The 111116-nt window shown below is 70.5% G+C and carries 111 protein-coding genes and 2 tRNA genes (1 of these 113 running past the window's edge); 62 read left to right on the top strand and 51 right to left on the bottom strand.

Translation table 11 applies throughout. From position 1 onward, the window contains the following. The 3 genes from ACIBQ1_RS27785 to ACIBQ1_RS27795 all read left to right on the top strand — a co-directional run. The coding region (locus tag ACIBQ1_RS27785) for a hypothetical protein (RefSeq protein ID WP_397282013.1) at positions 1-1052 on the top strand (1052 nt) is incomplete at its 5' end. Then, positions 1049-1525 carry a hypothetical protein gene (locus ACIBQ1_RS27790; protein ID WP_397282015.1) on the top strand — a complete coding sequence of 159 codons (477 nt, stop codon included), beginning with the start codon at positions 1049-1051 and terminating at the stop codon, positions 1523-1525. The genes ACIBQ1_RS27785 and ACIBQ1_RS27790, both read left to right, overlap by 4 nt. 799 nt (positions 1526-2324) lie before the next feature. Beyond that, a complete protein-coding gene (locus tag ACIBQ1_RS27795) occupies positions 2325-2972 on the top strand; it encodes a site-specific integrase (RefSeq protein WP_397282017.1) in 648 nt (215 codons plus the stop codon). A gap of 74 nt (positions 2973-3046) precedes the next feature. On the opposite strand, the gene ACIBQ1_RS27800 is transcribed toward ACIBQ1_RS27795, so the two are convergent. Both ACIBQ1_RS27800 and ACIBQ1_RS27805 read right to left on the bottom strand, forming a co-directional pair. Beyond that, positions 3047-3120: transfer RNA gene (locus tag ACIBQ1_RS27800), tRNA-Arg, on the bottom strand. A 7-nt stretch (positions 3121-3127) separates the two neighbouring features. Further along, entirely contained in the window at positions 3128-3907 is a 780-nt protein-coding gene (locus ACIBQ1_RS27805; protein ID WP_397282019.1) for a ZIP family metal transporter, read from the bottom strand. Between the two features lie 90 nt (positions 3908-3997). Here ACIBQ1_RS27805 and ACIBQ1_RS27810 point away from each other — a divergent pair, with 90 nt between their 5' ends. Together ACIBQ1_RS27810 and ACIBQ1_RS27815 are read left to right on the top strand one after the other, a co-directional pair. Then, a complete protein-coding gene (locus ACIBQ1_RS27810) occupies positions 3998-4780 on the top strand; it encodes a phosphotransferase (protein WP_397282020.1) in 783 nt (260 codons plus the stop codon). Continuing rightward, a complete protein-coding gene (locus ACIBQ1_RS27815; protein ID WP_397282022.1) occupies positions 4764-5690 on the top strand; it encodes a cobalamin biosynthesis protein in 927 nt (308 codons plus the stop codon). Before ACIBQ1_RS27810 ends, ACIBQ1_RS27815 begins: the two co-directional genes overlap by 17 nt. A 68-nt stretch (positions 5691-5758) precedes the next feature. Here the strand turns inward: ACIBQ1_RS27815 and ACIBQ1_RS27820 are convergent, their stop codons facing one another. Next, positions 5759-5992, bottom strand: coding sequence for a hypothetical protein (locus ACIBQ1_RS27820; protein ID WP_397282023.1), 234 nt, complete (start codon positions 5990-5992; stop codon positions 5759-5761). A 714-nt stretch (positions 5993-6706) separates the two neighbouring features. Here ACIBQ1_RS27820 and ACIBQ1_RS27825 point away from each other — a divergent pair. From ACIBQ1_RS27825 to ACIBQ1_RS27840, 4 genes are all read left to right on the top strand, one after another. After that, on the top strand, positions 6707-7810 hold the full coding sequence (locus ACIBQ1_RS27825) for a zinc metalloprotease (protein ID WP_397282025.1): 1104 nt from the start codon (positions 6707-6709) through the stop codon (positions 7808-7810). An 11-nt stretch (positions 7811-7821) separates the two neighbouring features. After that, positions 7822-8139: a hypothetical protein gene (locus tag ACIBQ1_RS27830; protein WP_397282027.1), complete on the top strand. Its 318-nt coding sequence runs from the start codon at positions 7822-7824 to the stop codon at positions 8137-8139. 102 nt (positions 8140-8241) lie between these two features. After that, a complete protein-coding gene (locus ACIBQ1_RS27835; RefSeq protein ID WP_397282029.1) occupies positions 8242-9423 on the top strand; it encodes a M28 family metallopeptidase in 1182 nt (393 codons plus the stop codon). A 6-nt stretch (positions 9424-9429) separates the two neighbouring features. After that, a complete protein-coding gene (locus ACIBQ1_RS27840; RefSeq protein ID WP_397282032.1) occupies positions 9430-9762 on the top strand; it encodes a DUF4326 domain-containing protein in 333 nt (110 codons plus the stop codon). 67 nt (positions 9763-9829) lie between these two features. Here the strand turns inward: ACIBQ1_RS27840 and ACIBQ1_RS27845 are convergent, their stop codons facing one another. Then, positions 9830-10450, bottom strand: a complete 621-nt coding sequence (locus tag ACIBQ1_RS27845; RefSeq protein WP_397282034.1) for a hypothetical protein — start codon at positions 10448-10450, stop codon at positions 9830-9832. Between the two features lie 17 nt (positions 10451-10467). Here ACIBQ1_RS27845 and ACIBQ1_RS27850 point away from each other — a divergent pair, with 17 nt between their 5' ends. After that, a complete protein-coding gene (locus ACIBQ1_RS27850; protein ID WP_397282036.1) occupies positions 10468-10644 on the top strand; it encodes a hypothetical protein in 177 nt (58 codons plus the stop codon). A 76-nt stretch (positions 10645-10720) separates the two neighbouring features. Here the strand turns inward: ACIBQ1_RS27850 and ACIBQ1_RS27855 are convergent, their stop codons facing one another. Then, positions 10721-12280: an ABC transporter substrate-binding protein gene (locus ACIBQ1_RS27855; protein WP_397282037.1), complete on the bottom strand. Its 1560-nt coding sequence runs from the start codon at positions 12278-12280 to the stop codon at positions 10721-10723. 235 nt (positions 12281-12515) lie between these two features. On the opposite strand from ACIBQ1_RS27855, the gene ACIBQ1_RS27860 reads away from it, so the two are divergent. Further along, a complete protein-coding gene (locus ACIBQ1_RS27860) occupies positions 12516-14339 on the top strand; it encodes a nitrate- and nitrite sensing domain-containing protein (protein ID WP_397282039.1) in 1824 nt (607 codons plus the stop codon). After that, entirely contained in the window at positions 14332-14688 is a 357-nt protein-coding gene (locus ACIBQ1_RS27865; RefSeq protein WP_185067699.1) for a DUF742 domain-containing protein, read from the top strand. The genes ACIBQ1_RS27860 and ACIBQ1_RS27865 overlap by 8 nt, the downstream gene beginning before the upstream one ends. Here the strand turns inward: ACIBQ1_RS27865 and ACIBQ1_RS27870 are convergent. Then, the gene (locus ACIBQ1_RS27870) at positions 14666-16072 is read right to left on the bottom strand and encodes an MFS transporter (RefSeq protein WP_397282041.1); all 1407 of its coding nucleotides are present in this window, start codon (positions 16070-16072) and stop codon (positions 14666-14668) included. The two genes, ACIBQ1_RS27865 and ACIBQ1_RS27870, sit on opposite strands and share 23 nt — an antisense overlap. A gap of 74 nt (positions 16073-16146) precedes the next feature. Between ACIBQ1_RS27870 and ACIBQ1_RS27875 the strand changes: the two genes are divergently transcribed. Further along, on the top strand, positions 16147-16608 hold the full coding sequence (locus ACIBQ1_RS27875) for a MarR family winged helix-turn-helix transcriptional regulator (RefSeq protein ID WP_397282043.1): 462 nt from the start codon (positions 16147-16149) through the stop codon (positions 16606-16608). Here ACIBQ1_RS27875 and ACIBQ1_RS27880 read toward each other — a convergent pair. The 7 genes from ACIBQ1_RS27880 to ACIBQ1_RS27910 are packed head-to-tail and all read right to left on the bottom strand — an operon-like array spanning position 16598 to position 24523. Next, a complete protein-coding gene (locus ACIBQ1_RS27880) occupies positions 16598-17467 on the bottom strand; it encodes an ABC transporter ATP-binding protein (protein WP_397282455.1) in 870 nt (289 codons plus the stop codon). The two genes, ACIBQ1_RS27875 and ACIBQ1_RS27880, sit on opposite strands and share 11 nt — an antisense overlap. A 2-nt stretch (positions 17468-17469) precedes the next feature. Continuing rightward, a complete protein-coding gene (locus ACIBQ1_RS27885) occupies positions 17470-18345 on the bottom strand; it encodes an ATP-binding cassette domain-containing protein (protein WP_397282045.1) in 876 nt (291 codons plus the stop codon). Next, on the bottom strand, positions 18329-19201 hold the full coding sequence (locus ACIBQ1_RS27890; RefSeq protein ID WP_397282047.1) for an ABC transporter permease: 873 nt from the start codon (positions 19199-19201) through the stop codon (positions 18329-18331). Before ACIBQ1_RS27890 ends, ACIBQ1_RS27885 begins: the two co-directional genes overlap by 17 nt. Beyond that, positions 19198-20214 carry an ABC transporter permease gene (locus ACIBQ1_RS27895; protein WP_397282049.1) on the bottom strand — a complete coding sequence of 339 codons (1017 nt, stop codon included), beginning with the start codon at positions 20212-20214 and terminating at the stop codon, positions 19198-19200. Before ACIBQ1_RS27895 ends, ACIBQ1_RS27890 begins: the two co-directional genes overlap by 4 nt. A gap of 2 nt (positions 20215-20216) precedes the next feature. Continuing rightward, the gene (locus ACIBQ1_RS27900; protein WP_397282051.1) at positions 20217-21839 is read right to left on the bottom strand and encodes an ABC transporter substrate-binding protein; all 1623 of its coding nucleotides are present in this window, start codon (positions 21837-21839) and stop codon (positions 20217-20219) included. A 22-nt stretch (positions 21840-21861) separates the two neighbouring features. Then, entirely contained in the window at positions 21862-23460 is a 1599-nt protein-coding gene (locus ACIBQ1_RS27905; RefSeq protein WP_397282052.1) for a hydantoinase/oxoprolinase N-terminal domain-containing protein, read from the bottom strand. Further along, complete coding sequence (locus ACIBQ1_RS27910) at positions 23453-24523, bottom strand: DUF917 domain-containing protein (RefSeq protein WP_397282054.1); 1071 nt, start codon at positions 24521-24523, stop codon at positions 23453-23455. Before ACIBQ1_RS27910 ends, ACIBQ1_RS27905 begins: the two co-directional genes overlap by 8 nt. Positions 24524-24629: 106 nt before the next feature. On the opposite strand from ACIBQ1_RS27910, the gene ACIBQ1_RS27915 reads away from it, so the two are divergent. The 6 genes from ACIBQ1_RS27915 (at position 24630) to ACIBQ1_RS27940 (ending at position 30499) form a co-directional block, all read left to right on the top strand. Then, positions 24630-25064 (top strand): RpiB/LacA/LacB family sugar-phosphate isomerase, encoded by a 435-nt coding sequence (locus ACIBQ1_RS27915; protein ID WP_397282056.1) that lies wholly within the window; start codon positions 24630-24632, stop codon positions 25062-25064. 14 nt (positions 25065-25078) lie between these two features. Further along, the gene (locus ACIBQ1_RS27920) at positions 25079-25300 is read left to right on the top strand and encodes a hypothetical protein (protein WP_397282058.1); all 222 of its coding nucleotides are present in this window, start codon (positions 25079-25081) and stop codon (positions 25298-25300) included. Positions 25301-25452: 152 nt separating this feature from the next. Continuing rightward, the gene (locus ACIBQ1_RS27925) at positions 25453-26616 is read left to right on the top strand and encodes an amidohydrolase (protein WP_397282060.1); all 1164 of its coding nucleotides are present in this window, start codon (positions 25453-25455) and stop codon (positions 26614-26616) included. A gap of 27 nt (positions 26617-26643) precedes the next feature. After that, a complete protein-coding gene (locus ACIBQ1_RS27930) occupies positions 26644-29115 on the top strand; it encodes a Tex family protein (protein ID WP_397282062.1) in 2472 nt (823 codons plus the stop codon). 103 nt (positions 29116-29218) lie between these two features. Further along, positions 29219-29401 (top strand): hypothetical protein, encoded by a 183-nt coding sequence (locus tag ACIBQ1_RS27935; RefSeq protein ID WP_397282063.1) that lies wholly within the window; start codon positions 29219-29221, stop codon positions 29399-29401. A 54-nt stretch (positions 29402-29455) separates the two neighbouring features. Next, positions 29456-30499 (top strand): hypothetical protein, encoded by a 1044-nt coding sequence (locus ACIBQ1_RS27940; RefSeq protein ID WP_397282064.1) that lies wholly within the window; start codon positions 29456-29458, stop codon positions 30497-30499. A 33-nt stretch (positions 30500-30532) separates the two neighbouring features. Here ACIBQ1_RS27940 and ACIBQ1_RS27945 read toward each other — a convergent pair whose 3' ends face one another. Next, on the bottom strand, positions 30533-31297 hold the full coding sequence (locus tag ACIBQ1_RS27945; RefSeq protein WP_397282066.1) for a TetR/AcrR family transcriptional regulator: 765 nt from the start codon (positions 31295-31297) through the stop codon (positions 30533-30535). A gap of 103 nt (positions 31298-31400) precedes the next feature. Here ACIBQ1_RS27945 and ACIBQ1_RS27950 point away from each other — a divergent pair, with 103 nt between their 5' ends. Both ACIBQ1_RS27950 and ilvD read left to right on the top strand, forming a co-directional pair. Continuing rightward, on the top strand, positions 31401-32621 hold the full coding sequence (locus tag ACIBQ1_RS27950) for a saccharopine dehydrogenase family protein (protein WP_397282068.1): 1221 nt from the start codon (positions 31401-31403) through the stop codon (positions 32619-32621). A 48-nt stretch (positions 32622-32669) separates the two neighbouring features. Next, on the top strand, positions 32670-34319 hold the full coding sequence (gene ilvD / locus ACIBQ1_RS27955) for a dihydroxy-acid dehydratase (RefSeq protein WP_397282069.1): 1650 nt from the start codon (positions 32670-32672) through the stop codon (positions 34317-34319). 206 nt (positions 34320-34525) lie between these two features. On the opposite strand, the gene ACIBQ1_RS27960 is transcribed toward ilvD, so the two are convergent. The 5 genes from ACIBQ1_RS27960 to ACIBQ1_RS27980 all read right to left on the bottom strand — a co-directional run bounded on the left by ACIBQ1_RS27960 (position 34526) and on the right by ACIBQ1_RS27980 (position 38967). Beyond that, the gene (locus ACIBQ1_RS27960) at positions 34526-34948 is read right to left on the bottom strand and encodes a hypothetical protein (protein WP_397282070.1); all 423 of its coding nucleotides are present in this window, start codon (positions 34946-34948) and stop codon (positions 34526-34528) included. Positions 34949-35110: 162 nt separating this feature from the next. After that, complete coding sequence (locus tag ACIBQ1_RS27965; RefSeq protein WP_355389191.1) at positions 35111-35497, bottom strand: STAS domain-containing protein; 387 nt, start codon at positions 35495-35497, stop codon at positions 35111-35113. Positions 35498-35538: 41 nt separating this feature from the next. Next, on the bottom strand, positions 35539-36516 hold the full coding sequence (locus ACIBQ1_RS27970) for a phosphotriesterase (RefSeq protein ID WP_397282072.1): 978 nt from the start codon (positions 36514-36516) through the stop codon (positions 35539-35541). 58 nt (positions 36517-36574) lie between these two features. After that, positions 36575-37987, bottom strand: coding sequence for a methionine--tRNA ligase (locus tag ACIBQ1_RS27975; RefSeq protein WP_397282074.1), 1413 nt, complete (start codon positions 37985-37987; stop codon positions 36575-36577). Positions 37988-38337: 350 nt separating this feature from the next. Further along, complete coding sequence (locus ACIBQ1_RS27980; protein ID WP_397282075.1) at positions 38338-38967, bottom strand: DUF998 domain-containing protein; 630 nt, start codon at positions 38965-38967, stop codon at positions 38338-38340. Positions 38968-39181: 214 nt separating this feature from the next. Between ACIBQ1_RS27980 and ACIBQ1_RS27985 the strand changes: the two genes are divergently transcribed. Continuing rightward, positions 39182-40156, top strand: a complete 975-nt coding sequence (locus ACIBQ1_RS27985) for an aldo/keto reductase (protein ID WP_397282077.1) — start codon at positions 39182-39184, stop codon at positions 40154-40156. A gap of 8 nt (positions 40157-40164) precedes the next feature. Here ACIBQ1_RS27985 and ACIBQ1_RS27990 read toward each other — a convergent pair whose 3' ends face one another. Beyond that, a complete protein-coding gene (locus ACIBQ1_RS27990; RefSeq protein ID WP_397282079.1) occupies positions 40165-41106 on the bottom strand; it encodes an anti-sigma factor RsbA family regulatory protein in 942 nt (313 codons plus the stop codon). A gap of 180 nt (positions 41107-41286) precedes the next feature. On the opposite strand from ACIBQ1_RS27990, the gene ACIBQ1_RS27995 reads away from it, so the two are divergent. The 3 genes from ACIBQ1_RS27995 (at position 41287) to ACIBQ1_RS28005 (ending at position 43916) form a co-directional block, all read left to right on the top strand. Continuing rightward, positions 41287-41841, top strand: coding sequence for a DUF1707 domain-containing protein (locus ACIBQ1_RS27995; protein WP_397282080.1), 555 nt, complete (start codon positions 41287-41289; stop codon positions 41839-41841). A gap of 131 nt (positions 41842-41972) precedes the next feature. Continuing rightward, positions 41973-42350: a hypothetical protein gene (locus tag ACIBQ1_RS28000; RefSeq protein ID WP_397282082.1), complete on the top strand. Its 378-nt coding sequence runs from the start codon at positions 41973-41975 to the stop codon at positions 42348-42350. Positions 42351-42443: 93 nt separating this feature from the next. Further along, entirely contained in the window at positions 42444-43916 is a 1473-nt protein-coding gene (locus ACIBQ1_RS28005; protein ID WP_397282083.1) for a DUF2079 domain-containing protein, read from the top strand. Here the strand turns inward: ACIBQ1_RS28005 and ACIBQ1_RS28010 are convergent. After that, complete coding sequence (locus ACIBQ1_RS28010; protein WP_397282085.1) at positions 43892-44989, bottom strand: glycosyltransferase; 1098 nt, start codon at positions 44987-44989, stop codon at positions 43892-43894. The two genes, ACIBQ1_RS28005 and ACIBQ1_RS28010, sit on opposite strands and share 25 nt — an antisense overlap. A gap of 38 nt (positions 44990-45027) precedes the next feature. Between ACIBQ1_RS28010 and ACIBQ1_RS28015 the strand changes: the two genes are divergently transcribed. The 3 genes from ACIBQ1_RS28015 to ACIBQ1_RS28025 are packed head-to-tail and all read left to right on the top strand — an operon-like array spanning position 45028 to position 50430. Then, the gene (locus ACIBQ1_RS28015) at positions 45028-45849 is read left to right on the top strand and encodes a PIG-L deacetylase family protein (protein WP_397282086.1); all 822 of its coding nucleotides are present in this window, start codon (positions 45028-45030) and stop codon (positions 45847-45849) included. 60 nt (positions 45850-45909) lie between these two features. Continuing rightward, a complete protein-coding gene (locus ACIBQ1_RS28020) occupies positions 45910-46968 on the top strand; it encodes a lysylphosphatidylglycerol synthase domain-containing protein (RefSeq protein WP_397282088.1) in 1059 nt (352 codons plus the stop codon). Between the two features lie 54 nt (positions 46969-47022). Then, a complete protein-coding gene (locus ACIBQ1_RS28025; RefSeq protein WP_397282090.1) occupies positions 47023-50430 on the top strand; it encodes a BTAD domain-containing putative transcriptional regulator in 3408 nt (1135 codons plus the stop codon). On the opposite strand, the gene ACIBQ1_RS28030 is transcribed toward ACIBQ1_RS28025, so the two are convergent. Continuing rightward, complete coding sequence (locus ACIBQ1_RS28030) at positions 50399-50926, bottom strand: hypothetical protein (protein WP_397282091.1); 528 nt, start codon at positions 50924-50926, stop codon at positions 50399-50401. The two genes, ACIBQ1_RS28025 and ACIBQ1_RS28030, sit on opposite strands and share 32 nt — an antisense overlap. Positions 50927-51052: 126 nt before the next feature. Between ACIBQ1_RS28030 and ACIBQ1_RS28035 the strand changes: the two genes are divergently transcribed. Then, positions 51053-51571 (top strand): DedA family protein, encoded by a 519-nt coding sequence (locus ACIBQ1_RS28035; RefSeq protein WP_397282092.1) that lies wholly within the window; start codon positions 51053-51055, stop codon positions 51569-51571. Here the strand turns inward: ACIBQ1_RS28035 and ACIBQ1_RS28040 are convergent. After that, positions 51548-51757, bottom strand: a complete 210-nt coding sequence (locus tag ACIBQ1_RS28040; protein WP_397282094.1) for a YegP family protein — start codon at positions 51755-51757, stop codon at positions 51548-51550. The two genes, ACIBQ1_RS28035 and ACIBQ1_RS28040, sit on opposite strands and share 24 nt — an antisense overlap. Positions 51758-51858: 101 nt before the next feature. Here ACIBQ1_RS28040 and ACIBQ1_RS28045 point away from each other — a divergent pair, with 101 nt between their 5' ends. Then, a complete protein-coding gene (locus ACIBQ1_RS28045; RefSeq protein ID WP_397282096.1) occupies positions 51859-52695 on the top strand; it encodes a D-alanyl-D-alanine carboxypeptidase family protein in 837 nt (278 codons plus the stop codon). Between the two features lie 147 nt (positions 52696-52842). Here the strand turns inward: ACIBQ1_RS28045 and ACIBQ1_RS28050 are convergent, their stop codons facing one another. Both ACIBQ1_RS28050 and ACIBQ1_RS28055 read right to left on the bottom strand, forming a co-directional pair. Next, positions 52843-53358: a hypothetical protein gene (locus tag ACIBQ1_RS28050; protein WP_397282097.1), complete on the bottom strand. Its 516-nt coding sequence runs from the start codon at positions 53356-53358 to the stop codon at positions 52843-52845. Between the two features lie 52 nt (positions 53359-53410). Then, positions 53411-53536: a hypothetical protein gene (locus tag ACIBQ1_RS28055; protein ID WP_397282099.1), complete on the bottom strand. Its 126-nt coding sequence runs from the start codon at positions 53534-53536 to the stop codon at positions 53411-53413. 132 nt (positions 53537-53668) lie between these two features. Between ACIBQ1_RS28055 and ACIBQ1_RS28060 the strand changes: the two genes are divergently transcribed. Next, a complete protein-coding gene (locus ACIBQ1_RS28060; RefSeq protein WP_397282101.1) occupies positions 53669-53944 on the top strand; it encodes a hypothetical protein in 276 nt (91 codons plus the stop codon). Here ACIBQ1_RS28060 and ACIBQ1_RS28065 read toward each other — a convergent pair. The 4 genes from ACIBQ1_RS28065 to ACIBQ1_RS28080 form a co-directional block, all read right to left on the bottom strand. Further along, positions 53926-55347, bottom strand: a complete 1422-nt coding sequence (locus ACIBQ1_RS28065; RefSeq protein WP_397282103.1) for an MmgE/PrpD family protein — start codon at positions 55345-55347, stop codon at positions 53926-53928. The two genes, ACIBQ1_RS28060 and ACIBQ1_RS28065, sit on opposite strands and share 19 nt — an antisense overlap. A 35-nt stretch (positions 55348-55382) precedes the next feature. Continuing rightward, positions 55383-56177 carry a cyclase family protein gene (locus ACIBQ1_RS28070; RefSeq protein ID WP_397282105.1) on the bottom strand — a complete coding sequence of 265 codons (795 nt, stop codon included), beginning with the start codon at positions 56175-56177 and terminating at the stop codon, positions 55383-55385. A 75-nt stretch (positions 56178-56252) separates the two neighbouring features. After that, on the bottom strand, positions 56253-57074 hold the full coding sequence (locus ACIBQ1_RS28075; protein ID WP_397282107.1) for a TrmH family RNA methyltransferase: 822 nt from the start codon (positions 57072-57074) through the stop codon (positions 56253-56255). Continuing rightward, positions 57067-57837, bottom strand: a complete 771-nt coding sequence (locus ACIBQ1_RS28080) for a DUF4184 family protein (RefSeq protein ID WP_397282109.1) — start codon at positions 57835-57837, stop codon at positions 57067-57069. Before ACIBQ1_RS28080 ends, ACIBQ1_RS28075 begins: the two co-directional genes overlap by 8 nt. 165 nt (positions 57838-58002) lie before the next feature. Here ACIBQ1_RS28080 and ACIBQ1_RS28085 point away from each other — a divergent pair, with 165 nt between their 5' ends. The 12 genes from ACIBQ1_RS28085 (at position 58003) to ACIBQ1_RS28140 (ending at position 72894) form a co-directional block, all read left to right on the top strand. Further along, positions 58003-58641, top strand: a complete 639-nt coding sequence (locus tag ACIBQ1_RS28085; RefSeq protein WP_397282111.1) for a hypothetical protein — start codon at positions 58003-58005, stop codon at positions 58639-58641. A gap of 304 nt (positions 58642-58945) precedes the next feature. Further along, positions 58946-60604, top strand: coding sequence for a substrate-binding domain-containing protein (locus ACIBQ1_RS28090; protein WP_397282113.1), 1659 nt, complete (start codon positions 58946-58948; stop codon positions 60602-60604). 118 nt (positions 60605-60722) lie between these two features. Further along, positions 60723-62261 carry an RNA polymerase sigma factor gene (locus tag ACIBQ1_RS28095; protein ID WP_397282115.1) on the top strand — a complete coding sequence of 513 codons (1539 nt, stop codon included), beginning with the start codon at positions 60723-60725 and terminating at the stop codon, positions 62259-62261. Between the two features lie 493 nt (positions 62262-62754). Next, positions 62755-62910, top strand: coding sequence for a hypothetical protein (locus ACIBQ1_RS28100; protein WP_397282117.1), 156 nt, complete (start codon positions 62755-62757; stop codon positions 62908-62910). Then, the gene (locus ACIBQ1_RS28105; protein ID WP_397282119.1) at positions 62907-64037 is read left to right on the top strand and encodes a GNAT family N-acetyltransferase; all 1131 of its coding nucleotides are present in this window, start codon (positions 62907-62909) and stop codon (positions 64035-64037) included. Before ACIBQ1_RS28100 ends, ACIBQ1_RS28105 begins: the two co-directional genes overlap by 4 nt. A 141-nt stretch (positions 64038-64178) precedes the next feature. Continuing rightward, a complete protein-coding gene (locus ACIBQ1_RS28110) occupies positions 64179-65012 on the top strand; it encodes a glycosyltransferase family 2 protein (protein ID WP_355389112.1) in 834 nt (277 codons plus the stop codon). 11 nt (positions 65013-65023) lie between these two features. Beyond that, positions 65024-65965 carry a glycosyltransferase family 2 protein gene (locus ACIBQ1_RS28115; protein ID WP_397282121.1) on the top strand — a complete coding sequence of 314 codons (942 nt, stop codon included), beginning with the start codon at positions 65024-65026 and terminating at the stop codon, positions 65963-65965. Further along, positions 65962-66765, top strand: coding sequence for a polysaccharide deacetylase family protein (locus ACIBQ1_RS28120; protein ID WP_397282123.1), 804 nt, complete (start codon positions 65962-65964; stop codon positions 66763-66765). Before ACIBQ1_RS28115 ends, ACIBQ1_RS28120 begins: the two co-directional genes overlap by 4 nt. Then, entirely contained in the window at positions 66758-68074 is a 1317-nt protein-coding gene (locus ACIBQ1_RS28125; RefSeq protein ID WP_397282125.1) for a lipopolysaccharide biosynthesis protein, read from the top strand. The genes ACIBQ1_RS28120 and ACIBQ1_RS28125 overlap by 8 nt, the downstream gene beginning before the upstream one ends. A gap of 8 nt (positions 68075-68082) precedes the next feature. Then, complete coding sequence (locus ACIBQ1_RS28130; protein WP_397282127.1) at positions 68083-71337, top strand: hypothetical protein; 3255 nt, start codon at positions 68083-68085, stop codon at positions 71335-71337. Between the two features lie 106 nt (positions 71338-71443). Next, a complete protein-coding gene (locus ACIBQ1_RS28135) occupies positions 71444-72763 on the top strand; it encodes a DUF418 domain-containing protein (RefSeq protein WP_397282129.1) in 1320 nt (439 codons plus the stop codon). Next, positions 72763-72894: a hypothetical protein gene (locus ACIBQ1_RS28140; RefSeq protein ID WP_397282131.1), complete on the top strand. Its 132-nt coding sequence runs from the start codon at positions 72763-72765 to the stop codon at positions 72892-72894. Before ACIBQ1_RS28135 ends, ACIBQ1_RS28140 begins: the two co-directional genes overlap by 1 nt. An 8-nt stretch (positions 72895-72902) precedes the next feature. Here the strand turns inward: ACIBQ1_RS28140 and ACIBQ1_RS28145 are convergent, their stop codons facing one another. After that, on the bottom strand, positions 72903-73607 hold the full coding sequence (locus ACIBQ1_RS28145) for a uridine kinase (RefSeq protein WP_397282132.1): 705 nt from the start codon (positions 73605-73607) through the stop codon (positions 72903-72905). 85 nt (positions 73608-73692) lie between these two features. Then, positions 73693-74688, bottom strand: a complete 996-nt coding sequence (locus ACIBQ1_RS28150; protein ID WP_397282134.1) for an aldo/keto reductase — start codon at positions 74686-74688, stop codon at positions 73693-73695. Between the two features lie 69 nt (positions 74689-74757). Here ACIBQ1_RS28150 and ACIBQ1_RS28155 point away from each other — a divergent pair, with 69 nt between their 5' ends. Both ACIBQ1_RS28155 and ACIBQ1_RS28160 read left to right on the top strand, forming a co-directional pair. Further along, the gene (locus ACIBQ1_RS28155; RefSeq protein WP_397282136.1) at positions 74758-75636 is read left to right on the top strand and encodes a helix-turn-helix transcriptional regulator; all 879 of its coding nucleotides are present in this window, start codon (positions 74758-74760) and stop codon (positions 75634-75636) included. A gap of 238 nt (positions 75637-75874) precedes the next feature. Continuing rightward, the gene (locus ACIBQ1_RS28160) at positions 75875-76279 is read left to right on the top strand and encodes a hypothetical protein (protein WP_397277350.1); all 405 of its coding nucleotides are present in this window, start codon (positions 75875-75877) and stop codon (positions 76277-76279) included. A gap of 60 nt (positions 76280-76339) precedes the next feature. Here the strand turns inward: ACIBQ1_RS28160 and ACIBQ1_RS28165 are convergent, their stop codons facing one another. Further along, positions 76340-76579 carry a hypothetical protein gene (locus tag ACIBQ1_RS28165; RefSeq protein ID WP_397282137.1) on the bottom strand — a complete coding sequence of 80 codons (240 nt, stop codon included), beginning with the start codon at positions 76577-76579 and terminating at the stop codon, positions 76340-76342. A 51-nt stretch (positions 76580-76630) separates the two neighbouring features. Next, positions 76631-78058 carry a rifampin monooxygenase gene (rox, locus tag ACIBQ1_RS28170; RefSeq protein ID WP_397282139.1) on the bottom strand — a complete coding sequence of 476 codons (1428 nt, stop codon included), beginning with the start codon at positions 78056-78058 and terminating at the stop codon, positions 76631-76633. Positions 78059-78403: 345 nt separating this feature from the next. Here rox and ACIBQ1_RS28175 point away from each other — a divergent pair, with 345 nt between their 5' ends. Next, positions 78404-79111: a hypothetical protein gene (locus ACIBQ1_RS28175; RefSeq protein ID WP_397282142.1), complete on the top strand. Its 708-nt coding sequence runs from the start codon at positions 78404-78406 to the stop codon at positions 79109-79111. 52 nt (positions 79112-79163) lie between these two features. Here ACIBQ1_RS28175 and ACIBQ1_RS28180 read toward each other — a convergent pair whose 3' ends face one another. The 3 genes from ACIBQ1_RS28180 to ACIBQ1_RS28190 all read right to left on the bottom strand — a co-directional run bounded on the left by ACIBQ1_RS28180 (position 79164) and on the right by ACIBQ1_RS28190 (position 82522). Continuing rightward, entirely contained in the window at positions 79164-80552 is a 1389-nt protein-coding gene (locus ACIBQ1_RS28180) for a xylan 1,4-beta-xylosidase (protein WP_397282143.1), read from the bottom strand. Between the two features lie 158 nt (positions 80553-80710). Beyond that, on the bottom strand, positions 80711-81460 hold the full coding sequence (locus ACIBQ1_RS28185) for an SDR family oxidoreductase (RefSeq protein WP_397282145.1): 750 nt from the start codon (positions 81458-81460) through the stop codon (positions 80711-80713). A gap of 33 nt (positions 81461-81493) precedes the next feature. Then, positions 81494-82522, bottom strand: coding sequence for a phosphotransferase family protein (locus ACIBQ1_RS28190; protein WP_397282147.1), 1029 nt, complete (start codon positions 82520-82522; stop codon positions 81494-81496). Positions 82523-82680: 158 nt separating this feature from the next. On the opposite strand from ACIBQ1_RS28190, the gene ACIBQ1_RS28195 reads away from it, so the two are divergent. Together ACIBQ1_RS28195 and ACIBQ1_RS28200 are read left to right on the top strand one after the other, a co-directional pair. Further along, positions 82681-83763, top strand: a complete 1083-nt coding sequence (locus ACIBQ1_RS28195; RefSeq protein WP_397282149.1) for a GNAT family N-acetyltransferase — start codon at positions 82681-82683, stop codon at positions 83761-83763. Next, positions 83760-84893, top strand: a complete 1134-nt coding sequence (locus ACIBQ1_RS28200) for a DegT/DnrJ/EryC1/StrS family aminotransferase (protein WP_397282151.1) — start codon at positions 83760-83762, stop codon at positions 84891-84893. Before ACIBQ1_RS28195 ends, ACIBQ1_RS28200 begins: the two co-directional genes overlap by 4 nt. On the opposite strand, the gene ACIBQ1_RS28205 is transcribed toward ACIBQ1_RS28200, so the two are convergent. Together ACIBQ1_RS28205 and ACIBQ1_RS28210 are read right to left on the bottom strand one after the other, a co-directional pair. After that, positions 84874-85581 (bottom strand): hypothetical protein, encoded by a 708-nt coding sequence (locus tag ACIBQ1_RS28205; RefSeq protein ID WP_397282153.1) that lies wholly within the window; start codon positions 85579-85581, stop codon positions 84874-84876. The two genes, ACIBQ1_RS28200 and ACIBQ1_RS28205, sit on opposite strands and share 20 nt — an antisense overlap. 103 nt (positions 85582-85684) lie before the next feature. Beyond that, the gene (locus tag ACIBQ1_RS28210; protein WP_397282155.1) at positions 85685-87067 is read right to left on the bottom strand and encodes a PLP-dependent aminotransferase family protein; all 1383 of its coding nucleotides are present in this window, start codon (positions 87065-87067) and stop codon (positions 85685-85687) included. A 71-nt stretch (positions 87068-87138) separates the two neighbouring features. Between ACIBQ1_RS28210 and ACIBQ1_RS28215 the strand changes: the two genes are divergently transcribed. From ACIBQ1_RS28215 to ACIBQ1_RS28255, 9 genes are all read left to right on the top strand, one after another. Next, positions 87139-87777, top strand: a complete 639-nt coding sequence (locus ACIBQ1_RS28215) for a pyridoxamine 5'-phosphate oxidase family protein (RefSeq protein ID WP_397282157.1) — start codon at positions 87139-87141, stop codon at positions 87775-87777. A gap of 42 nt (positions 87778-87819) precedes the next feature. Then, positions 87820-90159, top strand: a complete 2340-nt coding sequence (locus tag ACIBQ1_RS28220) for a protein kinase (protein ID WP_397282160.1) — start codon at positions 87820-87822, stop codon at positions 90157-90159. Between the two features lie 106 nt (positions 90160-90265). Beyond that, a complete protein-coding gene (locus tag ACIBQ1_RS28225; protein WP_397282162.1) occupies positions 90266-91909 on the top strand; it encodes a serine/threonine-protein kinase in 1644 nt (547 codons plus the stop codon). Positions 91910-91930: 21 nt separating this feature from the next. After that, a complete protein-coding gene (locus ACIBQ1_RS28230; protein WP_397282164.1) occupies positions 91931-93268 on the top strand; it encodes a hypothetical protein in 1338 nt (445 codons plus the stop codon). Positions 93269-93317: 49 nt separating this feature from the next. Beyond that, positions 93318-94418, top strand: a complete 1101-nt coding sequence (locus ACIBQ1_RS28235) for a DUF2510 domain-containing protein (RefSeq protein WP_397282166.1) — start codon at positions 93318-93320, stop codon at positions 94416-94418. Positions 94419-94486: 68 nt separating this feature from the next. Further along, positions 94487-95080, top strand: coding sequence for an oligoribonuclease (orn, locus tag ACIBQ1_RS28240; RefSeq protein ID WP_397282168.1), 594 nt, complete (start codon positions 94487-94489; stop codon positions 95078-95080). A gap of 68 nt (positions 95081-95148) precedes the next feature. Next, positions 95149-95224: transfer RNA gene (locus ACIBQ1_RS28245), tRNA-His, on the top strand. A gap of 186 nt (positions 95225-95410) precedes the next feature. Beyond that, positions 95411-95605: a LuxR C-terminal-related transcriptional regulator gene (locus ACIBQ1_RS28250; RefSeq protein WP_345388833.1), complete on the top strand. Its 195-nt coding sequence runs from the start codon at positions 95411-95413 to the stop codon at positions 95603-95605. A 102-nt stretch (positions 95606-95707) separates the two neighbouring features. Next, positions 95708-96928: an NAD(P)/FAD-dependent oxidoreductase gene (locus ACIBQ1_RS28255; RefSeq protein WP_397282170.1), complete on the top strand. Its 1221-nt coding sequence runs from the start codon at positions 95708-95710 to the stop codon at positions 96926-96928. On the opposite strand, the gene lat is transcribed toward ACIBQ1_RS28255, so the two are convergent. The 5 genes from lat to ACIBQ1_RS28280 all read right to left on the bottom strand — a co-directional run bounded on the left by lat (position 96918) and on the right by ACIBQ1_RS28280 (position 101406). Then, positions 96918-98204 (bottom strand): L-lysine 6-transaminase, encoded by a 1287-nt coding sequence (lat, locus tag ACIBQ1_RS28260; protein WP_397282172.1) that lies wholly within the window; start codon positions 98202-98204, stop codon positions 96918-96920. The genes ACIBQ1_RS28255 and lat overlap by 11 nt on opposite strands. 66 nt (positions 98205-98270) lie before the next feature. Next, entirely contained in the window at positions 98271-98813 is a 543-nt protein-coding gene (locus ACIBQ1_RS28265) for an HdeD family acid-resistance protein (protein ID WP_397282174.1), read from the bottom strand. 46 nt (positions 98814-98859) lie between these two features. Beyond that, a complete protein-coding gene (locus tag ACIBQ1_RS28270; protein ID WP_397282176.1) occupies positions 98860-99225 on the bottom strand; it encodes a PPOX class F420-dependent oxidoreductase in 366 nt (121 codons plus the stop codon). Further along, positions 99225-99872 carry a hemolysin III family protein gene (locus ACIBQ1_RS28275; RefSeq protein WP_397282178.1) on the bottom strand — a complete coding sequence of 216 codons (648 nt, stop codon included), beginning with the start codon at positions 99870-99872 and terminating at the stop codon, positions 99225-99227. Before ACIBQ1_RS28275 ends, ACIBQ1_RS28270 begins: the two co-directional genes overlap by 1 nt. A gap of 70 nt (positions 99873-99942) precedes the next feature. Then, positions 99943-101406, bottom strand: a complete 1464-nt coding sequence (locus ACIBQ1_RS28280; protein ID WP_397282180.1) for a penicillin-binding transpeptidase domain-containing protein — start codon at positions 101404-101406, stop codon at positions 99943-99945. A 122-nt stretch (positions 101407-101528) separates the two neighbouring features. On the opposite strand from ACIBQ1_RS28280, the gene ACIBQ1_RS28285 reads away from it, so the two are divergent. From ACIBQ1_RS28285 to ACIBQ1_RS28300, 4 genes are all read left to right on the top strand, one after another. Further along, on the top strand, positions 101529-102350 hold the full coding sequence (locus ACIBQ1_RS28285; RefSeq protein WP_397282457.1) for a spermidine synthase: 822 nt from the start codon (positions 101529-101531) through the stop codon (positions 102348-102350). Positions 102351-102443: 93 nt separating this feature from the next. Then, the gene (locus ACIBQ1_RS28290; RefSeq protein WP_397282182.1) at positions 102444-103382 is read left to right on the top strand and encodes an SPFH domain-containing protein; all 939 of its coding nucleotides are present in this window, start codon (positions 102444-102446) and stop codon (positions 103380-103382) included. Positions 103383-103387: 5 nt separating this feature from the next. Beyond that, complete coding sequence (locus tag ACIBQ1_RS28295) at positions 103388-103648, top strand: hypothetical protein (RefSeq protein WP_397282184.1); 261 nt, start codon at positions 103388-103390, stop codon at positions 103646-103648. Further along, the gene (locus ACIBQ1_RS28300; protein ID WP_397282186.1) at positions 103617-104267 is read left to right on the top strand and encodes a GPP34 family phosphoprotein; all 651 of its coding nucleotides are present in this window, start codon (positions 103617-103619) and stop codon (positions 104265-104267) included. The genes ACIBQ1_RS28295 and ACIBQ1_RS28300 overlap by 32 nt, the downstream gene beginning before the upstream one ends. Positions 104268-104372: 105 nt before the next feature. Here ACIBQ1_RS28300 and ACIBQ1_RS28305 read toward each other — a convergent pair whose 3' ends face one another. From ACIBQ1_RS28305 to ngcE, 7 genes are all read right to left on the bottom strand, one after another. Continuing rightward, a complete protein-coding gene (locus tag ACIBQ1_RS28305) occupies positions 104373-104702 on the bottom strand; it encodes a nuclear transport factor 2 family protein (protein ID WP_397282187.1) in 330 nt (109 codons plus the stop codon). Then, positions 104699-105784 carry a low temperature requirement protein A gene (locus ACIBQ1_RS28310; protein ID WP_397282189.1) on the bottom strand — a complete coding sequence of 362 codons (1086 nt, stop codon included), beginning with the start codon at positions 105782-105784 and terminating at the stop codon, positions 104699-104701. Before ACIBQ1_RS28310 ends, ACIBQ1_RS28305 begins: the two co-directional genes overlap by 4 nt. A 50-nt stretch (positions 105785-105834) precedes the next feature. Further along, positions 105835-106395: a superoxide dismutase family protein gene (locus tag ACIBQ1_RS28315; protein WP_397282191.1), complete on the bottom strand. Its 561-nt coding sequence runs from the start codon at positions 106393-106395 to the stop codon at positions 105835-105837. 95 nt (positions 106396-106490) lie between these two features. Continuing rightward, positions 106491-106751, bottom strand: coding sequence for a 4a-hydroxytetrahydrobiopterin dehydratase (locus tag ACIBQ1_RS28320; protein ID WP_397282193.1), 261 nt, complete (start codon positions 106749-106751; stop codon positions 106491-106493). Positions 106752-106760: 9 nt separating this feature from the next. Next, positions 106761-107612, bottom strand: coding sequence for a carbohydrate ABC transporter permease (locus tag ACIBQ1_RS28325; protein WP_397282195.1), 852 nt, complete (start codon positions 107610-107612; stop codon positions 106761-106763). 2 nt (positions 107613-107614) lie between these two features. Further along, positions 107615-108529: a carbohydrate ABC transporter permease gene (locus tag ACIBQ1_RS28330; protein WP_397282197.1), complete on the bottom strand. Its 915-nt coding sequence runs from the start codon at positions 108527-108529 to the stop codon at positions 107615-107617. A 4-nt stretch (positions 108530-108533) separates the two neighbouring features. After that, positions 108534-109973 carry an N-acetylglucosamine/diacetylchitobiose ABC transporter substrate-binding protein gene (ngcE, locus tag ACIBQ1_RS28335; RefSeq protein WP_397282199.1) on the bottom strand — a complete coding sequence of 480 codons (1440 nt, stop codon included), beginning with the start codon at positions 109971-109973 and terminating at the stop codon, positions 108534-108536. A gap of 234 nt (positions 109974-110207) precedes the next feature. Between ngcE and ACIBQ1_RS28340 the strand changes: the two genes are divergently transcribed. Continuing rightward, a complete protein-coding gene (locus ACIBQ1_RS28340; protein ID WP_397282201.1) occupies positions 110208-110810 on the top strand; it encodes an NAD(P)-dependent oxidoreductase in 603 nt (200 codons plus the stop codon). Here ACIBQ1_RS28340 and ACIBQ1_RS28345 read toward each other — a convergent pair. Then, positions 110804-111116, bottom strand: the final stretch of a protein-coding gene (locus ACIBQ1_RS28345; RefSeq protein WP_397282202.1) for a DUF4032 domain-containing protein. It continues 896 nt past the right edge of the window; 313 of the gene's 1209 nt are visible here — the last part of the coding sequence; its start codon lies beyond the right edge, outside the window — the gene reads right to left on this strand; it ends in the stop codon at positions 110804-110806. The genes ACIBQ1_RS28340 and ACIBQ1_RS28345 overlap by 7 nt on opposite strands.

Consider the following 111116-nt stretch of genomic DNA (forward strand, 5'->3'; position numbering starts at 1 on the left):
CGTCACAAACGATCATGATGCTGGTGGCCGTTCCCATGCCCACAGGCGCCCCCATGGAGCACATCCCTCGAAGATCCCGAACTACAGCTGCCGTAACTGACCAGGTACTCGATCTGGACGCGACGATCCCGGCGGGAACCGCGCTGTTCGCCACGCAGATCTGGCCCGAGCGCAACCTGGTCGTGGTGCAGTCCACCGATGCCTCCCCAGGGCTGCGTAAGGCTCTGGCGGACCGGTACGGCACGTACAACGTCGCCATCTGGCTGCGTTCAGAAAGTGACCGTCCGCACCCGAACGTCCGGACGAAGTCCTCCGCCGCCGCGGACAGCCGGCAAAATGACACGGGAAAGCTCAACGGCGGCTCCAAGTTCGTTCCCTTCAAGGCTGACAACACCCCATCCGGGGAGTGCACGACCGCATTCGCCATGGGGAGCGCAACCGACAATCTCATGGTGAGCGCCGGGCACTGCGCTGACGGAGACGGGCTACTCGCGAGCGCCGGCATCATCAAATGGACGAACTGGCGGGACGGTCAAGGAACGATCAAACTGCCGAACCAGCCGACCTACTACGGCGACGTATCCCTGATCCAGACGGGATTCGGCCGGGGCACGAGCCCCACCATCTTCATCGGCGGCAGGGACTCATCCGTCAAGGAATGGGTGGGCGGGCGGTTCTCGGTCCGCTCTCGGGAAGGCGACCAGTACTGCATCGGCGGCGCCAGCACGAATCCCGCATCCAACGGCCAGATCTGCCGCTTCAAGGTCACCGACATCGGCTGGAAGATCGAGTACGTAGACCCGAAAACCAGGGAATACATCGGCACGGTACGGTGGGTACAGGTCGGCAAGAAAACCGGCAAGTGCCCGGTCGGCGGTGATTCAGGCGCGCCGGTCTACACTTTCCGCCAGAGCGATGGATACGTGGTGGCCAAGGGCATCTTCAGCGGCGGAGTCGGCGATGACGCGCCTGTCCAGTCCACCTGCGTGACTTACTTCACCGACATCCATGACGTGATGAAGGCCGTCGGCAAGGACATCTACAAGAAATGAATCCCCTGGGCCCGTCCTTCTTGTGGCGCATGTGCGGCCTCCTGGTGTTGGCCGTCGCGATTTCCATGGCGACCTCCATACGGGAGTCTCAGCCGCCTGAACCACCCTTCAACGGGTCGATCGACACGGTCGAGGTGGAAGGACGGGCCCTCATCCTGCACGCGTTCAGTATGAACCCCACGGAATGCCTCAAGGCCGACGAAGCCGAAGCGTCCGAGCTCGAGGCAAGCGTGCGGGTCCGGGTAGTGCTTCGCGACATCTGCCCGCGACATGAGCGCACGCTGCTTGAGAAGTGGCGGGACGAATTGTGGCCGCCTTCTTACATCGGTGGTCGCGGCGGAGTCGTTTTTGTGCCCATCACGCTCGACCGGCCCTTGGGGCGCCGGAAGGTCCTCGACGAGGCGGGCCACGAAATCCGGGTCTGCCCGATCACGGGCTCGCGATTGAAGACCATGCGACAGTGCCTGACGTAGGGCGTGGGCGCCGAATACCCTGTCATGTCATGTGACCTGCTGGTATTCGATTTGAGCTTCCCCCGTACTCCGGACACTTGACCTGAGGTCACCCCCGATCGAATGCGAGCCCTTGCTGGCGCGTCTGTCGTCGCACACCGTGGGGACGGAGGTGGGACAGATGACAAAGACACGTGTGCATATCAGCAGACGATGCGGCTGTATGGATGCGGAAACGGGACGTCAGCGAGGCGGGACGTGTCCGCGTCTGCCGGTAGATGACGATCATGGCAGCTGGTATTTCGCGGTCCAGGTACGCGACCTGGACGGGGAACGGCAGCGCGTCCGCCAGGGCGGTTACACCGACTCCGAGGAAGCGCAAGCGGCAGGCCGAGCCCTGGCCGCTGCCGACCACGACGGCGCAGGGGCCGGATGCACCCTCGGACAGTGGCCAGCACGCTGGCCGGCCACCAAGGACGCCCTCCGCCCGTCAACCCGGCAAGGCTACGCCACACATCCGCCTCTACCTCATCCCGCAGTTGGGACGGATCCTGCTCCACCAGCTCACCTCCCGCGACGTCAACGGACTGCTCGCAACGCTCGCGTCCCGTCCCTCGCCGACCGGCCGCCCACTGTCGCCCGCTACCGTGGTGCGGATCCACGCCACCTTGCGGACCGCGCTAACGCCGCGGTCCGCGCCTGGCTGATCCCCGTCAATCCGGCTAACGGAGCCGAACTGCCGCATCCCCGGCGACCGCATCCAGTGATCTGGACCGTCAGGCGGACGGCCCGGTGGCAGCACTCGGGAGAACGTCCGGCGGTGGCGGTCTGGACCGACCAACAGCTCGCGGCCTTCCTGACCGGCGTCGCGCAGGACCGCCTGTACGCCGCCTGGTGGCTGGCCGCGCTGCGCGGACTGCGCCGCGGCGAGCTGGCCGGGCTACGCTGGACGGACGTCAACCTGCAGGCCGCGGAGCTGACGGTGACGCAGCAGCGAGTGCACGCCGACGGCCACGTCGTGGTCGGCCCGCCGAAAAGCGCCGCCAGCTGCCGAGTGGTGGCCCTGGACGCGCAGACCGTGCGGATGCTGACCCAGCACCGCGAACGGCAACAGGAGCTGAGCGCGGCAGCGGGCACACGCTGGCAGGACTCGGGGCACGTGTTCACCACCGCGACGGGTGCGGCTCTGCGGCAGGACTACCTCACCGGCCGATTCCGCCGGCTGGTGGCCGCCTCCGGACAACCGCCGATCCGGCTGCACGACCTGCGGCACGGCGCCGCCACCCTCGCGCTGGCCGCGCACACCGATCTGAAGGTGGTGCAGGCCATGCTGGGGCACGCCAGCATCGCGCTGACCACCGACACCTATGTCTCGGTGCTGCCGGAGGTGGCCCACAAAGCTGCCCAAGAGACGGCGGGGCTGGTGCTGAGAGCGGCGTCCAAGCTCAGGCGGGAGCTCAGCACGTGACCCAGCTTTGCCTCACATTTGCCCCACGCCACCATCGAGCGTGACCGCGGTGCGAGTTCCCGCAGGTGGAGAAGCGCGCCCTGCAGGATTCGAACCTGCGACCGTCGGATTAGAAGTCCGGTGCTCTATCCAGCTGAGCTAAGGGCGCTCCCGCCTTATTGTGCATGATCCGGCGACATGTCACGCACACGTTTTCGTCGTGTCAGTCTGTCAGCCCGATCACACCCCACATGAACAGCGTCCCCAAGACCGTAGCCGCCATGGTCCAGCCGGTGGATCGGCGGGGTGTGTGGGCCTCTGGGAGGATATCGGAGGTGGCCAGGTAGAGGAGAAAGCTGGCGAAAAGGCCCAGGTAGGCGCTCAGGATGTCGGCCGGGATGGTGATGAGGGTGGTCAGGGTGGCGCCGGTCAGGGGGCCAGGGCGTCCAGGAGGAGGAGGGTGAGGGCGCGGCGGCGGGTGTTGCGTAGAGGGAGGTGACCGTGTACGTGTTGAAGCCGTCCGTGAAGTCGTGAGCGATCACTCCTGTCGCCACGGCCGCCGCCAGGGAGGCGTCCGTCTGGTACGCGGCGCCCATGGCGGCTCCGTCCAGGAGGCTGTGGACGACCAGAGCGGCGCCGGCGGTGAGGCCGACCCCGGCGTGGGCGTGGCGGTGGGTGGCGTAGTCGGTCTCGTGGGCGTCGTGCATGGCCATCGAGCGTTCGGCGATGTGGATGGACAGGAACGCCAGGGCGAACATCGGCATCGGCAGCGGTACGCCGAACACCCGCAGCTCGTCGTGGGCCAGGGCCTCGGGGAGGAGGTCGAAGGGCACCACGCCGAGCATCACGCCCGCGGCGGCGCCGAGGACCAGGTGGCGGCGGGGGCCGACGCGGGCGGCGACCAGGCCGCCCAGGAGGGTCATGAGGAACGCCGCCAGAGCGAGCAGGATCGGCACGGGAGTCCACGTTAGAGGGCGGGGCCGTGACACACGAGCTGGGAAAAAGGCCGGGCGGGGGTGGGGCAAAAGGGTCTAAGCTCTCGTGGCATGGTCGCGACGCTCCTGCATGAGATTCCACTGCAGGGCGGGGACGTGACTGACGGGGTGGTGCGGGTCGGTGACACCGTGCGTAGACCGGCCAGTACGTCGACACCCGCCGTGCACGCCCTGCTCCGGCACCTTGAGGCCCGTGGGTTCGAGGGAGCGCCGCGGGTGGTGGGGATGGACGGGCTCGGGCGCGAGATCCTCACGTACGTGCCGGGTACGACCGGGCTACGGCTCGAGAGCGCGAGCGACGAGGCGCTGGCCGGGCTTGCGGTGTTGCTCCGGGAATATCATGACGCGACTGCCGGGTTCCCGTTGTCCCTGAAGGGCTGGGAAGGCGGGTCAAATGATGACAAAGCGCCAGAAATCATCGGGCATTGTGATTTAACGCCAGAAAACGTGATATTTCGCGATGGCAGGCCCCGCGCGCTGATCGACTTCGACCTGGCCCGCCCCACCACGCGCCTCTTCGACATCGTCACCACGCTCCGCCACTGGGCCCCCATCGCCGACCCCGTCGACCGGCCGCCGCTCCTCCGCAACCTCGACGTGGGCGAACGGCTGAGGCTGTTCTGCGAGGCGTACGGGGTGCCGCCCCGCGACCGCCGCCGCCTCCTCGACCTGTCCAGGCTCCGATTCCACCGCTCCTACGACGTCATGCGCACCCGCGCCTCGGCGGGCGGCAACTGGGCGAAGATGTGGGCGGGCGGCGCCGGCGAACGCATCCGCCGCGCTGCGGCCTGGCTCGACACGCACGAAGACGAGCTCCATGCCCACCTGGTGTGACCCGCTGGGGCTCGCCCTCGGGGTGGCCCTCGACCGGCTGATCGCCGACCCGCAGAGCGCCGCCCACCCGGTCGCCGTGTTCGGGCGTGTCGCCGCGAGCGTGGAGAAGTCCCTGTACGCGGACAAGAAGGCGCATGGAGTGGCACATGTCGCCATCTGCGTCGGGGGCGCGGCCGCGCTCGGTGTTCTCGCGCAGCGGATCCCCCACGGGCGTACCGTCGTCACGGCCGTCGCCACCTGGGCGGTGCTCGGCGGCACCACGCTCGCCCGCGAGGGCGAGTACATGGCGGACGCCCTCGAACGCGGCGAGCTGGAACGCGCCAGAGCCCGGCTCCCCCACCTCTGCGGCCGCGACCCCTCCCACCTCGAGGCCAAGGAACTCGCCAGGGCCACGGTCGAGTCGCTGGCCGAGAACACCTCCGACGCCGTCGTGGCGCCGCTCCTCTGGGGCGCGGTGGCGGGCGTGCCGGGGCTGCTGGCGTACCGGGCGATCAACACGCTGGACGCCATGGTCGGCCACCGTTCTCCGCGCTACGAGCGGTTCGGCTGGGCGGCGGCCAGGCTCGACGACGTGGCGAACTACGTACCGGCCCGGCTGACGGGGCTGCTCACGGTCCTGACCGGGCCGGACCCCGGCCGCGCCCTGGCGGTGCTCAGACGGGACGGTCACCGCCACCCCAGCCCGAACGCCGGCAGGTGCGAGGCCGCGTTCGCCGGGGCGCTCGGCGTCACCCTGGGCGGCACGAACGTCTACCAGGGCAGGACCGAGCACCGCCCGACCATGGGCGACGGGCCCGAGCCCGACGTCAAGGACATCCGCCGTGCGGTACGTCTCACGCGGGCCGTCAGCCTGGCCGCCGCCGGAGCGGCCGTACTGACGGCTTGGGCCCTACGGAATCGCCGCAAATAGGTCGTCTGAGTCGTCGAGAGGATTGCGGACGGTCGCGCAATTGCGCGGTAATCAGCTATTGACTGCTTTCACATTACGCGGTTGAGGTTGAGCACCAGCCAGACCACGAATATCGCGAGGGCGGTGATCCCGATCATCGCCTTCGCGGCGTTGTTCGCGACTTCTTTCCTGGCCATGACCTGCTTGGCGCTCTGCTTCCAGACCTGACGCATGATGATCATCGTCTGGAAGCGGCGGCCGAGGGCGAACACGGCGAGAGCGATGATGATGAAGAGAACGACGCGACCGTCTGCAGGTTCCACGGAGACTCCCCCTGTGGGCCGTGAAGCTACTTAATCCCCGAGACATTTGAGAAAACAGGATACTCGGACGGGCGCGGTTTGTAATTGGAATTATGGGCCGTCCGGGATCAGCCCCGGCCCCCTGGGGGCGGGGGGTGCGGCCAGGCGCGCGTCGCCTGCGTGCCGCCCGTACTTCGGGCTTCCCCCCTTTTACGCTTACGGCGGCCGGCCCCACCCGCCGCACGTGGCCGGGCTCTGTCCAGGGAGACGCTCACGAGGTGTGCGGGGCCGGGCGCCGTCACGCCGCCCTCTGGGCCGACGGCCGGGAAACCTCGTGACCGGTCGACCCGGAGGAAGCCGGGCCCCACTACGCCGCCCCCGGATGGCCGGCCGGAAAGCCTCGCGACCGGTCGAACCGGAAGAAGCCGGGCGGTCATGCGTCGAGCCGCCCGGCGGGACCAGGAGCTCGACGTCGCCGTCGCCGTCGTACACCTCGGCCGGGCCCAGCACGCGGATGTCCGTCGGGCCCGAGCAGAACGGCGGTCCGGCCGCTCCCGGTCCGGGGCGAGGGACGGCGCGTGCGCGGATCCGAGCCGGAAGCTATGCACTCCTTTGGGCTTCCGACCGGGCGGTTCGCGGTACGAGTGCATCAGCGTCCGACCGGCCGGATGGCGGCACGCCCTGCACCGCGATCCGGCACGAGCGGCCTGCCTCGCTTCACTCCTGGGGGAAATCATGATGGACGAGTCAGAGTTTTCCGAACCGCTCACGCGAGACCTGTGCGGCACGATGCCCGTGCACCGCCGGTTGCTCAACGAGAGCATGTCCTACCGCACGCGGCGAGCGTCCATCGAGAACCAGGCGACGCAGTACAGGCTCGGCACCCGCATGGTCAGCCGCACCGGCGTGATCAGCATCCCCGTCGTCGTGCACGTCGTCCACAACCCGGCCCGCCCCGAGCAGAACCTCGGCGTCGACCAGATCCACAGCCAGATCGAGATCCTCAACCAGGACTACCGGGCCACCAATCCCGACGTGACGCAGGTGCCGCCCGTCTGGAAGTCTCTGGTGGCGGACACGATGATCGAGTTCCACCTCGCGACCCGCGGCCCGAACGGGGAGCCGACGGACGGGATCGTCCGCGTGGAGACCCAGCGGATGGGCTTCACCCACGACGACCTGGTGAAGGCGAGTGCCACCGGCGGATCCGACCCGTGGCCCACCGACCAGTACCTGAACATGTGGGTGTGCCAGCTGAAGGGCGGGCTGCTCGGCTACGCGCAGTTCCCCGGCGGGCCGCCGGACACGGACGGCGTCGTCATCCGCCACTCCGCCTTCGGGAACACGGGCACCGCGACGCCGCCCTTCCACCTGGGCCGGACCACGACGCACGAGATCGGCCACTGGCTGAACCTCTTCCACATCTGGGGGGACGACGGCGAGGGGTGCAGCGGTGACGACAAGGTGACCGACACCCCGAACCAGGCCGGCAACAACACCGGAATGCCGACTTTTCCCCATGTTTCATGCAACAACGGCCCCAACGGCGACATGTTCGTGAACTACATGGACTACACCGACGACCCCGGCATGATGATGTTCACGAGCGGCCAGTCGCTGCGGATGAACGCCTGCATGGAGGGCCCGCGAGCGTCCTTCCTGGTCCCGCAGCTGGCCGGCCGGGCCGAGGAGCGCGTCCCCGCGGGCGTCGCCGCCCCCGGTGAGACGCGGCTCACCGGGAACGGGTCGCAGCGCGACCTGGAGCAGCTGCTCCAGGAGGTGCTGAAGGACACCCGCGCCGCGCTGAACGTGGTGGCCGGCGACCGGCACGTCCGGTGAGCGTCGTCACGATGAACGAGGAAGCGCCGGACGTCGTCGGAGCCTGGACGCACTCCTTCGAGGAGGACACCGACGCGGTGGCGGTATACCGTCCGGACGAGTACCCGTTCCAGCCGTCGCGGCAGCCGCGGCGCGGGATGGAGTTCCGCCCCGACGGGACCTTCGTCGAGTGGCTCCCCGGGCCGGACGACCGGCCCAGGAAGATCATCGGCCACTGGGAGCGCCAGGGCGCCGACCGGATCCGGATCACCTTTCCCGGGGGTTCGGGCCGGCCGTTCGTCCTGACCGTCGTGTCCCGCGAGGACGACCAACTCGCCTTCGCGAAATGAACCTCGGCAAAAGAGCCTCAGCAAATAAGCCTCGGGAAATAAGCCTCGGCAAATGAGCCGTTGCGAAAAGAGCCCTCAGGAAACGGTCCGTGGAGGACACCGGTGAAGTACGGCAAGGCCGCGGTCGGGGAAGTGCCCGGCCTCGAATGGGCCCGGCTGGGCGACACCCTGCTGTGCTGGACGGAGGACGACGACCGCTGGCCGGCCGGGCTCGCCCTTGAGGAGCCGGCCGCGCAGGCCCCCGGCCTGTATCTGGTGACCCAGGTGGGCCGGCTGTTCCAGCGTGCGCATCCCGACATTCCCGTCCTGGTCGACAAGGGCCGCTACCTCGTGGTCGGGCCGGACCCGGAACAGGCCGGGGCCGTGCCGTCGCGCGAGGACGTCTGCTACCGGATGCGCCCGCTGACCGGCGGGACCACGGTGTTCCGGACCGTGACCCCGGCCCGCCGCACGCCGGACCCCGCCGTCCGGGACCTGGTGAAGCTGGTGGACGAGGACGCCTACCGGGCCGGCCTCCAGGCGCTGGTGGCCCACGGCACCCGCCACTCGCTGAGCCCCGCGTTCAGGACCGCCGCGGAGCAGGCCCGCGACCTGCTGCACGGGCTCGGGTACGCCACCTCGCTCGTCCCCATCACCGTCGGCTCGGGGTCCAGCCTCAACGTCGTCGCGGAGCGGCCGGGAGAGGGCGCCGAGCCGCGGGGCCGCGTCCTGGTCACGGCCCACATCGACTCGGTCAACGCCGTGGACGGCCCGGCCGCGTCGGCGCCCGGCGCCGACGACAACGGCAGCGGGGCCGCGGGCCTGCTGGAGATGGCCCGCGTCTTCTCCGGCAGGCGGACCAGGCACGACCTGTGCCTCATCCTCTTCGGCGGCGAGGAGCAGGGCCTCTTCGGCAGCCGCCAGTACGTCAAGGCGCTGGCGCGGGCCGAGCGCGACCGCATCCGCGCGGTCGTCAACATGGACATGATCGGAACGCTCAACACGCCCGCGCCCACCGTGCTCCTGGAAGGCGCGCAGACCTCACGGGCCCTCGTCGACGACCTGGCCGCCGCCGCGGCCACCTACACCTCGCTCGCCGTCCAGACCTCGCTCCATCCGTTCGCCAGCGACCACGTCCCGTTCATCGACGCGTCGATCCCGGCCGTGCTGACCATTGAGGGGGCCGACCGGGGCAACGAGAACGTGCACACGGCGAACGACACGCTCGCGCACATCGACTACGGCCTGGCGCTGGAGATCGTACGCATGAACGTGGCGGCCGCGGCCACCCTCGCGGAGGTCTGAGCGGGCATGCCACGCCGCGTCAAGGTCGAGGGGGACCGGTTCCACGGCCGGGTCCCCGAGGGGGCCGAGTACGTGGGGCGCGAGTTCCCCGGCCACCGGCGCAGCCCGTTCGCCAACCCGCACAGCCTGTCGGAGAAGGGCTGCCGGGTCTGCGGTGGCCGGGTCCACCAGCGGTCCCAGGTGATCGAGCTCTACCTCGCCCATCTCCGCGAGCATCCCGAACTCGTCGAGCGGGCCCGCCGCGAGCTGCGCGGGAAGGACCTGGCCTGCTGGTGCGACCCCGACCAGGAGTGTCACGCGGACGCGCTGCTGGCCGTCACCGCCGGCACAGAGCCGTAGCTCACGGCCATAGGTCACGGTCGTAGCTCAGGGCCGTAAGGTCACGGCCGTAGCTCAGAGCCGTAGGTCACGGCCGTTCGACGCCCACGGTGATCTCGTTGCCGAGCCGGCACCCCATCAGCAGCTCCAGGTCGTCGCCGCTCCAGAACTTGCCCGGGTCGTACCAGTTGGGCCGACGACCGCTGGGCAGCAGGCCCATCTCCTCGTAGGTGACCGCCACCACCTCGGCGCAGTACGCGCTCTCCAGCGTCTCTTCACGGCGGCGCCGCCGCGGCACCCGCCCCCTGGCCCAGCGGGCGGCCAGCCGGGCGGTGGAGGGGAACGGGGTGCCGTCGAGCCGGGCCACCGTGCGCAGGGCCGCGTCCTCCATCTCGGGCGTGGCCTCCGGCTCCAGCTGGCGCAGCCAGGGCCGCTGGCCGTAGCGGCCGACCCACGTGGTCACCGCCTCGCGCAGGTCGTGCAGTTGCACCCCGCGATGGTGCGTGCCCGACCACAGGTCGAGCAGCGACTTGCCCAGCTCGGCGTGCCACATCATCGGCGGCAGGTCCTCGGTCACGATCGCCATGCCCACGTGGTTGACCGGGCTGTTGGTCATCGTCTGGATGGCACGGTCGGGCACCGAGCGGCCACGGAAGATCCAAAGATCGCCGGTCCTCGTCACAGCTACGGCCTCGTCGAAGGTCAGCACACCGCTAGCCTAGGCACATGCGCTGGTGGAAGATGCTCGGTCTGGCGGGAATCATGGGCGTGGCGGCCACGGGAGTGGTGATCGCGCGCGCCGAGCGCCGCCGCCGGGCCTACACGCCCGAGGAGATCAAGGTCCGGCTACGCGAACGGGTCGTCGAGGGAGCCCCGCCGCCTGGAGGAGCGGCGGGAGCGTAGCGACCAGAGCGGGGGAAGGCGGCGGCATCCAGGGCGACCGAGACCGCCTCACGAAGTGAGGCCATGAACACAGCGGTCAGCCCGAGGGACGCAGGTCGTAGACGAAGACCACGTCCGGGTAGGCCGGGTTGTCGGTGTAGCCCTGCACCCCACCCTGGTAGGCCCGCTGGTAGTTGACCACCCACGGCACCGCCACGGCCGCCCGCTGGTCGAGCACCCGCTTCGTGGCCTGCTCGTACGCCCGCTGCGCCGCCGGCCTGTCGGTCACGGTCAGCTCCGGCACGGGGTCGAGCATCGCGTCCAGGCCCTGGTCGCGCAGGTAGGCCAGGTTGAACAAGGGCGGGTTCCCGCTGTGGAAGACGTTGCCGAAGTAGGAGTAGCCGTCGGCGTAGTCGGGCCACCAGTACATGACGAAGATGTCCTGGCCGCGCTTCTTGCCCTGCTCCCACTGGGCGGTCCAGGGCATCGGCCGGGCGTCGATCGTCACGTTGAGCGGCTTGAGCGCGGCGGTGAGCTTCACGGCCAGCAGGTGCCAGTCGGTGTCGCCCTCCCCGTACGTCATCCGCAGCCGCAGCGGCCGGCCGCCGGGCCCGTACCCCGCCCTGTTCAGCAGCTGCGCCGCGCCCGCCAGGTCCTGCCGGGGAACGCGCTTGGGCACGTATCCCATGAGCCCTTCGGGGATGATGCCGCTGGCCGGTGAGACGGCTCCCTTCAGGTCCTTGATCAGGCCCTGGTAGTCGACGGCCTTCTGCACCGCGCGGCGCACGCGCACGTCCTTCATGGGGCCGTTCGCGGTGTTGAACAGCAGCATCGCCGTCTGGAACGACGGCCGCTCGGAGGTGCGCACGCCGGGCGCGGTCGAGGCGCTGGCGAACAGGCGGGGGTTCAGCCGTGCCACGAAGCTCACCTCACCGCGCTGCAGCAGCCGCCACGCCCGGTCGGGATCGGGCACGACGCGGAACTTCACCGTGTTGTAGTGCGGCCGGCCCCACCCACCCCAGTACTTGTCGTACGCGGTGAGCGTGAGCTCCTCCTCCTTGCCCTTCTGCCACTTCGTCGCCGTGTACGGCCCCGACCCGGCGTCCCGGCCCGAGGCGAAGAACTTGCCGAGGTCGGGCGCCGCCTGCGTGTCGTAGATGTAGGCCGCGTACGTGGAGGAGGCCACCAGGTCCAGCGGGACGGGGTACTTCAGCGCGAACGTCACCGCGGTGGGCCCGTCGACCCTGATGGACGAGACGGCGTCCCAGATGTAGGAGGCGCCCGCCTTGGCGCTCATGGTGCGCTCGATCGACGACTTGACGGCCGCGGCGTCGAGGGGCCTGCCAGTGTGGAAGGTCACCCCGGAACGGAGGTTGAACGTCCACGTCCGGCCGTCGGGCGACGAGCGCCACGACGTGGCCAGTCTGGGGCTGGACTTCTTGGTGACCGGGTTCCAGAAGGTGAGCGTCTCGTACATGTTCTGGAAAGCGACGATCTCGTTGGAATAGGACCTGGAGGGGTCCCACTCGGTCACGATGTCCAGGTTCTTGACATAGACGAACGGGGACTGCCCCGACGGCGCCTGCGGGGACTCCGGAGGCGGTGAGCAGGCCGCGAGGAGCATCAGCGCGGCGGCCGCTGCGAGACGACGGCGCAACGCATCTCCCTCTGTCGGCGATGTACTCGGGAAACCTACTCCAAGATCGATGGGACCAAAGCCCACGTGTCCAAAAGTCCCGAAAAATTGGGCATTTTGATGATCCAATTGCTATCCTCTGGGCTTGTCCCGTCCGGGGTTGCCAGCAGGGGACCGACCGGAGTGAGGTGCGATGGGTCGTAGCCGAACGATCCGCTTGAAGATCATCGGACTACTACTGGTGCCACTGACCTCCATGGTGGTCTTGTGGGGGGTCATCACCGCCGTGACCGCCACCGAGAGCTTGGAGCTGCGTCAATACAAGACACTCTGGACGAACCTCCGTCTTCCCGCGTACAAACTGATCAGCGAGATCCAGCGTGAACGTCTAGTCTCAGCCAGGCTCCTGCGTAACTCGGGGGAAAAGTCCGCCGTCGCCACGCAGCGCACCCGCACCGACGCCGCCAGTGACGCGTTCAGGCAGCTCTCCAGCAAATCCAGGAACCGATCGGAAGAGATCCGCACACAGGTGGACGCGGTGTACACGCAGCTCGACAGGCTCGATGCGATCAGAGGAGAGATCGACACGGGCCTGTCCGACCGTCTGCACACCGTGGAGGCGTACAGCGCGATCAACGACACGCTCTTCGGCCTGCACAAGCGGGTCGCGCTGATCGACGACATCCCGATCTACGAGCAGTCGCGCATCGTCATCGACCTCGGGTACGCCAGGGAGCTGCTGACCAGAGAGCAGGCCGTCGCGTTCGGGCCGGCCCAGCCCGCCGAGCGCAGGCTGTTCACCGAGCTCGTCGGCAACCGGCGCTTCCTGGTCGACCAGTCGCTCAACGAGCTCGACCCGAACCTGCGCGACACGCAGGTGGCGCTGATCTCCTCCCCCGCCTATCAGCGGATGCGGATCATGGAGGACCAGATCATCGCCGGGCAGGCGCCGCGCAGCTGGCTCACCCTCACCGAGGGGCTGTCCAAGTCGTTCCAGGAAGCCCTGATGCAGGCCAGCGCGGTGCTGAACACGCGGACCGAGCCGATCGCCGACCAGGTGCTGAACAGGGCGCTGCTGCTGGCGGGGACGGCGCTGGGGCTGGTGGTCGTGTCGATCGCGTTCTCGCTGCGCATGGGCAACCGGCTGTCGAAGGAGCTGGGCGCGCTCCGGCTGGCCGCGCTGGAGGTGGCCCAGGAACGGCTCCCCCACGTGGTCGCCAAGCTCCGCAAGGGCGAGAAGGTCGAGATGCCGGAGCTGTCCGTGGCGAGCACCACGGTCGAGATCGACGACGTGGGCCAGGCGTTCTCCACGGTCCAGCAGACGGCCGTCGAGGCCGCCGTCGGCCAGGCGCAGCTCAGCGAGGGCGTCGGGCACGTGTTCCGCAACCTGGCCAGGCGCAGCCAGACGCTGCTGCACCGCCAGCGCATCCAGCTGCAGGACATGCAGCACCGGGCCACCGACCCCGACGCGCTGGACGACCTGTTCAAGCTCGACCACCTGACCACCCGGATGCGACGCCACGCCGAGGGCCTGATCATCCTGTCGGGCGCCACCCCCGGCCGCGGCTGGAGCCGGCCGGTGCCGCTGCTCGACGTGGCCCGCGGCGCGTCGGCCGAGGTCGAGGACTACCAGCGGGTCACCGTCGAGCCGATGTCCGGCCAGCGTCTGGCCGGACCCGTGGTCGGCGACGTGATCCACCTGATCGCCGAGCTCATCGAGAACGCCACCGTCTACTCGCCGAAGCACACCCCGGTCATCGTGCGCGGCGAGGTGGCGGCCCGCGGCTTCGTCTTCGAGGTCGAGGACCGCGGGCTCGGGATGCGCGCAGAGGAGCTGGCCGAACTCAACGAGCGGCTGGCCAGCCCACCGGAGTTCGACCTGGCCGACAGCGACCGGCTCGGCCTTTTCGTCGTCTCCCGCCTGGCCGCCAGGCACGACATCCGCGTGACGTTGCGCGGTTCACCATATGGAGGGACCACCGCGATCGTGTTGATCCCGGAAGAACACGTGGCCGAGGCAGAACCGGAGGCTCACGTGAAGGAACCCGCTCGACCTATGCGGGTGGTGCGAAGTGAGTGACGAACGCTGGCTGGACGAGGACGCCGGTCCTATCGTCCCGGCCTACCTGCTGACCAGGGGCCGTACGGTCCCCGCGAGCGAGGCCATCGACCTCATCGCGGTGATCATCACGGCCGGCGGCCTGGCGCCGCCCATGGGCCTGGGCCCCGAGCATCTGATCATCATGCAGAAGTGCACCAAGCCGACCCGGCTGGTGGACGTCGCCGCCGAGCTGAACCTGCCCATCGGCGTGGTCCGAGTGCTGGTCGGCGACCTGCACGCGCAGCAGCTCGTGCAGGTCGAGCACCCGCCACCCGCCCCCGATGCGAAGGTGCTGCTCGAGGTGATCAGCGGGCTGAAGGCGCTGTGACCATCCTGCGGTTGAGCCGCCCGTACACGGCCGCGAAGATCGCGGCCGTGATCCCGGCCAGGGCGGCGGCCCCGAAGACCCACTGGTAGCCGCCCACGCCCGGACGGGCGGCCAGGATGGCGGCGATGGCCGCGCCGGCCGTGCTGCCGCCCACGATGCGTACGAGCGCGTTGACGCCTGCCGCGAGGGCCGTCTTGCCCGGGTCCACGTGCTCCACGGCCATGGTGCCCAGCGCCGCGTAGCCGACGCCGAGGCCGATGCCCATCAGTGAGGTCGCGACGTACAGGTGGGCCGGGCTGCTGTGCGCGACCACCAGCCACAGCCCCGCCAGCCCCGTGACCGCCGAACCCGCCGCTACCATGGACGAGGCCTGGAAGCGGCGCATGATCCGGCCCGCGAACAGCGAGATGACCAGCATGAAGAGCGTGCTCGGCAGCAGGAAGAAGCCCACCTGGAGGGTGGAGGCGCCGAAGCCGTAACCTGACCCGGCCGGCACCTGGGCGAAGCTGGACGTACCGGTCATGAGGGTGAAGAACGAGAACCCGAGCAGCATCGAGGCCACCGTCGCGCCGATCGTGCCCCGGTGGACCAGCATCGCCATCTCCACCAGCGGCTCGGCCACGCGGCGCTCGACCGCGACCCAGAGCGCCGCGAGGGCCGCCGCGGCGGCGAACAGGCCGAGCACGCCCGGCGAGGTCCAGCCCCACGAGCCGCCCTCGCTGATGCCCAACAGGAGCGCGACCAGCCAGGCGGCCAACAGCGCGGCGCCGACCAGGTCGGGACGGCCCTTGCCCGCGGGAGCGGTGTCCCGTACGAGGAAGGCCACGATCACGACGGCCACCAGCGAGATGCCGGCCGTGATCCAGAAGACCAGGTGGAAGTCACCGGACGCGAGCCCGGCCAGGATCATCCCGCCGCCGCTCCCGAACCCCATCGTCGCGCTGATCACCCCGATGCCGGTCGCGAGCTGCTCTCTGGGCAGCACGTCGCGTGCCACCCCGATCGACAGCGGCACCAGAGCGGCCACGGCTCCCTGCAGCACCCTCGCCACCATCAGCCAGGTCAGCGAGGTCGCCAGCGCGGCCATAACCGAGCCGACCACCAGGAGGGCCAGGGCACCGAGGATCATGGGGCGCCTGCCGTACATGTCACCGAAGCGCGACAACAACGGCGTGGCCACGGCCGCGACCAGGAGGCTCAACGTGAGCGTCCAGGACACGGCGGAGAGCGAGGCGTGCAGCTCCCGCTGCAGCACGGGAAGCAACGGGACCACGGCGGTGTTCTGAAGGGCGGCGATGGAGGCCGCGAAAGCCAGCGCGACCACCCCGGGCCATGGGCTCTTGGTGGACGTCGTACGTGCCGCGGACGCGACTACTGTCGCCATGTCGGCTCCTTTGGCTAACTTAGGTAACTAACAGGCACAGATAATACATACGTAAGTTAGGTAAGCAAATCGGTATGGACGAAGATCTCAACAGGACGGTGTCGGCGTTCCGCTCATTGGTGACCGCGCTGAACCGCGCCAAGACGCACGAGCGCCTGACCGAGGCCGCCGGCGTCCGGCTCGACCGCCCCGACGTGAAGATCCTCGTCCACCTGCTGGACGCGGGCGAGCCGCGCAGGATCGGCGCGATCGCCGAAGGGCTGCAGGTGGAGAGCCCTCACGTGACGAGGCACGTCTCCTCGCTGGAGCAGCGCAAGCTGGTCGAGCGGGTACGCGACCCCGACGACGGCAGGGCCTGGCGCATCGCGCTCACCGAGGAGGGGACCGAGGTGGCCGGCAAGTGCCGCCGGGTGACCACCGAATGGTTCGAGGGCGCGCTCGCGGACTGGTCGGCGCAGGACCGGGCGGAGCTGTCCAGGCTGATGGACAAGCTCTCGGGCGACCTCTGCGCCCACCTCAAGGGCCTCATGGACTGAGCAGCACGTCCTCGGCCCGGTGGCAGGCGACCCGGCGGCCTGCCAGGTCCCTGAGCGCCGGCGGCCGCTCGCACTGCGGCGCGGCCAGCGGGCAGCGCAGCCGGAACGGGCATCCGGTCGGGGCGGGCACGGCCTCCGTCCGGCCCCTGGCCTCGGGCGGGGCGCCGCCCAGCTTCGGCACGGCGTCGCGCAGGGCCCGCGTGTAGGGGTGGGCCGGCTTCGCGAGCAGTTCGGCGGTCGGCCCCGACTCCACGACGCGGCCCGCGAAGAGCACGTGCGCGGTGCGGCACAGCCGGTCCACGACGGCGAGGTTGTGGGTGATGAGCAGGCGCTCGGTGTCCAGGGAGGCCAGGAGGTCGAGGATCCTGGCCTGGACGGTGACGTCGAGCGCGCTGGTGGGCTCGTCCAGGATGAGCAGGCGCGGTCCCACCGCCAGGGCTCTGGCGATCACCACGCGCTGGCGCTGGCCGCCGGAGAGCTGGTGGGGCCGTCGGGTGGCCACGCCCGGGTCCAGACCGACCTGTTCGAGCAGGTCCTTGACCCGGTCTCGCGCGCCGCGCGGCAGGGCCTCGGCGACGGAGGTGCCGACGCGCATCCTGGGGTCGAGGGCCTCGGCCTGGAACACGGGCTGGACGTCCTTGCGGAACTTCCGCATGTCCGCTTTTTTCAGCGTTTGGTCGCCGTACCAGATATTTCCGGACATGGGGGTGAGGAGGCCCAGGAACGCGCGCGCCAGGGTCGTCTTGCCCGAGCCGCTCTCCCCTATCAGGCCGACGCCGCCCTCGGTGATGTCCAGGGTCACGTCGTGCACGACCGGGGTGCGACCGTAGCCGAGCGTCACCCGCTCGGCCCTGAGCATGGTCACGGCAGCGCCTCCAGCAGCTCGCGCGTGTACGGATGGGACGGCTCGGCCAGCACCCGCGCGGCCGGCCCCGACTCCACCACCGCGCCGTCCTTCATGACCAGCACCCGGTCGGCGATCGTCGAAACCAGGGCCAGGTCGTGGGAGACGAGCAGGAGCGCCAGCCCCCGCTCCTCACGCAGCCTGCGCAGCACGCCGACCACCTCGGCCTGCACGGTCACGTCGAGCGCGCTCGTGGGCTCGTCGGCGAGGATCACCTCGGCGCCCAGGGCGATGGCCAGCGCGATGGCGAAGCGCTGGGCCTGGCCGCCGGAGATCTCGTGAGGGTAGCGGCGCAGGATCTCGCGGTCGAGCATGACCGCCTCCACGGCCTCCCCCATGATCTCCTCCAGCCGTCTCTTCTCCGCTGCGGGTCGTGGAGGGGTGCCGTCCTTCGGGGAGGGGGACGGGCCGGACTGCGGGCTGTCCTTCGGGGAGGGAGATGGGCCGGGCCGCGGGCTGTCTTTCGGGCCGGGGCGTGGGCCTGCGGGCTTGCCGATGCCGTGGAGCTTGAGGGCGCGGCGCATCAGGACGCCCAGGCGGGTGGCCGGGCTGAGGGCCGCCTGTGGCGTCTGCATCACGAGTGCCACCCTGGCGCCCCGGATCTCGCGGAGCCTGCGCGGTGACGCCGTGAGCACGTCGACGCCGCACACCCGTACATGGCCTGAAATTTCGGCATCTGGGGTGAGGCCCAGCAGCGACATCAGCGTGGTCGACTTGCCCGAGCCGCTCTCCCCCACGATCGCCACGCACTCGCCCTCGCGGACGTCCAGCTCCGGCACGTCGGCCACGACACGCCCGCCGTAGCGCACCCGGAGGTCACGCACCTCGATCATCTGACCGCCCTCCGCTCCGGGGATCAAGCGCGTTGCGCAGCCCCTCCCCCAGGACGTTGAACGCGAACGCCGTCACCAGGATCGCCAGGCCGGGGAACGTGACCACCCACCAGTTCGTGGTGAAGAGCGTCTGCCCCTGCTGCACCATCAGCCCCCACTCCGCCGTCGGCTCCTGCGCGCCCAGCCCCAGGTACGACAGCGCGGCCGAGGTCAGGATCACGCCGCCGGCGTCGAGCGAGAGCTGGACCAGGACGGGCGTGAGCGAGTTCGGGAGCACGTGCCTGAGCACGATCAGCGGCGCGGGCACGCCGAGGCATCGCGCGGCGTCCACGTAGCCGCGGGTGGCGATCGAGGCCGCCACGGACGCCGCCAGCCGGGTGTACCAGGGCCACCAGGTCACGGCGATGGCCAGGATGACCGTGTTCACGCTGGGCTGGAGCACCACGGCGAGGGTCAGGGAGAGCAGCAGCGCGGGGAAGGCCAGGAAGACGTCCGTGATCCGCATGATCACGTCTCTGATCCAGCCGCCCGCGTACCCGGCGACCACGCCGAGCGTGACCCCGACCACCGCCGACACGGCCAGCACGGCCACGGCGATGAACAGGGACGTGCGGCCGCCGTACAGGACTTGGGTGAGCACGTCCCGGCCGACCTGGTCGGTCCCGAACCAGTGCGCGGCGCTCGGCGGCCGCAGGTTCTCCAGCGGCTTCACCTGGTCCACCGGGTACGGCGCGAGCCACGGCGCCAGGATCGCGGCCAGGACGACCAGCACGATGAGCACCGCGCCGAACGCGGCGAACCGGTCGGGGATCCTGGGCAGGAAGCTGCGGCGCAGCGGCGCCTCGACGCTCGTCATCGGGTCCTCGCTCGCGGGTCGACGAAGCCCTGGAGGATGTCCACGACCAGGTTGGCCAGCACGTACACCAGGGCCACCAGGAGCGTGACGCCCGCGATGGCCGGGGTGTCCAGCGACTTGATCGACTCGGCGGCGTAGCGGCCCAGGCCCGGCCAGTTGAAGACCGCCTCGACGAGGAAGCCGTTGACGATCGCGTACGCGAAGACGAGGGCGATCAGCGACAGGACCGGGTTGAGGGCGGGCCTGAGGGCGAACCTGGTCAGGATGGACGTCTCGCCGAAGCCGAGCGCGCGCTCCAGCGTGGAGTGCTCCTGGCCGGACTCCTCGATGAGCGCCGCCCTGGTCATCTGGGCGATGACGCCCGTGGGGTAGGCGGCCACGACCAGCGCGGGCAGCACCAGGTGCTGGAGCGTGCTGGTGAAGATGGGCCAGTTGCCGGTGATGAGGGCGTCGACGATCGTGATGTTCGTCCAGAGGGTGAGCGGGCTGGTGGTGTCCAGCGAGGAGTCGTACTCGCCCGCGATCGGGAACCAGCCGAGGTTGCTGGCGAAGACCGTCTGGAGGGCCAGGGCCAGCCAGAAGACCGGTACGGAGACGGCCAGCATGCTGCCGAACCGCACCCCCAGATCCGGAAATTTCGTCTTGTAGCGGGCGGCGAGCACTCCGACCGGAATGCCCACGACGACCGCGATGAGCAGGGCCGTGCCGACCAGCTCCAGCGAGGCGGGGAACGCCACGTAGAGGTCGTCGCGCACCGGTTGCCGGGTGCGCAGGCTGACCCCCCAGTCGCCGGTGAGCAGGTCGCGCACGTAGTTCAGGAGTTGCACGGGGATCGAGTCGTCGAGCCCGAACCGCCTGCGCGCCGCGGCGAGCTCCTCGGGCGTGGCCTTCGGCCCGGCGAACGCGACCGCCGGATCCCCCGGCACCAGCCGCATCACGACGAACGTGAGCACGACCACGCCGGACACGACCAGGAGGGCCTGGCCGAGCCGGCGGGTCAGATGACGCACCATCGTCAGCCGGCGCGCTTCTTGAGGTCGTAGAAGAAGACCACGTTGGGATAGGCGGGATTGTCCACGTATCCCTCCACGTCGGACGTCAGCGCGCGCTGGTAGGTCTGCACGTACGGGACGGCCACCGCCGCCTGGTCCTGGATGATCTTCTTCTGCAGGTTCTGGTACGCCTGGTCGGCCTTGAGCTGGTCAGTGGCCGTGAGCTGCGGCAGCGAGTCGATCTCCGCGTCGATGGCGGAGTCCTTCAGGTACGACAGGTTGAACTGCGGCTTGTCCGCGCTCTTGAACACGTTGACGAACCAGGAGTAGGCGTCCGGATAGTCCGGGTACCAGTACATGACGAAGACGTCCTGGCCCTGCTTCTTGCCCAGGTCCCACTGCGCGCTCCAGGTCATCGGCTTGGCCTGCAGCGTCACGTTCATGCCCTTCAGCGCCGAGCTGAGCAGCGTGACCAGCAGCTTCTGGTCGTCGTCGCCCTGCGCGTAGGTCAGGGTGACCTTGAGCTCGGGGTTGTCCGGGCCGTAGCCGGCCTCGGCGAGCAGCGCCTGCGCCTTGGCGAGGTCCTGCTTGGGCTCCATGCCGCTGACGTGGCCGAGCAGCCCCTGCGGCACCAGCCCGCTGGCCTTCTGGCCGGCGCCCTTCAGCGCCGCCGCCAGGCCGTCGTAGTCGATCGCGTACTGGAGCGCCTGCCGGATCTTGACGTCCTTCGTCGGCCCGGCGGCGGTGTTGAACAGCACCAGCAGGTTCTGGAACGACGGCGAGGAGGAGGTCTGCACGTTCGGGGTCATCCCGGCCTGCTGGAAGAGCTGCGGGTTCAGCCGCTGGACGAAGTTGACCTCGCCCTTCTGCAGGAGCTGCCAGGCCGTGGTGATCTCGGGGGTGACCCGGTAGGCGACCTTCTTGTACTGCTCCGGCTTCCAGCCGCCCCAGTAGCCGTCGAACCCCTTCAGCGTGAGCTCGGTCTCCTTGCCCTTCTGCCAGGAGTCGATCGTGTACGGGCCGGTGCCGGCGTCCGACTTGCCGTCCTTGTCCACGGCGTTCACGTCGTAGATGTAGGCGGCGTAGCCGGAGGAGGCCACGAGGTCGAGCGGGGTGGCGTACTTGAGCGTGAACTTCAGCGTGGACGCGTCCACCGCCTCGATCTTCTGCACCGCGTCCCAGATGTAGGCGGCGCCGCCCTTCTTCTCGATCGTCCGCTCGATGGCCTTCTTGGCGGCCTCGGCGTCGAGCGTGCCGCCGGAGTGGAACTTGACGCCCTGCCGCAGCTTGAACGTCCACTCCTTGCCGCCGTCCGCCGAGGTCCACTCGGTGGCCAGGCGCGGCACGGCCTTCTTCGCCTGGGAGTCGTACCTGGTCAGGCCCTCGTAGATGTTCTGCATGGCAACGATCTCGTTGGAGTACGAGGTCGCGGGGTCCCAGTCGGTGACCACGTCGAGGTTGGGCACGTACACGAACGTGCTGTCGTTGGCCTGCGCGGCCTGGGAGGCCGCCGGCTGACTGCCGCTGCTCGCCGCCAGCTTGGGGGTCCCGCCGGCCCCGCGCACCTGGCCGCCCGCGCACGCGGATGCGGTCAAGGCCAGGACACCGGTGACCCCGGCGACGAGCAGACGCTGATGCCAGCGCATGGAGGGGGATCCTTTCGATCTGTCACCGGGCGAGTGGTCCGGCGGCTTTGACGTGTACCCGCACGGCGGGCTCGGAGAGGTAGCTCAGCGGCACCTCGAGGAGGTCCACGATCTCTACGCCGGAGGGATCCGCCCCCGCCGCGACGGCTCGCGCCGCCGCCTCCTCTTTAGCCCTTTCGATCGCTTTTGACCGGCTATCTCCCGCAGGCAAGATCGTATCTACTCTGCCACTCGCGAGCGCGATGGCGGCGCCCACGGCGTTGGCCACTTCGGCGTGCTCGGGGCGGACGACCCGGCTCGCGCCGGGGATGGCGTCGGGCAGCAGGAAGGCCCCGCCACCCACCGCGACCAGGGGTCTGTCGGTCCTGCCGAGCGCCATCCTGTCCACGGCGTCGATGATCATCCCGTCCGCGACGGCCACTGCTCTTTCCAGGGTGTCTGCCATTCTTTCCGACATGTCACCCGAGTCGTGCGCCTGTACGGCGGCCTCGATGCGCTCGCGCCACCTGGCCGCCTCGCGCGGGCTCCGCCCCGCCGCCACCGCCGCGTCGGTCATGGTCACCGTGGAGCCGCCGAACACGAGCGCCTCCTTGACGATCCGGTAGCCGACCGAGTCGGGGCCGACGCCCGGGTTGCGGACGACCGTGCCGCCGCCGAGCGCGATGGCCAGGATGTCGGGCATGCGGAAGTTGGTCAGCACCCCGCCGATCTCGACCGCCGCCGCCGACTCCCTCGGGAAGCCGCCGACCAGCACGCCGAGATCGGTGGACGTGCCGCCGACGTCCACCACGATCGCGTCCGCCACCCCCGACAGGTACGCGGCGCCGCGCAGGGAGTTCGCCGGGCCCGAGCCGATCGTCGAGACCGGCAGCCGGGCGGCGTGCTCCAGCGTCATGAGCGTGCCGTCGTTCTGCGCCAGGTACGGCTTCGCGCCCAGGCCCCGTTCGGCCAGCGCGGTGACCAGGGCCTCGGTCACGTGGGCCGCGACGCCGTACAGGGCGGCGTTGAGCACGGTGGCGTTCTCGCGCTCCAGCAGCCCGAGCGAGCCGATCTCGTGGCTCACCGAGACCGGCAGGCCGTACTCGGCCTTGATCAGCTCCTCGACGGCGCGCTCGTGCTCGCCGCTGGCCGGGCTGAACACGCTGGTGACCGCCACGACGTCGGCCTCCACGCCGTCCAGGAAGCGGCGGACGGCGTCGAGCCCCGGCGGGCCGATCTCGCGGCCGTCCACGTAGTGGCCGCCGGGGACGATGGCCTCCCCCGCCGAGACGGCGGCGCGCAGGTCGCCGGGCCAGCCGGAGAGGGGTGGGACGGAGGTGGTGGCGGGCGCGCCGAGCCGCAGCACGGCGACGCGGCCGAGGTTGCGCCGTTCGAGGATGGCGTTGGTCGCGTGCGTGGTGCCGAGCATGACCCGGCCGATCCGGTCCCGCCCTTCCCCGAGCGACCCCTCGCCGGGTTCGGCGAGTTCGCCGAGCACCGCGTCCAGGGCGGCCCGCAGCCCTTCCGTCACGTCCGGCGTGGTCGGCCGCTTGGCCTTGGCCATCACGCGGCCGTCGGCGTCGAGCACCACCGCGTCCGTGTTCGTGCCGCCGACGTCGATCCCCACCCGCAGGTCAGCCATGCGCCGTCAGCTCCTCGACGGGAACGTAGTCCAGGTCGTAACCGAACGCCCGCGGCCCGGCCGTCTCCAGGCCCTTGGGGGTGCGCCAGAGCGGGTCGCACGGCCAGGCGAGCACCGTGACGCGCTGGCCGTACCTGAGCCCCTCGGTCTGGACGGCGGCGGCGGTCTCGGTGTCCACGACGGTGATGAGGTCGGGCACCATGGCCCGCACCCGGCCGTCCTCCAGGGCGACCAGGTTCTCGTTCTGCAGCTCCAGGGTGAGGCGGCGGCCCCGGTCGTCGCCGGTGCCCTCGATCGTGGCCGTCCCCCTGACGAACCCGCCCGTGGTGCGCCGCTCCACGTCCGTCAGCTTGCCGGTGATCAGCCGGGCGGCGCCCAGGCTCCCCTGGAGCGCGCCGAGCGGGTCCGCCGCGCCCTCCGTGGCCCTGCCGACCTCGATGGCGCGGGTTACGGTGCCCTCGATGACCGCTCCCTTGGCCCGTACGGTGGTGAGCACGTAGTCGGCCATCAGCGCGCTCGATCCCGCGGCCACGCAGACGGCCCTGGCGAGCCGTTCCGACCAGAGGCCGTCAACGGGGCGGATGGTCACCACGTTCCCGACGATGTCAGACATGATCACCAGGTCGGCCGGGAGCCCCGCCACGTACATCGACACCATCTGGACCTCGGGGAAGGCCCGCCCCATGCCGTCGGCGTCGAGCAGCGGCAGGCCGAGCTGGGCGGCCCAGGCGACGGGCGCGACCCCGTTGGAGCCGCCGATCTCGGAGGACATGATCGCGCTCGGGGGGCGGCCGAAGAGGCGTTCGATCTCCTCGGCGATGCGCTTGGGCTCGTCCGCGCTGTGGATCATCTCGTGACTCACGGTCGGGGCCCCGATCCCGGACAGCGGCACGATCAACGCGTCGTCGTCCAGCTCGTCCAGCCCGATCAGCGGAACCTCGCCGTGCTCGCGGACGGCCCCGATCGCGGCCAGCGATCCGGTGCGCACATCACCCCCGCCGCCGGTGCCCAGGACGGCACACCCGCGGGCGAGGGCCGGAATATCGCTCTCGTCAATATTCATATGGCGACACAACCAAGCACACTTCATCTCATTTAGCCAGTCCAGAACATGTGCTGGCGCCTCTGCCCGCGCCCTTGATAAACCTGGGATCGGAACGGGAGGGCTCATGCGGATTTCGGTGGCCGCCGACAGCAAGGACGGGGTGGCCGAGCGGGTCGTGTCGGAGCTGCGCAGGCGGGGGCACGAGGTGCTCACCCACGGCGCGCTCAGCGACGAGGAGCGCGACGACTGGGCGTGGGCCTCCGAGATGGCCGCCCGCGACGTGCGTGAGGGGCGGGCCGACCAGGCGGTGGTCTGCTGCTGGACCGGCACGGGCGCGTCGATCGCGGCGAACAAGGTGCCCGGCATCCGCGCGGCGCTCTGCGTGGACGCCTACACCGCCGGCGGGGCCAGGAAGTGGAACGACGCCAACGTGCTGGCGCTCAGCCTGCGGCTCACGTCCGACGTGGTGCTCGACGAGATCCTGGACGCCTGGCTGGCGGGGCGGCCGAGCACCGACTCCGCCGACGTGGCGAACGTCTCCCATCTCGACGAGATCTGACTAACCTGTGTGGCATGGACTTACACTGTACGCACTGCGGTGAGGAGGGGCTCGAGGCCGGGTTCATCAGAGACTCGGGCGAGAACTCTTCGGGCTTCGCCAAATGGGTCGAGGGCGCGCTGGAGCGCGGGATCTTCGGCGGCGCCAAGCTGATGGGCCGGCCCAAGTGGGAGATCGACGCCTATCGCTGCCGATACTGCTATCACCTGGAGCTTTTCGCGAACCGCCGCGCGTGAGCATGGCCGGTCGTCCGTCGCGATCCGCCGCCCATGCGCATGACCGGCCGCGGCCGGAAAGCGAAGCGGTTTCGGCGAGTCGCCGCACATGAGCGTGACCAGTCCCGGCCGAGAGGCGGAAATCGTCGGCACCGCCGTTTAGGGTGCTTGCCATGACCGACGTGCTGCTCCGCGGCGGGCTCCCCTGGGGGCTCGGCGCCCTCGCCGACATCCTCGTCCGCGACGGCCGGATCCACCTCGTCGCTCAAGGCGTCGAGGCGCCGGGCGCCCGGATCGTCGACATCGCCGGGCAGCTCGTGCTGCCCGGTCTCGTCGAGGCGCACTGTCACCTCGACAAGACCCTCTACGGCGGCCCGTGGGTGCCCCACTCCGCCGACGACACGCTGGCCGGCCGCATCGGAAACGACCTCGGCCGCCGTGCCGAGCTGGGCGTGCCGAGCGTCGAGCGGATCGGCGCGCTGCTGGCGCGCATGAGCGCGGCGGGCACGGCGCACGTCCGCACCCACACCGACATCGACCCCCTGGTGGGGCTGCGGGGCGTGGAGGCCGTGCTCGAAGCGGCCGCCTCCTCCCCCGTCGAGGTTCGGCAGGTGGCCTTCCCCCAGCACGGCGTGCTGATCAACCCCGGCACGGCCGAGTTGCTCGAAGAGGCGCTGAAGAGCGGCGTGGAGGCGGTCGGCGGCCTCGACCCGGCGGGCATCGACCGCGATCCCGTACGCCACCTCGACCTGGTCTTCGGCCTGGCCGAGCGCTACGGCGCCCACCTCGACCTCCACCTGCACGACGGCGGGTCGCTGGGCGGGTGGGAGCTCGAGCTCATCACCGAGCGCACCAGGACGCTGGGGCTGGGCGGCCGGGTGACGGTCAGCCACGCGTACGCGCTGGGCCAGCTCGACGAGGCCCACCAGGACCGCCTGGCCCAGGGTTTCGCCGAGGCGGGCGTGGCCATCGCGACCGCGGCCGTCTACAGCTTCCCCGTGCCGCCGATCAAGAAGCTGCGGGCCGCGGGCGTCACCGTCGCCTGCGGCCACGACGGCATCCGCGACCTGTGGGGCCCCTACGGCAGCGGCGACATGCTGGAGCGGGCGATGCACGTCGCCTACCGCAGCACGTTCCGGAGGGACGAGGACATCGAGCTGGCGCTGGAGGCCGCCACCTACGGCGGCGCCCGCGCGCTCGGGCTGGAGTCGTACGGCCTGTCCCCGGGCGACCGGGCCGACCTGGTCGTGGTGCCGTGCGGGGGCGCGGCGGAGGCCGTGGTCGTTCACCCTGCGCGCACTCTGGTCATGAAAGACGGCGTCGTCCTGCACAATTGACCGGCGGGACCATCGAAAGGCAGGCAAGTGCTCTCTATTCACCAGCGGATCGCGGCAGAGCTGGGCGTACGCGACGGCCAGGTGCAGGCGGCCGTCGAGCTGCTCGACGGCGGCGCCACCGTGCCGTTCATCGCGCGATACCGTAAAGAGGTCACCGGCACCCTCGACGACGCGCAGCTGCGCACGCTCGAAGAGCGCCTGCGCTACCTGCGCGAGCTGGAGGAGCGCAGGGCGGCGATCCTTGAGTCGATCGAGTCGCAGGGCAAGCTCGACGACGAGCTGCGCGAGCAGATCATGGCGGCCGAGACCAAGGCCAGGCTCGAGGACATCTATCTGCCCTACAAGCCCAAGCGGCGCACCAAGGCGCAGATCGCCCGCGAGCTGGGCCTGGAGCCGCTGGCCGACCAGCTGCTCACCGACCCCACGCTCGACCCCGCCGCGACGGCCGAGGGCTTCGTCACCGAGGGCGTGGCCGACTCGGGCGCGGCGCTGGAGGGGGCCAGGGCGATCCTGATCGAGCGGTTCGCCGAGGACGCCGACCTGATCGGCGGCCTGCGCGAGCAGCTCTGGAGCCGCGGGCGGCTGGTGTCGAAGGTTCGCGAGGGCAAGGAGGAGGCGGGGGCCAAGTTCTCCGACTACTTCGAGTTCGGCGAGCCGTTCACGAAGCTGCCCTCGCACCGGATCCTGGCGATGTTCAGGGGCGAGAAGGAGGAGGTGCTGTCGGTCACGCTGGAGCCGGACGACAGCCCCGACTACGAGCTGCGCATCGCGTCCCGGTTCGGCGTCTCCGACCAGGGGCGGCCGGCCGACAAGTGGCTGGGCGAGACCGTCCGCTGGGCCTGGCGCACCCGCATCCTCGTGCACCTCGGCATCGACCTGCGGATGCGGCTGTGGCAGGCGGCCGAGGACGAGGCGGTGCGGGTCTTCGCGACCAACCTGCGCGACCTGCTGCTCGCCGCCCCCGCCGGGAGCCGGGCGACGATGGGCCTCGACCCCGGCCTGCGTACGGGCGTCAAGGTCGCCGTGGTCGACGCCACGGGCAAGGTCGTCGAGACCGCGACCATCTATCCCCACGAGCCCAAGCGGCAGTGGGACCAGTCGCTGGCCGTCCTGGGCGCGCTCGCGCAGCGCCACGGGGTCGAGCTGATCGCCATCGGCAACGGCACCGCCTCCCGCGAGACCGACAAGCTGGCCGGTGAGCTGGTCAAGCACATGCCGTCGATCACCAAGATCGTCGTCTCGGAGGCCGGGGCCTCGGTCTACTCCGCCTCGCCCTACGCCTCGCAGGAGCTGCCCGAGCTCGACGTGTCCCTGCGCGGCGCGGTGTCGATCGCCCGCCGGCTCCAGGACCCGCTGGCCGAGCTGGTCAAGATCGACCCCAAGTCGATCGGCGTCGGCCAGTACCAGCACGACCTGGCCGAGTCCAAGCTCTCCCGCTCGCTCGACGCGGTGGTCGAAGACTGCGTCAACGCCGTCGGGGTCGACGTCAACACCGCCTCGGCGCCCCTGCTCACGCGCGTGTCCGGCATCGGCTCCACGCTGGCCGAGAGCATCGTCCGCCACCGCGACTCCAACGGCCCCTTCAGGACGCGCACCGCCCTCAAGAACGTGCCCCGGCTCGGCCCCAAGGCGTTCGAGCAGTGCGCGGGCTTCCTGCGCATCCGCGAGGGCGACGACCCGCTCGACGTGTCGAGCGTGCACCCGGAGGCCTATCCGGTGGTCCGCCGCATCCTCACCTCGGCCAAGACGGACCTCAAGTCGCTGATCGGCAACACCGCGGCCCTGCGCTCGATGAAGCCCGAGACCTTCATCGACGAGACGTTCGGCCTGCCGACGGTCACCGACATCCTGCGCGAGCTGGAGAAGCCCGGCCGCGACCCGCGTCCCGCCTTCAAGACCGCCGTCTTCAAGGAGGGCGTCGAGAAGCTCTCCGACCTGGCCTCGGGCATGATCCTGGAGGGCGTGGTGACCAACGTCGCCGCGTTCGGCGCCTTCGTCGACATCGGCGTCCACCAGGACGGCCTGGTCCACGTCTCGGCCATGTCGCGCACCTTCGTGAAGGACCCGCGTGACGTGGTCAAGTCCGGCGACATCGTCCGCGTCAAGGTCCTCGACGTCGACATCCCGCGCAAGCGCATCTCCCTGACCCTGCGCCTGGAGGACGAGACCCCCGCCCAGACGCCCGGCGACGGCTCCCGCCGAGGCGGAGGCCGCGGAGACAGCGGGCGCGGAGACAGCGGACGGGGCGAAGGCGGGCGCGGCGACGGTGCCCGCGGCGAGGGGAAGGGCAACGGCGGCCAGCGCGACCGCTCCCAAGGCCGTGGCGACGACCAGCGCGGCCGCGGGGACGGCGGGCGACGCGGCGGGGGCGACCAGCGCGGTCGCGGCGACGGCCAGCGCGACGGCCAGCGCGGTGGCCAGCGCCGCCAGGACCGCCCGGCCCCCACCGGCGCCATGGCCGAAGCCCTCCGCAAGGCGGGCCTCACCGGCAACAACTGACCCACCACGGCAACGGCTCGCCGCAGCGCAAACCACCGCATGCGAGCGGCGAGCCTCCCGCCGCCGCATGCGGGAGCGGCGATCACGCGTGGGCGGCAGACGCATGGCACTCGGGTCCTTCGCGCATTTGCTGCGGCCGGGGCTGACCGTCGATCAGGCCACCGACATCTTCTGGGTGACGTTCAAGGAGCAGACCGCGGACGCGTTCCTGCTGGACCGGGGATGGACACTCGCCGACTACGCCGACTGGTTCGTCGACGCCGTGGACCGCCTCCTGCTCCGCTGATCCCGCGGAATGGCGGACGTCCTCCCGCACCGGCCGGGGCGATACGGTCGAAGGGTGAGCACGTTTACCACGGCCCTCGCCCAGGCCCACGACCTTCTCCGATGGCAGTCGCCGCTACGGACCGAGTTGTGGGCGGCGCGGCTCACGGCCGATCTGGAACCGGACGAGATGGCGCCCTTCCTGCGGCGAGCGGCCAAGGACGGCAGCGCGGAAGCCCGTCTCACCCTCGCGGCCATCTCAGCGGTCAACGTGACCGCCGACATGTACCGCCCCGCGGATGAGGGCACGAGCCTGCCCCCCGGCCACGAGGCGGTCCAGCCGGTCGCCGAAGACGCGGGGGCGGGGGCGTATGCGCTCACCGGGAAGAACGTGGCGGAGACGCTACCTGGGTGGGTGCGGCGGATGGGGCACGTCACGTGTGAAGGCGGCTGGTACGGCAAGGCGGACCCGTACGGCGAGCAGGTGCTCGCGGCCCTGTCCTTTCGCTACGAGAACGGCAAGGAGCCGCACCTCCTCGTCGTCGGCATCGACCAGGCGAGCGGCGGTCTGGCCGTTGACGCGGTGGTCGAGGAGGTCAAGTTCCTCGACGATCTGGGTCTTCGGGCCGAGGAGCCGGGGGCGGTGGCGGGGCGGGTGCTGGACGCGTTCGAGCTGGGTGACCGGATCATGGGGGCGGTGGTCGCCGACACGCTGGCCGCCGTGCGGCCGGTCGCGATCTCCAGGGCCCGAGCGGTGCCCGATCTCGTACGTCCGGCGCCCGATGACACCATGAGCCGGTTCGACGAGTTGCCGGATCAGCCGGGGGCGCGGGAGGCGTTCGAGAAGCTTGCGGAGTTCGTGGGAGATCGTCCTCTGTGGTGGAGCCCGGGGCGGGTCACCCAGTTCCTGACGTCGTGGTTGCCGAGGGAGGCCATCCTGTCGGAGGCGGGGATCGCGGCGATGCCGGACGTGGTGCGGGCCTGGAGCCGGTTCTCCGGAGCGCATCCTGCGGTGCTCGCCCAGGTCGAGGCGGACGCGCCCCGGCTGCCCGCGCTCATGGCCGATGACTCCCTGGCCGGCCTGGGCAAACGCATCGCCCAGGCCCAGCGCGACCGCTGAGCCCACACCGTTCCCGGCCGTGCGGCCCGGCGATCACGCCCGTGGTGCAGTGCGCGGGCTGGTGGCCGTGGCCGCTCTCCTGGCGGCGACGGGGCGGTTGTTCCGGGTCAGCTGCGCGGACGCGCTGGACAGCAGCATGTCGAGGGCCGTGGAGTAGGCGCTGTCGTTCATCTCGGCCACCAGCAGCGGCGCCGTCGCGGCGATGTTCGGGTGCGTACGGGCGGGCAGCCGCGCGTACGTGGCCTGCCACACCTCCTCATCCGCCTCCCGGGCCGCCTTGGGCAGGGCCAGCGTGGCGGCGTCGAGGACGGCGAAGGCCAGGCTCTGGTCGATGAACGCGTGATAGATCCGCACCGCGTCCCCGTCCGCGAACCCGGCGCCGCGCAGGATGCCGAGGATGGTCTCGTCGCCGGCCACCTCGTTCGGCCGCCCGGTGACCCGGATGGCGGTCAGCACCGCGGCCTGCGGGTGCGCCAGGTACGCGTGGTGGATGCGCAGCCCCAGGTCGCGCAGGTCGGCGCGCCAGTCGCCCACCGGCCGCCAGTCGGCCATCGCGGTGCCGAACAGCTCGTCCGCGATAGCCAGCACCAGATCGTCCATGCCGCGGAAATAGCGGTAGACCGCGCTGGCGTCCGCGCCCAGGGCCAGGCCCAGGCGGCGGGCGGACAGCCCCTCCGCCCCGTGCTCGCGGAGCATGCGGAGCGCGGTCTCCACGATGAACTGATGGGTGAGTACCTGCCCCTGCTTGGTGGGGCGGCGCCGCCTGCGGGCCGTCTCCGGCACCACTCGCTTGGCCACGAGTACGCCCCCTTATGCCAACGCCATTGACGTTGATGAGCCTACTGAAGTTGGATTCTCGACACACCCCCCAAAAAACAGCACTAAAAGGGGCTTTATCGTCATGCGCATTCTTCTCATCGGAGCCGGCGGCGTGGGAACCGCCATCACTCGCATCGCCGCCCGCCGCCCGTTCCTCGACCACATGGTGGTCGCCGACTACGACCTCCCCCGCGCCAAGGCGGCCGTCGCCGCGCTTGGCGGGCAGGCGGACCGGTTCACCCCGGTCAAGATCGATGCGGCCGACAGGGCCGCGGTCACCGCGCTGCTGAAAGAGCACCGCTGCGACGTCCTCCTGAACGCGACCGACCCCCGATTCGTGCTGCCGCTGTTCGACGCGGCCCTCGCGGCCGACGTCGACTACCTCGACATGGCGATGTCGATGTCCAGGCCGCACCCCGACCGCCCGTACGAGGAGGTGGGGGTCAAGCTGGGCGACGACCAGTTCGCCCGCGCCGCCGAGTGGACCGCGAAGGGCAGGCTGGCGCTGGTCGGCATGGGCGTGGAGCCGGGCCTGGCCGACGTCTTCGCCCGGTACGCCGCCGACGAGCTGTTCGACGAGATCGAGGAGATCGGCATCAGGGACGGCGCCAACCTGACCGTCGAGGGCTACGAGTTCGCCCCGTCGTTCAACATCTGGACCACCATCGAGGAGTGCCTCAACCCGCCGGTCATCTACGAGAAGGACCGCGGCTGGTACACCACCGAGCCGTTCAGCGAGCCCGAGATCTTCGACTTCCCCGACGGGATCGGCCCCGTGGAGTGCGTCAACGTCGAGCACGAGGAGGTCATGCTGGTCCCCCGGTGGATCCCGGCGCAGCGGGTCACCTTCAAGTACGGGCTCGGCGAGGACTTCATCGGCAAGCTCAAGACCCTGCACGCGCTCGGCGTGGACCGCACCGAGCCGGTCGCGGTCAGGACCGACCACGGCACCGCCAGGGTGTCGCCGCGCGACGTGGTGGCCGCCGTGCTGCCCGACCCGGCGGGCCTCGGCGACCGCATGCAGGGCAAGACCTGCGCCGGGACCTGGGTGAAGGGCGTCAAGGACGGGCGGCCCCGCGAGGTGTACCTGTACCACGTGGTGGACAACCAGTGGTCGATGCGCGAGTACGACTCCCAGGCCGTGGTCTGGCAGACCGCCGTGAACCCGGTCGTCGCCCTGGAGCTGATGGCGAACGGGACCTGGAAGGGCACGGGCGTGCTGGGGCCCGAGGCGTTCGAGCCGGGCCCGTTTTTGGACCTCTTGGTGGAGTACGGGTCCCCCTGGCGCATGCGCGAACAGTGAGCGAGGGATCATGAAGGGGTAACGACCCGTACGACGAAGGACAGCGCCTTGAGCATCGCCGACGATCCCGACCGCGCACCGGCCCGCTCCCATCTGTACGCCATGGGCTGGTCGGAGGAGGACATGCGCCGCCCGGTGGTCGGCATCGCCTCCACCTGGACCGGCACGATGCCGTGCAACCTCACCCACCGCGAGCTGGCCGCCCACGTGGCGGAGGGGGTGCGCGCGGCGGGCGGCACGCCGATGGAGTTCAACACCATCGCGGTCTCCGACAACCTCACCATGCACACCCCCGGCATGCGCGCGTCGCTGGTCAGCCGCGAGGTCATCGCCGACTCGATCGAGCTCATGGGCCGCGCGCACGGCTTCGACGCGCTGGTGGTCATCGTGGGCTGCGACAAGACCGTGCCGGCCGGGATCATGGCGCTCGCCCGCCTGGACGTGCCCTCGGTCGTCCTCTACAGCGGCACGATGATGCCGGGCAGGTGGCGCGGGCGCGACGTCACGATCCAGGACATGTGGGAGGCGCTCGGCGAGCGCGCCGTCGGCCGCCTCGACCAGGCGGAGCTGGACGACCTGGCCAAGCACGCCTGTCCGGGAGCCGGCACCTGCGCCGCCCAGTACACCGCCAACACCATGGGCGGCGTCGCCGACTTCCTCGGGCTGGCGCCGTTCGGCGTGGGCGACATCCCGGCGGTGGCGCAGGAGAAGAACGCCGCGGCCCGGCGCGTCGGCGAGATCGCCATGGAGGCGCTGGCCCGCGACGCCCGCCCCTCGCGCGTGCTGACCGAGGACGCCCTGCACAACGCGATCGTCTCGGTCGCCGCCATGGGCGGCTCGACCAACGCCGTCCTGCACCTGCTGGCCATCGCCCGCGAGGCGGGGCTGCCGCTGCGCATCGACGAGATCGGCGAGGTCTGCCGCCAGGTCCCGATCATCACCGGGCTCAAGCCGAGCGGCGGCGACCACACGGCCCTGGACCTGTGGCGGGCCGGCGGCACCTCGCTGGTGGTGCGCCGCCTGCTGGAGGCCGGGCTGCTGCGCGAGAACGTCACGCTGGTGGACGGCCGCACGCTGGCCGAGGTCGCGGCCGACGCCGAGGAGACGCCGGGGCAGGAGGTGGTGGCGAGCGTGGCGGAGCCGTTCAAGCCGCGTGGCGCGCTGGCCATCCTGCGGGGCTCGCTCGCGCCTGACGGCTGCGTGCTCAAGCTGGGCGGCAAGGACGACTTCCGCCAAGAGGGCCCGGCCAAGGTCTTCGACTCGGAGAACGACTGCTACGTCGCCATCGAGGAGGGCCGCATCGTGCCCGGCGACGTCATCGTGCTGCGTTACGAGGGCCCCGCGGGCGGCCCCGGCATGCGGGAGATGCTCTCGATCACGGGCCCGCTCGTCGGCCGCGGCCTCGGGTCCTCGGTGGCGCTGGTGACCGACGGGCGGTTCAGCGGGGTCTCGCACGGGCGCGTGATCGGGCACGTGGCGCCGGAGGCGTACCACGGCGGGCCGATCGCGCTGGTGCGCGACGGCGACACGGTGGTCATCGACAGCGCGGCGGGGACGATCGAACTGGTGGTGCCGGAGGAGGAGCTGGTACGGCGCCGGGCGTCGTGGCGGCGGCCCGAGCGGGAGGTCGAGCGGGGGGTGCTGACCAAGTACATGGCGACCGTGGGCTCCGCCTCGGACGGCGCCGTCACGGCCTGACCCGGGATCGACCAGGCGGCGGGGGCCGCTATGCTGCGCAGTGACGTTCTCGAGCCGTTGTTAGGAGATTTGCGCGATGTACAAGGAGTTCGCTGTCGAGGCCGTGATGTGGCTCGTTCCGGTCGCAGTGCTGATCGGGGTGGCACTCCTCGTCACCGCGTGAGCCAGGGGCCCAGCCGGGGGTCGGCCCGGCCCCTGGCGGTCACTCAGCGGTAGTACCTGTACGAGACGTACGTGTTGGCGTAGCGGTTGAATCTCGTGTAGCCGTCCAGCCAGTTGTTGTAGGACTGGGACAGGGCCCGGGTCCGCACGGTGCAGGCGGCCCACCTGAGGCCACGCGCACGGATGGTGCCGACGTAGTCGTAGCACGTCCCGACGCGCCTGCCGTTGACGCTGAGACGCGCGTTGAGCTTGACGTTGTAGAGCGTCCGGTACGAGACGTTCCGGACGCGTACCTTGATATGGCATGTGTCCCTGCACCGGCCGAAGTAGACCCTGGTGCGGATGAGCTGCGCACTGGCGGTGGTCGCCGTCGACTCTGCCGTGGACGCCGACGCGCCGGCGGGTGCAGCCATGAGCGTGGCCGCGGTGGCCGCGACTAACACCGTGCCGGCGAGGCTCTTGATCACTTTTCCCCCAAGGTGAAAAGACGCCGCTCCCCCCTCTTGGCAGCGGCTCGTGCTTGTTCGACTACTATCAGGAAGCGGCGTCTACCAACATTTGGTAAAGAAGATCCGATACAAAACGGTTATCCGTTTATGTCGGCCTTATGCCGCCAGGCCAGTGGGGGGCTACGCGGTGAACGGCGGCGCGTTCCCGGGCTCGTTGAGCTCGGCGATGGCCAGCTCGGCCGTGCTGCGGATGTCGAAGAACTTGTCCAGCGCGGTGATCGCGAACAGGTGCTTGCACCGGCCGTTCAGCCCCGACAGCAGCAGCCGCCCGCCCGAGGCGGTCACCGCCTTGTGCAGGTAGACCAGCACGGACAGGCCGGAGGAGTCGCAGACGCTGACCGCCTGCATGTCGATGACGAGCATCGGGGGCTGGGTGAGGTCGAGGGCCTTGGTGACGCGGTCGCGGACCTCCGCGGCGGACCCGAAGTCGAAGTCCCCCGTCAACCGCGCGATGACACAGGGTCCCTGGAGTCCGAGGCTGATCGACAAGGCCTGCTCCGAAGTCACCCAGCTCCACCTACCCGCATTGCTCGCCCGATCTGACTACCTTACGAGAAGTAGCGCTTCGGGTTGAACACCAGCATCTGCTCAATCTGGTCGTCGGTCACACCCGAGTCCAGCAGTGCGGCCAAGACATCGTCGTGGATGTGATCGTAGCGCCAGTTCGGCGCGAGCGTTGAACGGGCCTCGTCCCAGGCGCCGCCGAAGTAGTCCATGAAGCAGGCCGTGTCGTGGCTGAGGACCATCCGGTCGGCGTATCCGCGCCGGCAGAGCTCCGCGACCGTGGCCACGCGCTGCGCGGTCGGGTTGTACGCGTCCAGCCCGAACCGGTCCATCCCCAGCGTCGCGCCCGTGTCGGCCAGGCGCATGAGGTAGTCGACGTCGCTGCTGTCGCCCGCGTGCCCGACGACCACCTTCCCCAGGTCGACGCCCTCCTTGGCGAACAGGTCGAGCGCGATCAGGCCGCTCTGCGTGAAGGAGTTCGTGTGGACGGTGATCGGCGCGCCCGTGCGCACGTGCGCCTGCGCGACGGCCCGGCAGATGCGCTCGACGCCGGGCGTCAGGCCCTTCTGCTCGACCACGCACTTGAGGAACGCCGCCCTCACGCCGGTGTCGGCGATGCCCTCGGTGAGGTCGCGGACGAAGTCGTCGATCATCGGGTCCGGCATGTCGAAGAACAGGCCGGGGCCGCGGTGCTCGTACTGGTGCGGCAGCTCCTCGAAGGAGTAGATGCCGGTGGCGACCACGATGTTCAGGCCGGGCACCTGCTCGGCGATGCGCTGGATGCGCGGGATGTAGCGGCCGAGGCCCCACACCGTCGGGTCCACGATCGTCCGCACGCCCTTCGCGGCCACCGCGTCGAGCTTGGCGACCGCGTCCGCCACCCGGGCCTCCTCGTCCCACCAGGCACCCCTGCCGTAGTTGTCGAGGTGCTCGGTGGCGAGGACGAACACGTGCTCGTGCATGAGCGTCTGCCCGAGCTCGTCAACGTCCACGGGGCCGCGGACGGTGTCGACGGTGGCCATGAGCGCCTCCATACCGGCTGGTCGGTGTGCGCCAACGTAAATCCCCTCGGGACCGTCGTCAACCAGCCACCCCGGTCGTGGCGAGGCGCCGGAACAGCGGCTCGGGCCGGGGCAGCCGCTCGCCGGCGACCGCCGCGGCCACCCGTGCCGCCGCCGTCGGCAGGAAGGGCTCCAGCTGTACGGCCAGCGTCCGGCACGCGTGCACCAGCGTCCCCAGCGCGGCCTCCTGCCCGGCCCGGGGCTGCCGCCATGGCCGGGTCCGCTCGACGTACCTGTTGGCCTCCTCGACGAGCGCCCAGACGGCCACCGCCGCCCGCCGGAAGTCGAACGCCGCCAGCGCCTCGTCCACCGGCACCTCGGCCAACTCCTCCCCGGCAGGGGGAACGTGGCCGTCCAGGAAGCGATGGACCATGGTGACGACCCGGTTGACCAGGTTCCCCAGGCCGTTGGCCAGGTCCTCGTCCGCTCTGGCGACCAGCCGCTCCTCGGTGAAGTCGGTGTCTCCCACGCGCGGCACCTCGCGCAGCAGCCACCATCGCACGGCGTCGACCCCGTACGCGTCCACCAGCGCCACGGGATCGGCGGCGTCGCCGGATGACTTGCTGATCTTGCGGCCGTTCACCGTGAGGTAGTCGTGCACGAAGATCCCCGTGGGCAGCGGCTCGCCCGCGGACAGGAGCATCGCCGGCCAGTACACCGCGTGGAACCGGATCACGCCCTTGCCCATCAGGTGCACCTTGCGCCGCTCGGAGACCCACCAGCGGTCGTAGTCGTCGCCTTGGAGCGCGGTGACGTAGTTGGCCAGCGCGTCCCACCACACGTACACGACCTGGTCGGGGTCGCCGGGGACCGGGATCCCCCAGCCGCGGGCGCGGGCGGCGGAGCGCGAGACGCTGATGTCGTCCAGCCCGGCCTCGATGAACGCCAGCACCTCGTTCCGCCGCGCGACCGGCTCGATCCTGAGCCGCCCGCTCCGGACCAGCTCGCTCAGGGCGTCCTGGTAGCGGGAGAGCCGGAAGAACCAGTTCTGCTCGGACACGCGCTGCAGCGGCGCGTCGTGCCCGTCGGGACAGGGGCCCTCCGGATAGAACTGCTCGCAGCCCACGCAGTAGAGCCCCTCGTAATGCCGCTGGTAGAGGTCGTGCCCGGTCGCCTCCCAGATCCGCTCGACCCCGGCCCGGTGCCCGGGATGGGCGCTCGTCCGGATGAAGGAGTCGAACGACAGGTCCAGCGGCCCGCGCAGCCCCTCGAACGCGGCCGCGTTCCGGTCCACCAGCTCCCGCACCGGCACGCCCGCCGCCTCGGCGGCCAGCACGTTCTTCAGCGAGTTGTCGTCGCTCCCGGTCTGGAACCGCACCGGCTCGCCGCGCCGCCGATGGTGCCTGGCCAGCACGTCGGCCTGCACGAGCTCCAGGGCGTGCCCGAGGTGAGGGCGGGCGTTGACGTAGGGGATGGTCGTCGTGATGTACATCAGGTGCCTCCAAAGGGCCCCGAACACGACAAGAGGCCCCGGTCGCAGGGCCTCGACAGGACGTCGCCGATGAACCCCTCTAGGGGGCCGTCATCTTCGGCGAGATCGTCATGCCGACCATGCTAACGACGTCCACCCGGACCGGCCACCCGTTAACGCGCGGCGCGGTGGCGGATCAGCCACACAGCCAGGCCGACCGCGAACACCGCCAGGCCCGCCGGCACCGACGCGAGCGGGAGCGTGGCGGCCAGCAGGACGCACAGGGCCAGCCCCAGCCCGGAGACCGGCCGGGGCGGCGCGCCCGCGCATCGGGAGTAGCGGCCCCTGTGAAGGAGCGCCTGGCGCGGTCACTACGCCAAGACGGGCGAGGAGCCGCCCTGGGAGCGCCGAGCCAGCGGCTTGAGCATCGACAGTCCTGCCAGCGCCAGCACGCCCAGCTCGGTGACGACCACGGCCCGCTGGGTCAGCCCGGCCGGGATGTCGTCGTTGGTCAGCGGGATGCCGAACATCCGCACCACGTACGGGACCACGACCAGCAGCAGGGCCCCGAGGGCCACCCCGCTGAGGATCCGCACCGCCCTGGCGTACCGGATCCTGGCCTTGGCCAGCAACAGCCCCGCCACCGGCATCACCAGGAACGCGGCGAAGGCGGCGTAGCGGTGGATGCCGCCCGACAGCGACAGCGGCACGTCCGGCCGGTCGGTGGGGAAGGCGCCGATCAGGAACATGCTCGCCCCCCAGGCCAGCAGCAGCGCCACGACCCAGCGGCTCATCCCGGCCCGGCGCATCGCCTCGGCGATCAGCGCGGAGCCCACCGCGAACAACGTCAGCGAGGCGGGCAGCAGCCAGCCGGACGCCTGGAAGGCGTACTCGCTGATGACGCTGTGCAACGGGTCGAGGTCGGATTCGGCGTGGAGGGTGAGCATGGCGCCGCTTCCGGTGCCGATGGCCGCGAATCCGCTGACAAGCAATCCCTTCATGCCTCAAAGCTCATGGAACGCGGGCTCGCGGACTATCGGAGATCGACCCTGAAGTGGCCTGAACGATCCCCTAATACCTTGGTTTGAAACGACCCTGAGAACACCTGGTCACCTGCGCAAACGTGACCCTGAGTAGGGGCTGCCCCCTCAGGGTGAGTACGGGGCGCCGGACCCGGTTTGACGTGGAGCGTGCTCCAGGGGTGAAGCTGGAACCATGAGAACGCGCACTCTCGGGAACGGCGGGCCGCAGGTCTCCGCGCTGGGCCTCGGCTGCATGGGCATGTCCGACTTCTACGGCCCGGGCGACGAGAAGGAGTCGATCTCCGTCATCCACCGCGCACTCGACCTTGGCATGAATTTTCTGGACACGGCGGACACGTACGGGCTCGGGGCCAACGAGGAGCTCGTCGGCCGGGCCGTCAAGGACCGGCGCGACGAGGTCGTGCTGGCCACCAAGTTCGGCGTCAAGCGCGGCGGCGGCGCCCGCTCGATCGAGAACAGCCCCGAGTACATCAGGGCCGCCTGCGACGCCTCGCTCCGGCGCCTGGGCGTGGACCACATCGACCTGTACTACATGCACCGCCGCAACAGGAACGTGCCCGTCGAGGAGTCGGTCGGCGCGATGGCCGAGCTGGTCGGGCAGGGCAAGGTCCGCCATCTCGGGCTGTCGGAGGTGAGCGCGGACACGCTGCGCGGAGCCTCGGCCGTCCACCCGATCGCGGCCCTGCAGAGCGAGTACTCGCTGTTCACCCGGGGGCTGGAGGCGGAGATCCTGCCCACGGCCAGGGAGCTGGGCGTGGCGCTGGTGGCGTACTCGCCGATCAGCCGCGGTTTCCTGTCCGGCGCGCTGCCGCCCGCGGCGGACCTGCCGGAGGACGACGTCCGCCGGTGGATGCCGCGGCTGGCGGGCGAGAACGCCGAGCGCAACGCCGAGCTGGTCGCGGAGGTGCGGAAGATCGCCGACGCCGCCGGGATCACCGCCGCGCAGCTCGCGCTGGCCTGGGTGCTGGCCCAGGGGGACGACGTCGTGCCGATCCCGGGGACGAAGCGGCTGAAATATCTGGAGGAGAACGCGGCGGCGGCCGACGTCACGCTGACCGCCGGCCAGCTCGCCGCCCTGGCGCGCGCCGTCCCGGCGGACGCCGTCGTCGGCACCCGTTATCCGGATATGTCGGAAATCGAGATGTAAGCGCGGGCTCAGGCGGCCGGGCGAGGGCTTGCCGGGGCGTCGAAGTAGACGCGGATGGCGGTCGCCCCCTCGCGGGTGTGCACGCGTACGAGATCGCTCAGGAGATTGACGATCAGCAGCCCGCGCGACCCCGCGTGGCGCGGGTCGACCGGGCGGCGGCCCACCAGCGGGTCGGTGATGTGCCCGGCGTCGCTGATCTCGCACACCAGCCGCCCGCCCTCGGCCCACGCCCGGATCGTCCCCGAGCCGCCGCCGTGGTCGAGGCTGTTGGCGCCCAGCTCGGCCACCGCGAGCTGGATGTCGTCGAGCCGGTCGCCGGAGAACCCCATCTCCGCCGCCCGCCGCGCGGCCAGGCCGCGGGCCGCCGACAGGTTGGTGTGGTCGAAGCTCAGCCGGACGTAGTCGGCGGGCTCGCCGAGCGGCCGATTGTGCCGGGAGACCACCAGGTCGGGAGCGTACTCGTCGCTGGCCCGCTCCCCCGAGACGTCGCACAGCACGGGATGGGTGCGCTCGGCCTCCTTGATGACCTCGGGATCGAGCCCGTCGGCGTCGTACGGGCACACGATCGTGGCCCGCCGCCCCGCGAACGACAGGTTGATCAGCGCCTCGTGCTGCGCGGCGGCCCCGTATTCCGCCTCGGTGCGCCCCGGCCAGATCGGCTCGCCGACGATCCGCACGTGCGCGCCGGGATGCCGGTCGGCGAAGTCGCGCAGCACGGCGGGGATGATGCGCCCCGGGTTGCGCCCGGCCTCCTGCATGTCGAGCAGGTGCACCGACCTGGCGTCGTCACCCAGCTCGGCCTCGATCAGGGCCAGGTTCCGGGCCGGCACGGCGACCGCGACCGGCTCGCCCACGGCCAGCCCCGCGCGGACGAATGCGCTGGTGGCAGCCACGTATTCCCGGTCACCCCGATAGAAGAGCGCCGGATGTGCGAACGGTTCCGCCAACATCAGAATTCACGCTACCCAAGGAAGGTGACTTCACGGCAATCTGGTGGGTACGTAATCGTCGTGAAGCGAATCCGGGCCGTCCGCCGCCCCCGCCTCGTCCGGGGGCCGCTCCCTCTTGATCTCCGCACCCCTTCCGGCAAACAACTCCCGTTCTGAGCGCTGCGCACCTATGCTCAAGATATGTCGCAATTGCAGATGCGGGTGTCCGACGAGGACCGAGAGCGCACCGCGCAACAGCTCCAGCACGCCTTCGCCGAAGGCCGGCTCACCCAGCTGGAGCTGGAAGACCGCCTTGAGATCGCCCTCACCGCGAGGACCTACGGCGAACTGCTGGGCCTGATCGACGATCTCCCCGCCGGCCGGACACAGGTCGACGACGTGGTCGAGCTGGAGTCCAAGAACGGCCACATCAAGCGCGCCGGCGACTGGGCCGTCCCCCGGCGACTGCGGGCGACCTCCAAGTACGGCAGCGTCGAGCTGGACCTCTCCGAGGCCGTCGTCGACCACCCGGTCGTGGACATCGAACTCGACCTCGCCTACGGCTCCGCCAAGATCACCCTCCCGGACGGCGCCGTCGCGAACGTGGACGCCTTCCACAGCGACTGGGGCCACGTCCACACCTCCGACGTGGCGGGCAGGCCCCGCACCGGCGCCGTTCACGTGGTGATCAGCGGCAGGACTAAGTACGGCAGCCTGACCGTCCGCTATGGGCGAAAGCGCTGGTTCAACCGCTGAGGCTCGCCGGGCCGCGCCGGGCCTGGCTTTACGCTGGCTTGATACCCGTGGTGTTAGCGGGGTGCAAGCGACGGTCAAGGCTTGCCCCATAATGTTCCCTTCGTTCGTTCAAACCACCGAAGGGCATGGAAATGACTCCCCCTCGTCGTCGCCTGGCCGTCGCGGCCGCGACGCTGACTCTTGCTGTCCTCACCACCACCGCCTGTGGTGCGCTGGGCCAGGCTGTTGACTGCAACACCGCCGCCCAGGAGGCCACCAAGATCATGAATGAGTGGACCACCACGATCACCAAGGACGCCACGGACACGAAGGCCATCGGCACGGCCTCGAAGGACGCGGCAGCCAAGACCAAGGAGCTCGCGGGCAAGTACGACGGTGACGTGGCCGCCGCGCTGAACGACCTCGCCGCCGGTTTCGAGACCCTGGAGAAGGGCGACCTGGCCGAAGTGTCCTCGTTCACGGGCAAGATGCAGGGCTTCTCGACCAAGATCACCGCTGCCTGCAGCTGACGCTGAGCCCGCGGTCGCCGTTCCGCCTGTGGGGGGCAGGACGGCGCGGCGGCCGCGCCACGTTCGGGGGGATTCGTTCTACCCTTGCTGCCCGTGACGGGTGACACTCTGGCGGCGCGACAGGGGGCGTCCGCCGCCGCCTCCCTCTGGAGGATCCGGCTGTCCGGCCACCGCGTGCGCGTGGGCGCCATCGCGCTCGTCGCCGCGGTGGCCTATGCCGTGCTCGGCCTGGTCAAGCTGGCCACGTTCCGGGCCACGACGTTCGACCTGGTGATCGTGGACCAGGCGGTGCGCAACTACGCGGCACTGCGGCCGCCGCACATCCCCGTGCTGGGCGTGTTCCACGAGCGGGGCATGGACTACCTGCAGCTCGCCGACCACTTCTCGCCCGTCTACGCGATGCTCGCGCCCCTCTACTGGATCCACGACGGGCCCGAGACGCTGATCGTCGCGCAGGCGCTGCTGTTCGCCGCCGCGATCCCGTTCATCTGGCTGTTCACCCGGCGGGTGCTCGGCGTCGGGCCCGCCTACCTGGTCTCCGTGGCGTACGCGCTGTCGTGGCCCGTCGCGCAGGCCGTCGCGTTCGACGCGCACGAGGTCATGTTCGTCCCGGTGCTCACCGCGATCATGATCGAGCGCTACCACGCCGGCCACCGGCTGCCCGCCTTCGTCGCGCTGATCGACCTCCTCCTGGTCAAGGAGGACATGGGGCTGATGGTGATCGGGGCGGGGCTGTGCCTGGTCGTCCTGGGCGACCGGCTGCGGGGGCTGTTGTGCATGGCGCTCGGGACGGGGGCCGTCCTGCTCGTACGCGGGCTGGCGATCACGGCCTTCGGCGGCGACTCCAAGGACTTCTGGGCCTACAACCATCTCGGCCCCGACGTGCCGAGCGCGATCCTGGCGCTGCTGCGCGACCCGATCGCGGCCGTGCTGCTGCCGTTCAGCGAGGAGGCCAAGGTCGACACGCTGTTCCTGCTGGTGTGGCCGACGCTGCTGCTGTGCCTGCTCTCGCCGCTGTCGCTGGTGGCGGTGCCGCACGTGCTGGAGCGCATGTTGTCCGACCGCGCCCAGTGGTGGCAGGCCGACTTCCAGTACAGCGCGTTCACCGTGGTCATCCTCTTCTGCGCGGGCGTGGACGGGCTGGCCAGGCTGCTGCGCCGGCTCAAGCGCGACGACGCCTCCGGGTCGCTCAAGATCGCCTGGGCGACGGCCGTCTGCGCGGTCGCGATCAGCCTGGTGCCCAGGTTCGCGCTCGACCAGCTCTACCATCCGGCCTTCTACCAGGAGCCCAAGGCGGCCGCCGCCGCCGAGGCCGTGAGCAGGGTGCCCTCCGGGGTCACCGTCGAGGCGGTCAACTCCGTCGGCCCCGCCCTGACCTCCAGGACCACCGTCCTGCTGTGGACCGCCAAGTCGCGCGGCGCGCCGTGGGTGGTGGCCGACACCTCCCGCTGGGAGTTCCCCTTCGGCTCGCCGGAGGAGCAGCGGGCCGCGGTCGACGCGCTGCAGGGCCAGGGATACGCGAAGGTGTTCGAACGCGACGGCTACGTGGTGCTCCGGCGCGCCTGAAGCGCCTCCTCATAGGCCCGGTCGAACCCGTCGAGGACCGCGGGCCACGAGCCGGCGGCCGGCGGCGTCGCCCGGTTGTGCGCGGCGATCGACTCGCGCAGCGCGGCGTCCGTACACAACCGGGCCACCGCGCGGGCCAGGTCGCCGAGCGTGCGGCCGAGCAGCCCCTCCGTGCCGTCGGCGACGAAGTCGGCGACCCCGCTCTGCGCCCTGGCCACCACGGGCAGGCCCGCGGCCCGCGCCTCAAGGGCCGCGATGCCGAACGACTCGCGCGGCGCGGGCGCCACGAACACGTCAGCCGACTCCAGCACCTTCGCGATCTGCTCCCGCGTGTAGCGGCCCGGCAGGGAGACCCAGCCGGCCATGCCGTGCCGGGCCAGAAAACGTTCCATCTGGCCGCGGGCCGGGCCGTCGCCGACGATCGTGGCGCGCATGGGGATCCTGGCGGGCACCCGCCGCCTGGCCGTCTGGAGCAGCCTCAGCAGGCGTACGGGCTGCTTGCGCGGCGCCAGCCGGCCCACGGCGACGATGTGCACCCCTTCACGCTCGTCGCGCGCCCCGGGAGACGGCGCCCAGCCCGACAGGTCGAGGCCGTTGGAGACCACCCGCACCGGCACCTCGGGCCCGGCCACGGCGCGGATCGGGACGGCGGCGGCGTTGCTGACCGTGGTCGCCACCAGCCGCCACCGCTGCCAGCCGAACGCCAGCCGCAGCAGCCGGTAGAGCGCCCGCGTGACCGGATCCCACATGCTGTGCACGGTCACCACGCACGGCAGCCCGGCCCGCGCGGCCGCCCGCACGCCCATCCAGGCGAACGGCGAGACCGCCCCCGCGTGCACGTGCACCACGTCGGGGCGCAGGGAGGTGAGCCGGCGCGTGAGATGCCCTACTCCGAACGGGTGAACAGGCAGGTCGAACGGCATCTTCGCGACAATCCGCTGGACTCCCGGCAGCGGCTCGCCCTTGGTCGCCGTGGCCACGCGGACGTCGTGTCCCGCCTCCCGCTGCATCCGCACGAGATCGGCCACCTGGACCTCGATCCCTCCGAGTCGCGGCAGGTAACAGTCGCTCACGTGAAAGATCCGCACCCCTCCCAGACTAATCTGGGCGTGTGCCTCCACGTACCGCAGTGTTCTTTCACGCCCATCCCGACGACGAGGCCCTGCTGACGGCGGGCACCATGGCGATGCTCGCGGCCGAGGGACACCGCGTGGTGCTCGTGGTGGCCACCGCGGGCGAGCGCGGCCTGGCCGAGATGGCGCCCGGCGAGGCGCTCGGCGTGACCAGGCTCAAGGAGCTCTACAAGTCGGCCGCGCTGCTCGGCTGCGCCCGCGTCGAGTGCCTCGGCTACGGCGACTCGGGGCTGAGCCCCAAGGGCGGCATCGCCGAGGAGCGGCCCGACAACGCCTTCATCGACGCCGACTCCGAGGCGGCGGCCAAGGCGCTGGCCGCGATTTTGCAGGAGGAGGAGGCCGACCTGCTGGCGATCTACGATCCGGCGGGCGGCTACGGGCACCCCGACCACGTGCAGGTGCACCGGGTGGGCAAACGCGCGGCCGAGATCGCCGGCACGGAGATCGTCCTGGAGGCGACGGTCAACCGCGATCCGCTGGTCAGGCTGCTGCGGCTGGCGGGCCGGTTCTACAAGTTCCCGCCGGAGTTCGACGTGCGGACGTTCGAGAGCGCCTACTCGTCGAGCGAGACGATCACCCACCGGGTCAACGTCCGGAAATACACGCGCCAGAAACGGGCGTCCATGGCCGCGCACGCCTCCCAGGCCAGCGGCGGCGACAGCGACCGCACGCTCGCCGTCATGCTGAAGGTCCCGGGCCCGATCTACCGCTTCGTCTTCGGCACCGAGTGGTACGTCCGCCGCGACCTGCCACCGGGCACCCGGCTCACTCATCCCTTCGACCAGTATCAGAAAGGATGAGCGCGAAATAATTCCTCCGAAGGAGGACCCTCGTCCGGCGACCCGTCAGACTGGACCCCGATGAAGAACAAGTGGCTCCAGATCACCCTGTCCGTGCTGTCGCTCGGGCTGGCCGTGCTGCTCGTGGTCTACCTTCCGCAGATCGTGCGCACGCTCACCGGCAAGCCCGTCTCCTGGCACGAGATCGGCAGGGTCTTCGGCACGCTCGGCTTCGGCCAGATCGCGCTGATGGCCGCGCTGTGGCTGCTGAGCCTGCTGGCGTACACGTTCGTGCTGACCAACTCCCTCCCCGGCCTCAACAATCTCCAGGGCCTCACGCTCAACGCGGCCGGCAGCGCGGTCAGCAACCTGCTGCCGTTCGGCGGGGCGGTCGGCGTGGCGGTGTCGTTCGCGATGACCAGGGGCTGGGGCTTCTCCAGCCGCCCCTTCGTGGTCATGACGCTGGTCAGCGGCATCTGGAACACGATGTTCAGGTTCATCCTGCCGGCCGTCGGGATCATCGCGCTGCTCGCGGCCGGCGAGGCGCCCAACGCGACCGTGGCCAAGGCCGGGTGGACGGGCGCGATCTCGATCCTCGTGCTCTGCACGATCGTGGCCGTCGCCCTCTACTGGGACCGCGCCGCCGTCGTGCTCGGCCGCGCGCTCGACGGCCTGACCCGGCTGCTGCGGCTGAAGATCCACGCCTCGGACGCGTTCCACAAGCTGCGCGCCGACACCGCCGGCGTCGTCCGGAGCAGATGGCCCGGGCTGTCGCTCGCCATGATGTCCTTCCTCGGGTTCCAGTGGGCGATCATGGCGGTGTGCCTCCAGGCGGCGGGGGCCTGGCCGGGGTTCGCCCAGTCGATCGCCGTCTTCGCCCTCTCCCGCGTGCTCACCGCCATCCTGATCACGCCCAGCGGGGCCGGGATCATGGAGGGCGGCGTGGTGCTTCTCCTCACCCAGGGATTCGGCGTCGAGGTCGCTCCCGCCACCGCCGCCGCACTGCTTTTCGGCTTCTGGACTTACACTATCGAGATCCCGTTCGGCGGCCTGGCCCTGGGCGCATGGGCGTTCCTGCGCAGGCGCAACGGCCGGAACGCCGGCGCGGAGCCCCCGTCCGCGATCTCGAAGGCCCAGTAGTGACAATCCCAAACCCATCAAAGACCTTGTGCGTGATTCCTAGGCCCGCATAGCGTGGCGGCTGACATGGTGGCGTTCCGAGTTCTGGGGCCAGTCGAGGCGTACGAACACGACGACGAACTCGACCTCGGCGGGTTGCGGCAGCGGGCCGTCCTCGCCCGGCTTCTCGTGGCCAGAGGTCAGGTCGTGCCCGTTGACATGCTTCTTTACGATCTGTGGGATGACGACGGGGCCAAGGGCGCGCAGTCGGGCCTGCAGGTCTACATCTCGCGCCTGCGCCGGGTGCTGGAGCCCGGCCGCCCACGTGGCGGGCCCAACCGGCTGCTGGTGACGGTCGCGTCCGGCTACGCGCTGCGGGTGGCCTCCGACCAGGTCGACGCGCTCAGGTTCGAGCAGCTCGTCCGCGCGGCGGGCGAGCACCTCGAAGAGGGCGACCCGCAGTCCGCCCGAGGCCGCCTGGAGAAGGCGCTGGGCCTGTGGCGCGGCACTCCCTACTCCGACTTCGCCGACCAGTCGTGGGCGGAGGCCGAGGTCAACCGGCTGGCGGAGCTGCGCCTCGTGACGCGCGAGCGGCACGCCGACACCGGGCTGCGGCTCGGGCTGCACGCCGAGACCGTTCCCGACCTGGAGGCGCTCACCACCGAGCACCCGCTGCGCGAGGAGGGCTGGCGGCTGCTGGCGCTCGGCCTCTACCGCTGCGGCCGCCAGGGTGACGCGCTGGCCGCGCTGCGCCGGGCCAGGAACATCCTGGCCGACGAGCTGGGCATCGACCCGGGTCCCGCGCTGCGCAAGCTGGAGTCCGACATCCTGGCCCAGTCTCCCGAGCTGGACCTGGCCGTCCCGGCGCGCCCCGCGCGGCCCGCCCCACCGGTCACCGACACCTGGCCGCCCAGGCCGGCCGCGGCCGTCGAGCCGCCGCCGCTGGAGCCCGAGCCGTTCGTCGGCCGCGACGCCGAGCTGGCCAGGCTGACCACGGCGGCCTCGCGCACGGGCCGGTTCCAGGTCGCGATCGTGGCCGGGGTCGCGGGCGCGGGCAAGACCACGCTGCTGCGCCAGCTGGAGAGCAGGCTCGCCACCGACGGCTGGATCGCCGCGTCCGGCGCGTGCCCCGACTCCAGCGCCACCCCGCCGGGCTGGGCGTGGGTGGAGATCCTGCGCACGCTCACCGGCGTGACCGGCGCGGGCGAATACGCGCAGCTGCTCGCGCCGCTGCTCGACGACGCCGCCCCCGACCCCGACGAGGACGAGGCGTCCGGCGGCTTCCGGCTGCACCGCGCGGTCGGCGGCTACCTGGCCGGGGTCGCGCGCCGGGCACCGGTGCTGCTGACCCTGGAGGACCTCCACTGGGCCGACGACCAGACGCTCGCCCTGCTGCGCGCGCTGCCGAGCCTGCTGGCGACCAGCCGGGTGCTGCTCGTGGTGACCTGCCGGGAGAGCGAGCTCGACGACCGCCAGTCCGACGTGCTGGCCGCCCTGGCCAGGCTGGGCCCGGTCCGCGTGGGCCTGTCGGGGCTCGACCCGAAGGCCGTGGCCGAGCTGGTCAAGGCGACGTGCGTACGCGAGATCGACGAGGACGCGGTCGAGTCGATCGTCGAGCGCACGGCCGGCAACCCGTTCTTCGTCCGCGAGACCGTCCGCCTGCTCGACTCCGAGGGCGCGGCCGACCGGGCCAGCGCCACCGAGGTGCTCTCGCAGGTGCCGTCCGGCGTGCGCGACGTGCTGCGGCGGCGCATCTCGCGGCTGCCGTCGGGCGCGCAGCAGATCCTGCTCCAGGCCGCCGTGATCGGCCGCGACGTCGATCTCGACGTGCTGATCGCGGTGTCGGGTGACGAGGACGCGGTGATCGAGGCCGTGGAGGCGGCGCTGCTGGCCGGGCTGGTGACCGAGCCGGGGCCCGGGCTGCTCAGGTTCGATCATGACCTGGTGCGCGACACGATCTACTCCGACGCCTCCAGGCTGCGCCGCACGCGGCTGCACGCGGCCGTGGCGACGGTCATCGAGCAGCGCACGCCGTCCGACGTGGCGGCGCTGGCCCACCACTACTTCCTGGCCGACGCGGCCGGGAAGGCGGTCCACTACACGGGGCTGGCGGCCGAGCAGGCCGAGCGGCGCTTCGCCCACCGCGAGGCGGCCACCCTGTGGGAGCAGGCCATCGCGGCGTTCGACCGCTCGCGCGACGAGCAGAGCGGCGCGCAGACGCCGGAGCGCAGCAAGGAGCGCCTGCGGCTCATGCTGCGCCAGATCAGGGCGCTGGCGCTGTGCGGCGACATGACGGCGGCCCGGCTGCTGCGCCGCCAGGCCATGGACGCCGCGCTGCCGCTGGGCGACCTGGAGATCACCGCGAAGGTGGCGGCGTCGCTGGCCGTGCCGCACAAGGGCATGGCGCGCGACTTCACCCGCACCGCGTGGGAGATCGTCGACGTCACCGAGCAGGCGCTCATCGAGCTGCCCGCGGGCGAGCAGCGGCTGCGGGCCAGCCTGCTGACCACGCTGGCGCTGGAGCTGGAGGGCTCCTCCTCGCCCGAGCGCGGGCGGCAGGCGTCGCTGGAGGCGCTGGAGCTGGCCAGGCAGAGCGGCGATCCGACGCTGATCGCGGCGGCGCTGAGCGGGCGGCTGCGGCAGTCGTACGACATCCCCGCCGTGGACACCCGGGAGAACATCGGCAGGGAGCTGCTGGAGGTCGCGCAGCGCTCGGGGCAGATGGCCACGCAGGCGCTGGCCCACCTGGTGCTGCTGGAGTGCGCGGCGGCCAGGAGCGAGTTCGCGGTCGCCGACGAGCACGCGGCCGCCGCCGACCGCCTGGCCAAGCAGTACGACCTGTCGGCGCCCGCCGCGGTCGTGGTCTGGTACGCGGGCCAGCGGCTGATGATCGCCGGCGACTACGCGGGCGCCGAGCGGGCCTACCGCGACGCGGCCAGGATGACGGCGCGCGCGGGCATGCTGGAGGGCCGCCAGGCCCTTCCGCTGATCACGCAGTTCTGCCTGCACCTGGTGGACGGCCGGGCGGCCGAGATGGTCGACCTGCTCGCCCAGGCCCACCGGCTGGGCGCCAAGTGGACGCTCGACGCGTACGCGCTGGCCCTGGCCTCCTCCGGGCACCTCCAGGAGGCCAAGGCCGTGGCCGCCACCCGCCCGCCGGTGCGGCCCGACTTCCTCTACGAGCTGGCGATGACCTGGCGGGCGCTGGCCGGCATGCTGCTCGACGACCGGGAGCGGATGGTCGACTGCTACGACAAGCTCAAACCGTTCGCCGACCGGGTGGCGGGCGCGAGCACCGGCGTGGTGGCGCTGTGGCCGGTGGCGCTGACGCTCGGCGACCTCGCCGTGCGCCTGGGCCAGCCGGACGCCGCCCGCGACCACTACCAGAAGGCCCTGGAGGTGGCCGAGCGGGTCGGCGTGCCGCGCTGGGTGGAGGCGGCGCGGCGGTCGGTCAGCAGCTCACCTGGAAACGGTCGCTCGTGACGGTCTTGACGCCCTTGGCCGACAGCTCGACGCGATACCAGCCGGGGTCGCCGGAGATCTCGGGCCGCCACTCGACGGTCTCCGCGGCGCCCATGAAGCCGTCGTAGTCGACCAGATACGTGCGCCAGGTCTTGGCCGAGGGGCTCCAGCGGGCGAGCTTCCAGCCGTAGTGCACGCTCTGGCCGGGCTCGGGGCTGACGAGCACGCTGCGGGCCACGAACGGCCCTGAGCAGACGCCTGCCAGCCCGGCGAGGGTGACCTCGCCGGGCTGGGCGACCGGGTCCAGTTCCGCGGTGACGGGCACCTCACGGGCCGACAGGGTGATGGTCTTCACAGCCGCCGGCGCGCTGCCGGCGCTGCTGTAGGCGGAGAGGCCGACGTACGCGCTGGTGAACGCCAGGGCGGCCACGAAGAGCTTGACCGCGTTCGCCGTGCCGCTGGCCAGGACGGCCGCGCTCCTCGACGCCATCTTCACCACCCCTTTCGCCTCACCCATAGAGTGAACTCGGGGAGTTGAGTCCTGGTTGTCGGCTGGTTGCGGCGGCTTGCAAGCCGGTATGGCAAAAGCTTGCAACTTGAACTAAGGTAAGCCTGACCTAAGGCTTGGGAGGGGTGTGGCAGCATGAACGGCATCGCCGATCCCACGCGGCCGTTCTGGCTCGGCCTGCCTTACTGGCTGGTGGGCGCCATCCTGATCCTCGCCCTGTTCGGCGCGTTCCAGGTCTACTACTGGGTCGGGCGCAAACTCGGCGAGAGGCTCTACGACTCGCGCTTCGCCGCCCGGGTGGGGCGCGAGCGCATCGCGAAGATCGAGCACGTCGTCGAGAGATGGGGCGCGCTGGCCGTCTACGGCTGCTTCTGGGTGCCCATGCTCCGGCACACGCTGCCCTGGGTGGCGGGGGCGCTGCGGGTGTCCTACCCCTGGTACGTGGTCGCGAGCGCGCTGGGCTGCCTGACCTGGGCGCCGATCTGGTGGTTCGGCATCTCGGCGCTCGTGTGGGGCTGGCTGGCACTGGCCGCGCAGTCACCCGTCACCGCGGGGGTCGTGGCCGTGCTCGCCGTCGCGGCGGCGGCCTGGCTGACGGTGCGGCGCAGGAGGCGGCGGCGCGCCGCCGCGTCAGAGCAGGCCCTGGTCTCCTAGGGTCTGGCCGGTCCGGTCGTCGATGACGGCCTCGGGAGCGTTCCTGCGCACCGTCTCGATGCCGTTCACGCAGGCGACCTTGTTCGGATAGCCCTCGCCGACCGCGAGTGTCTGCCCGTTGCCCGCCACGAGCGCGAAACGGAATCCGCCCTGCCCGTCCTCGCTGATGATGAACCTGCCCGCCACAGCCGCTCCCCTCGAATCTGGCATTGATTTACCCCCATCTGATCGAGCTTTATGGCGTAGTTCGGCAAACGGACCCTTGATCTCCTGCCAACATGATTGCCATGCGTATTGGGGGTTTCATTGGCTCCGCCGCACTCGCGGTGGTTGTGGGGGTCGCCTCCCCTGCCGCGGCGGCGGACGCGCCGGAGGTCGCGGCGAAGTCGGCGTACGTGGTCGACTCGGCGGGAACGATCCACTTCGGCAAGCGCGAGACGCGCCGGGTGCCCGTGGCGAGCCTGGTCAAGGTCATGACGGCGTACGTCGTGCTGCGCGAGGCCAGGCTGAGCGACACGATCACGATCACGGCGACCGACGTCAAGCACGCGACCAGCAACGGCGCGACCACGGCGGCGCTGAAGAAGGGCGAGCGGCTCACGGTCAGGGACCTGCTGTACGGTCTCATGCTGCCGTCGGGGGCCGACGCGGCCAACGCCCTGGCGCGGCGCTACGGCCCGGGCAAGACGGCGTTCGTCGCCAAGATGAACCGCACCGCCCACGCCCTCGGGCTCTCCGACACCCGCTACACCAACCCCGACGGCCTGCCCACCCCCGGGAACGGCGGCTACTCGACGGCCGTCGACCAGGTCAAGCTGGCCGAGCGGGCGCTGGACAACGGCGCCTTCGCGGCCGTGGCGGGCACGAAGGTGCACAAGGTGGCCAAGTCCTCGCTGCACCGGGCGCACACCTGGCGCAACTCCAACAAGCTGCTCTCGCGGGCCAACGGCGTGCTCGGGGTGAAGACCGGCTACACGCGTGCCGCCGGCTACTGCCTGCTCTTCGCCGGTGAGCGGGGCGGCAAGCGCGTAGTCGGCGTGCTGCTCGGAGACCAGAACGAGCGCCGCTTCGACACGGCCGAGCGGCTACTGGACTACGCGGGCGAGCAGATCGCCGGCGGTTAGGAGCTCGCGGGTGGGCGGGGGCCGCCCGCAGCCACACCCCTCCACGCCCGTTGGCGGCGGCCCGCGGAGGCGGCACCCCGCCCTGCGCACCCGTGCCATACGCGGCGGCCTGCGCCGACTCACGTCCTGAGCCGTTCGTGGGGGGTCTCACCCGAAGGTGATCCGGCCGCTGCCGGGGAGCGTGCTCATGCCCCGCGTGGCGCAGCCGAGGATGGCCGTGGTCGGCGAGAGGCCACCGTGGACGCGCTCCCCCTTGAGCGTCCCGGCGGTGATGGCGCCGGTGAGCAGGGCGTCGGCCGGGTGCTGGGTGGCGAGCCGGTCGGCCTTGATGCGCAGCCGCGAGGTGCCGACAGGGCGGCCGTCGCGGCCGAACCACGTGATGACGGCGCCCCCGCGCACCTGGCGGGCGCTGGTGCACGACGCCTCCGCGGTGGCCTTGACGGCGACCCAGCCGGAGCGCAGGGCCGCGGCCGAACCGTCGGGCGAGGCGCAGCCGGTGAGCTGGAGGTTCCCCCGGGCGGCGACGCGCCGCGGCGTCAGGCCGACCTGCGGCGTGAAAGCCAGCCGGCGCTCGGACGGCGTGGCGACGGCGCAGGTCAAGGCCGGGTCCGGGAGACTCTCAGAGGCCGAGGTCGCGATCGCGATGATCCAGTCCAGGTACATGCGCCTTCCCCGTTGGCTGCTGTACGTAATCGACCTCTCACATTGTGCTCCATCACGCGGTACGGCAGGCCGGGTCCAGCCGATCCGCGGTCCACCTGAGCGAGTGCGCCACCCGTACGCGCACCTTGATCCGCGCGCGGTGCGGCTGCCGGGGCGCGCCCGGCAGGGCTTCACCCAACGCTAACCTAGCGATGACTCAATGTTTAGCGGTGCTAGAAGTCGAGAAGTCCGCCTGTCGCCGGAAAACGGTTACCGAGAGGGGACGACGTAGGTAAGGTTGCCCGCACACCTCTCCAGCAAGGACAGCTCCATGGCGGAATTCATCGAGGTCCGAGCGACGATCGAGGGCCATGAGAGGGCGGCCGCCCTGGCGCACGGCATCCTCAGCACGGGCCTGGCGGCCTCGATCGACATCGCCGAAGTGCCGTCCGCGCGCCAAGGGACGACCGTCTGGGAGCTCACGCTCATCACGACGGACCAGCAGGTCCACACGCTCGAACGGCACATCAGGGACAGCGACGGCGGCTGCTCCATCGCCCGCCGGCCGGTCACGAACGACGCCGACGGCTACCCCGACTGGCTCTGACCCCGACAACGGGTCAGGCGGAGCAGCGGCGTCACCGAGGGGGCCGAGGGGAGATCCCCGACCGCCGCCAGGAGGGCGTCCACCTGGTCCGGCGGCAGCGCCCGGCCCGCGTTCGCGCGGAACTTGACCGCCAGCTCATCCCGCGTCAACGGGTGCTCCGGCCCGCCCCGCGAGGAGTCCACGCGGTGTTCCAGCGTCGAGCCGTCGCGCAACTGGACCCGCATCACCGCCGCGAACGCACGCGGGAAGATCTCCGACGCCCGCTCGTCGGTCACGCAGCGCACCCGTCGCGCCAGCTCCAGCCGCTCCGGTGACAGGGCGGCGAAGTCGTCCAGCGAGAGCCCGAGCCCGCCACCGCCGTGCAGCGCCGCCGCCACCGTGTAGGGGCCGGAGAACTTCGCGTGGTACGGCGACCTGGGAGCGGTCTTCTCCTCCCGGGGCTCCGCGATCGTGCGCAGCACCGGGGCGGGCACCCCCAGCTCGATGTCCTCGACGTCCTCCGGGGACAGGCCGCCGGCCCGCAGCGCCAGGGCGCAGTCGATGGCCGGGTGGGTGAAATGGTTCGTCGGGTAGGGCTTGTAGACCGTGCGCAGGAGCTCCCACCGGTCACCCAGGTCCGACAGCAGCGCCGCCTCGTCGTAGCGGCCGTCGAGCCACGCCTGGAAGAAGCCGAACCGCCCCTCCAGCACGGTCGGCGGCCCGGTCACGCCCTCCAGGGCGAGCACCGCGGCCGAGACGCCCGCATGCGCGGCCCAGCCGCAGTGGACCCGCTTGATCGTCCCGCCGGTGCGGTTGGCCTCGATCACGCCCGCGCCCATGCTGGCCGCCACGCCGACCGCGTGCGCGATGCCGTCCGCCGTCAGGTCGAACAGGAGCCCGGCCGCGACCGCGGCGCCCAGCGTGCCGCAGATGGAGGTCGCGTGCTGACCCTTCTCGAAGAAGAGCGAGTTGCGCGCCTCGGGCAGGTAGGAGGCCATGCCGAGGCGGTTGCACACCTCGACGCCCGCCGCGATCGCCGCGGCCAGCGCGGCGCCGCTCGCCCCTGTCGCCTCGGCGGCGGCCAGCGCGGCGGGCACCACGGCGGCGCTCGGGTGCAGCACCGACGGCAGGTGCGTGTCGTCGTAGTCGAGAGCGTGCGCCAGGGTGCCGTTGGCCAGCGCCGCCGCCGGCGCGGGGAGCCGGTCGCCGCTGCCGATCGCGCTCGCCTCCTCGACGCCGCCCCACCGGCGTACGGCGCGCAGCACGGCAGGCCCCGCGTCGCCGTCCGGCTCGGCGTAGGCGGCCAGGCAGTTGCCCAGCACGTCGAGCAGCCGTCCGGTCACATCGTCGCGCACCCGGTCGGGAACGCCCTTGTCACGGCAGGCGGCGGCGAACTCGGCCAGCCGCTGGACATGGGTTGTCATGGTCTCTCTCAGGTCGGTCGATGGTCAGTCGGTGGTCAGTCGATGACGGCGAGCGGACGGACGGGGGCGCCGGTGGCGCCGACGACCGGCAGCGGGTTCAGCACCAGCAGGAACTCGCGTGCCCCTGAATCCAGCAGCTCGGACAGCCGCATGGTCTCCACGATGTTGATGCCGGACTCCACCAGCATGATCCGGTGCACGGGCAGCGTGGCGTGCCCGCGACCTGGCGCGATGTGCTCGAAGGCGATGGTCTCGCCGCCCACCACGCGCGGGCGGCGCTCGGCCAGCCAGCGCCCCGCCTCGGCGCCCGGCCCGGGGACGCCGGCCCGCTGCCCGACGAACTCCTCCGCGGACGACCAGAGCCGCGACCAGCCGGTGCCTATGAGCACGGCGTCGCCGGGGCGGATCTCCAGGTCGCCGGCGGCCCGCGACAGGTCGTCGGGGGTGATCTCGTAGCCGGCCGGCAGCGTCTCCAGGCCGTGCACGGCGGCCACGTCGAGCAGCACGCACCGGCCCACGTACGGCTCGAAGGTGTCGATGCCCAGCGCGCCGAACCCCTCGTGCGACATCACCTCGGACGCGGGCCGGCCGCCGTACAGGAGCCCCTCCTGCGAGACGTGCGCGAGCGCGTCCACGTGCGTGCCGACGTGGCCGCCCGTGACGATGATCTCGTTGGCGGCCGAACCGCCGTCAGGTCTGACCATGTCGCCGTGCCTGCGCTCCAGCGCCATCCGGAACGGGGGGTGGTTGGGTGACTGCGGCATGCCTTTGCGCATCGGCTGCGCGAGATCCAGGACACGCGTCCCTTCCAGTGCCTTCCACAAGGACATCTCGGACGGCTCTCCTTTGTTCCGATCATGAAAACGGCGTCTCGACAGTACACAAGACGGACAAAACCGCCCCGATCAGCCCACCCGATCCGCGGATCGCATCAGTTCATGGCAGGCGATGGCCGCGGCGGCCACCACGTTGAGCGAGTCGACGCCCGCGGCCATCGCCGCCGCGCTCATCGGGATGCACACCGCCTGATCGGCCTCGTGCAGCCAGTGGGACGAGAGACCGTCGCCCTCGGAGCCGAGCAGCAGCGCGACCCGGCCGGCCGGTTCGACGGCGTCCAGGGGCGTGGCCGTCTGGTCCGGGGTCAGGGCCAGGGTCTGGAAACCCGCCTCCCGCAGCCGCGCCAGCCCGCCGAACCAGTCGTCCATCCGCGCGTACGGGATCGAGAACACCGCGCCCATCGACACCTTCACGGCCCGCCGGTAGAGCGGGTCCGCGCACCGGGGCGACAGCAGGACCCCGTCCACCCCCAGGGCGGCGGCGCTGCGGAAGATGGCGCCGATGTTGGAGTGGTCGACCAGGTCCTCCAGCACGAGCAGCCGCCGGGCGCCGCCCTTCAGCAGGGTGTCGACGGCGGGGAGCGGGAGGCGTTCCATCGAGGCGAGGGCGCCGCGGTGCACCTGGAAGCCCGCGATGCCCGACATGATCTCGTCGCTCGCCACGAAGACGGTCGCGTCGCCCAGGACGTCCTCGAGGGAGGCCAGCCAGCGGGGCGTCGTCAGGACCGAGCGGATCGGGTAGCCGGTGCCGATGGCCCGCCTGATCACCTTCGCCCCCTCGGCCAGGAACAGGCCGCGCGACGCCTCCAGGCTCTTGCGCAGCTCCATGTCGCGAAGCCGGGTGTAGTCGGACAGGCGGGGGTCGTCGGCGTCGGTTACGTACTCAAGCACCTTCCGATACTGCCATGCGCCGCCTGACCTGCCAGACCGCCGCGTAGCAGGCGAGGACCAGGCACAGGCCGATCACCGTGCCGGCGCCCGTCTTGGTGATCACGCTGGGCAGGCCGAGCCACGGGACGGGCTCGTCCACGAGGGGCCAGAGGAACGCTCCAGCGACCGTGCCGACCGAGCACAGCGCCATGACGGCCACGCGCACGCGCGGGGTGATCCGCAGGCGTTCCGGTACGGGGGCCGCGGGCATCCGGGACAGGCCGCGCCAGGCCCACCACACGACGACGGCCAGGCCGATCACGGACGAGACGTACTGCAGCAGCCGGAAGAGCCTGATCACGCCCATGATCGAGATCGCCAGCCAGCCGCCCCACTCCGCCGGGCCGGTGGAGTGGGTGAAGGAGTCCCACAGGACGTGGGTGCCCGAACCGATCACGCCCCCGACGGCCATGGGGAGCAGGCGGAGCCGGGCGGGCGCCAGGAGCGCGGCGCGACCGGCCAGCGAGGGCGGGAGCAGCGAGATCAGCGGGTCCCGCAGGACGGCGTGGAAGAACGGCAGCAGCACCAGCACGGCGGCCAGGTCGATGGTGACGACGCCGAGCCAGGAGTGCCAGTTGCCGTAGTCGGGCAGGAACGGCAGGAAGATCGGCAGGTCGGGCACCATCGCCCCCAACGCCAACGCCCACGGGTCGGCGAACCTGCGTACGCGCTGTGACGACATGAGCGGCACCACCGCGGCCATGTGACTGGGCGTGAACGGCAACCGGCCCTCCCTCGGCGATCCGGGCAACCTTCGCGACCTGGTGATCACCGCTCATTATGCGGGCAAGCTTGACCATTCTTTGCCCGGACGAAACTACGCTACTGTCGGTAATGGGTACGGTACGTATCGCTGTCGACGGCCGGATAGCCGGGAGTGCGGAGGGTCATGGTGCCTGACCAGCGGATTCATGAGCGTCCGGCCGCGTCAGCCGATTGGCTGCGAGCAGCCCGCGCCGCCCGGTCGCTCTCCGTGGCCACGCTGGCCTGGCTGAGCGTGGAAAGCACGCTCGGCCTGGCCGCCGGCCTGTCCGCCCACTCGCTGGCGTTGATCGGATGGGGGCTGTCGGCGTTCGTGGAGGCGGCGGCCAGCCTGATCGTGGTGTGGCGGTTCACCGGCGCCCGCACGCTCTCGCCGAGCGCCGAGAACACCGCCAGGAAGGCGGTGGCGGTCAGCTTCTGGCTGCTCGCGCCCTACCTCATCCTGCACGTGGCACACGACCTGGACGCGGGGCACCGGGCCACGCCGAGCGTGCTGGGAATCGTGGTGACGACATTCAGCCTGGTCAGCATGCCGGCGCTGGGCATCGCCAAGCGGCGGCTCGGCGCGCGCCTGGCGTCCGAGGCCACCTCGGGCGAGGGGACGCAGAACCTCATCTGCGCGGCCATGGCGGCGGGGGTGCTGGCGAGCCTGTGGCTCAACACGCTGGGGTGGTGGTGGGTCGATCCGGCCGTGGCGGTGGCGCTGGCGGCGGTCGCCGTACGGGAGGGCCACCGGGCATGGCACGGCCGCCACTGCTGCCACTAGGACCCTGATCCGTCGATCATGCGAATCTCTCATAAACCGTCACGCACGCGGCCAACACCCAGCACAAAGCGTAATCACCGCACCAAAAGGGCTGTTTTCCCACACTCACCACACCGAGTATCGTTCCCGGAGTATTGCGGAGCATCTCCCGCTAGGGTCTCCGGAAGGTCTCAAGCACACCTAAGAGGACATCGTGGGGCGACACCGCACAGACGAGCTTGACGGCGGATACAGAGCGCACGAACCCCCGGCCCGCAGACGGTCGAACGGTCGTGGCAGGGTTCTCGTACCGCTGGCCGGTGCCGTGGCGCTGGCCGTGCTCCTCGGTGTCGCCGCTTTCGTGATCTTCAACCGCGACCACGACTGCTCGGGCGGCAAGCTGGCGTTGCGGGTCGTCGCGACACCCGACATCCAGCCCGCGCTGAACAAGATCGCGGGCAACTACAACAAGGCCATGCACTCGATCGACAGCAAGTGCGTCGAGGTGACGGTGGCCAAGGAGGCCGCGGCCAGGACCGCGAACGCGGTGGCGGCCGGCAAGGCCAAGGCCGACTTCTGGGTGGCGGACTCCAGCCTCCTCATGGAGAGCATGCGCAGCTCCCCGGCCGGCCAGGCGCTGCCGCAGATCGAGGGGTCGATCGCGACCTCGCCCGTGGTGCTGGCGACGGCCAAGTCGTCCGCGTCGAAGCTGAGCGGCGCCCTCCAGCCGAGCTGGGCCGCCATGATCTCCGCGGCGAACGTGGCCAACGTGGACGGGCCGGGCAAGAAGGTCCGCGTCCTCGCCCTCGACCCGCAGAAGAACTCCGCCGGGCTGGCCGCGCTGCTGGCCGCCGCCGGCACCGCGAAGGAGAACGGCCTGGACAAGGCGCTGGTGGGCGCGTTGAAGGAGCTGTCGGGCCAGCTCGCCTCCGACCCCACGGCGCTACTGGCCAGCCTCACCGTGAAGTCCGGCAGCAGGGTGCCCATCGGCGTCACCTCCGAGCAGGCCATCTACGCCCACAACGCGAAGAAGCCGGAAGCGCCGGTGGTCGCGCTCTATCCCAAGGAAGGCACGCTCAACCTCGACTACCCGGTCACGGTCCTCACCAAGGACCCGGCGGTGCTCAAGGCGGCGGCGGACTTCAAGCAGGACCTCGCCACGGAGTCGGCCAAGAAGGCCCTGCGCGACGCGGGCTTCCGCAGCACGGACGGCAAGGCGGGCGACGCGCTGGCCAAGGACAAGGGGTTCAAGCCGGAGACGCCGACCGCGCTGGAGCCGCCGGACGGCGCCACCGTGGCCAGGATGGTGCAGACCTGGTCCAGGCTGAACCTCGGCAGCCGCCTGCTCACGCTGCTCGACGTCTCGGGCACGATGGCGCTGCCGGTCCCCGGCACGGGCATGACCCGCATGCAGGCCATCAACAAGATCGCCACCGAGGGACTGGGGCTCTTCCCAGCCGACTCCGAGCTGGGCCTGTGGACGTTCTCCACGCATCTGGACGGACAGGACAAGGACTGGAAGGAGCTCGTCTCCCTGGGGCCGGTCAGCGAGTCGGTCAACGGCACGCTCCGCAAGGACATGCTGGCCAAGGCGTTCGGCTCGATCCAGGCCAAGGCCACGGGCGACACCGGGCTGAACGACACGATCAAGGCCGCGTACTCGCAGCTGACGAAGACGTACCAGGAAGACAAGATCAACACGCTGCTGGTCCTCACGGACGGCGCCGGCAACGACGACCCGGACGGCGGCGTCAAGAACGCCGAGATCCTGCAGTTCCTGAAGAAGACGTACAACCCGAAGCGGCCCATCAGCATCCTGCTCATCGCCTTCGGCCCGGAGGCCGAGAAGGGCAAGCAGCAGATGGACGCCCTGGCCAAGGCCGCGGGCGGCGAGGCGTACATCGCCAAGAACGTCCTGCAGGTGCGCGACTTCTTCCTCCAGGGCATGGAACGCCGCCTCTGCATGCCGGGCTGCGACGGCTGAGAGGCAGCCCAGGTGCACCCCTATTCCCGATGGGCATAAGGGGCGAACCTGCTGGATTGCGGACGCGTCCTCTCCGCGTGGGGCTTGAGTGCCCGTTCTACCCGCGGGGAGGGGATCCGTGCCTGGATGGCCGTCCGTCGATCGCGCCGAGGATCAGGAGCTGGTCGAGGCTCTGCGGCGCGCGGACACCGACGCTCCCGCCAAGCTGTACGACTGCTACGGCGAGCGGCTGCACGACTATGCCGCCTCGTTCGCCCAGGACCTGGCCGCCGACGCCGTGCATGACGCCCTGGTCATCGCGCAGGGGTGCGTGCACCGGCTGAGGGAGCCGGCCAGGATGCGCGCCTGGCTGTACGCGCTGACCAGGTTCCAGACGCGGGCCAGGATGGCGCACCGGACCCCGGTGGACGGCCTGCCGCTGCCGGAGATCGAGGCGCAGGACGACCCCGAGCTGACCGACCTCGTCCACGAGACGCTGGGCGAGCTGAGCAGGAACGAGCGCGAGATCCTTGAGCTGTCGCTGCGCCACGGCCTGACCCCGACCGAGGTCGGCGCGGTGCTCGGGCTGACCTCGCGGCAGGCGGCCGGCAGGCTCGCCAGGGCCCGCGACCACCTGGAGAACGCCGCCGCGGCCGTGGTGCTGGCCAGGACGGGACGGGCGCACTGCCCCGACCTGTCGGCGATGGTCGACTCGTGGGAAGGGCCGCTCACCCCGCTGCTGCGGCGGAGGCTGTCGGGACACATCAGCGGGTGCGAGGTGTGCACCGAGGGGCGGCACCGGCAGGTCTCGGCCGCCCGGCTCCTCGACCTGGTCCCGGTCGCGTACCCGCCCATCTCGCTGCGCCGCCGGGTGATCGACACGTGCGTCAACCCCGAGCGCGACCAGACCCGCGCCCTGATCACCGATCGCGGTGACAGCTTCGACCGGACCGGGTTCCCCGCGGCCGTCGAGCACCGCTCGCGGCGGCGCAGGCCGCGCCGCCTGGCGCCGGTGCTGCTGGCGGGCGCGTGCGTGCTGGCCGCGACGGGGGCCATGGTCGTGATCAACGGCCGCGACGTCTCGACCGGCACTCCCCTGCGCTCGGCGCCCTCCCCCACAGCCCCCACCCTCTCGCTCGGCCCGGACGAGGAGAGCCCGACGCCCGACCCCGTGCCGGAGGACGACGAGCTCACGCCGACGCCCACCCCCACCCCGAGCCGCACTCCCAGCACCCGGGCCACGCCGGCCGAGCGGCCGAGCGCCCGGCACGCCGCCGGGCCGACGCCCACCCGCCGCAGGCCCGTGCCCGGCGCCCGCCTCCGCACGTCCTGCCCGAAGGCGATCGACGGCGCGGCCAAGATCGGCCTCGGCGCCCGCAACGCCGCGGTCTCGTGGGTGGCGACCGCCTCGCAGGGGCTGGACGTGTTCCCCGCGAGCGGGTCGATCAAGGCGGGCGGGTCGGTGGCGATCTGGGTCACGATCACCGACCCGAGCGCCGCCGGCCGCGGGCGGGTCGCGTTCACCTCGAACGGCGGGAGCGCCAGCTGCTCGCTCTCCTGGGACGGCGACGAGCCCGAGACGTCCGATCCGACGGACGACCCGACAACCTCCAGCGAACCCACTCCGTCACCCTCCGTAACCGTATCAGCCGAGAATACGGAGACCCTGGACGGGTAAAACGGACACCAAGCCGGAGTAGATCAACTTTTCTTGCTAGCAAACCCGGATAAATCGGACCCTGGCTCGAAGAACCTCGGTCACATAGGGCATTCTGGAGTGCCTGGGGGCCAGGTCCGGGCCGGCGTCGCTTGACCGTGTGTTTAACATCACACGAGAAATCTCCGCCTGTCGGTAAACCGGGATGCGTCCCCAAGCGTCGGCATTGACGTGTCCTGGCGCAGATTGGTCCCATGAACTGCGATCAATCGTGCTTTAACCAGCAGAAGCAGGAGAGAAAAGGGAGATGCTCAAGCACCGGAGAGCGCTGACCTGGTTGGTGGCGCTCGCCTGCATAGCGGGAGCGGTCGTCGCTCTGTTCGACATACAGACGCCACTGCGCCCGTTCTTGATCTCTCTGTTCCTTCTGGTCGTCCCAGGGGCGGCAGTGGTGGGACTGTTGCGTGATCGTGACCCCCTTGCCGCACTATCAGTAGGAGCAGCGGCAAGCCTCGTGCTGAACGTACTCCTCGCCCAGGCCATGCTGCTCTTCGGCGCGTGGTCGCCGCGGGCGGGCGTCGCGACGGTCGCCGTGCTCGGAGGGTTCATGTACGTGCTTCGCATGTTGTACCGGGGGAAGAGCATGCAGACCCAACAGGGGGCCAGGTGAACATCCAGGTAGTTCGGCCCAGAGAGCTCGGAGACTCCGAACGGGCGCGATGGCGGGAGCTGCAGAAGGCCGACCCGAGTCTGGACAACCCATTCCTCTCCGTCGAGTTCGCCGTGGCGATGGACCGTTTGCGTGATTACGTGAGGGTGGCGGTCATCTCCGACGAGAGCGGCATCGTGGGGTTCTTCCCGTACGAGCGGCACAGCTTCGGCATCGGCAAGCCGCTCGGCGGCTTCCTGACCACGTGCCACGGCCTGATCTCGGCCCCCGGCCTGAAGCTCGACGCCAAGGCGTTGCTGCGGGCCTGCAAGCTCAGCGTGTTCGACTTCGACCACCTGGTGGCGGGGCAGCCCACGTTCGCCCCGTACGAGCAGGACGTCCGGCCCGCGCCGGTCATGGACTTCACCGCCGGGTTCGACGCCTGGATCGAGCAGGTCAAGTCCAACTCCCCGAAGAACCTCAAGACCGTCCGCTACAAGGAGCGCAAGCTCGGCAGGGAGCAGGGCGAGCTGCGCTTCGAGTGGGCCTCGGCCGACCCCGAGGTGCTCCGCACGCTCCTGGCCTGGAAATCGGACCAGTATCGAAGAACTGGCCGCGTGGACAGGTTCGCCCAGCCGTGGATCGTCGAATTGACGGACATGATGCATGCCGAAAAGTCATCGGACTTCGCGGGCGTCCTGACCATGCTCTATGCCGGGGACGTACCAGTAGCCGGACATTTCGGCCTCCGGACGGCAACCACGCTTGTAGGGTGGTTCCCCGCCTACGACACCGAGTTCGCCCGATACTCGCCGGGCATCGTCCATCACCTGCAGATGGCCGAGGCCGCCGCGAAGGACGGCCTGCACACGGTGGACATGGGCAAGGGCGGCAAGGAGTACAAAGACTGGCTGAAGAGCGGGGTCCTGTACGTTGCCGAAGGCCGCATCTCGCGACCGTCCGCCGCGGCGGCCGTTCACTGGATGGGCCGAACTCCTTTCAACAAAGCCCGAACAATTGTCATGGACAGGCCGTCTCTTTATAGGGCGGCCGACCGTGTCCTCAAGGGCTTCGGTCGGGTGCGCACCTCGATGCAGCAGCAGGAGTCACCCAATGGAGTAGCGAAAGAACCAACAGGAGCGCGCTGAGCTCTCCCAAGTCCCGGCAGACACCCTCACAGCACAGGACCCTTCAATGCACCGTTCACCGGCTTCGCCATTCCCGCAGCACCCGGGAGTGGCCGCGACCGGACCGCAGCAGGGCGGGGTCCCGGAAGGATTTCCCTCGCCATGAGTCCCGAGATAGCCAAGCACAACGGCAAGCTGCAAGCCTCGCCCTTGCGGTCGATGCCGCCCCCTTCGAGCTTCACGCCCGTCACGCCGCACCTGGCCATTTCACCGACGGTCAGCGTGGTCGTACCGGCGATGAACGAGGCCGAGAACCTGCCCCACGTCTTCGCCACGATCCCGCAGTGGGTGGACGAGATCGTGCTCGTGGACGGCAACTCCGTCGACGACACGGTCGCCGTGGCCAAGCGGCTGCGGCCCAACGTCAAGATCGTCACGCAGACCGGCAAGGGCAAGGGTGACGCCCTGTCCGCCGGCTTCGCCGCGTGCACCAGCGACATCATCGTGATGATCGACGCCGACGGCTCCACCGACGGCCGCGAGATCATCAACTTCGTGGGCGCTCTGGTGACGGGCGCCGACTTCGTCAAGGGCTCGCGCTACGCCTCCGGCGGCGGCAGCGACGACCTGACGCTGAACCGCCGGCTGGGCAACAAGGTCCTCACCGGCATGGTCAACGTCATGTACAACACCAAGTACACCGACCTGTGCTACGGCTACAACGCCTTCTGGGCCCGTCACCTCGACGCGCTCAACCTCGACTGCGACGGCTTCGAGGTGGAGACGCTGATGAACGTGCGCGCGGCCAAGGCCGGGTTGAAGGTGCACGAGGTGCCCAGCCACGAGCGCAACCGCATTCACGGCGAGAGCAACCTGCACGCCGTACGAGATGGCTTCCGCGTGCTCAGGACCATCCTGAGGGAGTGGCGTCGCCAGCCCGCTCCCGTTCAGCCCGAGCCGACCGCCACTCCCGCCGCTGACCGAGGCGTCGCTTAAGAAGGAACGCTGTGAACACGTCTGTTGTCATCTGCGTCTACACCGAAGAGCGGTGGGAGGACATCAGGCAGGCAATCGAGTCGGTCGAGAACCAGACCCGCCCGGCACACGAGCTGATCCTGGTGGTCGACCACAACACCGACCTGCACCTCAAGCTCAAGCGCACGTATCCGCAGGCCATTGTGGTGGAGAACACGCATGAGAAAGGGCTGTCGGGAGGCAAGAACACCGGAGTGGCCACAGCCGGCGGTGAGATTGTCGCGTTCCTCGACGACGACGCGGTCGCCGACGCCGGATGGCTGGAGGCTTTGGAGGAGGGCTTCCAGGAATCCGGTGTGGTGGGCGTCGGGGGTCGCACGGATCCGCTGTGGGCGTCCGAGCGGCGCCCGCGGTGGTTCCCGTACGAGTTCGACTGGACGGTCGGCTGCACGTACCGCGGCATGCCCGAGGTGCGCGCGCCGATCCGCAACGTCATGGGCGGCAACGCCGCGTTCCTGCGCGACGTCGTGTCCGAGGTGGGCGGGTTCCACAGCGGCATCGGGCGCAGCGTGCAGGGGCGCAAGTCGCGTCCGCTGGGGTGCGAGGAGACGGAGTTCTGCATCCGGCTGAGCCAGCGCAAGCCCGGCTCGGTCATGCTGTTCGAGCCGCGTGCCGTGATCGGGCACAAGGTGTCGAAGCAGCGTGAGCGGTTCGCCTACTTCAGATCCAGGTGCTACGCGGAGGGCCTGTCGAAGGCCCTGGTGACGAAGGAGGTCGGCACCCAGGACGGGCTGGCCAGCGAGCGGGCCCACGCGCTCAAGACGCTCCCGCTCGGCGCGCTGCGCGGGGTCGGCGAGGCCGTCCGCGGCGACGTGGGCGGGCTCGGCCGGGCCGCCGCGATCGTGATCGGGCTGGCCTGGACGACCTGGGGTTACGTGGTGGGCTCCGTACGGCTGAAGGCGGCACGATCATGACCCGCATCCCGATCCTGATGTACCACTCGGTCACGGACACGCCCAACGACGAGACCAAGCCGCACTCCGTGCGGCCCTCGGACCTGGCCGAGCAGCTCGCGTACCTGTCGGAGAGCGGCTTCACCCCGCTCACCCTGGGCGACCTCGTGGCCTCCCTCAACCAGAACAACGGCCGCTCGATGCCGGACAAGCCGATCGTGGTGACCTTCGACGACGGCTACGCCGACTTCCACAGCCAGGCCCTGCCCCTCCTTGAGCGCCACAACTTCCCGGCCACGGTCTTCCTGACCAGCGGCTGGGTGGCCGACGCGGGCAAGGAGGCGGCGGGCCGGCCGCTGGACGACATGCTGTCCTGGGGCCAGGCCCGCGAGATCGCCCAGACCGGCATCGAGATCGGCGGCCACAGCCACAGCCACCCGCAGCTCGACCAGCTCCGCATCGAGGACCTGCGGCAGGAGCTGCGCAGGAACAAGGGCCTGCTGGAGGAGAAGATCGGCGCGCCGGTCGCCACCATGGCCTACCCCTACGGCTACTCCAGCGCCCGCGTCCGCCGCGAAGTCCGCAAGGCCGGCTATTTCGCCGCCTGCGCCGTGAGCAACACGATCGCCGCCGACCGGCACGACATGCTCGCCATCCCCCGGCTGACGGTCGGCAAGCACACGACCATCAGCATGTTCAAGCGCGCCGTCGAAGGCAACGCCGTGCCTCTCATCTACCTGCGCGAACGCATCCTCACCAAGGGGTACGCGGTCGTGCGCAGGACGAGGTACGGGCTGCAGCGGGTGCGCGGAAATGTCTAGGGTCTGGGGGAAGATCCTCCACGACCTCCGTAACCCGCTGTTCCGCCAGGGCTACGCGCTCATGGCGAACACCGTGGTCACCGGCGTGCTCGGCATGGGCTACTGGCTGCTGGCCGCCCGTCTCTACTCCCCGGAGGAGTTCGGCCGCGGGCAGGCGGTGATCACGGCGATGCGGCTGTTCGCGTCGCTGACCGCGCTGGGGTTCGTGGGCGCGCTGGCCCGCTTCCTGCCGGTCGCCGGTCGCCGCACCCCCGAGCTGGCCCTGCGCGGGTACGGCCTGGCCGCCGCCACGGGCGGGGTCGCGGCGCTCGGCTTCCTGCTGACGCTGCCGATGTGGGGCAAGACGTACTCGGTGCTGAGCGGCTTCTGGCCCGGGTTGTTCTTCCTGGCGTCCGTGCTGGTGTGGGCCGTCTTCACGCTCCAGGACGTGGTGCTGACCGGGCTGCGGCGGGCCACCTACGTGCCCGTGAACAACCTGATCTTCGGCATCGTCAAGATGGGGCTGCTGGTCGCGCTGGCCGGGGCGCTGCCCTCGGGCGGGATCTTCGTCTCGTGGGTCATCCCGACCGCCCTCGCGCTGATCCCCGTCAACTGGCTGATCTTCGCCATCGTGGTGCCCAGACACGTGGAGAAGAGCGACGCCTCGCAGGAGCCTCCTCGGCTGCGCGAAATTGGAAGGTTCCTAGCTGGGGATTTCCCCGGGACGCTGTCCATCCTGGCCATCATCTACCTGGTGCCCGTGGTGGTCGCCACGCAGGTGGGCGAGGCCACGTTCGGCCGCTTCTCGATGGCGCACACGCTCGCGAGCATGATCGAGCTGCTGGCCATGAACATGGCGGTCTCGCTGACCGTCGAGGGCTCTTTCGACCGTGCCAAACTGGCCGAGAACTGCCGGCGGGCGCTGCGGCGGGCCTTCATGATCGTCACCCCGATCATCGCGGTGGCGATCCTGGCGGCGCCGCTGATCCTGACCGTCTTCGGCTCGGCCTTCGCGGCCGAGGGCACGACGCTGCTGCGGCTGATGTCGCTGGCCGTGCTGCCGAGGGTGCTGATCGAGGTCTACCTGAGCGCGCTGCGGGCGCAGAGCCGGGCCCGTACGCTGGCCACCGTGCAGATCGGGCTGGCCGTGCTCGTGCTGGTGTCCACCGTCGTGCTCTTCCCGTACGCCGGCGTGAACGCGGTGGGGTACGGGTTGCTCTTCAGCGAGCTTCTCGTGGCAGTTTTGATCTTCGGGAATCTACGTAAAATTCTCAAGGTCGGCGAAACCCGTACGCCGGTTGTCACCCAGGGGTCCTCCGGGGCCGCATGATGGTCAACGTGAAGCAACGGGACGGCGATGGCATTGCAAACTCCTCGGAGGTGCGCGGGGACGTGCGCGGGGACAAGGAGGAGTCAGACGTGCCCTTCGATCCGGAAGCCACCGGGGTCATCCCGAAGCTGACGCTCGACACCGTTACCGCCGAGGGCCCGTCCTCGGCGGACGCCGAGCCGGACGCGGACACGACGACGGTGGTCCGGCTGCCCGCCGCCTTGCACATCGGGCGCCCGCCCACGGTGGAGGAGGCCGCCGACCCGGACGCGACGGGCCCTGACGCGACGGGCCCTGACGCGACGGGCCCTGACGCGACGGGCACGGTGACCACGCCCGTGCAGGAGGCTGTCGCGCCGCCGACCGATTCCGCCGACGCCTCCGACACCAAACCCGGCCTTCGCCCCCAGGCACCCAGCGGCCCGCAACCGGCCCGGCCGCAACCGGCGAGCGGCCCACAGCCGGCCGGACCCCAGCCTGCGAGCGGGCCGCAGCCCGTCCGGTCCCAGCCTGCGAGCGGCCCGCAGTCCGCCCGGCCGCAACCGGTGAGCGGACCGCAGCCCGTCCAGCCGCAACCGCCCAGCGGGCCGCAGCGCGTCGATGGCGCGCGGGCCGACGGCGATGGGTCGGGGGGTGCCTCCGCATCCAGCGCTGCCACGGCCGCCACGCCTGCCACGGCCACGGCTGCCACGGCCAAGGGCGCCACGCCGACGAAGGGCGCCGCGCCGACGGCGCCCCCCGGTGAAGCCCCCGCCAAGGGGCCGGACGCCAAGCCGGCGGGCAAGGAGCCGTCCGGTGGTGCGTCGCCCGCCAAGCGGCCCGTCACCGAGACCTCCGCTGCCGGGACCGTGCCCGTGCCCATAGTCCGGCCCGCCTCAGCCCCCGCCTCGCCGCCCGCCTCAGCGCCTGCCTCACCGGCCGCCAGTGGGCCCGCCGGTGGGACCGCCGCTCAAGGGGCGGCCGCGGCGCCCGTGGAGGCGCCGCGGCAGGCGTCGCCCATGCCCGCCGTAGCGCCGCCGACGGCGCCCCTGCCGGGCGCCGCGCCCCAGGGAGCCACGAAGCAGGCCACGCCCCCGCAGGCGGCTCCCCAGGCCGCTCCCGGCAAGCCGCGCACCCTCGGCGGGCGCATCGGCGCGCTGGTCGCCAGCGCACCCAAGTGGCTGCCCGTGCTGCTGGTCCTTGAGGGCCTGGTCATGTACATCCTGGCCCTCAAGGTCGCCCCGGGCCCCCTGCGCGGCGTCGACCCGAAGAACATCGACGGCCTGGGCCTGATCTCGGCGCTCCCGACGACGGCGTTCATCGCCATCCTCATCATGCTCGTGTCGTTCTTCGTCACGGTCGCCCAGAGCACCGACCGCAAGTTCCTCCTGCTGTTCCAGATCGCCGCCATCACCTTCGCCCTGCACGGCGCGGGTGCCCTGGTGGCCACGGCGCCGCGCTTCCCCACCGCGTACATCCACGCCGGTTTCGTGGAGTTCATCGCCAGGACCGGCGAGTCGGCCATCAGCATCGACGCCCGCATGGGCTGGCCAGGCTTCTTCGCGCTGTTCGCCTTCGTGACGAAGGCCGCCGGGATCACCGACCTGACGCCGATCCTGCAGTGGACGCCACTCGTCTCGAACCTGCTCTATCTGCTCCCGTTCGTGCTGATCCTGCGCCAGGTCGTGGCGACCACGCGGGCGCGGTGGTTCGCGGCGCTGCTGTTCGTGCTGGTGCAGTGGATCGGGCAGGACTACTTCTCGCCGCAGGGCTTCACGTTCGCCTTGTATCTGGCGTTCATAGCGATCCTGCTCAGATGGTTCGGACGGGTCGAGCAGCGGACGAAGCCGATCCCGCCCAAGGGTCTGCGCAAGCTGCTGGCCAAGCTGGACTCGATGACCCCGGGCGAGCTGGCCAACACCGGCACGTACCGGGCCGACAAGCTGCTCATGCTGATGATGCTGCTGGCGCTCTTCTTCGCGGCGGTGGCCTCGCACCAGATCACCCCGTTCATGATGCTCGGGGTCGTGACGGCGTTCCTGATCTTCAAGCGGACGTCGCTGACCTGGGCGCTGCCGTTCTTCCTCGGCCTCGTCGTGCTGGCCTGGATCAGCTACATGACGGTGGGCTTCTGGTCCAGCCAGATCGGCGCCATCTTCGGCGGCTTCGGCCGGATCCTGCAGAACATCGGCAACAGCACCGGCGACCGCATCGAGGGCAGCGACCCGGCGCACGCGCTGGTGCTGCAGGCCCGGCTCGGCATCCTCGTGGTGATCCTCAGCCTGGCGGCCACGGGACTGTTCAGGCGGTTCCGGCGCGGGGTGTTCGACCGGTCGGCGCTGATCCTGCTCTGCGTGCCGGTGCTGGCGCTGGGGCTGCAGAGCTACGGCGGCGAGATCGGGCTGCGCATCTACATGTTCGCGCTGCCCGGGGCCTGCCTGCTGGCCGCGTACGCGTTCTTCCCCAACCTGCCGGCCGACAGCGCGGACGTGCGCGAGGAGACCGTGCCGCTGCGCAGGCGGAACGTGCGCTTCAACCCGCAGCTCACCAAGAAGCTCTCGGTCGTGCTCGCGGCGTGCTTCGCGGTGCTGTTCGCGTTCGCCTTCCTGCTGGCCAGGTACGGCAACGAGAAGTTCGAGCGGGTCACCACGGGCGAGGTGGCCGCGCTGCACTACGTCTACCAGCACGACAAGCCGAGCGCCAAGGTGCTCTACCTGGTGCCCAAGACGGGGCCGGAGGTCACGCCGACCCTGCCGTGGGGCGAGAAGGACGTCGAGCTGGTCAACTTCGGCGTGCAGGCCCTCGTGCACAAGGATCCGACGCAGGTCGCGGACGCGATCGCGGCGCTCAAGGAGCAGCCGCGCAACTCGTACCTGATCGTGAGCCGCGGGCAGGTGAGCTACCTGCAGCTCAACGAGGGCTTCCCGGACGACTGGGGGGCGAAGTTCCGCGCGGCGCTGGACGCCTCGCCGGACCTGAAACGGGTGTTCTCGAACGAGGACGCGGCCCTCTACACCTGGAAGAAGTTCGTCCGGGGCACCGAGATCCCCGAACCGCAGCCCTACAAGGGACGCGGCGACCCCACCACCCCGTGGACGCCCGTGGGTGTCGGCGCGCTGGCCGTGACATGGGTCTCACTGTTCGCATACGAGGTCATCCGCCTCAACGGCCCCAACCGGGCGCGTAAGGCCAGGAAGCGCCTGCTCTTCCTGGCAGTGCCCGCTTTCGCGGTCGCGCTGGCAGTGATCATCGAACGATTCATCTACATCGCACAAAATAACTAAATTCACAGGAAACACTCAGCTAGTGCGGGATGATGTTCTCCGTATGAGGACTCAGGAGAAACTCCCCGCCATGCCGAACGCAACCGCGGCCGCGAGGATCGCTTCCGTGGATGCCCTACGAGGCTTCGCGCTCCTGGGCATCCTCGTCGTGAACATCGCCTTCCTGGCCTCCGGCTACCGGATGGCCGGGATGGCCGAGCCCGCCTTCCAGTCGCCCCTGGACTGGACGGTGCGGTTCACCGTGACCCTGCTCGTGGAGAACAAGTTCTATCTGCTGTTCTCCTTCCTGTTCGGCTACAGCTTCACCCTCCAGGTCGACTCGGCGGCGCGGCGGGGGCGCCCGTTCGGGCCGATGTTCCTGCGCCGGCTGGCCGGGCTGCTGCTGATCGGGCTGGCGCACGCCGTGCTGCTGTTCCCCGGGGACATCCTGACGACGTACGCGGCCGTGGGCCTGGCCCTGCTGATCTTCCGCAAGCTCCAGCCCAAGGCCGCCGTGGTGCTGGCGGTCATGCTGACCGCGATGCTCGCGCTCGGCTTCGTGCTGCTGGCCCTGCTCGCCACGTTCGGCCTGGACATGGGCGGCACGGTGGCCGACTCGGCCGCCGAGGCCACCAGGGCGGACGCGGCGCTGGCGGCCTCCGCCTTGGAGATCATCTCCGAGCACCTCAGGAAGCTGTCGCTGATCATCGTGTTCCGCGTCCTGTTCCAGGGGCCGGCGGTGCTGGCGGCGTGCCTGATCGGCCTGGCGGTCGGCAAGCTGGGCGCCCTGCGCGACCTGCCGGCCCACGCGGAGCGGCGAGCCGGGCCGGAGAGAGCGAGGGCGTCCAGCCCTATGCCAACGGAGACCCGAGGGAGCGCGACCATAAGCACGAAACGGCGAGCCGGGCCGGAGAGAGCGGGGGCGTCCAGCCCTGTGCCAACGGAGACCCGAGGGAGCGCGACCATAAGCACGGGCACGCTGCGCAAGCTGCAGTGGGTCGGGTTCACGGTCGGGCTCACGGGCGCGTTCATCTACACGACGTCGGCCTGGCACGGCACGATGCACAAGTTCTGGGGCGAGGCGGTGGACCTGGTCACGGCCCCGCTGCTGGCGGCCGCGTACGCGGCGACGTTCCTGCGGGTGCTGCCGTACATGCCGCGCGTCGCCCGCGCGCTCGCGGCGCCGGGCCGGATGGCGCTGTCCAACTACCTGGCGCAGTCGCTGATCTGCTCGCTGATCTTCACCGGGTACGGGCTGGCGCTCGTGGACCGGGTCAGCCCGCCGCTGGAGGTGCTGATCGCGCTCGGCATCTTCGTCTGCCAGGTCCTCTACAGCCACTGGTGGCTCAAGAGGCACCGGTACGGTCCCGTGGAGTGGATCCTGCGTTTCCTCACGTACTGGCGCAAACCCGACCCCAGCCGCTCGGCTACCGCCCGGACGGGCTGATGGTCGACGAGGTACGCGGCCGGCGGACGGTCCAGCAGCGCCTCCGCCTCGACCGGGCCGACTTCACCGACCCCGTCCCGGTGCGGATCCACGGCCTGGAGCCCTGCCTGCCGCTCTTCGGGCTGCGCTGACTCCCGATTCAGGGCCGGACGATGCGCGGCCGGTCGAAGGCGGTGTTGTCGATGACGACGTCCATCCGCTTCAGCGGGTCGGCCTCCTGGAGATAGACGCGCTCGGCGACCAGGTACCGGTTCCGGTGGATCGACTCGGCCTCCGAACCGGCCCAGTCCTGGTCGCGTTCGGCTCCTCTGCGTACCGACAGCTCGGCGTCCACGTCCAGCCAGATCCGGAGATCCCAGTACGTGTCGATCTCGGGGCGGAACGCGAACACCCCGTCCACGATCAGCACCGAGTCCGCGGCGAGCGGTGTCGTCGTTCCCGAATGATCGATCTGCGTCAGCGGATCGATGCCGCACAGCGCGCAGGACGCCGCGTCGGGGGAACGGGCCGGCTCCAGCAGCAGTTGCCTGACCGCCTCGTAGTCGTAGGCGTTCCGGTAGTACCCCTCGCCCGACTCGCGGTCGTAGAGGTGCCGGTCCTTCCACGGCTTCTTGAAGTCGTCCAGGGTGGCGCGGAGCACCGGCCGCCCCGCCTCGGCGATCTCCTCGGCCAGCTCGTGCCCGAAGCTCGTCTTGCCCGAGGCGGTGAACCCGTCGATCCCCACCAGCACCCGTCCGCCGCCACGGGCCAGCGCCTGCTCGGCGACCTGCCTCACGAGCACGGTACGTTCCGGCGAGGCGGGGTCCGGGCAGGGCTGCTGCCACGTCGAGACAGAATGTCGCACCCGCGTATCAGGAGATCCCACCAGCACACCCTATCCACGGACATTTCCCCTAACGCAGGAAGGTCACGTCGCGACCCAGCTCAACTCAGCGCTCGCTGTCCAGATCCGCCATCGCCTGGCTGGGGTATCGGTCACCTCGGGCCGCGCCGCGCGGGACGAGGTCCTCGATCCGCGCAAGCTCCTCGGCGCCGAGAACGACGCGGCCGCTGTCGACCAACGTGTCGACCTGGTCCAGGCGTCGCGAGCCGACGATCGGCACGATGTCCTCGCCCTGCGCCGCCACCCAGGCGATCGCCAGTTGCGCGACGGAAGCGTCCTTCGCCGCGGCCAGTTCCTCCAGCCGTGCGGCGAGGGCGGCATTGTGCTCGCGGTTGGCACCCTGGAACCGCGGCGACACCGTTCGGGCTCCCTCGATGGCTCCGCTGCCGCCGATCAACCCGCGGGACAGCACACCGTACGCGGTGACGCCGATGCCCAGTTCGCGGCACACGGGCAGGATCTCGTCCTCGATGCCGCGGCTGAACAGCGAATACTCGATCTGCACGTCGCTGATCGGCGCGACGGCCGCGGCGCGGCGGATCGTCTCCGCCCCGACCTCGCTGAGTCCGATGTGCCGCACGTACCCCTTGTCGACCAGCTCGGCGATCGCTCCCACGGTGTCCTCGATGGGCACGGACCGGTCGAGCCGGGCCGGGCGGTAGATGTCGACGTGGTCGGTGCCGAGGCGCTGCAGCGAGTAGGTCAGGAAGTTCAGCACGGCGGCGGGGCGGCCGTCGATGCCGGCGAACGCGCCATCGGGGCCGCGCATGGCTCCGAACTTGACGGAGAGCACGACCTCGTCCCGGTCGCGGCCCTCAAGCGCGCGCCGGATCAGCCATTCGTTGTGTCCCGCACCGTAGAAGTCACCGGTGTCCAGCAGGGTGCCGCCGGCGTCCAGGTAGGCGCGCAGGACCCGTACGCCTTCGTCGTCGTCCAAGGGACCGTAGGCGCCGGACAGGCCCATACCGCCAAGACCGGGCGAGGAGACGGTGGGACCGGTGCGGCCGAGGCGGCGTGTGCCGAGAGGTGTCGTCGTTGTCATGTCCCCCACTGTGTGGGCTGCCGCGCACCCGGACCAGGGCCACCTCATCCAGGGACAACCTGTCCCTGGATGAGCGTGCGGCGCGTCCGTACGCTGGTGGACGTGATCGACCGCGCCGGGCTTGCCGACTTTCTCCGTCGCCGCCGGGAGCTGCTGCGCCCGGCTGACGTCGGCCTGCCCGAGGGCGTGCGGCGCCGGACACCCGGGCTGCGGCGCGACGAAGTGGCACAGCTGGCCGGCATGTCCAGCGACTACTACGCCCGGCTGGAGCAGTGCCGTGGCGCGAACCCTTCCGAGCCGATCGTGGCCGCCCTGGCCCGCGCGCTCCGCTGCGACCTGGACGAACGCGACCACCTGTTCAACCTGGCCGGCCTGGCGCCCCCGGCGCGCCGTGCCCACAGGCACATCCGCCCAGGACTGATCAGCCTGGCCGACCGGCTCACCGATGTTCCGGTCCTCATCTGCACCGATCTGCACGAGGTGCTCTGGCAGAACGCCCTCGCCGCCATCGTGCTCGGCCGCCAGGAACACCAGATCGGCCTCGCGGGCAAAATCGCATGGCTGTGGTTCACCGAGCCGGCCTCGCGCGCCCGGATCCCCCAAGAGGACTGGCCACGGCATTCACTCGCGCAGGTCAACGATCTGCGAGCGACGTACGCGCGCCGCGCCGGCGATGACGACGTCGTGGAGCTGGTGCACGAGCTGTTGAAGCACAGTGCGGAGTTCCGCGGGTTGTGGGAACGGCACGAGGTCGCGGTGCGCCGTTTCGACCGCAAGCGGCTGCTGCACCCGGAGGTCGGGATGCTGCACCTGACCTGCGAAGTGCTGTTCACCCCCGAGGAAGACATCAAGGTGCTGGCGTACTTCCCGACCGAGGGCACCGACGCGCGGGAGAAGCTCGACCTGTTGCGGGTCATCGGGACGCAGAACTTCCGGACGACCGTCTGACGGGGTCGTGATGTGCTCCAGACGTCGCGGATCCCCCGCGTGTCCTCCCGGACATTGAGCGCCCGCGCGCCCATCACCAGGCAGTTGCGGTTGCCTCAGCTGACCCTGCGCCGCCGTGTCAGCTGACACGTCAGGACGGCAACGGCGCCGTATCAGAACGGTCGACGACAGTAGAGCCCATGAACGGTCCACCGACCGTCCAACCCCCTCCCGCAACAGCCTCGAAGGAGCGACCACCATGTCCGTCACCCTCACCGACCAGGACAAGACCACCCTGCGCATCGCCGCCTGGGGCGCCGTCTCCCTGATGTCCGCCGCCGGCGCCGCCGGCTCGGCCCACAAGGTCGCCACCGAAGGCTCCATCGCCCTGACCTCCGCCACCGGCCTGGCCGGACACGTCCTCACCAAGGCACCCAAGGGCGTCAAGTACGGCAAGACCGTCGCCGAACTCGCCGACCAGGTACTGCCCGCCCTGACCGCGTCCATGAACCTGCTCAACCAGCAGGACCCGGCCGAAGCCGACAACTTCCGCCGCACCATCGTCGTCGCCATCGACGCAGCCACCCGCACCCACCAGGGCCGGCCCAGCCCCACCCTGACCGACATGGCCCGCAAGATCACCGAAGCCCTCGACGCCGCCTGAGGGGCAACGTGCGGACCGGCCGGGAGCGGCGTGACAGAGCGGTCGAGACGCAGACGCCGATCAGGTGACGCGGAAGGCGTCGGCGTTGCGTGCGCACCAGGCGGCGAAGGTGCGGGGCCTGCGCCGGAGCAGGCGCTCCACGGTGTCGGTGCGGAAGTCGCCGAGCACGTTGAACGAGGACAGGTGCACGATGTGGCGCACCCCGGCGGACCGGGCGGCGGCGACGGCGTGCCGGGTGTGGTCGAGGCCGATGCCAGGAGTGAGCAGGAACAGCCGGTCGACCCCGGCGACACCGCGCACCTGCGGCCGTTCTCCGAACGCGGCTTCAACGGGCCCGCCCACCCCGTGTGCTCAGCTGACGGCAGCGCCGAACCACTTGGGCAGCCGGCCGAGCAGCTCCTGCTGATCGTCACCGGCCCACGCCACGTGGCCGTCCGGCCGCAGCAGCACCGCGGGTACGTGAAGTTCCTCGCTGACGTCGACGACGTGATCGACCCGATCCGCCCACCCCGCCACCGAGAGCCGGCCGGTCTGGTCGAGCAGCAGCCCCCGGCCGCCCCGCGTCAGCTCGTAGAGGCGTCCCCGCTTCAGGCCGACGTCCCGCATCCTCCGGCCGAGCAGCTCATGTCCCTCGCCGAAGTCGTAGCGGACCCCGATCGCGATGATCTTCTCGATCAGGTACCGGTTCACGTCCTCGAAGTCCATCAGTTGCGACAACAGCCGGCGCACCGCCCGCGGCCCCGGCTCGGTGGACAGCAGCTCCATCTGCGCGCGGGTGTTGTCCAGCACGTCGACGGCCACCGGGTGCCGTTCGGTGTGGTAGCTGTCCAGCAGCCCCTCCGGCGCCCAGCCGCCTACCTCGGCGGCCAGTTTCCAGCCGAGGTTGAACGCGTCCTGGATGCCCAGGTTGAGCCCCTGCCCGCCCGTCGGCGGGTGGATGTGCGCCGCGTCGCCGGCCAGCAGCACCCGGCCGACCCGGTAGCGCTCGGCCAGCCGGGTGGCGTCACCGAACCGGGAGAGCCAGCGCGGTGAGTGCACGCCGAAGTCGGTGCCGGCGTACACCCGCAGCTGCTGCCTGAACTCCTCGATGGTCGGCGGGACCGTGCGGTCCTCGGCCACCCCCTCGGCGGGCACGACGACGCGGTACGCCCCGTCCCCGAGCGGCCCGAGGCCGAACCGCAGTTGGGTCTCGCGGACTTCCGCGACGACGGCGGCAACGGTCGCCGGATCCTCGGTCACCTCCATCTCGCCCAGCAGCGTCTCGACCTTGGTGGGCTCACCGGGGAAGCCGACGCCGAGCAGCTTGCGCACCGTGCTGCGACCTCCGTCGCAGCCGACGAGATAGCGCGAGCGCAGCCGCGTGCCGTCCGCCAGCTCGACGGTCACCCCGTGCTCGTCCTGGCTCAGCCCGACCAGTTCGCAGCCGCGCCGGGGCTCGGCGCCGAGCTCGGTGGCGCGCTCGGCCAGCAGGCGGTCGGTGACGGTCTGCGGAATGGCGAGAGTGTAGGCATGCGCGGTGTCCAGCCGGCCGGATGAAGGCTTGGTGATGCCGGCGAAGGAACCGCCGAGCGGGTGCTGCCGGCCGTGCGCGAGGAACCGCTCCAGCAGACCGCGCTGGTCCATCACCTCGATGCTGCGCACGTGCAGGCCGAGCGCGCGGACGTACTCGCTCGGCTCCGAGTCCTTCTCCAGCACGAGCACGTTCACATCGTGCAGTCGCAACTCACTGGCCAGCATCAAGCCGGTCGGTCCGCCGCCGGCAATGATCACGTCAAACATGAACCGCCCATTCACTGAGGTTGCATTTCGGCCAGGTGCACCGCCCGGCCCGGCGACGCGCACCTGCGAGGACACGTACTTCGTGAATTCCTGATTTCCGCGGATTCTGGCTTCAGCCGCAGATTCTGCGGCACGACCCGGGTCTTGCCGCAAGCCCCCCGGTGCGCTATAGCTTGAAAGTGGCAGGGAGTGGCGTTACCTCCTTGCCTTTTCCGTCCGCTGTGGACGCGGCGGCCGAACGGCGACACTGCCTTGCTCCGGGGTGTCATCCGCTGGGACTGTGCGACGGCCACCACGTGGTGCCCCACTTGCCCGGCTGGCCATGGCGACGCGAGGTCCGGTTGGATGGTGATCGTGCACGTGAAGATCACCGTCCAGCGAGTGCGACTGGGAGCCGCGGAACTCCAGGTGATCCGCCCGGCCAAACCCCTGGCCAATGGGGCGCTCTACGACACCGGCCATCAGTACCACATGTATGTGGACCGGATGGATGGCCGACGGGTCGGCGCGCTGTGGTTACTCGCGGCACGTTCTCCACGGTCGCTGGTCTACCTGCCGATGCGTGCCACTCCGCCCGCTCCCGGGATCAACCCCGACTGGGACAAGGAGGAGAGATGCCCGGACCGGCCACTTGATCTCGTGCTGGCCCATCACTCGTTGCAGTTCCCGCCGTCACGCTGGAAGCGGCTGAGAAAATGGATCACCGCTGGAAGCGCTCCCCGTGAGGTGCGGACCGCGAGTGTGCCGGACACCGACCTGCCCGCCGACGAGGAAATCGACTACCGGGCGCTGAACTACCGGGAGAACAGGGACGCTCTCCACCAGCGTGTGCACGCCGAGACGCTCTTCTTGACCGGCAGTGCCGCCGCGTTTCGACAGCCTGCCCGTCACTTTTTCGCCGTGGCGAAAGAAGGGCCGCCTGCCGCCGCGACATCGCTGTACATCTCGGGCGCCTGCAACTACCACGTCTGCCGACTGTTCTACTGGCCCGATCTGGATCCGGGGCGCGGGCAGGACATTCACGTGGAGTACTGCCCGCGATGGACGACCTGACATCCCTGTGCGAGCTCGAAGTTCCGCAGGACGGCGATGGCCTTGCGCACATTTAAGTGCCGCCTCGCCCCGACCATTTGATTTCGTAGGGGCGGAAGGTCACCTGCCGGCCGTCCACGGTGGCCGTCACGTCGCGGTCCGAGGTGTTCACCATGACCACCTGGCGTTCCTGGCCCAGCGCCTTGATCTTCGGGTCCGAGGTCGTCACCGGCTCCACTCGCACGCCTGACGGGAACCATTTCGTGAAGCCGCTCAGCAGGCCCGCCATCGGCATCTCGCCGCCCACCTTGGGGTTCCAGAGGCAGCCGGCGCACTCGCCCTGGCTCTTCTGCTGCGGGTTCCAGTAAAGGGCCGTCGTCACGCCGCTCTTCGCGAACTCCATCAGCGCCGTCGCCTGCACCGCCGTGCGCTTCGCCTCCGACCAGCCGGAGTTCTCCGGCTCGACGTACCATTCGGCCCACCACACGGGCAGGTCCTTGCTCTTCTGCCGCAGCCACGTCGTGATGGCGGCGAACTTGGCCTGGGCGGTGAAGTCGTCGGGTATGTTGGCCCGGTCGTTCGTCATGGACGCGCCGTCGACCACGACGAAGTCGGCGCCTTTCTTGTGCTCCAGCCAGTACGTGATCGCGTCCAGCGCCCGCTGGTCCACCGTGCCCCACGGGCCGCTCAGCTCCGAAGGGCCGCCCTTCGAATTGCTCTCGATGGGAATGTACGGGCCGCCGAGCTGAATGTCCTTGTTCACTTTCTTCAAGGCCGTGTAGACCTTGTTGTACAGCTCGGTGTACCCCTCGGCGTCCCAGCGGTTCGTGGACGGGTCCCAGAAGCCCTTGAATTCGTTCCACACCATGTAGTGCTTGACCGTCGGATACTGCTTGGCGACCTGGACGGCCAGTTTGGCGTAGTCGTCGAAATGCTCGCGTTCGGGCGCGACCGTGTGGTTCTTGCTCCAGTCCGTACGCCCGGCCTGCCCGCCCTTCATCCAGTCCGGCGCGCAGCACAGCGTGATCACCGGCACCGCCCGCGACGACGCCATGAACTTCAGCCGCCGGTCCAGATCACGGAAGTTGAACTGTCCGGGACTGGGCTCCGGGTTGCCGACGCCCCAGCCCATGATGTGCTGGTTCTGCAGCATCGGGACCCGGCCGAGCACGCCCCTGGCCTCCTCCACGACCTGCGACGGCTCGTTGTCGGCGCTGTACTGGGTGTGCGTGATGCCCCAGCGCGGCCAGTTGTCGAGCGCGGGCGGCTGCTCCAGCTGAGGCGCGGGCTCGCTGGGGAGCGCCGTGGCCACCTCGTCGCCCTTGAACACGCTGCGGGACTGGCTGCGCATCGAGGCGTAGACCATGATGCCCGCCACCAGTACGACGGCGAGGATGCCTGCTCCCAGCGCGAGCGGCCACGGCGATCGTCTTCGCGCGTGCCGGCCGTCAGTCGGAATCACCGAATGCTCCTCATGCTGCGGCAAAGGTACAGGGACTCACGAACTTACAAGGGCTCACGATGTGCGAGGGTTGCGAACGTTCCAGAGACTGCAAACGTACAAGAGCCCGACCCCAAATACGCTAATCGTCCCGCTTGCAAACTGCTTGCCACATCCGTTCAGGCGACAGGAGGGCGCTGGCCGCCCGCCGGGCCCGGGACCCCGGCATAGCGGTACGGGACCGGCGGCCGGCCGGGCTGCACGACCAGGAGCGTGCCGGAGGTCTCGGCGTAGAAGGCGGATTCGACGGCGGCGGCCACGTCCTCGGCCGTGAGCAGGGGGAACCCGGCGTTGACGAACATCTCGCGCGACTCCGCCACCAGCGGCGTGTCCGTGAATCCCGGGCAGACGGCGCCGATCCGGACGCCCTGGGCGGCCAGCGGCTCGGCCAGGGCCCTGACCAGGCCGACGACGGCGTGCTTGGTCATCGTGTAGATCGGGTCGCCGGCGAAGCCCACGAGCCCGGCCAGCGACGCGGTGGCCACGATGGCGCCCCCGCCCGACCGCTTGAGCAGCGGGACGCCGGCCCGCACGCCGAAGACGACGCCGTCCACGTTCACCCCGACCACCTGGCGGTAGCGCGCCGGGTCGAAGTCGGCCAGGTCCACCCGGCCCGGGATCCCCGCGTTCAGGTGCATCAGGTCGAGCCGCCCGTAACGCTGCTCGGCCAGCGCCACCGCCTCCAGCGAGGCCTCCTCGCGGCTGACGTCGGCGGCCAGCCACGCGCCGCCCACCTCCTTGGCCAGTCTCTCGACGCCCTCACCGTCGAGGTCGACGAGGACGCACCTGGCGCCGCCCGTCGACAGCCGCCGCGCCACGGCGGCCCCGATGCCGCTGGCCGCTCCGGTGATGAGTGCAACTGTGCTCATGGCGTCGCTCCTTGGTCGGGGGTCCTCGGACGGTCAGGGCCGGTCGAGCATGCGGTGCGCCCGGGAGATCAGCGTGGGCACCGCGGACCCGATGCGGTCGAATCCCTCCCCAACGGTCTTACCTTGCCGGAACCGGGCGTGAATACCCTCCACGATGACAGCGAGCTTGAAGTTGCCGAAAGCGACGTAGAACCCGAGATCGGTGAGGTCCCGCCCGGACACCTTGGCGTAGTGCGCGGCGAACTCCGCCGCGTTCATGAACCCCGGCGCCACCGTCACGTCCCCCGCCACGGGGATCCGCGCCCGCTCCTCGTCCCCCTCGTCGTGCCAGTACGTCAGCGTGAGCCCCAGATCGGCCAGCGGATCCCCCAGCGTGGACATCTCCCAGTCGACCACGGCCATGATCTCGATCGGGTCCCCGAACCTGATCAGCGTGTTGTCCAGCCGGTAGTCGCCGTGCACCAGCGTGCTGTCGGACCTGGCGGGCAGCCGCTCGCGCAGCCGCTCCACGAGCCGGTCGAACTCGGGCAGGTCGGCCGTCTTCGACCGCTCCCACTGCTGCCCCCACCGTTCGAGCTGCCTGGCCAGGTAGCCCTCGGGCCGCCCGAAGTCCCCGAGCCCGACCTCGCGGTAGTCCACCGCGTGGATGGCCGCCAGCACCTCGGCCAGCCGCTCCGACAGCCGCCGCGTCCGCGCCGGCGGCGGCGAGCCGAGCTCCTCCCGGGTCCGTACGGCGGCCCCCTCCACGTACCCCATGAGATAGAACGGCGCCCCGACGACGGACTCGTCACCGCAGAAGGCGACCGGCGCGGGCACCGGCACGGGCGTGGACGACAGGGCCGAGATGACCCGCCACTCGCGCCGCATGTCGTGGGCGGTGGGCAGCACATGACCGAGCGGCGGCCGGCGCAGCACCAGGCGGCGGTCGCGGGCCTCGACGAGGTAGGTGAGGTTGGACCTGCCGCCCGAGATCAGCGAGACGGACAGCGGCTCGCCCGCATCGGGCACGTTCCGGCCCATCCACGCGGTCAGAGCGGGCCGGTCGATGCCAGGTACGGTCATGGACACACATTAGAACGCCACTCGGTCCTGAACACCACCTGGGAGTTAGGTAACGTTCGGGACCTGCGGTTACAGCAGTTCTGGTAATACCCTTTACCCTGGCCGTACAGGTCCCCCCTCAAGCTTGAGACACAGTGGCATGCCGACGGTAGGAGCCCATGCGCGTCACCCTTGCCCTGCCCCGTGAGCTGGGACAATCCGAAGTGAGCCGCTGGCGGGAGCTGCAGGCGGCAGACCCTGCGCTCGACAGCCCCTTCTTGTCCCCGGAATTCACCATCACGGTGGGCGAACTCCGAAATGTCGTACGGGTCGCGGTCCTCTACGACGGCCCAGACATCGTGGGCTTCTTCCCCTTCGAACGACATCCCCTGGGCATCGGTAAACCAGTCGCCGCGGGGCTGACCGACGCGCAGGGGATGGTACGTGCCAAAGACCTCCCCGTCGACCCGCGCCGCCTCATCAAGGAGTGCGGGCTGGCGGTGTACGAGTTCGACCATCTGGTCTCCGGCCAGCCGCTGCTGAGCGAGCGGCACGAGAGGCACCCGTCGCCGATCATCGATCTGCGCGGCGGCTACGAGCACTACACCGACACGCTCAGGGAGCACTCCGGCAAGACGTACAAGACCACCCTGGCCAAGTCCCGCAAGCTGCAGCGCGAGGCCGGGACGATGAGCCACGACTACGCGACCACCGACCTGGCGCCCCTGCACACGCTGCTCGGCTGGAAGACCGACCAGTACCGCCGCACCGGGCGCACCGACAGGTTCGCGCACCGGTGGATCGTGGAGCTGGTCGAGCGGCTGCTGGCCACCCAGTCGGAGAGCTTCGCCGGGGTGCTCGACATGGTCTACGCGGACGGGCGGCCGGTGGCCGGGCATTTCGGCCTCCGTACGCGTACGACGCTCGCCGGGTGGTTCCCCGCCTATGACACCCATTTCGCCAAGTACTCCCCCGGTCTCATCCACCATCTGGCGATGGCCGAGCAGGCGGCGGCGAACGGCATCGAGGTGATCGACATGGGCCGGGGCGAGAAGGAGTACAAGGACAAGCTCAAGACGGGCCAGCTCGAAGTGGCCGAGGGGCGGGTGGCCAGGATCGGCGCGGCGGCCGGGGTCCACTGGATGATGCGGGTGCCGGTGCGCAAGACGCGCGCCACGGTGATGGCCAACCCGTTCCTGCTCAAGACCGCCGACAGGGCGCTGAAGACCTACGGGCGGCTGCGTACCGTCCTGCAAGGGTGAGGCTCGTCGAGGAGCGCACGGGCCGTCGCTGCCTGGCGCTCCCCTCCAACCGCCTCGGCCTCTACCTGGCGTTACGCCACTGGTGCGAGCCGGGCCAGCGGCTGCTCATGTCGCCGATCTCGGCCGACGAGATCCTGTTCCTGGTGCTCGCGGCCGGCCTGCGCCCGGTGATCGCGCCGCTGTCCCCGCGCGACGGCAACATCGACGTCTCCCGCGTCGACCTCGCCGCGGTGGACGCCGTCCTGACGACCAACCTGTACGGCCTGCCCGACGACGCCCTCTCCTTGTCCGGAAAAATGTCCGGAAAAATCCTGATCGAGGATGTGGCGCACGCCATGGAGACGAGCGTCGGCGGCCGGCCGCTGGGGACCTTCGGCCAGGCCGGGGTGTTCAGCCTCTCCAAGCACCCGGGGGCGGGCTCGGGCGGCGTCCTGGCCGTCGAGCACGAGTCCGACCTGCGCGCGCTCCAGCGTGCCCGTGACGCCCTGCTGGCCCCCGGCTCGCCACTGGCCGACCTGATCGGCGTGGCCACCTCGATGGCCCGCCAGGTGGCGCTCAGGCTCGACCTCGTACGCCCCGCGCTCAGGCTCATGCGCGCGCTCGGCATGCAGGAGGAGCGCGAGGGCTACCGCATCCCGCTGGATCCCGAGGCCCTGAAGCAGGCGCTGGAGCGGATCCCCGAGCTGCCGCCCTTCGACCCCTGGGTACGCGCCGACCTGCACGACTACCGCGCCCGCCGCGGCCGGGTGGCCCGCTGGTACCAGTCCAGGCGCCTGGCCAAGGTGGCCGCCGACCGCGGGCGGCGGCTGGCGGGCGTCGCGGCCCTGGCCGAGCTGCCCACGGTCGCGCCCGCCGTGCGCGACAACGTGCGCCAGCCGCTGTTCCGCGTGCCGCTCCTGGTGCGCGACAGGGACGCGGCCATCGCCGAGCTGGAGCGGCGCGGGGTGGCCACGGGCTACCTGTACGACCCGCCGTACGACGACTACGCCCCCGCCTTCACCGAGCCGTCCCCCGACCCCGGGCCCGCGCGCTGGTGGGCGCGGCACGTGCTGCCCGTGGACCCGGTGTACGCCGCCCGCGCCCTGCCCGTCCTGCGCGACCTCAAGCCCCCTACGCAGGGTCCGTCCTGATCAGCCGCAGGAACGCCTTCAGCCCCGTGATCACCTCCTGGTTGTCGTTCAGCCCGTCCACGGTCTCGTCGAACCGGCGGGCCATGAGCGTCATCCTGCGGCCCAGATCGTGGTCGGCCACCTCCAGACCCCGGCGGGCGGCGTTCAGGTCCTCGACGTCCCTTCTGAGGCCCTGCGTGACCGTCTCCAGCTCGGACACCCGGTCGCGCAGGGCGAGCACGTCCGCGCGCGGGTAGCGCACCTCCTGCCCGAGCGTCCTGACCCGGTCGCGCAGGTGCTTGGTGTACGCCGCGATCGGCCGGAACCCGGTGGCCAGCAGGTAGAAGCCGGAGAAGTAGTAGCCGATCCGGGCCCCCGCGAAGAAGGTGACGACCGCGATCACGGCGGCGGACGCGACGTGGCCGGAGATCGCGAGCACGAGCATGCGCCGGGCGATGCGCCGCGCCTCGTCCTCGCGGTGCTGGGCCACCTCGATGCCGGCCTCCCTGGACACCTGGATCTCGTGCAGGACGTGGCGGGCGGCCAGGCACAGGTTCCACGGGACGGTCAGGATGACGACCAGCCAGAGCAGGCTGACCGCGCCGGCCCCCAGAGACAGGAGCGTGGACAGCGCCACTCCCGCGTAGAGGATCAGCCAGACGGTGAGCAACGTGACGATCAGGGACGCGAGGAGTAGCCACCATTTCATGGGGTTCAGCATGCTGTGGGGGCGCTTGCGGGGGCGAGGGTCCGGCTACTCAATTCCGCCCTGAGCACCTGACGTGACCCGCAGCGCTCCGGCCGGGGCCGGGCTACCGGGGGTGGGCGGAGCGGATGAGGTCGGCGAGGATGCGGCAGCCGCGGCGGACGTCGGCGAGCGAGGCGGAGCCGTAGCCGATCACCAGGCCGTGCACCCGCGCCCGCCCGTGGTGGTGGCGGTCGATGGAGTCGAGCAGGACGCCGCGCCGCCTGGCCCGCTCGACCACGTCCGGCGCCGCCGGCGAGGGCAGCTCGGCCACCACGTGCAGCCCCGCCGTGTCGCCGCGCAGGCGGCAGACGGGCCCCAGGAGCTCCACGACCGCGGCGCGGCGGCGGGCGTACTCCAGGCGCATCCTGCGCAGGTGCCGGTCGAGGTCCCCGTGCTCCAGCAGGTTGACCACGGCCTGCTGGACGGGCCCGCTGGTGCGGTCGCCGACGCTGCGCCGCAGGCCGGCGATGGTGGCGACCAGCTCGGGAGCGGCCACCAGCCAGCCGACGCCCACGTCGGGAGCGAGCGTCTTGGAGAGCGTGCCGAGGAGCACGACCCGCGACGGGTCGAGACCGTAGAGGGCGGGCAGCGGGGCGACGTCGTAGCGGAACTCCGCGTCGTAGTCGTCCTCGACGATCGTCGCGCCCGTGCTCCTGGCCCAGGCCAGCAACCGCTCCCGGCGCGGGATCGGCAGCCGCCCGCCCAGGGGGTACTGGTGCGCGGGCGTGGTGTAGAGCACGCGGAGGTCGCCGGGGAGCCCGTCCACGATCACGCCGTCCTCGTCCACCGGGCACGGCACCACCTCGGCGCCCCTGGCCGCGAAGACCGTCCGCGCCGCGTGGTAGCCCGGGTCCTCGACGCCGGCCCGCGTGCCGGTGCCGAGCAGGGCCAGCGCGCACAGGTCGAGCCCGTTGCCGGTGCCTCTGGTGACCAGGATGTTCTCGGGGCCGACGGCCATGCCCCTGGCCCGCCTCAGGTGGTCGGCCAGCAGCTCTCTGAGCCGCGGCAGGCCGTACGGGGTGGGATCGTCGCCCGGCGGCAGGTCGGCGGCCTTGCGCCAGGCCCGCTTCCACGCCGCCCGGTCGTAGTCGCGCACCCAGGGCCGGCCGGGCGTGAGGTCGATCCAGTCGCTGGGGGCGGGCGGCGGCGCGGGCACGTACGGCGCCTCCTCGCGCGGCGGCCGGGTGACCTCCATGTCGGCCACGAACGTCCCGGAGCCGTGCCGCCCGTCCAGCCAGCCCTCGGCGTACAGCTGCTGGTACGCCTCCGTGATCACGGTCCTGCTCACCGCGAGCTGGGCCGCCAGGGAACGCGTGGACGGCAGCCGCTCGCCGGGCGCCAGCGTGCCGTCCAGCATGGCGCGCCGCAGCCAGCCGGCGAGCTGCGCGGTCAGCGGCGCGCCGGAGTCACGTGATAGGGATACGGGCAGGTCAACATGGGTACGCACGGAAGTGGTCTCCGCGAAGGGCTCGATAGTGGCCCTACAGGATAGGTCCACTTCGTGGTTACGGTCGAATCATGCTCTCCACCACTTCCCGTACCACGCTCGGCCGCTCGAAAGAGCGCGGCAGCAGCGACAGGAACGATCTCTACGAGGTGCTCGACACCGGACTGGTCTGCCACCTGGGCGTGGTCGTGAACGGACACCCCATGGTCGTCCCCACCGGCTACGGCCGCATCGGCGACACCCTCTACCTGCACGGCTCCACGGGGGCCACGTCGCTGCGCGCCGGCGGCGGGGGCGAGGTGTGCGTCACGGTCACGCACGTGGACGGGATCGTGCTGGCCCGCTCCGTCTTCCACCACTCGGTCAACTACCGTTCGGCGGTCATCTACGGCCGCGCCAGGCTCGTGACGGACCCGGAGGAGCGGACGGCGGGGCTGCGGGCCCTGTCCGAGCAGCTCGCGCCCGGGCAGTGGGACTACGTCAGGCGGCCCAACCGCAAGGAGCTCGCCGCCACCGCCGTGCTCGCCCTGTCGTTGGAGGAGGCGTCGGTCAAGATCAGGCGTGGCGGGCCCAAGGACGAGGAAGAGGACTACGACCTGCCGGTTTGGGCCGGGGTGCTGCCCCTGGTCACCTCCTGGGGCGAACCCGAGCCAGATCCGGTGCTCCCAGAAGGTATCGATGCGCCTGTTCACATCCTCCGTCGGGAGTAGTTCCATTAAGCAGGCACCACCTGCTCCTGATGGGAGACGGCGATGGAGTGGAGCGCTCCCGGCTATACGGAAGTCAGACAACTAGGGGCGGGCGCCAGCGGGCGGGTGGCGCTGGCCGTACACGACGAGACCGGCGTCAAGGTCGCCGTCAAATACCTGTCCGAGAAGTTGCTGCGAGATCCCGCCGCGCTGGCCAGGTTCCAGGCGGAGGCGCGGCTGCTGATCACGCTGCGCGACCCGAACATCGCGACGATGTGGGAGTACGTCCAGGACTACGGCGGCGCCGCCATCGTGATGGAGCTGGTCAACGGCGTCTCGTTGCGGGCCCTGCTGCGCGAGAACGGCACGACCGAGCCCGAGGCGGCGCTGGTGGTGCTGAAGGGGTCGCTGCTCGGGCTGGCCAGGGCGCACGACCTCGGACTCGTGCACCGGGACTACAAGCCCGAGAACGTGATCGTCAGGGACGACGGGGTCAGCAAGCTCGTCGACTTCGGCATCGCGGTGCGGCAGGGCACGCTCGCGCACCCGGAGGGCACGCCGCCGTACATGGCGCCCGAGCTGTGGGAGGGGCGGCCCGCCTCCCCCGCGACCGACGTGTACGCGGCCACGGCCGTCTTCTTCGAGTGCCTGACGGGCCACCGGCCCTACCGGTCCACCGAGCCGAGCGTGCTCGGCTACCAGCACGTGCACGCCCCCGTACCGTTCCACGACGCGCCGGAGCCGGTGCGCGAGCTGGTCAGGCGCGGGCTGGCCAAGGACCCCGCGCGGCGGCCGGCGAGCGCGCACGCGTTCGTGGCGGAGCTGGAGACCGTGGCCAGGGCGGCGTACGGCGAGGACTGGGAGGAGCGCGGCAAGCGGCGCCTGGCCGCGCTCGTGGCCCTGCTGGCGCTGCTGCTGCCCACGCCCCAGACGACCGTCCCCGAGGTGACCACCTCGCTGGCCCGCACGGTCTTCCGGGGCATGCGCTCGAACGTGGCACGCGTGGCCATGGCCGGCGCCGTGGCCGTGGCGACCGCCGTGGCGGTGGTGGTCGTGCTGGCCAACCGCCAGTCGCCGCCCACGGAGCCGATCGGCGCGGCGGCGGCCGTACCGCCGTCGCAGTTCACGACGGAGCCGGCGGCCGACCCGCCGACCACGCGGGAGGCGACGCCGGAGGCCACCCCGGAAACCACACCCGAGGCCACCCCGAAGGCGACGCCCGCGAGCACGCCCAAGGCGGTCGTCCCCGTGAACACCCCCGTCAAGACCCCGGTGAAGACCCCCAAGAAGACCCCGGTCAGCACGCCGACGATCACCAAGCCGGTCAAGACGCCCAAGCCCACCAAGAAGGCCACGCCGACGCCCACTCCCAAGCCGACGCCCACGCCGACCCCCACCCCGACCCCGACGCCTACGCCCACCCCCACCCCCGATCCCGTGACCGGCGTGCTCGGCGTGAACGTGGGCGGCCTCACGGTCGACGAGGACGGCGACGCCGAGGCCACGGTCACCGTGCGCACCAGCGGCACCGCCGCCGTCACCGCCACCGCGACCTGGACGGCCCCCGGCACGGGCGGCCGCACCCAGCGCCTGCGGCTGGCCGGCGCCAGGTCCTACACCCGCACGCTCACCTGGTCCATCGGCGAGCGCCCCTGCGGCAGCACGGTGACGCTGACCGTCGCCACCTCCCCGGCGACCCCCGGAGGCGCCAGGTCGGCCTCGCTGTCCGTGCCGCCCTGCCCGACGAGGGTGACCGGCCTGCGCGTCTCGCTGGACCTGCCCGCGGCGCCGGGCCGCACCGCCCAGGCGGCGGTGCGGGTGACCGCGAGCGGCACCGGGGAGATCCCCGTCGAGGCCCAGTTCGCGGTCAACGGCGATCCGGTCGGCACCCGTTCCGCGACCCTGTCCGGCCGGACCTCCTACGCGCGCTCGTTCACCCACGCCTTCAGGTCTCGCCCGTGCGGCGCGACGCTGTCGGTGCGGGTGCGCGCCGGTGACAGGACCGCCACCGCGCGGGCCTCGGTGCCCTGCCCGCCGCGGGTGGAGCGGGTCTCGATCGTCAGGGCAGGCCCGGGCGAGGGCGGGCTCGTCGCGACCGTCTCGGTGACCACGTCGAGCACCCAGCCGGTACGGCTCGTCGTGTCGTTCTCGGCCGGCGAGGGCGGGGGCACGGAGTCGGTCACCCTGTCCGGCGCCACGTCGTACACCAGGACCCTGAGCCGCGCCGTCAAGCTCCCCTGCGGCACGAAGTGGTCCGTGACGGCCTCCACCGACCCGGCGGCGGGCAACGGGAGCGACAGCGCGAGCGGCGCCACGGAGGAGTGCCCGAGGGAAGAGGAGCCGCCCAAGGAGGAGGAACCCAGCAAGACCCCCAGCCCCGACACAGACGACAACATTGGGTGACATTTGTGACTAATAGGGATATCGGTAGCGGGAAAGCGGTTCCCTCTGGTTAAGCTACGGCCGTTTGATGAGGGTGGGGGCCCGGCAGACTCCAGAGGAGACCGTTATGCACGGTGAAGGGCAGTGGGGGGTCCCCGGCTACACCGAGGTCCGCGAGCTGGGCTCGGGCGCGGCCGGGAGAGTGGTCCTGGCCAGGCGTGACCACGACGGCGCCGAGGTGGCCATCAAGTACCTCAACGACGAGCTGAAGTCCGACGTGGGGTTCGTCGCCCGCTTCCGGCACGAGGCCCGGCTGCTGGGCACGCTCCAGAGCCAGTTCCACGCCCGGTTGATCGACTACGTCGAGTCCGGCCGGGGCGCGGCGATCGTCATGGAGCTGATCAACGGGGTGTCGCTGCGCGAGATCCTCAGATCCGAGGGCCCCACAGGCCCGGAGGCGGCGCTGACCGTCCTGAAGGGATCGCTCCAAGGTCTGGCCTCGGCGCACGCGATCGGCGTCGTCCACCGCGACTTCAAGCCCGAGAACGTCATGGTCCAGGGCGACGGCACCAGCAAGCTCGTGGACTTCGGCATCGCGGTGCGGGCGGGCGAGGGCGCGAGCGCCGCGGGCACGCCACCGTACATGGCGCCCGAGCAGTGGTCGGGCAGCCCTCCCGGGCCCTCGACCGACGTGTACGCGGCCACCGTCGTGTTCTTCGAGTGCCTGACCGGGACCCGGCCCTTCCGCGCCCCCAACATCGCGGCCCTGGCCCGCCAGCACCAGAGCTCGCCGCCCCCGGTGGAGGAGGTGCCCGCGCAGCTGCGCAGCCTCATCGAGCGCGGCCTGGCCAAGGACCCGGCCCACCGGCCCGTGTCCGCGGACGCGTTCCTGATCGAGCTGGAGGCGGTCGCGGCCGAGGGGTACGGGCCCGACTGGGAGGAGCGCGGACGGCGCCGCCTGGCCGCGCTCGCCGGCCTGCTGGTCGTGCTCTTCCCGACCGCGCTCGACGAGCCGGCCCAGACGCAGACCTCGCTGGCCGAGACCCGGTTCGGCGACCGGTCCGGCGTCCTCGGCAAGCTGCCCACGAAGATCGCCCTCGGCGCGACCGCCGTCGGCGTGCTGGTCGCCGTGGCCGTGGTCATCGCCAACACCTCTGCGGAGGAGCCGGAGCTGCGGGCGCAGACCAGCACGGTCTCCCCGACCACGGCCGTGCCCGCGACGCCGGAACCCGAGGAGACCGAGGAGACCGAGGAGCCGGCGCCCACTCCCTCGGCCGGGCCGACCACCCCGGAGGCGACGCCGACGGAGAGCGCCGCGCCGCCGCCCGTGCAGCCGACCGTCTCCACGCGCCCCACGCGGCGGCCGACGCGCACACCCACGCCCAAGCCCGTCCCCACCCGCGTCAAGACGCCCGCCAAACCCAAGAAGGCGACCCCGACCCCCTCTCCGGAGCAGCCCCAGATCACCGGCACGCCCCACGACCCCGAGGGCGAGACCCTGCCCACCTCGGCCGCGCCCACACCGACGCCGCCCGCGACCACGACCCCGCCGACCCGGCCCACGCCCAGCCAGCCACCCGGGGACGGCGGAGAGGGCGGAGGCAGCGGAGGCAGTGAAGGTGAGGAGCCGTCGCCCGAGCAGCCCAGGGTCGATCGTTCGAGCGACGCGCAGGCCGCGCTGATCGGCTTGGGCCTGGTGACGTCCGGCGCGGTTCCGGTCACACTTGCGGTGAAACGCCGTTTGGCGGGACGCCACAGAAGGAAGCGCTGAGACGCGCCGGGGGGAACGGCGATGAACAACTCTGCACACGGAATCGCCGGTTTCCGGCTCACTGAGCACACCTGGCTGACCGAGGTCGGCAACTGGATCGACGCGATCTCGCCCGATGGCCGCAGGGCGGGGGCGCTGCTGTTCGACCCGAAGATCATCGCGCTGCCCGGCGTGCGTGACCGGGTGGTGCACGCGGTCATGACCGACCAGCGGCTGGTGCTGGGCGGGCTGACCGGGCTGATCCCGGTGGCCGACGTGGTGGCGGCGGGCGACCAGGTGTGGCTGCTCACCGCGCAGGCGGTCAGCCCCACGTTGTCCGATCTGCTCGCCGTCGGGCCGATCGACCCGCCGGGCGCGACGTCCGTGCTGGTGGAGACCGCCCAGACGCTCATCGCCCTGCACGCGGCCGGGGTCACGCACGGGTCCGTGCACCCGGGCACGGTGGTGGTCACGGCGGAGGGCGCCGCGCTGCTGTCCGAACGCGGGCTGTCCGACGCCATCCGCGGCCAGGTGGCCCCGCGCGAGCGGGACGCGTCCGGGTGGGCGTCGCTGGCGCGCGGGCTGGCCGCCCAGCTCGGGCCGGGCCGGCCGGAGGTCGCCGAGCTGTTCGAACGGGCCGCGGTCACGGCCGGGACCCTGGGCCTGGCCGCCGCCCGCGACATGCTGGCCGGCCAGGCCGTCGGCAGGGAGGGGCTGGCGCAGGCCGCCCGCGGAAGGTCGGCGTTCGCCCAGGCGCGCGCGTTCGCGCCACCGCCCGTCCTGCCGCCCAGGGACGAGGGCGACATCGTCACGCTGCTGCACGTCCCGGGCCGGTCCTCGGGGCCGGTGCAGTTCGGGCCGGGGGTCCACACGCAGGAGCAGCGGCCGGAGACGACGGCCGAGCGGATCTGGCGGGCCGGGCGCGACCAGGCCGCGACCGAGCACCGTCCCGGCGTCAGGCTGGCCAAGGCCTCGCGGAAGCGGCGGCGGCGCACGATCACCGCCTCGGCCCTCTTCGCGGTCATCATGGCGGGGGCGGTCCTGGCCTGGTTCTACGTGGGGAACACGCCGGAGCTGGCGGTGGAGTCGATCGACGTGGCGGCGCCGAAGAAGACCCAGGGCTGCAACAAGGCCGTCCTGATCACGGGCACGGTGGTCACCAACGGGGCGCCCGGCGAGATCACCTACGAGTGGCGCAAGAACCTGGACAAGGAGGTCGTCAAGGGCACGCTGCGCACGAAGGCGGACCAGACGACGTACGAGGTGCCGCTCCGGTGGACGCTCCAGGGCAGGAGCAACGTCAAGGCCACCGCCACGCTCCGGATCCTGACGCCCGGCCCGGTGCGCAGCGACAAGGCGAGCTTCACCTACAAGTGCTGATGGCCTCGCGACAATGCATATCAAGGAGGTTCTTACTAATCTGGCGAACATGACCACGCAGACCCCCGCGGGCTGGTACCCGGACCCGTACGGAGAGCCCCAGCTCCGCTGGTGGGACGGCACCCAGTGGACCGACGCCCTCCACGCGCAGCAACCCGGGCCGGGCCGGCCCCCGCAGCAGCCCTCCGGGCCGCAGCCGCAGCCGCAACCTCAGTCCCAGCCGCAGCCGCAGCCCCAGTCGAGCCCCGACTGGTCGGCGACGCCCGCGAACCCCACCCTCCAGTTCGGCCAGCCGACCTACGGGCAGCCGACCTACGGGCAGCCCACGGCGCCCACCCAGTGGGGCGGCCCGCCCCTGCCGGGAGTGACCTACGGCCCGCCGCCGAAGCAGTCCAACCCGCTGCCCTGGGTGTTCGGGGGTCTGGCGGCGCTGGTGGTGGTCGTGCTGATCGTGGTGGCCGGCATCTTCTTCATCAACACCAGCTCCTCGCCGACGGCCTCGCGCCCGACGCCGGCCGACACGTTCGAGCAGGAGGAGCCGCCCAGCCAGGAGCCCCCGTCGAGCGAACCGCAGCCCTCCCAGGGCGTCACCGAGCTGCCCCAGCCGGTCAGCGGCCGCGTCACCGACCCGCAGGCCGGCGTCTCCTTCGAGGTGCCCGCCAACTGGACCGTGCCCGAGCCCGCCCAGGTCAACGGCCCGAACCCGACTCCGACCCAGCAGCTGTGGTCGGGCGCGGCGCAGGCCGTCTCGCAGGCGAAGTACGACGGCGAGGGCGACTGGATCGGCAACATCTACTCGGGGCAGCTCAACGAGCTCTACCCCTATTCCGGCGTCTCCGGCATGGGTGACACGGCCAAAGCGGTCTTCGTCGACTTCTCCACCAGGTTCTACCAGCTCACCCACGAGACCAAAGTGGTGGAGGACAAGGCGATGAAGATCGGCGACAAGGACGCCTGGGTGCTGCAGTTCCAGCTCGACTTCTCCAAGGTCTCGGAGGAGAAGGGCTACAAGTGGAAGAAGGAGAACGGCGCGATCGTGCTCATGGACCGCGGCGACGGGCAGCGGCCGACCATCGTGTACGCCTCCGTTCCCGACAATCTGGGCACCGACGTGCTGGCCAAGGTTCTCAGCTCGCTAAAGTCCGCCTAATCGGTGGCACTAGGCTGGTGGGGTAACAAGCGGGCGGATTGCTCCGAGCCGCTGGGCGAGGAGATCGAATGAGTGACTTGCTGGTCTGGATCGACTGCGAGATGACCGGGCTCGACCTGGGGCGCGACGCGCTCGTCGAGGTGGCGTGCGTCATCACCGACAGCGAGCTCAATCAGCTGGACGACGGTGTCGACGTGGTCATCAAGCCGCCGCCCGAGTCGCTGGAGCAGATGTCGCAGGTCGTGCGCGAGATGCACACCGCCTCGGGGCTCCTGCCCGAGCTGGCGGGCGGCGTTACGCTGGCGGAGGCCGAGTCGGTCGTGCTCGACTACATCCGCCGGCACATCCCCGAGCCGAAGAAGGCGCCGCTGTGCGGCAATTCGATCGGCACCGACCGCACGTTCATCTCGCGCGACATGCCCGGGGTCGACGGCTACCTGCATTACCGGATGATCGACGTCTCGTCGATCAAGGAGCTGGTGCGCCGCTGGTATCCTCGCGTCTACTTCGCGGCGCCCGAAAAGCAGGGCGGGCACCGGGCTCTGGCCGACATCACGGAGAGCATCAGGGAGCTTCGCTACTACCGCGCGTCGATCTTCGTCGCCCAGCCCGGGCCCGACTCCGCGACCGCGAGATCCCTGGCAGAGCGTGTCAGCGGCTAAAGGAGTGGCGTAAAGACTCCCGAACCCCGCTACACTTTTCCTGTGCCACCACACAGCGGTGGCTCATGGTGGGTGTAGCTCAGTTGGCAGAGCGCCAGGTTGTGGTCCTGGATGTCGAGGGTTCAAGTCCCTTCACTCACCCCAAGCGCACGGCCGGTCCGGAAGGACCGGCCGTTGTCGTTTTCTCCCAACAACGCCCCCAAATCATGACAATGCGAGTTATGCTCGCTGTCTACCGCTAACGCCGGAAGCACGGGGGCCATCGGCGATCTGACCGTCTGCGCGCCCCCCGGAGGCCGGATGAGAGTCGACGACGCAGCGTTCGATAGCGTGTTCACGTCCCTGAGCAAGCGTGAAGCCGAGGTCATGGATCTGATCGCCACCGGTCAGTCCAACGGGCAGATCGCGCAACGGCTGTTCCTCAGCGAGAAGACGGTCAAGAACCACGTCAATCGCATCTACGCCAAGCTAGGGGTGGACTCCCGGGTCACCGCCATCGGCCTGTGGCTGTCCCGCCAGGAGTAGCCCGCTTTCCGTGAACCATCGCGAGCGGCCCGCCTCCCGACCCGGCGGGCCGCCCACCGGTGCGCCGGTTCCGTGAGCGCGTTCAGGGGCAGATCCCTTGGCATGGTGCAAAGACCGCGAGTCGTGGTGGTGGGCGCGGGATTCGCCGGGCTGGCCGCCACCAAGGAATTGGCCAGGGCCGGAGCGCTGGTGACGCTCGTCGACCGCAACCCGTACGCGACTTTCCAGCCCCTCCTCTACCAGGTGGCCACCGCCAGCATGAGCAGCGGGGACGTGTCGTACCCGATCCGCACGTTCGCCGCCAGATGGCCCAATGTGCGAACGCGCCGGGCCGCGCTGAGCAAGATCATCCCGGCCGAGCGGCGCGTGGAGCTCGACGACGGCACCGGGGTCGAGTACGACTACCTCGTGCTGGGCACCGGCGTCACCACCAACTGGCTCGGCATCGAGGGCTCACAGGAGAACGCGCTGCCCATCTACTCGCTCGGCGACGCGACGGCGCTGCGCCGCCGGCTCCAGCACTATCTGGAGGACACCGCGGCGGGCCGGCGCAAGAGCGTGCACGTCGTGGTGGTCGGCGCCGGCCCGACCGGGGTCGAGACCGCGGGCACGCTGGCCGAGCTGCGGCGGCGCACGCTGCCGCTGACGCATCCCGAGATCACGCCGGACCAGACCAGCGTGACGCTGGTGGAGCGGTTCGAATACGTGCTGGCGCCGTACAAGCCGCGGCTGCGTGACAGGGCGGCCGCGGCGCTGCGCAAGAGAGGGGTGCGCCTGCGGCTGGGCTCCACGGTGGCCTCCGTCGAGCCGGACGCCGTGGTGCTGGCCGACGGCACGCGGCTGCCGTCCGACGTGACCGTGTGGGCGCTCGGCGTCACCGCGCCCAAGCAGGCGGGCGACTGGGGCCTGCCGCAGGGCAAGGGCGGCCGGATCACGGTCACGGAGGCGCTCAACGTGCCGGACCATCCCGAGATCTTCGTGGCGGGGGACCTGGCGGGGCCGCCCCACCCGCTCCCCCAACTCGCCCAGCCGGCGATCCAGATGGGCGAGCACGTGGGCAGGCAGATCGTGGCGGTCCACCGGGGGCGGTCACCGGCGGCGTTCAGGTATCAGGATCCGGGCATCATGGCCACCGTCGGCAAGGCGGAGGCCGTGTTGCAGCTGTCCAACGGGCTGATCGTGTACGGGCTGCCCGCCTGGCTGGTGTGGATCCTCGTGCACGTGGCGTACCTGCTGGGCGGGCGCAACCGCATGACGGTGCTGCTGAACTTCTTCTGGCGCTATTTCGGGCCGCGCCGCTCGGCCACCAGCGTCACGCAGTAAGAGCCGCGGTAAGAGCCTCGGACAGGGCCCGGAGGCCGTGGTCGACGTCGGCCTCCGGGATGTTCAGCGCGGGCCGCAGGCGGATCGAACGCGGGCCGCAGGGCAGCACCAGCACCCCGTGCTCCTCCCTGAGGCGGGTCACCAGCGCGTCGCGCGCGGCCTGCTCGGGCAGGTCGAACGCGCACATCAGGCCCCGGCCGCGGACGTTCGAGATCAACTCGGGGCGCTCGGCCTCCAGCTTGGTGAGGCGCTCGATCAGCACGTCGCCGAGGGCGCCGGCGCGGGCGATCAGGCCGTCGCGCTCGACGATCTCCAGGATGCCCCGGCTGCGCACCATGTCCACCAGGCCGCCGCCCCAGGTCGAGTTGATCCGCCCGCTCTGCTGGAACACGTTGTCCGGCACCAGGTCGACCCTGCGGCCTGCCATGATCCCGCCCACCTGCACCTTCTTCGCGAAGGCCACCACATCCGGAGCGAGACCCAGCTGCTGGTACGCCCACGGCGTCCCGGTCGTCCCGCCGCCCGTCTGAACCTCGTCGAGGATGAACAGGGCGTCGTACTCGTGGCACAGGTGCTGCATGGCCTGCAGGAACTCGGGCCGCATGTGGTTGTCGCCGCCCTCGCCCTGGATGGGCTCCGCGATGAAGCAGGCGATGTCATGCGGATTCCGCTCGAACGCCTCGCGGGCCTGGGCCAGCGCGCGCTTCTCGGCCGCCTCCACGTCGCCGAAGTGGATGGCGGGCACGTCGATCCGCGGCCAGTCGAACTTGGGGAAGCGGTCGGTCTTGCCCGGCTCGGTGTTGGTGAGGCTCATGGTGTAGCCGCTGCGGCCGTGGAAGGCCTTGGTCAGGTGCAGGACCTTGGTGCCCAGGTCACGCGACCGCCCGGCGGCCTCGTTGCGACGGCTCTTCCAGTCGAAGGCGGTCTTGAGCGCGTTCTCGACGGCCAGCGCGCCGCCCTCGACGAAGAACAGGTGCGGCAGCTCGGGGTCGCCCAGCACGCGGACGAAGGTGTCGACGAAGTCCGCCAGGTGCTCGGTGTAGATGTCGGGGTTCGCCGGCTTGTTCCGGGCCACCTGGCCGAGCAGGAGGGAGAAGTCGGAGTCGAAGGGCGGGTTCACGCCGAGCGGGGCGGAGGCGAAGAACGTGTAGAAGTCGAGGTATCGGCGGCCGTTTCGGGCGTCGACGAGCCAGGAGCCGCGGCTGAGCTCAAGATCGAGCACGAGGCGGTAGCCGTCGACGAGCAGGTGGCGGGCGAGGCGGGCGTGTACGTCCATGGCGACTCCACGTGCTTCGGTCTGACCGGAGGTTCCTCTTGAGGAACGGAGGCATCTACGTAAAATTTACGGCATACCTACCCCGCGAGTGAAGTTCTTCACGCGGAACGACAGAGCGACCATCGCGATGCCGTACAGGATCGCGAAGACCCCGACCAGCCAGGCGAGGCTGACCAGTCCGGCGGCCGGCCAGATGAGCAGCAGGATGCCGAAGATCACCGACAGGATGCCGCCGATGATGAGCATCCACTCGTTGTCGATGGTCTTGCGGAGTCTGATGCCGGCCATGATCTCCAGAACGCCGGTGAAGATGGCCCAGAAGGCCACGACGTAGAGCAGGGCCAGTGACGTGATGCCCGGCCAGATGAATGTCGCGATACCGGCCAATATCCCGATAATTCCCGAGAAGATCAGCCAGGCTCGCGACTCGGCTCCGTGCCGGAACCCGGCGAACAGCTCAGCCACGCCGCCGACCAGCGCGTACGCGCCGAAGAAGATCACCAGCACGAGCACCGTGATCCCCGGCCAGATGAGCGCCAGCAGGCCGAAGATGATCGACGCGAGGCCGCGTATGAGCAGGAGCCACCACGACTGCGAGATATCTCCCATACTGGTCTGTTTCCTCAGCAATGCCCGAAAACAGACCAGTGTGGGGTCAAATGTCAGTGACCCGTACCCCGACCGTTCCGGTGCTCCCCCTGCGGAGCCTGCTGCCGAGCAGCGTGATCCGCCCCAGGAGGCCGTACTTGCGCCGCAGCAGCCCGCGCACCCGCTCGGTCTCCGCCGCGTCCAGCACCACGGCCCGGCCCCTGACGGGCTCGGTCCTCAGGTTGCCCCTCAAGTCGCACCCAGCCACGCTGACCTCGGGATTGTTCCGGATCCGCTTGATCTTGCCCGAATCGGCGGGGGTCCAGAAGACCACCGCGTCACCGTCCTGCGCGGCCCACACCGGGGTCGCGACGGCGGTGCCGTCCTTCCGGTACGTGGTCACCGAGATGTACTGCTCAGCCCCAAGGTTCATCACACGTGCGAATAAACCACAATCGACACCGCGATGTACTGGACCAGGTACGCGGCCAGCGTGAAGGCGTGGAAGACCTCGTGGAAGCCGAACCAGCGGGGCGACGGGTCCGGGCGGCGCAGGCCGTACACGACGGCGCCGGCCGAGTAGAAGACGCCGCCGACGGCCACCAGCACGACGGCGGCCACACCTGCGCCCTCCAGCAACTGCGGCATCACGAAGATCGCGGTCCAGCCCAACGCCAGGTAGAGGACGGTGTAGAGCCAGCGCGGCGCGCTCATCCAGAACACCCGGAACAGCACCCCGGCCAGCGCGCCGCCCCAGATCACGGAGAGCACCGCGATCCTGGCCACCCCGTCCAGCGCGAGCAGGGCGAAAGGCGTGTAGGTGCCGGCGATGATCAAATAGATGTTGGCATGATCGAACCGGCGCAGGAGCTCCGCCAGTCGCGGCCCCAGCGTGCCCCGGTGATAGGTCGCCGAGATCCCGAACAACAAACCGGACGTGATGGCATAGACGGCGGAGGCCATCCGGGCCTGGAGGGTCGGGCCGAGTGCCACGAGCACGAACCCCGCGACCAGCGTCACGGGCAGCGCCCCGGTGTGCAACCAGCCTCGCAGCCTGGGCTTGACGGTGATGGTCGTCATGAAACCTACGGTACCGTAGGTTTCGCGCGGGCCACTTGCCCGGGCCCGCCGGACACGGCCCTTCCGCAGGTCAGAGGCCGTTGAAGAAGCGAGCGGCGATCGGGACGGCGGCCTGCCGACCCGAGCCGCCGTGTCGTACGAAGACGCAGAAGGCGAGGTCGTCCCGGTAGCCGATGAACCACGCGTGCGACTCCCCCTCGCCGTCCACCTCGGCCGTCCCCGTCTTGCCCGCCACGCCCTCCGGCAGCCCCATGTCGCTCGCCGTGCCGTGATCGACCACGGCGGCCATCATGGTCCTGAGCGAGGCCACGACCCCCTCGTCCATCGGCACGTCCTTGTGCGGGATGCCGTCGATCCGGCGTACCTGCGCGTCGGACAGCAGCCGGGGCGAGCGCCAGGTGCCGCTCTGCACGGTGGCGGCGAGCGCGGCCATGCACAGCGGCGTCGCGACGACCTGGCCCTGACCGATCGCGTCGAGGCCGAACATGTCCGGGTCGTCGGTCTCCTGCATGTTGCCGCAGGTGCCGCCGATGCCGGTCGCTATCTGGCGGCCGAACCCCCACTCGTCCGCCGTCTCACGCAACTGATCTGCGGTGAGCCTGGTGGTGGCCTGCTCGACGAACGTGGTGTTGCAGGAGTAGGCGTACGCGTCGGCGAAGCTGACGAGCCCGCGGTCCACCTCCCCGTCGTTCTTGAACGGCCGGTGGAACGGGATGGTGTACGTGCCGGGGCACTCGACCTGCGCCGCCGGGTCGAGCCCGCTCCCGAGCAGCGCCGCCGCCGTGATCGTCTTGAACACCGACCCCGGGGGGAAGACGTCCTTGACCGCGCTGTAGCTGTTCTTGAGGCGGTCGGCCAGCGCGAGGATCTCGCCGGTGCTCGGCCGGATGACGACGACCGCCGAGTCGTCGACCCCGTCCAGCGCCCTGGCGGCCGCCGCCTGCACGGGACGCGACAGCGTGGTCCGCTCGACGTTCGCCTCGGGCCGGCGGGTCAGCAGCTGCCTGGCGGGCTGCCCCGGCAGCTTCGACACCAGCTCCCAGCCTTGGGACGACGACCCGAACTCGGGTTTGAGCTGGTTGAGATAGGCATCGGCGTAGCTGTCGTTCGGGATCCGCTCGCCCTCGCTGGTGACCAGCTCGGTCACCGACGCGTCGATCTCGTCCACCTCCAGCGTGCCGCCGTCCTTGAGCAGGGGGTGCAGCGTCTCGGGGGCCCACAGCACCTTCCAGGTCCGATCCCGTACGCCGAGCCGCAACGTGCTGTCGAACGGCCACGCCCCGAAGTCGGCGAGCTGCCGAACCCCCGCGAACGGCACCTCGGCGGCCCCCTCCCCCGTGCTCCGCAACCGGCCCGGGGTCAGCTTGATGGACTCGATGTGCAGCTCTTCCGTCAGCCGGCGATGCCTGATGGCGAAGTCGGTCGGCGGCTGGTACACCAGGCGCGCCATCCGTGACACGTCACCCTTGCGCCAGGCGTCGAAGTACTCCGCGGCGGTCCGGTCAGCGCTCCCCTTGACCCGGTTCGACGCCATGACCGCGAACGCACCCGCCCCAACTACCGCGACAAGTGCGATAACGAGCACAATCAGCCTTCGTCGTCGCATACGGTTTCTCCCAGGAGGGGATCAGCGTGGCACGAGGACAGCGGGAACCGATGCCCGGCCTGTATCCGGTGACGTTCGGCGAAGTCGAGCTTCTCCGTGATCTGGACAGGCAGGACGGCTGGGTTCTGTCCAAAGATGGCGTACCTCAGTCGTATGTTGATCTACAAGACCCGACATTTCTGGAATTTGAGTATGTACGACTCATGGCGGATGTGATCGACCTTTTGTCGGAAGGGCCGCTGAGCTGCGTACACGTGGGCGGCGGCGCCTGCACCATCCCCCGCTACATCGCCGCCACCCGGCACGGCTCCCGCCACATCGTCATCGAGCCCGACGGCCTCCTCGTCAACCTGGTGCGCGAGCAGCTGGACCTGCGCTCGGTGCCCCGTCTGAAGGTCATCGTGGCCGGAGGCCGCGAGGGCACCGCCAAGGTCTGGGACGAGTCGGCGGACCTGGTGGTGCTGGACGCCTTCACGGGGGCGACGATGCCCGTCGACCTGGCCACGGCCGAGTACATGGGCGACATCGCCAGGATCCTGCGCCCGGGCGGGACCCTCCTGATCAACATGGCCGACGGCAAGGGCCTGGCCTTCGCCCGGCGCGTGCTCGCCACGGTGACCGGCACGTTCGGCCACGTGGCCCTGCTGGCGGAGCCGGGCATCATGCGGGGCCGCCGCTTCGGCAACCTGATCGTGGCCGCCTCCCGCGCGGGCCTGCCGACAGACCTCCTGACGCGGCGCGCGGCGGGCGGGCTGACGCAGGCGAGATGCGTGCACGGCGAGGCGCTGACGAACTTCATCGCCGGCGCCGCCCCCATCAAGGACGGCGACCCGGTCCTCGCCCCCGTCCCGCCGCCCGCCGTCTTCGGCTGACAGTGCCCACCGCTGGTGACCTCTTCCCCGCATGCCCAAAAAGTGATATCACTTTGATAGCAGACAAGGCCGGGTAGACAAGGGGGACAGGCGATGACAGACACATCGCTTCATGGGACCGTCGTGGACATGCCGGCGCCGCACACCAGCGAGCACCCGGTCCGGGCGGCCAACGGATTCGTGCTGCTGGGGGTCGCGACGGCGCTGATCCTGGCCGGGGCGGGATTACTCGCCCTGGGGATCATCACGCTCGCCCGCGGGGGCGGGCAGGGCGGCGCGTGGCTGGTGGTGGCGGCCAGCCTCGTGATCGTCGTCGGGTCGGTGCTGACCGGCGGGCTCACCGCCGTGGCGCCCGGCGAGGCCCGGGTCGTCCAGCTGCTGGGCCGGTACGTCGGCACCCTGCGGACGCCCGGTTTCCAGTGGGTCAACCCGTTCACCATGCGGCGGCGGGTGTCCACCAGGATCCGCAACCACGAGACCGAGGTGACGAAGGTCAACGACGCCGACGGCAACCCGATCCAGATCGCGACCGTGGTGGTCTGGCAGGTGCGGGACACGGCGCAGGCGATGTTCGAGGTGGATGACTTCGTGGAGTTCGTCGCGATCCAGGCGGAGACGGCGGTGCGGCACATCGCGGGCACTTACCCGTACGACTCGCACGGCGAGCCGCGGCTGTCGCTGCAGGACAACGCCGACGAGATCAACGAGCGGCTGTCCGCGGAGATCGGGGCCAGGGTGTCCTCGGCCGGGGTGAGGGTCATCGAGTCGCGCATCATCCACCTGGCGTACGCACCGGAGATCGCCCACGCGATGCTCCGCCGCCAGCAGGCCGGTGCGGTGGTGGCGGCCAGGCAGCGGATCGTCGAGGGGGCGGTCGGCATGGTCGAGACGGCGCTGGCCAAGCTCGCCGAGCACGACGTGGTGGAGCTGGACGAGGAGCGCAAGGCGGCCATGGTCAGCAATCTCATGGTGGTGCTGGTCGGCGACCGCGACACCCAGCCGGTGGTCAATGCCGGCACGCTCTACCAGTAATCACCGTGGAGCGGAAGAAGATCCTGCTGCGACTAGACCCGGCGGTCCACGACGCGCTGGCGAAGTGGGCCGCCGACGACCTCCGCAGCACGAACTCGCAGATCGAGTTCCTGCTTCGCAAGGTCCTTTCCGAGGCCGGTCGCCTGCCCGACGGCGTGGGCCGGATGCGCCCACGGGGGCGCCCGCGCAAGGCCCCGGAGACGGAAGAAGCCCCGGAAGGAGGGGAGATGACGGATGGCACCGCAGCCGACGACACAGCAGGGTGATTCCCCACCGAGGTCGGCGTTCCTGCTGGCCTTCGACGTCCGCAGGGAAAGGCCGGCCGGCCGCCGCGAGCTGGGCTACCTCCTGCGCGCGGCGGCGCTCGCCGAGCTGATGCTGAGCGGCAGCCTGGCGGACGAGTCGGGCAAGGCGCGGGCGGTCACCGCCCCCGCCTCCCCCGGCCCCCTTCAGGCGGCGGTCTGGGAGCAGATCTCCGGCTCGCCGCCCCGGTCGTGGCGGAGCTGGATCCGCAAGGAGCGTTCGCAGGCGTACCGCCTGGTCCGCGACGAGCTGGAGGCCGCCCGGCTGGTGCGGGTGGAGCGCCACCGGGTCCTGCTGTTCCCGGTCGAGCGGGTCACGCCGCGCAAGCCGTACCTCTCGCGCAGGCTCGCCGAGCAAGTGGCGCGGGCGGTCCACGGCGGGCGGCCCGTCGGCCGCCTGAGCCAGGACGTCCGCGTCCTGGCCGCCCTGGCCGCGGCGACCCGGCTCAAGACGGTCCTGCCCGCCCGGGAGTGGCGCCGCCATCGGCGCCGGGTCGAGGAGTTGTCGGCGCCCATCGAGCCGATCACCACGGCGCTGCGCAAGAACGTGGAAGCCGCGGCCAACGCGAGCGCCGCCGGCTGACCCGCCCCACCGGCCGTCGGCGAACACGGAGGCCGCCGACGGCCGGCCAGGGTATCCGCCGTCCGCACCGCCTTCCAGGCCATCGAGCGCATGCGCGCCCACTGATCAGGTGAGCGGCGCGGCGGCCGCCGTCTGGCGCCAGATCCTGCCGTCCCTGATCACCAGGGTTCCGTACGTGGTGACGCGGTTCCCGGCGACCGTCATCAGGGCGTGGTAGAAGATCACGTCGTCGGTCGTCCGCATCGAGATGATCTCGTCCACCTTGGGCTCCGCCGAGAGGTACGCGGCGAACAGCTCCCTGATCTCGGCGGGGCCCCGGGCGACCCGGTCGAAGCGGACGACCGTGGCCTCGTCGTGGTACTGGCCCAGCAGGGCCTCCAGGTCGCGGTCGGCGATGGCGGCGAGCTGGCGGTCGAACAGGTCCTTGGCGGTCATGCGGCACCTTCCGGCTGCGGGCGGAACAGGTCGTACGCCACCTGCGCCGCCGCGCACAGGAGGATCAGCGGCAGCGCGGCGGCCACGGGAAGCGCCGAGGCGGCGAGCGTGAGCACCGCCGCGCCGAGGCGGATGGCGCCCGCCCGCCGGTCGGACGAGCACAGGTGTTGCAGGCCGAGCACGGCGAGCACCACGGCGGCGGGCAGCCCGAAGGACCAGCTCGACGAGGACGGCTCCATGATCGCGTGTTCGATCCCGATCCCGAACGCCACCAGGCCCAGCGAGAGCGGCAGGTGCGAGTAGACCCACACCTGCCCGGCCAGCCGGGTCCGCAGGACGACGGACTCGTCGGTGTGGCCGAAGTAGAGCCACCAGAAGCCCATCGCGACCGCCACCCCGGCCAGGGCGACCAGCAGCGTGCCCGGCGTCACGTCGTGGCCCTTCAGCCCGAGGACGACCGCCGCCACGACCTCGCCCAGGACGATCACCACGAACAGGCCGAAGCGCTCCGGCAGGTGCTCGGTCTGCGGCGGCAGCCTGCCCTGGTGCCGCCTGGTCAGCAGGGGTGTGACGAGGTCGATCGCGATGGCGACGGCCCAGAACGCGTAGCGCTGGGGCGGCTCGACGGCGAGCGAGGCCAGCCAGATGAGCGCCGCCACCGTGAACCCGATGGCATAGCGGGTCGTCAGGGGCTTGGCCTCGGGCACGTGGCGACCGGCGCGGACATAGGCCACGATGAGCAGCACCCTGACCACCACGTACGCGATGGCGAAAAGCCCGGAACGCTGCTCGATGTCGCTCACGCTCGCCGCCATGATCGCCACGGCCAGGATCTGCGGCAGCGCGAGCAACCGGTGGCTGACGTCGTCGGTGTCGAACCTGTTGGCGTAGAAAACGTAGCCCAGCCAGGCCCACCAGATCGGTACGAACAGGCCCACGAATGCCGGCAGGCTCGTGGGGAGCACGCCGGCCAGTTCGGCGACGGCCACGACGAAGACGAGGTCGTACAGGAGCTCCAGCCAGGTGGCCCTGCGATGCGCGTCTTCGAACAGCCGTAATCTGGGTGGCTGCCACTGGGTCACAACTACACCTTCCGCTATGTAATTGTGTAATTATGCCCGCGGCAGGGGGATTACGACACCTTTTTCAGGGTCAAGCAGGCCACGCGGTCCCCCGCCGTGCCCACCTCCGGACCCGAGGTCTTGGTGGCCTTGGCGTGGATGACGAGCGAGCCGGGCAGCTTGGCCGGGTCGAGGACCCAGTCGTTGCGGGCGGTCGAGCGGCCCGCGCCCTCTCCGTCGGTGGTGAAGTCGAGCCAGACCTCACTGGCCGCGCTGACCTCGCCGGCCGTGTGCTGGTAGTGCGGCCCCGCCTCCTCTGGCTTCTTGCCGCACGGCTTGTCGTGGAGGTGGGCGCCGTAGTGGCGGTTGGGGAGCAGGCCCTCGACGACGAGGGTCGTGCGGGTCTTGCCGTCGGCCGACTCGACGTGGGCGCTGCCCTGGGCCCCCTTCGGGGCCAGCTTGCGGTCGTAGGCGATGGCCGAGGTGTCGGAGGCGGTGAACTCCCCCTCGCCCGCCAGCCTGATCGCCCCGCCCGTGGGCCCCTCACTGGGCCCCATGACCTGCTGGAGCGGGGCGGGCGGGCCCGCGCAGGCTGCGGTGAGCATGATGAGCAGGAGTGCGGGCACGCGCATGAGACCCTCCATGGTTCGAGCCCCTACGACAGGAGGGCCCTGGGAGGGCACCCACTCTAACGAGTGACAGCACTGCTACGGTGAGTATTTGGCGGTTAGGCGCCGCGTTTCGCCGCGATGTCGTCGATGATCGCGGCCAGCGTGAAGTCGAGGTCGGTGAGCCCGCCCGCGTCGTGGGTGGTGAGGGCCAGGTGGAGAGTACGCCAGCGGATGTCGATGTCGGGGTGGTGGTTGAGCTCCTCGGCCCGCACCGCGATCTCGTCCACGATGCGGATGGCCGTGGGGAAGTCGGGCGCCTCGATCGTGCGCCGGATCTCGTCGCCCTCGCGCCGCCATTCGGGCAGGTTCTCGCTCATGGCGCCACGTTACTTCAGCGCCCCCGAGCCGAGCCCGGACTGGATCTGGCGTTGGAAGATGATGTAGACGACCATGACCGGCAGGATCGTCATGCTCAGCGCGGCGAACAGGCCCGGCCAGTCCGCCTCGTACCCGGCCAGGGTGGAGATCTTGGCGATGCCCTGGGTGAGCACCCATTTGTCCGGGTCGCCGGCCAGGAGCACGAGGGGCAGCAGATACTGGTTCCACTGGCCGAGGACGTTGAAGATGGTGATGCTGATCAGGCCGGGCCGGGCCATGGGCACCATGATCTGGAAGAACGTCCGGGTGTGCGAGGCGCCGTCGATCATGGCCGCCTCGGCGACAGTTTCCGGCAGAGTCCGGAAAAATGCCGCCAAAAAGAAGACGGTGAACGGGAGCGAATAGGCGATATACACGAGGATGAGGCCGAAATGTGAGTTCAGCAGGCCGAACTGCTTGACGACGAAGAAGAGCGGCCCCAGGGCCAGGAACACCGGAAACGCCAGCCCGGCCACGAAGTAGTAGTAGATCAGCTTGTTCCCGATGAACCGGTAGCGAGCCAGCACATACGCCGCCATCGACCCGAACAACATCGTGCCCGCCGTGCCGAAGAAGACGACGATGACGGTGTTGAGCATGTACTGCCCGATGTGCGCCTTGTCCCAGGCCCGGCCCCACGAGTCCAGCCGCAGCGCCCCCGGGAGCTGCAGCGGGTCGCCGAAGATCTCGGTGTTGTTCTTGAACGACGCCAGGAACGTCCACAGCAGCGGCAGGATGATCAGCAGCGCCCACACGGCCAGCGCCACGTGCGAGAGCCCGTTGAGCACGCCGGGCCCTGGCCTGGGCCGGTTTCTGGCCATCTCTAGAGCTCAACCCTTTCACGCCTGGTCGTACGCAATGTCAGCACGGCGAACGTCACGGTGAGGAAGAACAGCGCCACGCCCATCGCGGACGCGTATCCGACCTTGTTGTAGGCGAAGGCCGTCTTGTAGATGGTGACGGGGAGAATGGTCGTGGCGCCGTCGGGCTCGCCTTTGTCGCCCGCCAGCACCTGCACCAAGGCGAATCCGTCGAAGGCCGCGATCCCCAGATAGATCCAGCCGACCTGGATGGTGTCGCGCAGCAGCGGCAGCGTGATCGAGAAGAACAGCCGCACGCGTCCGGCGCCGTCGAGCGCGGCGGCCTCGAAATAGTCCTTGGGGATGGCCGCCATCCCCGCCGAGAACAGCACCACGTAGAAGCCGACGCCCTGCCAGATCATCACCGCGATGATCGACCAGAGGGCCAGGCCAGGCTCGGTGAGCCAGCCGACGGGCCCGGCGCCGAACCTGGCGAGCACGCCGTTGATGACACCGTCCGCGTCGGGGCGGTAGACCGCCTGGAAGAGCACGCCCACCACGGCCACGGCCAGGACCTGGGGGAAGAAGAACACCACCCGGTAGAACGTCGACCCCCAGACCCCGCTCATGCCCGCGCCGCGCGTGCCGCCGCCCAGGTTCAGCAGGAACGACAGGAACAGCGCGATGACGATCGTCGCGATCGGCAGCACGAGCAGCATGATCCCGTGGTTGCGCAGGGCCTGCCAGAACACCTCGTCGTCGAACAGCCGGCCGAAGTTGTCCAGCCCCACGTACCGCACGATCGAGCTGTATCCGTTCCAGCTCGTCAGGGAGAGCTGGAACGCCTGGACGTAGGGGCTGATGACGAAGACCGAATAGAGCGCCAGGGGGACGGCGAGGAATCCGGCGACGAACCCGTACTTGCGCAGCCGCTCCATCTGCTCACTGGCTCCGCGTCTGCTTGGCGACCGCGTCGTCCTTCTTGATCTCGTCGGCCTTCTTCTGCATGTTCGCGCAGAACCTCTCCGGGGTGACGCGCCCGGCCATGACCACGTTGATCTGCTGGGTGCCGTAGTCGAACAGCTCCTTGTACCAGCCCTCGAAACGCGCGTCGGTGATGATGTTCTGGCCGGCCGCGTCCTGGGCCCTGGCGGCGCTCATCAGGCCGGCGGGCAGGTCGAGTCCGGTGGCGGCGCCGTTCACCACGGTGAGGTTCTCGGTCTTCTCGGTGAATCCGCGCGCGCCTTCCTTGGACAGCATGATGCGCAGGTATTCGAGGCCGCCCTGGGGATTCTTGCCCTTGGCCGCGACGACGAAGTTCTCGCCGACGCCGACCTGGATGGCGCCGTACGGCATCTTGTCGGCGGCGGTGACGTCGGGAATGGGGGCGATGGCGTATTCGAAGTCGTCGGGCTTGTCCTTGGCCATCTCGTTCTCGATCCAGGAGCCCACGGGGTAGAAGAGCAGCTTGTTCTGGAGCTGCTTGACCTGGGTCTGGGTGTGATCGAGGCCGAAGTACGCTTTGTCGCCATATTTCTGCTGGATGTCCACCCAGGCCGTGACCGCCTGCTTCATCGGCTCGGCGTTCCAGGCGTTGTCGACCAGGTTGTCGATGTCGATGATGACCTGGTTCCCGCCGATCTTGGCGGCCGTGTAGAGGACGTTCCAGAGCTGGTAGTACGGGCCCTTCTGCCCCGGATAGGCGAAGAGCAGGATGCCTTCCTGCTTGGCCGCGTCCCCGAGCGCCGTGAACTCGGCCCACGTCTTCGGTAGCGACCACCCCTTGGACGCGAACAGCTTGGCGTTGTACCAGAGCGCGCGGTGGGAGACGGTGTAGTTGAGGACGAGGTCCTTGCCGTTGATCTTGGCGTTGTCGATCACGGCCGGGGTGACGGTATCGCGGATCTTCTTGGCCGGGTCGTCGATCGACGGGGCGTCGAAGAGCACGGTAAGGTCGGCGAGGTGGTTCTCGGCGGCCAGCGCGGCCAGGTCCATCGAGTCGGGGCCGGAGTTGTTGAGCACGTCGGGCGCGTCGCCGCCGACGAAGCGCGGGCGTAGCTGGGTGCCGATCTGCTGGGTGGCGGTGTGCTTGACCAGCACGCCGGGGAACTCCTTCTTGTAGAGCTGCTCGTGCAGGTCCTTGGCGTAGGCGTCGCCGTACCCGCCGCTGAAGATGACCACCTCCAGCGGCTTCTTGGGGTCGACGCCGAACGGGTTCTTGGGGTCGGCGGAGGCGGTGATGCTGGGGGCGGCCGACGGCTCGCCTCCTGTGCCGGCCGTGGCGCAGGCGCTCAGGAGGCCCGCTCCGGGGCCGGCGACGAAGGCGGTCATGCCGAGGCGGCGCAGCATCTGACGCCGAGTGATCTCGCCTGGATGGGTCATGGGGGGCTCCCGAATTAGGAAAGTTTCCTAAACGTTTGCCCGAAGGTACGGACGGCCGCCGACGCGCGTCAAGGGGGCGCAATCGAGACGTGACCTTGCCGTGATCGCCTCGCCTGGCCACAGCATCGTGGACGGGGACACGGGCGGCAAGTGCCGAGCCGGCGGCGGCTCGGTAACCATGAGGTACCTATGGCACGATGAAGTAACCAGTATCCGATGGATACTCTGGCTCGCATGAAGATCCTGCTCTTTGGCGCGACCGGCATGATCGGCCAGCGCATAGCCGCCGAGCTGGCGAATCGCGGCCACCAGGTGACCGCCGTCAGCCGCAAGGGTCCCGTCAAGGGTGACGTCCACGACGCCGCCACCCTGGCCGAGGGCCACGACGCCGTCGTCTCCGCCATCGCCCCGCCGCGCGACGGCACCGAGCCCGAGCCGCCGTTCATGGAGGCCAACCGCGCGCTCATCGAGGGCGTGCGCGCGGCCGGCGTGCTCAGGCTCATCGTCGTGGGCGGCGCCGGCAGCCTCCAGGTCGCGCCGGGACAGGACCTGGTCGACACGCCCGACTTCCCGGAGATCTACAAAAAGGAGTCCAAGGCCCAGAGGTCGGCCCTCGGTCTCTATCGGGAGGTCGAGGACCTGGACTGGACGTACATCTCACCGGCCGCGGAGATCGCGCCGGGCGAGCGCACCGGCGTCTACCGCATCGGCGGCGACACGCTGCTGGCCGACGCCGAGGGCCGCAGCTTCATCTCGGCCGAGGACTACGCGGTCGCCATCGCCGACGAGCTCGAGAAGGACCTGCATCCGCGCAGGCGGATCACCGTCGCCTACTGAGCGGCCTCCTCCGGGAGCAGCGCCTTCTCGTCGGGCTTGTGGACGAGCACGTTGTCCACGTACGACTGCACGGCCGCGGCCAGCCCCACGTCAGCGCCCGTCTCCTCGGACAGGTACCAGCGGTGGTCGAGTATCTCGTGGAAGAGCTGCGCGGGCTCCAGCTTGCCGCGCAGCTCCGCGGGGATGGCCTCGACCGTCGGCTGGAACACCTCCGCCAGCCACTGGTGCGCCACGATGGCCTCGTCCTCGTGCCGCAGCCCCTTGGCCACCCTGAACCCGTCGAGGTCGTTGAGCAGCCGCCGCGCC

The sequence above is a fragment of the Nonomuraea sp. NPDC050153 genome (assembly GCF_044460125.1).
Lineage (GTDB): Bacteria > Actinomycetota > Actinomycetes > Streptosporangiales > Streptosporangiaceae > Nonomuraea.

Bases quoted from the DNA above. Each gene is read 5' to 3' on its own strand.
- ACIBQ1_RS28315 (WP_397282191.1), bottom strand. From the start codon at position 106,395: ATGCGCGTGCCCGCACTCCTGCTCATCATGCTCACCGCAGCCTGCGCG.
- ACIBQ1_RS27860 (WP_397282039.1), top strand. From the start codon at position 12,516: ATGGTGGTCTTGTGGGGGGTCATCACCGCCGTGACCGCCACCGAGAGC.
- ACIBQ1_RS28340 (WP_397282201.1), top strand. From the start codon at position 110,208: ATGAAGATCCTGCTCTTTGGCGCGACCGGCATGATCGGCCAGCGCATA.
- ACIBQ1_RS28215 (WP_397282157.1), top strand. From the start codon at position 87,139: ATGCTCTCCACCACTTCCCGTACCACGCTCGGCCGCTCGAAAGAGCGC.
- ACIBQ1_RS28280 (WP_397282180.1), bottom strand. From the start codon at position 101,406: ATGGCGTCGAACCGGGTCAAGGGGAGCGCTGACCGGACCGCCGCGGAG.
- ACIBQ1_RS28065 (WP_397282103.1), bottom strand. From the start codon at position 55,347: ATGACAACCCATGTCCAGCGGCTGGCCGAGTTCGCCGCCGCCTGCCGT.
- ACIBQ1_RS27885 (WP_397282045.1), bottom strand. From the start codon at position 18,345: ATGATCGAGGTGCGTGACCTCCGGGTGCGCTACGGCGGGCGTGTCGTG.
- ACIBQ1_RS27920 (WP_397282058.1), top strand. From the start codon at position 25,079: ATGGACTTACACTGTACGCACTGCGGTGAGGAGGGGCTCGAGGCCGGG.
- ACIBQ1_RS27900 (WP_397282051.1), bottom strand. From the start codon at position 21,839: ATGCGCTGGCATCAGCGTCTGCTCGTCGCCGGGGTCACCGGTGTCCTG.
- ACIBQ1_RS27840 (WP_397282032.1), top strand. From the start codon at position 9,430: ATGCCACGCCGCGTCAAGGTCGAGGGGGACCGGTTCCACGGCCGGGTC.
- ACIBQ1_RS27985 (WP_397282077.1), top strand. From the start codon at position 39,182: ATGAGAACGCGCACTCTCGGGAACGGCGGGCCGCAGGTCTCCGCGCTG.
- ACIBQ1_RS27970 (WP_397282072.1), bottom strand. From the start codon at position 36,516: ATGGCCACCGTCGACACCGTCCGCGGCCCCGTGGACGTTGACGAGCTC.
- ngcE (WP_397282199.1), bottom strand. From the start codon at position 109,973: ATGACCCATCCAGGCGAGATCACTCGGCGTCAGATGCTGCGCCGCCTC.
- ACIBQ1_RS27895 (WP_397282049.1), bottom strand. From the start codon at position 20,214: ATGGTGCGTCATCTGACCCGCCGGCTCGGCCAGGCCCTCCTGGTCGTG.
- ACIBQ1_RS27790 (WP_397282015.1), top strand. From the start codon at position 1,049: ATGAATCCCCTGGGCCCGTCCTTCTTGTGGCGCATGTGCGGCCTCCTG.
- ACIBQ1_RS28275 (WP_397282178.1), bottom strand. From the start codon at position 99,872: ATGACGACCATCACCGTCAAGCCCAGGCTGCGAGGCTGGTTGCACACC.
- ACIBQ1_RS28050 (WP_397282097.1), bottom strand. From the start codon at position 53,358: ATGTACCTGGACTGGATCATCGCGATCGCGACCTCGGCCTCTGAGAGT.
- ACIBQ1_RS28225 (WP_397282162.1), top strand. From the start codon at position 90,266: ATGCACGGTGAAGGGCAGTGGGGGGTCCCCGGCTACACCGAGGTCCGC.
- ACIBQ1_RS27925 (WP_397282060.1), top strand. From the start codon at position 25,453: ATGACCGACGTGCTGCTCCGCGGCGGGCTCCCCTGGGGGCTCGGCGCC.
- ACIBQ1_RS28110 (WP_355389112.1), top strand. From the start codon at position 64,179: ATGAGTCCCGAGATAGCCAAGCACAACGGCAAGCTGCAAGCCTCGCCC.
- ACIBQ1_RS28300 (WP_397282186.1), top strand. From the start codon at position 103,617: ATGGCACCGCAGCCGACGACACAGCAGGGTGATTCCCCACCGAGGTCG.
- ACIBQ1_RS28330 (WP_397282197.1), bottom strand. From the start codon at position 108,529: ATGGAGCGGCTGCGCAAGTACGGGTTCGTCGCCGGATTCCTCGCCGTC.
- ACIBQ1_RS27850 (WP_397282036.1), top strand. From the start codon at position 10,468: ATGCGCTGGTGGAAGATGCTCGGTCTGGCGGGAATCATGGGCGTGGCG.
- ACIBQ1_RS27995 (WP_397282080.1), top strand. From the start codon at position 41,287: ATGTCGCAATTGCAGATGCGGGTGTCCGACGAGGACCGAGAGCGCACC.
- ACIBQ1_RS28325 (WP_397282195.1), bottom strand. From the start codon at position 107,612: ATGGCCAGAAACCGGCCCAGGCCAGGGCCCGGCGTGCTCAACGGGCTC.
- rox (WP_397282139.1), bottom strand. From the start codon at position 78,058: ATGTTTGACGTGATCATTGCCGGCGGCGGACCGACCGGCTTGATGCTG.
- ACIBQ1_RS28000 (WP_397282082.1), top strand. From the start codon at position 41,973: ATGACTCCCCCTCGTCGTCGCCTGGCCGTCGCGGCCGCGACGCTGACT.
- ACIBQ1_RS28155 (WP_397282136.1), top strand. From the start codon at position 74,758: ATGAGCGTGCGGCGCGTCCGTACGCTGGTGGACGTGATCGACCGCGCC.
- ACIBQ1_RS27875 (WP_397282043.1), top strand. From the start codon at position 16,147: ATGGACGAAGATCTCAACAGGACGGTGTCGGCGTTCCGCTCATTGGTG.
- ACIBQ1_RS28265 (WP_397282174.1), bottom strand. From the start codon at position 98,813: ATGGGAGATATCTCGCAGTCGTGGTGGCTCCTGCTCATACGCGGCCTC.
- ACIBQ1_RS28290 (WP_397282182.1), top strand. From the start codon at position 102,444: ATGACAGACACATCGCTTCATGGGACCGTCGTGGACATGCCGGCGCCG.
- ACIBQ1_RS28070 (WP_397282105.1), bottom strand. From the start codon at position 56,177: ATGTCCTTGTGGAAGGCACTGGAAGGGACGCGTGTCCTGGATCTCGCG.
- ACIBQ1_RS27880 (WP_397282455.1), bottom strand. From the start codon at position 17,467: ATGCTCAGGGCCGAGCGGGTGACGCTCGGCTACGGTCGCACCCCGGTC.
- ACIBQ1_RS28185 (WP_397282145.1), bottom strand. From the start codon at position 81,460: ATGAGCACAGTTGCACTCATCACCGGAGCGGCCAGCGGCATCGGGGCC.
- ACIBQ1_RS28305 (WP_397282187.1), bottom strand. From the start codon at position 104,702: ATGACCGCCAAGGACCTGTTCGACCGCCAGCTCGCCGCCATCGCCGAC.
- ACIBQ1_RS28285 (WP_397282457.1), top strand. From the start codon at position 101,529: ATGCCCGGCCTGTATCCGGTGACGTTCGGCGAAGTCGAGCTTCTCCGT.
- ACIBQ1_RS28120 (WP_397282123.1), top strand. From the start codon at position 65,962: ATGACCCGCATCCCGATCCTGATGTACCACTCGGTCACGGACACGCCC.
- ACIBQ1_RS27915 (WP_397282056.1), top strand. From the start codon at position 24,630: ATGCGGATTTCGGTGGCCGCCGACAGCAAGGACGGGGTGGCCGAGCGG.
- ACIBQ1_RS27810 (WP_397282020.1), top strand. From the start codon at position 3,998: ATGGTCGCGACGCTCCTGCATGAGATTCCACTGCAGGGCGGGGACGTG.
- ACIBQ1_RS27950 (WP_397282068.1), top strand. From the start codon at position 31,401: ATGCGCATTCTTCTCATCGGAGCCGGCGGCGTGGGAACCGCCATCACT.
- ACIBQ1_RS27890 (WP_397282047.1), bottom strand. From the start codon at position 19,201: ATGACGAGCGTCGAGGCGCCGCTGCGCCGCAGCTTCCTGCCCAGGATC.
- ACIBQ1_RS28150 (WP_397282134.1), bottom strand. From the start codon at position 74,688: ATGACAACGACGACACCTCTCGGCACACGCCGCCTCGGCCGCACCGGT.
- ACIBQ1_RS27815 (WP_397282022.1), top strand. From the start codon at position 4,764: ATGCCCACCTGGTGTGACCCGCTGGGGCTCGCCCTCGGGGTGGCCCTC.
- ACIBQ1_RS28085 (WP_397282111.1), top strand. From the start codon at position 58,003: ATGGTGCCTGACCAGCGGATTCATGAGCGTCCGGCCGCGTCAGCCGAT.
- ACIBQ1_RS27870 (WP_397282041.1), bottom strand. From the start codon at position 16,072: ATGGCGACAGTAGTCGCGTCCGCGGCACGTACGACGTCCACCAAGAGC.
- orn (WP_397282168.1), top strand. From the start codon at position 94,487: ATGAGTGACTTGCTGGTCTGGATCGACTGCGAGATGACCGGGCTCGAC.
- ACIBQ1_RS27910 (WP_397282054.1), bottom strand. From the start codon at position 24,523: ATGAATATTGACGAGAGCGATATTCCGGCCCTCGCCCGCGGGTGTGCC.
- ACIBQ1_RS28235 (WP_397282166.1), top strand. From the start codon at position 93,318: ATGACCACGCAGACCCCCGCGGGCTGGTACCCGGACCCGTACGGAGAG.
- ACIBQ1_RS27990 (WP_397282079.1), bottom strand. From the start codon at position 41,106: ATGTTGGCGGAACCGTTCGCACATCCGGCGCTCTTCTATCGGGGTGAC.
- ACIBQ1_RS28320 (WP_397282193.1), bottom strand. From the start codon at position 106,751: ATGAGCGAGAACCTGCCCGAATGGCGGCGCGAGGGCGACGAGATCCGG.
- ACIBQ1_RS28220 (WP_397282160.1), top strand. From the start codon at position 87,820: ATGGAGTGGAGCGCTCCCGGCTATACGGAAGTCAGACAACTAGGGGCG.
- ACIBQ1_RS28125 (WP_397282125.1), top strand. From the start codon at position 66,758: ATGTCTAGGGTCTGGGGGAAGATCCTCCACGACCTCCGTAACCCGCTG.
- ACIBQ1_RS28205 (WP_397282153.1), bottom strand. From the start codon at position 85,581: ATGAAATGGTGGCTACTCCTCGCGTCCCTGATCGTCACGTTGCTCACC.
- ACIBQ1_RS28255 (WP_397282170.1), top strand. From the start codon at position 95,708: ATGGTGCAAAGACCGCGAGTCGTGGTGGTGGGCGCGGGATTCGCCGGG.
- ACIBQ1_RS28270 (WP_397282176.1), bottom strand. From the start codon at position 99,225: ATGAACCTTGGGGCTGAGCAGTACATCTCGGTGACCACGTACCGGAAG.
- ACIBQ1_RS28175 (WP_397282142.1), top strand. From the start codon at position 78,404: ATGGTGATCGTGCACGTGAAGATCACCGTCCAGCGAGTGCGACTGGGA.
- ACIBQ1_RS27830 (WP_397282027.1), top strand. From the start codon at position 7,822: ATGAACGAGGAAGCGCCGGACGTCGTCGGAGCCTGGACGCACTCCTTC.
- ACIBQ1_RS28160 (WP_397277350.1), top strand. From the start codon at position 75,875: ATGTCCGTCACCCTCACCGACCAGGACAAGACCACCCTGCGCATCGCC.
- ACIBQ1_RS28030 (WP_397282091.1), bottom strand. From the start codon at position 50,926: ATGGGTGAGGCGAAAGGGGTGGTGAAGATGGCGTCGAGGAGCGCGGCC.
- ACIBQ1_RS27825 (WP_397282025.1), top strand. From the start codon at position 6,707: ATGATGGACGAGTCAGAGTTTTCCGAACCGCTCACGCGAGACCTGTGC.
- ACIBQ1_RS28045 (WP_397282096.1), top strand. From the start codon at position 51,859: ATGCGTATTGGGGGTTTCATTGGCTCCGCCGCACTCGCGGTGGTTGTG.
- ACIBQ1_RS28035 (WP_397282092.1), top strand. From the start codon at position 51,053: ATGAACGGCATCGCCGATCCCACGCGGCCGTTCTGGCTCGGCCTGCCT.
- ACIBQ1_RS28060 (WP_397282101.1), top strand. From the start codon at position 53,669: ATGGCGGAATTCATCGAGGTCCGAGCGACGATCGAGGGCCATGAGAGG.
- ACIBQ1_RS28020 (WP_397282088.1), top strand. From the start codon at position 45,910: ATGAAGAACAAGTGGCTCCAGATCACCCTGTCCGTGCTGTCGCTCGGG.
- ACIBQ1_RS28140 (WP_397282131.1), top strand. From the start codon at position 72,763: ATGGTCGACGAGGTACGCGGCCGGCGGACGGTCCAGCAGCGCCTCCGC.
- ACIBQ1_RS28195 (WP_397282149.1), top strand. From the start codon at position 82,681: ATGCGCGTCACCCTTGCCCTGCCCCGTGAGCTGGGACAATCCGAAGTG.
- ACIBQ1_RS27905 (WP_397282052.1), bottom strand. From the start codon at position 23,460: ATGGCTGACCTGCGGGTGGGGATCGACGTCGGCGGCACGAACACGGAC.
- ACIBQ1_RS27935 (WP_397282063.1), top strand. From the start codon at position 29,219: ATGGCACTCGGGTCCTTCGCGCATTTGCTGCGGCCGGGGCTGACCGTC.
- ACIBQ1_RS28190 (WP_397282147.1), bottom strand. From the start codon at position 82,522: ATGACCGTACCTGGCATCGACCGGCCCGCTCTGACCGCGTGGATGGGC.
- ACIBQ1_RS28230 (WP_397282164.1), top strand. From the start codon at position 91,931: ATGAACAACTCTGCACACGGAATCGCCGGTTTCCGGCTCACTGAGCAC.
- ACIBQ1_RS27980 (WP_397282075.1), bottom strand. From the start codon at position 38,967: ATGAAGGGATTGCTTGTCAGCGGATTCGCGGCCATCGGCACCGGAAGC.
- ACIBQ1_RS27975 (WP_397282074.1), bottom strand. From the start codon at position 37,987: ATGTACATCACGACGACCATCCCCTACGTCAACGCCCGCCCTCACCTC.
- lat (WP_397282172.1), bottom strand. From the start codon at position 98,204: ATGGACGTACACGCCCGCCTCGCCCGCCACCTGCTCGTCGACGGCTAC.